This is a genomic window from Pseudomonas sp. MF6396, from assembly GCF_002018915.1.
Lineage (GTDB): Bacteria > Pseudomonadota > Gammaproteobacteria > Pseudomonadales > Pseudomonadaceae > Aquipseudomonas > Aquipseudomonas palmensis.
Map to the genome: position 1 here is coordinate 1 of NZ_MVOK01000024.1, position 94,688 is coordinate 94,688.

At 62.6% G+C, this 94,688-nt stretch carries 84 protein-coding genes, 2 tRNA genes, 5 pseudogenes and 1 riboswitch; of the genes and pseudogenes, 40 read left to right on the plus strand and 51 right to left on the minus strand.

The annotated features are described in order from the left end of the window. From MF6396_RS21265 to MF6396_RS21275, 3 genes are all read left to right on the plus strand, one after another. A partial coding sequence (locus tag MF6396_RS21265; RefSeq protein ID WP_153046106.1) for an aldehyde dehydrogenase family protein occupies positions 1-830 on the plus strand: 830 nt, incomplete at its 5' end. Between the two features lie 16 nt (positions 831-846). Then, positions 847-2,070, plus strand: coding sequence for an aspartate aminotransferase family protein (locus tag MF6396_RS21270; protein ID WP_078481492.1), 1,224 nt, complete (start codon positions 847-849; stop codon positions 2,068-2,070). A gap of 63 nt (positions 2,071-2,133) precedes the next feature. Continuing rightward, entirely contained in the window at positions 2,134-3,255 is a 1,122-nt protein-coding gene (locus MF6396_RS21275; protein WP_196492180.1) for a pyridoxal-phosphate-dependent aminotransferase family protein, read from the plus strand. On the opposite strand, the gene MF6396_RS21280 is transcribed toward MF6396_RS21275, so the two are convergent. Continuing rightward, entirely contained in the window at positions 3,252-3,965 is a 714-nt protein-coding gene (locus MF6396_RS21280) for an acyl-homoserine-lactone synthase (protein WP_078481494.1), read from the minus strand. The two genes, MF6396_RS21275 and MF6396_RS21280, sit on opposite strands and share 4 nt — an antisense overlap. 315 nt (positions 3,966-4,280) lie before the next feature. Here MF6396_RS21280 and MF6396_RS21285 point away from each other — a divergent pair, with 315 nt between their 5' ends. Beyond that, positions 4,281-5,000: a helix-turn-helix transcriptional regulator gene (locus MF6396_RS21285; protein ID WP_161493042.1), complete on the plus strand. Its 720-nt coding sequence runs from the start codon at positions 4,281-4,283 to the stop codon at positions 4,998-5,000. A gap of 58 nt (positions 5,001-5,058) precedes the next feature. Here MF6396_RS21285 and MF6396_RS21290 read toward each other — a convergent pair. Next, positions 5,059-5,575, minus strand: a pseudogene (locus tag MF6396_RS21290) (adenosine deaminase family protein); the annotation flags it as partial. 1,124 nt (positions 5,576-6,699) lie between these two features. Here MF6396_RS21290 and MF6396_RS21300 point away from each other — a divergent pair. The 4 genes and pseudogenes from MF6396_RS21300 to MF6396_RS29080 all read left to right on the plus strand — a co-directional run bounded on the left by MF6396_RS21300 (position 6,700) and on the right by MF6396_RS29080 (position 9,723). Continuing rightward, a pseudogene (locus MF6396_RS21300) lies at positions 6,700-8,099 on the plus strand (YfjI family protein). Further along, positions 8,092-8,445 (plus strand): hypothetical protein, encoded by a 354-nt coding sequence (locus MF6396_RS29310; RefSeq protein ID WP_060764126.1) that lies wholly within the window; start codon positions 8,092-8,094, stop codon positions 8,443-8,445. Before MF6396_RS21300 ends, MF6396_RS29310 begins: the two are co-directional and overlap by 8 nt. Beyond that, positions 8,429-9,409 carry an integrase domain-containing protein gene (locus MF6396_RS21310; protein ID WP_078481497.1) on the plus strand — a complete coding sequence of 327 codons (981 nt, stop codon included), beginning with the start codon at positions 8,429-8,431 and terminating at the stop codon, positions 9,407-9,409. Before MF6396_RS29310 ends, MF6396_RS21310 begins: the two co-directional genes overlap by 17 nt. Beyond that, positions 9,406-9,723 (plus strand): hypothetical protein, encoded by a 318-nt coding sequence (locus MF6396_RS29080; protein WP_078481498.1) that lies wholly within the window; start codon positions 9,406-9,408, stop codon positions 9,721-9,723. The genes MF6396_RS21310 and MF6396_RS29080 overlap by 4 nt, the downstream gene beginning before the upstream one ends. A 79-nt stretch (positions 9,724-9,802) precedes the next feature. Here the strand turns inward: MF6396_RS29080 and MF6396_RS21320 are convergent, their stop codons facing one another. The 5 genes from MF6396_RS21320 to MF6396_RS21340 all read right to left on the minus strand — a co-directional run bounded on the left by MF6396_RS21320 (position 9,803) and on the right by MF6396_RS21340 (position 15,313). Next, the gene (locus MF6396_RS21320) at positions 9,803-11,026 is read right to left on the minus strand and encodes a tyrosine-type recombinase/integrase (RefSeq protein ID WP_078481500.1); all 1,224 of its coding nucleotides are present in this window, start codon (positions 11,024-11,026) and stop codon (positions 9,803-9,805) included. A gap of 165 nt (positions 11,027-11,191) precedes the next feature. Next, positions 11,192-11,268, minus strand: a tRNA-Met gene (locus tag MF6396_RS21325). A gap of 92 nt (positions 11,269-11,360) precedes the next feature. Then, positions 11,361-13,772: a TonB-dependent siderophore receptor gene (locus tag MF6396_RS21330; RefSeq protein ID WP_078481501.1), complete on the minus strand. Its 2,412-nt coding sequence runs from the start codon at positions 13,770-13,772 to the stop codon at positions 11,361-11,363. A 96-nt stretch (positions 13,773-13,868) separates the two neighbouring features. Continuing rightward, entirely contained in the window at positions 13,869-14,795 is a 927-nt protein-coding gene (locus MF6396_RS21335; RefSeq protein WP_078481503.1) for a FecR family protein, read from the minus strand. Continuing rightward, positions 14,792-15,313, minus strand: coding sequence for an RNA polymerase sigma factor (locus tag MF6396_RS21340; protein ID WP_078481504.1), 522 nt, complete (start codon positions 15,311-15,313; stop codon positions 14,792-14,794). Before MF6396_RS21340 ends, MF6396_RS21335 begins: the two co-directional genes overlap by 4 nt. A gap of 234 nt (positions 15,314-15,547) precedes the next feature. Here MF6396_RS21340 and MF6396_RS21345 point away from each other — a divergent pair, with 234 nt between their 5' ends. Together MF6396_RS21345 and MF6396_RS21350 are read left to right on the plus strand one after the other, a co-directional pair. After that, positions 15,548-16,768 (plus strand): MFS transporter, encoded by a 1,221-nt coding sequence (locus MF6396_RS21345; protein ID WP_078481506.1) that lies wholly within the window; start codon positions 15,548-15,550, stop codon positions 16,766-16,768. Between the two features lie 300 nt (positions 16,769-17,068). Next, positions 17,069-18,226, plus strand: a complete 1,158-nt coding sequence (locus tag MF6396_RS21350) for an MFS transporter (protein ID WP_078481507.1) — start codon at positions 17,069-17,071, stop codon at positions 18,224-18,226. Between the two features lie 9 nt (positions 18,227-18,235). Here MF6396_RS21350 and MF6396_RS21355 read toward each other — a convergent pair whose 3' ends face one another. The 4 genes from MF6396_RS21355 to MF6396_RS21370 form a co-directional block, all read right to left on the minus strand. Further along, entirely contained in the window at positions 18,236-20,692 is a 2,457-nt protein-coding gene (locus MF6396_RS21355; RefSeq protein WP_078481509.1) for a TonB-dependent siderophore receptor, read from the minus strand. 91 nt (positions 20,693-20,783) lie between these two features. Then, positions 20,784-21,740 carry a FecR domain-containing protein gene (locus MF6396_RS21360; RefSeq protein WP_058540627.1) on the minus strand — a complete coding sequence of 319 codons (957 nt, stop codon included), beginning with the start codon at positions 21,738-21,740 and terminating at the stop codon, positions 20,784-20,786. Continuing rightward, positions 21,727-22,242 carry a sigma-70 family RNA polymerase sigma factor gene (locus MF6396_RS21365; RefSeq protein WP_043864315.1) on the minus strand — a complete coding sequence of 172 codons (516 nt, stop codon included), beginning with the start codon at positions 22,240-22,242 and terminating at the stop codon, positions 21,727-21,729. The genes MF6396_RS21360 and MF6396_RS21365 overlap by 14 nt, the downstream gene beginning before the upstream one ends. A gap of 110 nt (positions 22,243-22,352) precedes the next feature. Next, entirely contained in the window at positions 22,353-23,351 is a 999-nt protein-coding gene (locus tag MF6396_RS21370) for a LacI family DNA-binding transcriptional regulator (RefSeq protein ID WP_238596460.1), read from the minus strand. Positions 23,352-23,598: 247 nt separating this feature from the next. Here MF6396_RS21370 and MF6396_RS21375 point away from each other — a divergent pair, with 247 nt between their 5' ends. Continuing rightward, positions 23,599-24,930, plus strand: coding sequence for an MFS transporter (locus tag MF6396_RS21375; RefSeq protein ID WP_043864317.1), 1,332 nt, complete (start codon positions 23,599-23,601; stop codon positions 24,928-24,930). A 13-nt stretch (positions 24,931-24,943) separates the two neighbouring features. Continuing rightward, entirely contained in the window at positions 24,944-26,299 is a 1,356-nt protein-coding gene (locus tag MF6396_RS21380; RefSeq protein ID WP_058540628.1) for an amidase, read from the plus strand. A gap of 7 nt (positions 26,300-26,306) precedes the next feature. Here the strand turns inward: MF6396_RS21380 and MF6396_RS21385 are convergent, their stop codons facing one another. The 5 genes from MF6396_RS21385 to MF6396_RS21405 form a co-directional block, all read right to left on the minus strand. Beyond that, the gene (locus tag MF6396_RS21385) at positions 26,307-28,697 is read right to left on the minus strand and encodes a TonB-dependent siderophore receptor (protein ID WP_058540629.1); all 2,391 of its coding nucleotides are present in this window, start codon (positions 28,695-28,697) and stop codon (positions 26,307-26,309) included. Positions 28,698-28,782: 85 nt separating this feature from the next. After that, a complete protein-coding gene (locus MF6396_RS21390) occupies positions 28,783-29,751 on the minus strand; it encodes a FecR domain-containing protein (protein WP_238596461.1) in 969 nt (322 codons plus the stop codon). Further along, positions 29,748-30,278, minus strand: a complete 531-nt coding sequence (locus MF6396_RS21395; protein ID WP_043864320.1) for a sigma-70 family RNA polymerase sigma factor — start codon at positions 30,276-30,278, stop codon at positions 29,748-29,750. The genes MF6396_RS21390 and MF6396_RS21395 overlap by 4 nt, the downstream gene beginning before the upstream one ends. Positions 30,279-30,379: 101 nt before the next feature. Continuing rightward, a complete protein-coding gene (locus MF6396_RS21400) occupies positions 30,380-31,546 on the minus strand; it encodes a trans-sulfuration enzyme family protein (protein ID WP_043864321.1) in 1,167 nt (388 codons plus the stop codon). Continuing rightward, complete coding sequence (locus MF6396_RS21405; RefSeq protein ID WP_078481512.1) at positions 31,543-32,919, minus strand: pyridoxal-phosphate dependent enzyme; 1,377 nt, start codon at positions 32,917-32,919, stop codon at positions 31,543-31,545. The genes MF6396_RS21400 and MF6396_RS21405 overlap by 4 nt, the downstream gene beginning before the upstream one ends. Positions 32,920-33,127: 208 nt before the next feature. Here MF6396_RS21405 and metE point away from each other — a divergent pair, with 208 nt between their 5' ends. Beyond that, the gene (gene metE, locus MF6396_RS21410; protein WP_078481513.1) at positions 33,128-35,416 is read left to right on the plus strand and encodes a 5-methyltetrahydropteroyltriglutamate--homocysteine S-methyltransferase; all 2,289 of its coding nucleotides are present in this window, start codon (positions 33,128-33,130) and stop codon (positions 35,414-35,416) included. 99 nt (positions 35,417-35,515) lie between these two features. Here metE and MF6396_RS21415 read toward each other — a convergent pair whose 3' ends face one another. From MF6396_RS21415 to MF6396_RS21455, 9 genes are all read right to left on the minus strand, one after another. Further along, on the minus strand, positions 35,516-37,720 hold the full coding sequence (locus tag MF6396_RS21415; RefSeq protein WP_058540633.1) for an OsmC domain/YcaO domain-containing protein: 2,205 nt from the start codon (positions 37,718-37,720) through the stop codon (positions 35,516-35,518). Between the two features lie 179 nt (positions 37,721-37,899). Then, positions 37,900-39,000, minus strand: a complete 1,101-nt coding sequence (gene ychF, locus MF6396_RS21420) for a redox-regulated ATPase YchF (protein ID WP_054916246.1) — start codon at positions 38,998-39,000, stop codon at positions 37,900-37,902. Positions 39,001-39,021: 21 nt separating this feature from the next. Continuing rightward, a complete protein-coding gene (gene pth / locus MF6396_RS21425) occupies positions 39,022-39,606 on the minus strand; it encodes an aminoacyl-tRNA hydrolase (protein WP_043864326.1) in 585 nt (194 codons plus the stop codon). 75 nt (positions 39,607-39,681) lie between these two features. Continuing rightward, on the minus strand, positions 39,682-40,278 hold the full coding sequence (locus tag MF6396_RS21430; protein WP_043864327.1) for a 50S ribosomal protein L25/general stress protein Ctc: 597 nt from the start codon (positions 40,276-40,278) through the stop codon (positions 39,682-39,684). 138 nt (positions 40,279-40,416) lie between these two features. Next, on the minus strand, positions 40,417-41,358 hold the full coding sequence (locus MF6396_RS21435; protein ID WP_010225730.1) for a ribose-phosphate pyrophosphokinase: 942 nt from the start codon (positions 41,356-41,358) through the stop codon (positions 40,417-40,419). Between the two features lie 47 nt (positions 41,359-41,405). Next, a tRNA-Gln gene (locus tag MF6396_RS21440) sits at positions 41,406-41,480 on the minus strand. Positions 41,481-41,514: 34 nt separating this feature from the next. Further along, positions 41,515-42,363 carry a 4-(cytidine 5'-diphospho)-2-C-methyl-D-erythritol kinase gene (gene ispE / locus MF6396_RS21445; RefSeq protein ID WP_043864328.1) on the minus strand — a complete coding sequence of 283 codons (849 nt, stop codon included), beginning with the start codon at positions 42,361-42,363 and terminating at the stop codon, positions 41,515-41,517. Further along, the gene (lolB, locus tag MF6396_RS21450; RefSeq protein WP_043864329.1) at positions 42,363-42,980 is read right to left on the minus strand and encodes a lipoprotein insertase outer membrane protein LolB; all 618 of its coding nucleotides are present in this window, start codon (positions 42,978-42,980) and stop codon (positions 42,363-42,365) included. The genes ispE and lolB overlap by 1 nt, the downstream gene beginning before the upstream one ends. Before the next feature lie 4 nt (positions 42,981-42,984). Next, a complete protein-coding gene (locus MF6396_RS21455) occupies positions 42,985-44,715 on the minus strand; it encodes a tetratricopeptide repeat protein (RefSeq protein ID WP_054916245.1) in 1,731 nt (576 codons plus the stop codon). A gap of 177 nt (positions 44,716-44,892) precedes the next feature. Between MF6396_RS21455 and hemA the strand changes: the two genes are divergently transcribed. The 6 genes from hemA to MF6396_RS21485 all read left to right on the plus strand — a co-directional run bounded on the left by hemA (position 44,893) and on the right by MF6396_RS21485 (position 50,246). After that, on the plus strand, positions 44,893-46,170 hold the full coding sequence (gene hemA, locus MF6396_RS21460) for a glutamyl-tRNA reductase (protein ID WP_043864331.1): 1,278 nt from the start codon (positions 44,893-44,895) through the stop codon (positions 46,168-46,170). Beyond that, complete coding sequence (gene prfA, locus MF6396_RS21465) at positions 46,167-47,249, plus strand: peptide chain release factor 1 (RefSeq protein WP_054916244.1); 1,083 nt, start codon at positions 46,167-46,169, stop codon at positions 47,247-47,249. The genes hemA and prfA overlap by 4 nt, the downstream gene beginning before the upstream one ends. Then, a complete protein-coding gene (prmC, locus tag MF6396_RS21470) occupies positions 47,250-48,080 on the plus strand; it encodes a peptide chain release factor N(5)-glutamine methyltransferase (RefSeq protein ID WP_078481515.1) in 831 nt (276 codons plus the stop codon). Then, positions 48,074-48,829: a molybdopterin-synthase adenylyltransferase MoeB gene (locus MF6396_RS21475; RefSeq protein ID WP_078481516.1), complete on the plus strand. Its 756-nt coding sequence runs from the start codon at positions 48,074-48,076 to the stop codon at positions 48,827-48,829. Before prmC ends, MF6396_RS21475 begins: the two co-directional genes overlap by 7 nt. Continuing rightward, positions 48,822-49,613 carry a glutamate racemase gene (murI, locus tag MF6396_RS21480; protein WP_043864474.1) on the plus strand — a complete coding sequence of 264 codons (792 nt, stop codon included), beginning with the start codon at positions 48,822-48,824 and terminating at the stop codon, positions 49,611-49,613. The genes MF6396_RS21475 and murI overlap by 8 nt, the downstream gene beginning before the upstream one ends. A 114-nt stretch (positions 49,614-49,727) precedes the next feature. Then, complete coding sequence (locus MF6396_RS21485; RefSeq protein ID WP_043864335.1) at positions 49,728-50,246, plus strand: acyloxyacyl hydrolase; 519 nt, start codon at positions 49,728-49,730, stop codon at positions 50,244-50,246. 57 nt (positions 50,247-50,303) lie between these two features. On the opposite strand, the gene MF6396_RS21490 is transcribed toward MF6396_RS21485, so the two are convergent. The 5 genes from MF6396_RS21490 to MF6396_RS21510 form a co-directional block, all read right to left on the minus strand. Continuing rightward, entirely contained in the window at positions 50,304-51,005 is a 702-nt protein-coding gene (locus MF6396_RS21490; RefSeq protein ID WP_157811477.1) for an SDR family NAD(P)-dependent oxidoreductase, read from the minus strand. Positions 51,006-51,015: 10 nt separating this feature from the next. Continuing rightward, positions 51,016-52,443: a deoxyribodipyrimidine photo-lyase gene (gene phrB / locus MF6396_RS21495; protein ID WP_078481519.1), complete on the minus strand. Its 1,428-nt coding sequence runs from the start codon at positions 52,441-52,443 to the stop codon at positions 51,016-51,018. Between the two features lie 28 nt (positions 52,444-52,471). Continuing rightward, positions 52,472-53,362 carry a MerR family transcriptional regulator gene (locus MF6396_RS21500; RefSeq protein ID WP_043864337.1) on the minus strand — a complete coding sequence of 297 codons (891 nt, stop codon included), beginning with the start codon at positions 53,360-53,362 and terminating at the stop codon, positions 52,472-52,474. After that, entirely contained in the window at positions 53,352-54,308 is a 957-nt protein-coding gene (locus MF6396_RS21505) for a YbgA family protein (RefSeq protein ID WP_078481520.1), read from the minus strand. The genes MF6396_RS21500 and MF6396_RS21505 overlap by 11 nt, the downstream gene beginning before the upstream one ends. 112 nt (positions 54,309-54,420) lie before the next feature. Next, the gene (locus MF6396_RS21510) at positions 54,421-55,407 is read right to left on the minus strand and encodes an NAD(P)/FAD-dependent oxidoreductase (protein ID WP_043864339.1); all 987 of its coding nucleotides are present in this window, start codon (positions 55,405-55,407) and stop codon (positions 54,421-54,423) included. A gap of 185 nt (positions 55,408-55,592) precedes the next feature. Between MF6396_RS21510 and MF6396_RS21515 the strand changes: the two genes are divergently transcribed. Both MF6396_RS21515 and hemH read left to right on the plus strand, forming a co-directional pair. Continuing rightward, a complete protein-coding gene (locus tag MF6396_RS21515) occupies positions 55,593-56,495 on the plus strand; it encodes a TIGR01777 family oxidoreductase (RefSeq protein ID WP_043864340.1) in 903 nt (300 codons plus the stop codon). Between the two features lie 12 nt (positions 56,496-56,507). Beyond that, positions 56,508-57,524: a ferrochelatase gene (gene hemH / locus MF6396_RS21520; RefSeq protein WP_043864341.1), complete on the plus strand. Its 1,017-nt coding sequence runs from the start codon at positions 56,508-56,510 to the stop codon at positions 57,522-57,524. 87 nt (positions 57,525-57,611) lie between these two features. Here hemH and MF6396_RS21525 read toward each other — a convergent pair whose 3' ends face one another. Next, the gene (locus tag MF6396_RS21525; RefSeq protein WP_043864342.1) at positions 57,612-58,886 is read right to left on the minus strand and encodes a uracil-xanthine permease family protein; all 1,275 of its coding nucleotides are present in this window, start codon (positions 58,884-58,886) and stop codon (positions 57,612-57,614) included. A gap of 2 nt (positions 58,887-58,888) precedes the next feature. Further along, a complete protein-coding gene (gene upp, locus MF6396_RS21530) occupies positions 58,889-59,527 on the minus strand; it encodes a uracil phosphoribosyltransferase (protein ID WP_054916236.1) in 639 nt (212 codons plus the stop codon). Positions 59,528-59,692: 165 nt separating this feature from the next. Between upp and MF6396_RS21535 the strand changes: the two genes are divergently transcribed. The 3 genes from MF6396_RS21535 (at position 59,693) to MF6396_RS21545 (ending at position 61,231) form a co-directional block, all read left to right on the plus strand. After that, positions 59,693-60,250: a hypoxanthine-guanine phosphoribosyltransferase gene (locus MF6396_RS21535; RefSeq protein WP_043864344.1), complete on the plus strand. Its 558-nt coding sequence runs from the start codon at positions 59,693-59,695 to the stop codon at positions 60,248-60,250. Between the two features lie 154 nt (positions 60,251-60,404). After that, the gene (locus tag MF6396_RS21540; RefSeq protein WP_054916235.1) at positions 60,405-60,872 is read left to right on the plus strand and encodes a hypothetical protein; all 468 of its coding nucleotides are present in this window, start codon (positions 60,405-60,407) and stop codon (positions 60,870-60,872) included. Positions 60,873-60,943: 71 nt separating this feature from the next. Beyond that, positions 60,944-61,231: a PA4642 family protein gene (locus MF6396_RS21545; protein ID WP_054916234.1), complete on the plus strand. Its 288-nt coding sequence runs from the start codon at positions 60,944-60,946 to the stop codon at positions 61,229-61,231. A 54-nt stretch (positions 61,232-61,285) separates the two neighbouring features. Here MF6396_RS21545 and mqo read toward each other — a convergent pair whose 3' ends face one another. Continuing rightward, on the minus strand, positions 61,286-62,791 hold the full coding sequence (gene mqo / locus MF6396_RS21550) for a malate dehydrogenase (quinone) (protein ID WP_043864347.1): 1,506 nt from the start codon (positions 62,789-62,791) through the stop codon (positions 61,286-61,288). Between the two features lie 791 nt (positions 62,792-63,582). Here mqo and MF6396_RS21555 point away from each other — a divergent pair. Beyond that, the gene (locus MF6396_RS21555; RefSeq protein ID WP_043864348.1) at positions 63,583-64,167 is read left to right on the plus strand and encodes a YajG family lipoprotein; all 585 of its coding nucleotides are present in this window, start codon (positions 63,583-63,585) and stop codon (positions 64,165-64,167) included. 72 nt (positions 64,168-64,239) lie between these two features. Here the strand turns inward: MF6396_RS21555 and MF6396_RS21560 are convergent, their stop codons facing one another. Next, entirely contained in the window at positions 64,240-64,446 is a 207-nt protein-coding gene (locus tag MF6396_RS21560; protein WP_043864349.1) for a hypothetical protein, read from the minus strand. Positions 64,447-64,609: 163 nt separating this feature from the next. Between MF6396_RS21560 and MF6396_RS21565 the strand changes: the two genes are divergently transcribed. After that, positions 64,610-64,870, plus strand: a complete 261-nt coding sequence (locus tag MF6396_RS21565; RefSeq protein WP_054916233.1) for a hypothetical protein — start codon at positions 64,610-64,612, stop codon at positions 64,868-64,870. A gap of 107 nt (positions 64,871-64,977) precedes the next feature. Here the strand turns inward: MF6396_RS21565 and MF6396_RS21570 are convergent, their stop codons facing one another. After that, positions 64,978-66,141: a 1-acyl-sn-glycerol-3-phosphate acyltransferase gene (locus tag MF6396_RS21570; protein WP_043864351.1), complete on the minus strand. Its 1,164-nt coding sequence runs from the start codon at positions 66,139-66,141 to the stop codon at positions 64,978-64,980. Between the two features lie 123 nt (positions 66,142-66,264). On the opposite strand from MF6396_RS21570, the gene MF6396_RS21575 reads away from it, so the two are divergent. Genes MF6396_RS21575 through MF6396_RS21585 form a run of 3 tightly spaced genes read left to right on the plus strand, consistent with a single transcriptional unit; the run spans position 66,265 to position 67,337 of the window. Then, entirely contained in the window at positions 66,265-66,447 is a 183-nt protein-coding gene (locus MF6396_RS21575; RefSeq protein ID WP_054916232.1) for a CPXCG motif-containing cysteine-rich protein, read from the plus strand. Next, positions 66,447-66,707, plus strand: coding sequence for a putative signal transducing protein (locus MF6396_RS21580; protein WP_078481521.1), 261 nt, complete (start codon positions 66,447-66,449; stop codon positions 66,705-66,707). The genes MF6396_RS21575 and MF6396_RS21580 overlap by 1 nt, the downstream gene beginning before the upstream one ends. Before the next feature lie 9 nt (positions 66,708-66,716). Continuing rightward, the gene (locus MF6396_RS21585) at positions 66,717-67,337 is read left to right on the plus strand and encodes an SOS response-associated peptidase (protein ID WP_043864354.1); all 621 of its coding nucleotides are present in this window, start codon (positions 66,717-66,719) and stop codon (positions 67,335-67,337) included. 85 nt (positions 67,338-67,422) lie between these two features. Here the strand turns inward: MF6396_RS21585 and MF6396_RS29595 are convergent, their stop codons facing one another. Both MF6396_RS29595 and MF6396_RS29600 read right to left on the minus strand, forming a co-directional pair. Beyond that, positions 67,423-68,265, minus strand: coding sequence for a methyl-accepting chemotaxis protein (locus MF6396_RS29595; protein WP_404940702.1), 843 nt, complete (start codon positions 68,263-68,265; stop codon positions 67,423-67,425). Between the two features lie 12 nt (positions 68,266-68,277). Continuing rightward, positions 68,278-69,564: pseudogene (locus MF6396_RS29600) on the minus strand (HAMP domain-containing protein); the annotation flags it as partial. Between the two features lie 154 nt (positions 69,565-69,718). On the opposite strand from MF6396_RS29600, the gene MF6396_RS21595 reads away from it, so the two are divergent. Then, positions 69,719-70,534, plus strand: a complete 816-nt coding sequence (locus MF6396_RS21595) for a M48 family metallopeptidase (RefSeq protein ID WP_058540663.1) — start codon at positions 69,719-69,721, stop codon at positions 70,532-70,534. 87 nt (positions 70,535-70,621) lie between these two features. On the opposite strand, the gene MF6396_RS21600 is transcribed toward MF6396_RS21595, so the two are convergent. The 3 genes from MF6396_RS21600 to MF6396_RS21610 form a co-directional block, all read right to left on the minus strand. Next, positions 70,622-71,209: a TMEM165/GDT1 family protein gene (locus tag MF6396_RS21600; RefSeq protein WP_043864356.1), complete on the minus strand. Its 588-nt coding sequence runs from the start codon at positions 71,207-71,209 to the stop codon at positions 70,622-70,624. 87 nt (positions 71,210-71,296) lie between these two features. Continuing rightward, a riboswitch (yybP-ykoY riboswitch) is annotated at positions 71,297-71,418 on the minus strand. Between the two features lie 38 nt (positions 71,419-71,456). Beyond that, positions 71,457-72,455, minus strand: a complete 999-nt coding sequence (locus MF6396_RS21605; protein WP_043864357.1) for a class I SAM-dependent methyltransferase — start codon at positions 72,453-72,455, stop codon at positions 71,457-71,459. Between the two features lie 42 nt (positions 72,456-72,497). Continuing rightward, positions 72,498-73,460, minus strand: a complete 963-nt coding sequence (locus MF6396_RS21610; RefSeq protein WP_078481524.1) for a 2-hydroxyacid dehydrogenase — start codon at positions 73,458-73,460, stop codon at positions 72,498-72,500. 188 nt (positions 73,461-73,648) lie between these two features. Here MF6396_RS21610 and MF6396_RS21615 point away from each other — a divergent pair, with 188 nt between their 5' ends. From MF6396_RS21615 to MF6396_RS21660, 10 genes are all read left to right on the plus strand, one after another. After that, positions 73,649-74,278, plus strand: coding sequence for a LysE family transporter (locus tag MF6396_RS21615; RefSeq protein ID WP_043864359.1), 630 nt, complete (start codon positions 73,649-73,651; stop codon positions 74,276-74,278). 132 nt (positions 74,279-74,410) lie between these two features. Further along, the gene (locus tag MF6396_RS21620; protein ID WP_043864360.1) at positions 74,411-76,093 is read left to right on the plus strand and encodes a fatty acid--CoA ligase; all 1,683 of its coding nucleotides are present in this window, start codon (positions 74,411-74,413) and stop codon (positions 76,091-76,093) included. Between the two features lie 337 nt (positions 76,094-76,430). Then, complete coding sequence (locus MF6396_RS21625) at positions 76,431-78,314, plus strand: DUF1302 domain-containing protein (RefSeq protein WP_043864361.1); 1,884 nt, start codon at positions 76,431-76,433, stop codon at positions 78,312-78,314. Positions 78,315-78,339: 25 nt separating this feature from the next. Beyond that, the gene (locus MF6396_RS21630) at positions 78,340-79,704 is read left to right on the plus strand and encodes a DUF1329 domain-containing protein (protein ID WP_043864362.1); all 1,365 of its coding nucleotides are present in this window, start codon (positions 78,340-78,342) and stop codon (positions 79,702-79,704) included. A 252-nt stretch (positions 79,705-79,956) separates the two neighbouring features. Continuing rightward, positions 79,957-82,677 carry a LuxR C-terminal-related transcriptional regulator gene (locus MF6396_RS21635; RefSeq protein ID WP_078481525.1) on the plus strand — a complete coding sequence of 907 codons (2,721 nt, stop codon included), beginning with the start codon at positions 79,957-79,959 and terminating at the stop codon, positions 82,675-82,677. A 251-nt stretch (positions 82,678-82,928) separates the two neighbouring features. Further along, on the plus strand, positions 82,929-84,536 hold the full coding sequence (locus MF6396_RS21640; protein ID WP_043864364.1) for a tetratricopeptide repeat-containing response regulator: 1,608 nt from the start codon (positions 82,929-82,931) through the stop codon (positions 84,534-84,536). After that, positions 84,533-85,225, plus strand: coding sequence for a sensor histidine kinase (locus MF6396_RS21645; RefSeq protein WP_054916226.1), 693 nt, complete (start codon positions 84,533-84,535; stop codon positions 85,223-85,225). The genes MF6396_RS21640 and MF6396_RS21645 overlap by 4 nt, the downstream gene beginning before the upstream one ends. 156 nt (positions 85,226-85,381) lie before the next feature. Next, positions 85,382-86,689, plus strand: coding sequence for a carbohydrate porin (locus tag MF6396_RS21650; protein ID WP_078481527.1), 1,308 nt, complete (start codon positions 85,382-85,384; stop codon positions 86,687-86,689). A 130-nt stretch (positions 86,690-86,819) separates the two neighbouring features. Further along, complete coding sequence (locus MF6396_RS21655; RefSeq protein WP_078481528.1) at positions 86,820-87,224, plus strand: hypothetical protein; 405 nt, start codon at positions 86,820-86,822, stop codon at positions 87,222-87,224. 52 nt (positions 87,225-87,276) lie between these two features. Beyond that, positions 87,277-87,783, plus strand: a complete 507-nt coding sequence (locus MF6396_RS21660) for a GNAT family N-acetyltransferase (RefSeq protein WP_054916224.1) — start codon at positions 87,277-87,279, stop codon at positions 87,781-87,783. Positions 87,784-88,320: 537 nt separating this feature from the next. On the opposite strand, the gene MF6396_RS21665 is transcribed toward MF6396_RS21660, so the two are convergent. The 11 genes and pseudogenes from MF6396_RS21665 to MF6396_RS28500 all read right to left on the minus strand — a co-directional run. Then, positions 88,321-88,506 carry a YrhB domain-containing protein gene (locus MF6396_RS21665; protein ID WP_229589140.1) on the minus strand — a complete coding sequence of 62 codons (186 nt, stop codon included), beginning with the start codon at positions 88,504-88,506 and terminating at the stop codon, positions 88,321-88,323. Continuing rightward, positions 88,506-88,715 (minus strand): toxin glutamine deamidase domain-containing protein, encoded by a 210-nt coding sequence (locus MF6396_RS29605; RefSeq protein ID WP_078481530.1) that lies wholly within the window; start codon positions 88,713-88,715, stop codon positions 88,506-88,508. The genes MF6396_RS21665 and MF6396_RS29605 overlap by 1 nt, the downstream gene beginning before the upstream one ends. 224 nt (positions 88,716-88,939) lie before the next feature. Beyond that, the gene (locus MF6396_RS21675; RefSeq protein WP_058540653.1) at positions 88,940-89,212 is read right to left on the minus strand and encodes a DUF6966 domain-containing protein; all 273 of its coding nucleotides are present in this window, start codon (positions 89,210-89,212) and stop codon (positions 88,940-88,942) included. Further along, a complete protein-coding gene (locus MF6396_RS28830) occupies positions 89,209-90,477 on the minus strand; it encodes a hypothetical protein (RefSeq protein ID WP_177346341.1) in 1,269 nt (422 codons plus the stop codon). Before MF6396_RS28830 ends, MF6396_RS21675 begins: the two co-directional genes overlap by 4 nt. Positions 90,478-90,742: 265 nt before the next feature. Further along, the gene (locus MF6396_RS21685) at positions 90,743-91,072 is read right to left on the minus strand and encodes a hypothetical protein (RefSeq protein WP_078481531.1); all 330 of its coding nucleotides are present in this window, start codon (positions 91,070-91,072) and stop codon (positions 90,743-90,745) included. Between the two features lie 37 nt (positions 91,073-91,109). Next, positions 91,110-92,272, minus strand: a protein-coding gene (locus MF6396_RS21690) for an IS3 family transposase (protein WP_102063826.1) whose coding sequence is annotated in 2 segments (ribosomal slippage) — positions 91,110-92,020 and positions 92,020-92,272 — 1,164 coding nt in all. Because the reading frame shifts where the segments join, the coding sequence is not laid out codon by codon here. Continuing rightward, a pseudogene (locus tag MF6396_RS29610) lies at positions 92,241-92,735 on the minus strand (DNA/RNA non-specific endonuclease). The gene MF6396_RS21690 and the pseudogene MF6396_RS29610 overlap by 32 nt, the downstream one beginning before the upstream one ends. Before the next feature lie 89 nt (positions 92,736-92,824). Continuing rightward, positions 92,825-93,148 (minus strand): hypothetical protein, encoded by a 324-nt coding sequence (locus MF6396_RS21700; protein WP_177346342.1) that lies wholly within the window; start codon positions 93,146-93,148, stop codon positions 92,825-92,827. Further along, positions 93,129-93,371, minus strand: coding sequence for a colicin E5-related ribonuclease (locus MF6396_RS21705; RefSeq protein WP_078481539.1), 243 nt, complete (start codon positions 93,369-93,371; stop codon positions 93,129-93,131). The genes MF6396_RS21700 and MF6396_RS21705 overlap by 20 nt, the downstream gene beginning before the upstream one ends. 58 nt (positions 93,372-93,429) lie before the next feature. Then, positions 93,430-94,158, minus strand: coding sequence for a hypothetical protein (locus MF6396_RS21710; RefSeq protein ID WP_078481540.1), 729 nt, complete (start codon positions 94,156-94,158; stop codon positions 93,430-93,432). 11 nt (positions 94,159-94,169) lie between these two features. Beyond that, positions 94,170-94,688: pseudogene (locus MF6396_RS28500) on the minus strand (hypothetical protein); the annotation flags it as partial.

The window sequence follows — 94,688 nt, forward strand, 5'->3', positions numbered from 1 at the left end:
GGCAGATGCTGGTGGAGTCAGGCGTCGATGCCGTGTGGTTCGTCGGCAGCGAACAAGCCGGGCAGGACATTTACTGTCGGGCGGCCAAGACCATGAAGAAGTGCCTCTTGGAGTTGGGCGGAAGCAGTCCGACCCTGCTGTTTGCTGATTTCGAGGTCAGTGACGAGTTGATTGACCTGCTGCTGGCTTCGCGTTTCACCAATGCCGGGCAGGTTTGTTCGGCCATGAAACGGTTGTACATCGAGCAGCCGATATTTGATGCGGTTGTTCGGCGTCTGAGTCAGCGACTGCAGAAAATTCGCGTGGCCGAGCCCTTTGCGATTGATTGTGGAATGGGGCCGTTGGCGTCAAGCAGTGCTTTTGACAGGCTGCAAGAACAAGTGACTCAGGCGCTGGCTTCAGGGGCCACAAGCCCACAGATCGAGGCCTGGCGCAGTACCGTCTCGCCTTTTTTTCCACCCATGCTGTTGCTCGACGTCACTCCCACTATGTCGGTGGTGCATGAGGAAGTTTTCGGTCCTGTTTTACCCGTGATTCCGTTTTGCGGCGAAGAAGAGGCCATTCGGCTCGCCAATGCGAGTCGTTATGGCTTGTCCGCGTCGATCTTCTGTGCCGATGCCGCCAAGGCGGGTCGGGTCGCGGCACGGATTGACGCCGGCCGAGTGCTGGTCAATGCGCGAAAATCCGTCGGTATTGCTTACCCCGTCGAAGGGTTCAAATGCTCGGGGTTAGGCCGCCATCAGGGTGACTGGTTGCTGCTGGAAATGGCCCGCATGAAGTACATCAAGTTTGGACATGGCCCAGGCCCTGTAAATAATGACCGCTCTTAAAAGGCGAAGCAGATAAATGAACACTATCATGGCGACCTATTCGCCCTTGGATTTTGAACCCTCCAGCGGTATCGGTGCGCACCTGGTTGGGCGTGACGGGCATGCCTATCTTGATTTGATTTCCGGGGTTGGCGTGAACGGTTTGGGGCATGGCCATCCCAAGTTGGTGCCGGCATTGCAAGCGCAGGTGGCCAGGCTGATGCATTGTTCGAACTTGTATCGGATTGGCGAACAGCATGAGTTGGCTGCGCGATTGTCCGAACTGTCCGGCGCCTCGGGGGTATTCTTCTGCAATTCCGGTTGCGAAGCGAACGAGGCGGCGATCAAGCTTGCTCGTTTGCATGGGCACAACCGAGGCATTGCCACCCCGAAAATCATCGTCATGGACGGTGCGTTTCACGGGCGCACCCTGGCGACCGTGGCGGCCACGGCCAGCCCCAAGGTTCGGGCAGGGTTTGCCCCATTGCCCGAAGGGTTTGTCCGCGTTCCCTACAACGACATTCCGGCCCTTGAGGCGTTGGACGATACCGAGTGTGTGGCGGTGTTGGTCGAACCTGTGCAGGGCGAAGGTGGCGTCAACCTGCCCGATACCGGATACCTGACGGCATTGCGTGAAGTCTGCAGCCGCAAGGGCTGGTTGCTGATGCTCGACGAGGTCCAGACCGGAATCGGTCGAACCGGACGATGGTTCGCCCACCAGCATTCGCCTATTCGGCCCGACGTCATGACCATCGCCAAGGGGCTGGGCTCCGGCGTCCCCATCGGCGCGTGCCTCGCCTGGGGGGATGCGGCACATACATTCACCCCCGGTAGCCATGGCTCGACCTTCGGTGGCAATCCGCTGGCTTGCCGTGCCGGGCTGGAAACCCTGGCCATTATCGACGCTGACGGCCTCTTGGAGCATGCACTGGAGCTGGGCGCATTTATCGTGCAGCAACTGCGCGACAAACTGGCAGACCTGCCCCAGGTCGTTCAAATACGAGGCTTGGGGCTGATGATCGGGATCACGCTCGATCGCCCCTGCCAGCCTCTGGTGGCTGAGGCGCTGCGCGAAGGCCTGTTGATAAATGTCACGGCCGAGCGCGTGGTGCGATTGCTGCCGCCGTTGGTGCTGAGTCGCGAAGAGGCCAGTGCGGGGATTGCAACGTTGACGCACTTGATCCGTAATCGGATACAGGACAGTGGGGGCGATTCTCGTGCTGCTGCTAGTATAGGAATGCCTGCAAATGACGGCCGGTAGTCACTGGTTTACGATGTCGAATCCATCTCCAAGTTTTTTAGTCTTGTCATCTAAGGAATGATCTTGAACGAGCTAGAACTGTTCATCCCCGGCCCCACCTGGATAAGGCCCGAGATTCGCAAAGCCGGGAGTTACCCGGAGTTTGGTCATCGCGACACACAAGCAGTCGAGATTATCTCGAATATCCTGGATAACCTCAGGATCATCGCAGAGTTACCTGAGGGCTATCAGGCGGCACTGGTCAATGGCAGTGGCAGCAATGCCATGGAATGTGCCGTGCGTTCGCTGATCGCCGAGACGGATCGGGTGTTGTGCGTGTGTGTCGGCGCATTTGGCGAGCTTTTCCACACGCTTGCCACGGGCTTCAATGAACAGGTCGAGCGCCTGGATTTCGAGCCGGGTGCGGGTATCGACCTGCAAGTCCTTGAGCGTACCTTGGCCAAGGGCAATTTCGATGTGGTGACATTGACCCACAACGAAAGCTCAACCGGGGTTGCGACCAATATTGTTCGTGCCTGTGAGCTGATTAACGGGCAAGGGGGGCTGGCGATTGTTGACGGCGTGAGTATTTTTGCCGGTGCGCCCTCCGGGATCGCACAGGCACTTCCAGCTGCGTACGTCACGGCTACGCAAAAATGCCTGGCACTGCCTCCCGGCTTCGGGATTGTGTTCGTCAATGAGGCTGCCCTGGCCAAGGCTCACACTATAAAGAACAGGGTGTATACCCTGGATCTTTTGCGACATGTTGATATGGCGCGTCAAGGGCAGACCTTGACCACGCCCAACTGCACGCTGCTCAACCAGATGCACGTTCAACTTGACTACATCGTCCATCAAGAAGGGGTGCAGGCACGCTTTGCGCGGCATCGCCAACAGCGTGATCATGTACGGGGCTGGGTGCAGGCGCGACCTGAGCGTTTTAGGTTGTTCGCGGCACAAGCCGATGCGTCGCCATCGCTGACCTCGCTGTATGTCGATTCGCACGTCGACCTGTCACGCACCAAATCGCGGATGCGTGAAGCCGGTTATTTGATTGATACCGGCTACAGCAAGCTAAACAAGCGCCTGATGGCTGAAAGTGGACAGGTCATGATGCGGATTCCCCATATGGGGGATATCAGCCACTTGATGCTGGAGCGCTTTCTCGAGGTTCTAGATGAAATTACCGGCGAGTTTTCTCGCTAGACCGTCAGCTCGGCGGCGGGTAGTGCGTTTTGCTGTTTAGACGCCGCTTGCGCATAGTCCGTCATGCCGATGGGGGTTGCCTGAAGCCTAGCGGGCGCGATGTTGCTAGGGCTGTCCGGTTTCGAGGTCAACATATTCGCGCTGCCGAATAATGCCTGGCAAGTCTTCTCGTCCAGATGAATAGTCAGGGCGATGGCTTGCTCGACACCTATACGCAATGCGGGCCCGAAGGGAACCATCGAGATGCCGGTTTTTCTCATCATCCGTTCCACGCCCACCGTGGTGACTGTGAGCAGTCGCTGGGCATCACGGCGTAAAGCAAACCTGACTACTTCCCTGATTGCCTGCAACGTGATCTGCGAGAAGGTCGAATTGCCAGGATGTTGAGCGCGAACGACAAACCGGCTGAGTTCAAGGGTGCGGCTGTCCTGGGGCGCCGGCGCGCCATGCAGTAGGTCAGGAAATGTGTCTTTGAGCATGTAAGGACCGACAGTCTCCAGGATCCGCCAACAACCAATGACCTCACCCGCCGAGGGGGTGCTGATCAGCAGGTAATACGGATTTAGATCGTCGAACGCGTCCACTTCCCAACGATCCGAAACCACGACGTCCCACTGCTTCTTATCTTTGAATATTTGCGCCCTTAATTGGTGCATGCCGTTGAGAAGTGCGGCGCTTAGATGTTCGCGTCGAACAATGTCGATAACCATTTGATCATTCCATGATTGGTGGGTAATTATCCATTGGACCCCGATGCTGTACCACTATCAGTTCTAATAGCCAGTTCGCGAATAGATGAAAATATTGACGCCATTAATTTATCGAAGGCGCGGTATTGGCGCAAATACTTGTCTATACCGCAAATCGATTTTTATCGAGTTTATAGTGAGCAAGTGTCAAATTTTAAATAGAATCATTATTATTTAAGCTACTCAGGCCTTTTCTATATTGGACTTGTGGCGGTTGGCGCGATCTATTAGCATTATTTTTGAATGTCGGGAGTGTTATGGAATAGGGAGGTTCGAGTGTTTAAATTAGGCGATACGTGGGAGTTGAGTAGTGATGACGGTGTTGATAGTTGGTTTGCCAAACTTCAAAAGATAACCTCGGATCGTGGTTTTGACAAAGTTCTTTTCGGACTTGCACAACGCAATCATCAAGACCCTGGCGCGGTATTGATAGTTGATAATTATCCCGTCCAATGGCGCGCTGACTATGACTCGGCCAAGTACACTACGATTGATCCAGTGGTGGCCCACAGTGCGCAACATTGTACGCCATTGGTCTGGGCCGACAGTATGTATAAGAATTCGGTACAACAGGCCTTCAGAGAAGAAGCGTATTCATATGGGATTATCCATGGTGTGTCAATCCCCATGCACGGACCGCGTGGAGAGTTTGGTGTTTTCAGTCTCAGCCTGGATGCTGAAACGCCGGCAAGTGCGCGTTCCCATATTGCCCAGGAAATGTCTAATCTGGTTTTTATAAAAGATATCGTACTGCAAAGCGCGACCACCTTTGCCTTCGACTCAGCAACCCCTAACATACCGAGTTTGACCTCGCAGGAAAAAGATATTTTGCGGTGGTGTTACAACGGGAAAACCAGTTGGGAGATATCTATAATATTTGGCTGTTCAGAAGCCAATATTAATTTCCATATTGGTAAAATAACCCGGAAGTTAGGCGTCAGTTCGCGCCGGGCGGCCGTTTTATTGGCTATCAACGCCGGGCTAATACTTTCCTAGCTGCAGGAAACCCCTAGCCAAAAGTCTTTTTCAGCGTTTGGTTATCCGTGTATAGCGATCAAGGCTTTACCCGCCGCGCATCCGGGCTGTTTACGCGAGGTGTTTGGCCTGGTCCTGGGTCATGCCCAGGTAGGTGTACAGCGCATGGAAGTTTTCAGTGACATCGCCGCCGAAGTACACCGGGTCATCCGAGTTCATCGTCACCTTCAGGCCACGCTCGAGCATGTCGAGGATGTTGTGCTGGGCCATGTCGTCGAACACACAGCGTTTGGTGTTGAACAGTGGGCATACGGTGAGCGGGATCTGCTCGTCGATGATGCGCAGCATCAGGCGCTCGTCTTCGATGGCCCGCACACCGTGTCGATACCTATTTTCAGGAGGTCGAGCGCTGACCGGATGTACTCGAGCGGGCCTTCTTCGTCGGCGTGGGCTACGGTGAGGAAGCCTTCGTCATGGGCACAATCGAATACGCGCTGGAACTTGCGTGGCGGGTGACCCATTTCCGAACTGTCCAGGCTCAAGGCCACAAACGCATCGCGGAACGGCAGCGCCTGGTCGAGGGTTTTCTCGGCTTCGCTCTAATAATGCAGGAAGCTGCAGCAGGCGCTGATCATGCGGGGTGGGGCAGTGACTTCCCAATCAACCCGCTTTGAAGTTGACGTTTGAGATTTTGCTTTTCCCGCCAATCCTTCGACCCAGCGATCTTTGATCGCGCCGGTCGGAGGGTTCACTCGTTTTTTTCGAAGCCACTTTGTTCCCTAATCTCATTTTGACTTTCAATTAGCGGCACGCCCTCGTTTACCGATCAGAAATTACTTTTCGAGTGCCTCTCCAGTGTAAGAACGGATCTTGTCGTGGTCATGGCTAGAGAAGTGGTGACACCTGCGACACCGGCGACAACCCTCGTTCTGTATGGCTTTGAGCGTGGCGACAAAAGTGGCGACAGTCGCCACTTTTTGCACGCTTTGGCCGTGATGCTTGACCACCTATTCGAGTGGGTATAACAATTGGCGCACGGACCGCTGTCGTTGACAGCACCTGCCCAGGTAGCCAGAACCTTCAAGGCTATACCATTTACGTGGTGGTTCTCCCGAAGTGCGATTAGCGTCCGGCGGCTCGCACGGTCACTCCCCAAGAGTGATGGATGCCTACTCTTCTAATCTGTCCGCTGCGGCAGACGATGGACCTCCCTCGCTGCGCTGCAGCAACCTCACCTTTCGGCACACTTCGTTGTGCCAGACTGCGCCCGCCTCTTTCTCCTGGAAAGAGACGGGCGCTCGTACCGCTGCTGCAAGCCACGCCGTACAAGGCATTGCCGCAACTCTCCTCGTGACAATCGGACTGACAAATCCGATCTGTCGCCATCCGCAACGACACAGGCACCGGTGCCGCAGCCTATGGAAAGGCTGCACCTGACTGACAGTCAGGCATGCCCCGGGTGTCGATGTTGTTGCCTTCTCTCACCCAGGATCTCTAGCTGCCGAACTCGTCAGTCGGCACAGCCTCCACCCGCCCGCATCTTCGGATGCGTTTAAGGAGGCCAGATTCATGGGTTCATGCCCTTGCTCTCGGTCGTAATGAGCCGTTCGTTCCGCGTCAGTGAACACCTCACAGGCCGCAGGGGCCTTGATCCCTGATAACACTCAACAGCCGTGGCGGGACTACGTGAGGACAACCAGCAATGACGAGGAGAGGGCCCATGCAGCAGTTAGATCCGAAGCTTGATCTACCACAACCACCTCGACCGCTGATTGAGTCGAATCCCGTGGCCCAGCCTTATCCGGTGCAGGCACTGGGTGGGATTCTTGGGCCCGCGGTCGAACGCATGGCTGAGGTCATCGGGGTGCCCCAGGCATTGGCGGCACAATCGGTGCTGGCTGCTTCGGCGCTGGCCACTCAGGGTCATGCGGGCTTACAGCTCGATGGGAGAAATTATCCGCTTCGCTGTACCTGATCACCGTGGCCGCGTCCGGCGATCGCAAAACGGCGGCAGATCGATTTGCATTGCTGCCCGCACGGCAATGGGAGCGTGAGCAGTGGCAGCGCTATCGCGAACAACTCGCCCGGTACCGTGTCGCGCAGCGACAGGCGCAGCGTATCAACCCTGGCGATCCCAACCCCACAAACGGCGTACCGCTTGAAGCGGAGCCTTCTGCACCTAGGCTGATCACCACGGATCCGACTATCGAGGCCCTGATCAAGGGACTCTGCCATGACTTGCCGAGCATGGGCCTGTTCTGTGACGAGGGGGGACAATTCCTCGGTAGCAGCACCATGAGTCGGGATAACCGTTTGAAAGCGGTTACGACCTTGTCGTCACTCTGGGACGGCAGTCCGATAGATCGCGCGCGGTCCATGTTGGGTGAAAGCTTGCGAGCTTATGATCGACGCTTAAGCCTGCACCTGATGCTGCAACCGTATCTAGCCATGCAGTTACTCAGTGACCCGTTGCTGCAGGGGCAAGGCATTCTCGGTCGCTGCCTCATGACCTGGCCCACCAGCCTGGCCGGACAACGCAGTTACCAGGCTGTCGACTTGTCCAAAGACCCCGCCCTAAAGCGTTATCACCACCGTCTTTCGGCCCTGTTTCATCAGCCTTGGTCGCTTTCCGCTGACGGTGCCTTGCGGCTGTCACCGCTGAGCCTCAGTCCATTGGCTCGTCGTCGCTGGATTGATCTGCATGATGCCATCGAGGCCCAGTTGGGTGAGTTTGGCGAGTTGACAAGCGTACGGCCTAGCGGATCGAAGGCCGCCGACAACCTGCTGCGCGTCGCCGGCAATCTGGCAGTAGTGGAGGAGAGCAGCGTCGTGGAGGTCGATTATATCCAACGGGCCTCGGCCTTAGTCGGCTACTACCTCACCGAGATCCAGCGCCTGACCGAACAGGAACCGGTGTGCCGGGTAAAAGAGGAGGCAGACCGGCTGCTGCGCTGGCTGCAGGTCAAAGATTGGAAGCGCTTTAGTATTCGAGACCTGAACCGCAACGGCCCCCGCTTTGCCCGTAAAAGCAGTCGCCATGCCACCAAACTGTTAGTCGAGTTGCTTGATCATCAGTGGCTGATCACTGACGGCCACACCTTCGAGGTGCGCCATGTTTAATCTTGATGAAGCACTGCGCAACCACTTAGCCCAACGTCACAATGAGCCGAAAGTGCGGTTTGTCGCCGCGAGTGTCGCCACTTTGTCGCCACGCTCAAAACCAAGTAGGACAAGGGTTGTCGCCGCTGTCGCCGATGTCGCCACCGATCGTAGAACTATCACCTCGACGACAGCCATTATCCAGTGGTTAGAAAAGGAGGGGGCGCATCTCTACGCCGTCGACAACACGCTGTGTTTTCGCCCTACTGATTGGGCCCAGTTCACCATCGTAGGCGCACACTGGCGAGCCCTTCTACATGAGCTCGCTGCAGTCGATCAGGAACAGAAAAATGGCTCGCGTCGGTAAGCGAGCGGGGCGCAATTTTGGCTTCGGTCGCCAGCTCAGCTATGCGGGACCGCAAGCACTAAAAGATCTGTTTGGCGACGGCCATTTTGCTACCGTCAAAGCCCATAGCGGTCGGTGGCAGGCCTTCGTGAATTGGTGTCGATCCGAGGAAGGGCCGAGGCTGAATGACGCACGACAGATCGACCGTGACATCCTCAGGCGGTACGCCACTTATGTGCGTGAGCAGGTTGATCAGGGCAACGTCGGCATTGCCACCGCGCAGAACCGCCTGTCCAGTGTGAACCGAACGATCGCCGCGCTGCGCGGTGATCAGTACGTCAAAATCCCCAGTCCGAGTAAGGCACTAGGCCGGCAGCGCTCAAGCGTTCGTATTGAGGCACCGCAAGGCCAAGACCGGGTGCAGGTCGAGCAGATCGCACAGACGTTGTCAGAGCGAGGCCAGAAAAGAGTAAGAGCAATCGTGCATCTGGCCCGGGAGACCGGCATGCGCTTGCGTGAGGCGATCCTGGCGGACCTGCCCCGGCTGCAACGTGAGGCTCGGCAACTGGGCAAGATCAATATCCAGGACGGCACCAAAGGCGGCCGATCAGGGGCATCGGCGCCGCGTTGGATTACGGTCACGGATCAAGTCCGCGGCGCCCTTGATGGAGCTTGCGAGGCGTCACCCAGTGGCAGTCGGAATCTGTTAGCCCCCGACGAAAGCTATAAAGATTTTATCCAAACAGTTGTGCGACCTGCGCGGGACCTTCTGCATGAGAAGGGATTGAAAGGCTTTCATGAGCTGCGAGCGGCTTACGCCTTTGAGCGTTACGAACAGCTGACTGGCTTTCCTGCGCCCGTTAATGGCGGTCGTGGCCATCGAGAGAATCGAGAGCTCGATCAGCGTGCGCGACAGCAAATCAGCCACGAGTTGGGACATAACCGCATCGATGTGGTGAGTGCCTATATCGGAGGTCGGCGATGACGTCCGATTTCGATATGGCCTTGTTTCTGAGGCCCGTGCTCAAAGGTGCGCATGCCACGCGGCAGCGGCACATCAGACAGGCAGGAAGGATGCACGAGGCGATTCGTGAGCGCTGGGGATGCGCGACGCCCTGGTCCTGGAAGAAAAAGCACACCAGATGGTTTTTTGAGCACTATCTGCGTTATTCAGCACCAGCGACCGTTTACTACTATGAATTAACAGCAGGGCTAATTCGTAGGCGGCGTGAAAGTATTAAGCTGACAGTCAGCTCAATTTGGATAAGTGCTCACCAAGCTGTGGTATCACGCAACTAAAATGGTCGACTTCAAGCTAAGCCTATCAGGACGTTCTGCGGACGTTCTTCGCTGGGCAAGAAGCTAAGAGGCCATAGTTTTATACGGCTTTGATAGTTCCTGTTTCCAGCCCGTCAAGATGATCGGCGTACCACTGCATCATTGTCGTACGTTGCTCCAGATACTGAGCCTTGTTATAGATTCCTCGGACACCTGGCGGCTTGTGACTGAGCTGGGCTTCAATGTGGTCCGCTGGAAAACCGTGCTCGTTGAGTACGGTGCTTGCAATATGACGGAAGCCATGTCCAGTCTGTCGTCCTTCGTAACCAAGGCGCCTTAGCGCCATCAGAAAAACGGTATCGCTGCGAGGCTTGGTTCGATCGCTTCGACCAGGGAACAGCAATGGGTACGCTCCCGTGATTTTTCGTAGCTCATTAAGAGCGCTTAGTGCCTGCTTGCAGAGTGGTACAAGGTGTTCACGCCCTTTTTTACGGCCTTTGCGTTCAACGGGGACGGTCCAAAGCCGTTTGTCGAAGTCGAACTCAGCCCAGTATGCCTCTCGAAGCTCGCTGGGGCGGACAGCCATGAGAGTAAGCAGCTGGAGGCCAAGCTGAACATCTTTGGCGTGAGGGTATGATCGTATTGCTCTGAGCAGTGCGGGAAGTTCTTCCAGAGAGACATGCGCGTAGTTCTCTGCCTTTCCCGATGAAAGAAACTTATGAACCCCCTCTAAGGGGTTGCTCATCGCCCTGCCGGTTACGCGAGCCAAGTCATAGATGTCTTTGCAGTAAGCCCTCACACGACTCATCTGCTCCAGAATTCCCTGACGTTCGAGCCCTCTCAAAAGCTCCATCCATTCCATCGACATGATGGAGACATACGGACGTTTTCCGACAAGGGGGAACACGTGGCGTTCCAAGGCTCCAAGTACTCTCTTCGCGGTGCCGACATCCCAACCTTCCAAGCGAGACGTATGCCATTCACGAGCCAAGGCTTCAAAGGTTTCGTTTGTTGCTGCTACCTCCGCAGCTTTTCTTGCTTTCTTGGCGGCTATCGGATTTTTGCCTTCTGCTGCATCCGATCTCAATTCGGCAGCTTTTTGCCGAGCAAGGGCGCCGCTGACTTCTGGGTAACCGCCAAGCCCGAGCCACGACCATTTGCCGTCGGGCTTCTTATAGCGCAACTCCCACGATTTCTGCCCGTTAGGCTTTACTCTGAAATACAGCCCCGAGCTGTCTAGCTCACGGTAGGCCCCCGCTTCGGGAGCGAGATTGACTAGTGCGGTATCGGAGAGAGGACGGCGTTTAATATCGCTGCGTTTCATCCGTGTATGCCTCCAGTTCAATTTTTATTGAAGCATACATGCGGGCATACAGGATGTGAAGGATGTAGGTGGATCAGCTTGGACGTCCAGACACAAGAAAGCCCGCACTAGGCGGGCTTCTTGAGGTGATTCATAGACTGCTGTAGACATCTATGGATCGGTACTTGGTGGCTACACAGGGACTTGAACCCCGGACCCCAGCATTATGAATGCTATGCTCTAACCAACTGAGCTATGTAGCCAAGTGGCGCGCATTATTCGCTCGAAACGATGTTGTGTCAACACCCAATTTCAAAAAATTTAACGCCCGATCAACCGCTTAGCCAAAAACCCCTCAGAACCTGTAGGTGAAGTTGGTCATCACGTTGCGTGGTGCGCCGTAGGTGCCGTACAGGCCGGCCATGCTGTAGTACTCGCGGTCGAACAGGTTGTTCAGGTTCACCGAGGCTTCCAGGTGCTCGTTGATGTCGTAGCGCGCCATCAGGTTGGCGATGGCATAGCTGCCCTGGGTGAAGGTGTGCAGGTCGTTGCCCACCTTGCTCTGCCAGTTCACGCCACCGCCCACGGTCACCTTGTCCAGCACCCCCGGCAGGCGATAGCTGGTGAAGGTCTTGAGGCTGTGACGCGGCAGCACGGTGTTGATGCGCTCGTCCTGGTTGTCGGTGGTCAGGGTATAGGCATACCCCGCCGACGCCTGCCAACCCTCGGCCAGTTCGCCGTTGATCTCCATCTCGATGCCTTTGGAGGTGGTGTCCTGCTTGGCCTCGTACACGTTGTCGTGCTGCCAGATCGCCAGGTTGTCCTGTTCGAGCTTGAACACCGCCACGCTGGAGTTCAGCTTGCCGTCGAAGTGGCTGCCCTTGATGCCCATCTCGTAGCCGATGCCCTGCATCGGGTCGATGGGCTTGAATTGCGCGTCCTGCACCCACGACCCCTGCGGGTTGAAGATCTTGGTGTAGCTGGCATACAGCGACCAGGTGTCGTTCAGGTCGTACACCACCCCGGCATAGGGGATGAACACGCCGGTTTCCTTGCGGTCGGTGTTGCTGCTGGCCGCGCCATAGGGGCGGTCCTCGGTCTTGCGCTCCCAGTCGATCAGGCGGCTGCCCAGGATCAGGTTCAGGTCGTCGCTCAGGTGCAGGCGGGTGGTGAGGTAGGCGGCGTACTGGTTTTCTTCCTGTGACGACTTGCCGCTTTCGGTAAACGGCGGCTTGGGCTGCTTGCCGTCCCAGTCGAAGATGTTGTCGATCGACGCACCCGGGGTGGCGTTGTAGTCGTAGCGCCAGCCGCCCCACTCGGGCACGCTCTGGCTGAACTGCGACAGGGTCACGCCGCCAATCAGTTCGTGCTCGCGCTCGAACAGGCTGAACGGGCCGGTCACGTACAGGTCCAGGTTGTCCTGGCGCGGGGTGCCCGAGAAGCGTACCGGCAGCTGGCTCATGCCGCTGCCGTCCGGGTTCAGATCGCCCATGACGAAGCCGAACAGCTCATCGAACTTGTTTTCCGAGTGGCTGTACTCGAGCTTGCCGCTCCAGCCGTTGCCCAGTTGCTGCTCCACCGAGGCGAAGTAGCTGGTCTGTTCGTGGTCGTTGTACGACCAGGTGGGTGCGCTGTTGATCGAGCGGCTGAGGTTGCTGCGCTCACCGTTGCTGAACCGGGTGGGCAGGCCGCTGCGCAGCGGGGAGTCGACGTCGGTGCGCAGGTAGCTCAAGCCCAGGGTCAGCAGGGTGTCTTCGCTCAGGTCGAATTCGGTGATGCCGTACAGCAGCTGGGTGTCCTGCTTGTAGCGGTCGACCCAGGCCTTTTCGGTCTTGTAGTCGGCCACCAGGCGGCCGCGCACGTTGCCGCTTTCGGTCAGCGGGCCGGACACGTCGAAGCCGCTGCCGTAGCGGTCCCAGGTGCCGGCCGAGCCGGTGATGCTGGCCTGGCCCTCGTAGGTGGGGCGCTTGCGGATCAGGTTGATGGTCGCCGACGGGCTGCCCATGCCGCTGATCAGGCCGCTGGCGCCGCGCACGATCTCCACCCGGTCGTACATCGCCATGCTTTGGGTGTAGTTGTCCATGCGCGTGGTGGTAGGCACGCCGTCCACTTCGTAGTTCTGGATCACGAAGCCGCGCGAATAGTAGCTGTCGCTCTCGGCGCCCAGGCCGTCACGGGTGGCGATGATGCCCGGGGTGGCTTCCAGGGTGTCGGTCAGGGTGCTCAGGCGCTGGTCGTCCAGGCGCTGGCGGGTCATCACGGTCAGCGCCTGCGGGGTTTCCCTGGGCGTGAGGTTCAGGCGCGTCGAACTGCTGGAGGAGTAGGTGGTGTACAGCCCGGTGCCTTCGGTGGTCGAGCCTGGCGCCTTGCCCGAAATGCTCACGGCATCCAGTTGCAGGCCGCTGCCCAGATCCACCGGCAGCTCGATCAGGAAGCTGTTGGGGTTGGGCTGGCTCAGCCGTGCGCTGCTGCCGGTGAGGGTGCGCAGCGCCTGTTCGGCGGTGTACTGGCCCTGCACCTCGGGGGACACGATGCCCGCTACCTGGTTGGCGTCATAGATCACCTGGTAGCCGCTTTGCGCGCTGAACAGCTCGATGGCATCGACCAGCGACTGCGTCGAGATATGGAAATCGATGCGTTGCGTCTGGGCCTGAGTGGCCTCGGCGGCCTGCACGGCGGCGCCTGGCAGCAACGCCAGCAGGCTGGCGGCCAGGATCGCGCTGGCCAAGGGTCGACGGGTGAAAGCGACGTCACGTGGGTACTGCATGGTTCCTCCCCCAAGAAGGTGCAAATGGTAATGCTTCTTATGTTGGGGGTGTGACGCAGCAGAAACGGGAATTACCGCGCCGTCGGCAAAATATTTTCAGCGCACGATCAGCCAGTGCCCCAACACGGCATCGGCACGCAGTTTCTGGCTGCTGAGCAGGGCATCGAGGGCGCTGTCGGCCTGGTCCAGGTTGAAGCTGCCGCTGACCCGTCGCTGGCCGGCGGCCTCGTTGAGCAGCACCAGGCGGGTGCCCTTGTAGGTGGCCAGCTGTTCGAGCACCTGCTGCAACGGCACATCGCGCACCCGCAGCTGACCGTCGCGCCAGGCCAGCAGGCGTTCGGCATCCACCGTCTGCGGCGCATCGAGCCGTTCGCCGTGCAGGGTCAGGCGCTGGCCGGGGCTCAGGCGCTGGCGCTGGCTGGCGGTGCTGACCTCGACGCTGCCGCTGAGCAGCACCACGTCATCGTGCTCGCCACGGCTGACCGAAAAGCGCGTGCCCAGCACCTGCACCCGGGCCTGGTCGACCTCCACCACGAAGGGCCTGCCGTCGTGCACCACGTCGGCGAACAACCGGCCCTGGCGCAGGCGCACGGTGCGGGTGTCGCCGTCGAGGTCGATGTCCACCGCGCTGGCGCTGTCCAGGCGCAGGCGCGAACCGTCGGCCAGTTGCACCTCGCGGCGCTCGCCGGCGGCGGTGGCGTAGTCGCTGCCCAGGGTGTGCAGCGAGGGCACCAGCAACCAGCTCAGGCCGGCGCCCAGCAGCAGGCTGGCGGCGGCCGCATACAGCGGCCAACGGCTTTTCTTGGCGCGGTGCCGGTCGGCCTTGCGCACCCGGTGGGCGGGCAGCTCCAGGGTCTGCCAGAGCTGTTCGACGGCGGCCAGCGCGGCGGCGTTCTGTGCGTCGTGCACCCAGGCGTCGAAGGCGTCGCGTTCGGTGGGCGTGAGGTCATCGGCACGGCGCCGGGTAAACCAGTGCAAGGCCTGCTGTTCGCGTTCAGCGCTGGGGGAGTGATCGGGCGTCATTCGGCTTCGTTCGGCTGGCGCGCGTGCAGGGCGGCGGCCGCGCAGTGGCTCAGGGCTTTGTTCAGGTGGCGCTCCACGGCGCGGGGCTCCAGGCCCAGGCGTGCGGCGATGTCCTTGTAGCTCATTTGCTCGACCCGGGCCAGCAGAAACACCTCGCGGGTGGGCGAGGGCACGCCGTCGATCAGGCGCTCCAGATGGTCGAGGGTATTGCCGGCCACGGCGCTGCGCTCGGGGCTGGTGTCGGTGAGCAACTGGTCGAGGGCCTGCTCGTCGCTGACCCCGCGCACCTGGTTGCGGCGCGCGTGGTCGATGCTCAGGTTGCTGGCGATGCGGTAGAGGAAGGCGCGCAGGTTGCCGACCTCGCTGCGCTCGCTGTGCATAAGGCGCACGAAGGCGTCCTGCAAGAGGTCGCGCGCAGTCTCCCGGCAGCGCACCCGACGGGTGAGAAAGGCCAGCAGCTCGTTGCGGTGACGCTGGTAGAGCAGCGTCAGGCTTCGGTCTTCCTGATTGTCGGGCATGGAGTGGTCGGGGCTCGCTATGGGTGTGGGAGCGGGCTTGACCCGCGATGCAGTCACCGCGCATGTGCCTGGCTCCGCGGCGATGCAATCGCGGGTCAAGCCCGCTCCCACAAGTGCTCGCGATGCTAGCGTTACTGAGAATTATTAACAAGTAGCCCACTCACTGAAAAGAATAGTGCGCTTGCTAACGAATTCTGGATAATTGGATCCCGACCACCCGATGGACGTTTTCCCATGGCCTTGAGCACCGCCCCGTCAAGTACGCACGCCAGCAACGGCGCGCCCAGCCAGAGCAGCCCGCTGGTGATGCGAATCATCGCTGCCTGTGCGCTGGCGCACCTGATCAACGACCTCATCCAGGCGGTGCTGCCGTCGATCTACCCGCTGCTCAAGGCCAACTACGGGCTGAGCTTCACCCAGGTGGGGCTGATTACCCTGACCTTCCAGATCACCGCCTCGCTGCTGCAACCGGCCGTCGGTTTCTATACCGACCGCAAGCCGATGCCCAACCTGCTGCCCCTGGGCACCCTGTGCACCCTGGTGGGCATCGTGATGCTGGCGTATGTCGGCAGCTTCCCGATGATTCTGCTGGCTGCGGCACTGGTGGGCATCGGCTCCTCGACCTTCCACCCGGAAACCTCGCGCATCGCGCGCCTGGCCTCGGGCGGGCGCTTCGGCCTGGCGCAGTCGACCTTCCAGGTCGGCGGCAATGCCGGCTCGGCGTTCGGGCCGCTGCTGGCTGCCGCGATCATCATCCCGTTCGGCCAGGGCAACGTGGTGTGGTTCGGCCTGTTCGCGCTGTTTGCAGTGATCGTCACCTACGGCCTGAGCCGCTGGTACCGCGGCCACCTGGCGCTGTTCAAGGCCAAGGCCGGCCAGGCCGCCACCCACGGCCTGAGCCGCAACCGGGTGATCGGCGCGCTGGTGGTGCTGGGCCTGCTGGTGTTCTCCAAGTACTTCTACATGGCCAGCCTGACCAGCTACTTCACCTTCTACCTGATCGAGAAGTTCGACCTGTCGGTGGCCAGTTCGCAGCTGTACCTGTTCCTGTTCCTGGGGGCGGTGGCTGCCGGGACCTTCTTCGGCGGGCCGATCGGCGATCGCATCGGGCGCAAGGCGGTGATCTGGTTCTCGATTCTGGGCGTGGCGCCGTTCACCCTGGCGCTGCCGTATGCCGACCTGTTCTGGACCAGCGTGCTCAGCGTGATCATCGGCTTCATCCTGGCTTCGGCGTTCTCGGCCATCGTGGTGTACGCGCAGGAGCTGGTGCCGGGCAACGTGGGCATGATCGCGGGGATCTTCTTCGGCCTGATGTTCGGCTTTGGCGGTATCGGCGCGGCGCTGCTGGGCTACCTGGCAGACATTCACGGCATCGAGTACGTGTACACGTTGTGTTCGTACCTGCCGCTGTTCGGGCTGCTGGCGATTCTGCTGCCGTCCACGCGCAAGCGCTGACAGCGCGCCGGCCAGGCGTCGATGCGATTGACGCCTGGCCGGGGTTTCACCTAGAGTGCCGGCCTTCCTTTTCCTGTAGTCGACCCATGCAACGTTTCTCCCGTCCTTGCGCAGCAAAGCCGCCGGTAGTCCAGGCCCTGCTGTGCGACTGGCCGTGCGATACGGTGCTCAAGCGTCGGCGCAGCGTCCTGTTCGCCTTCACCTTTTCTCCTCCGCGCGCCTGAACTGACCGTCGCTTTCAGAACACAGTCATGTTGATGCCTGCGCGCATGTGCGCGTCGGCGGGTTTCGGAGTTGTAGATGAACACGCGTTTGCTGGCGGGCCTTCTGTTCGCCGTTTCGATCGTAGGGTTGAGCCTGGGCGCCACCCTGCCACTGGTTTCCCTGCGCCTGCTCGATGCCGGGGCCAGCACCCTGCACATCGGCATCCTGTCGGCCGCGCCCGCTGCCGGCATGATGCTCTCGGCGTTCCTGGTGGACGCCTGCTGCCGCCACCTCACCCGGCGCACCATCTACCTGCTCAGCTTCGGCCTGTGCGCCCTGAGCGTGGGGCTGATCGAGTGGGCGTTCGACTCCACCTGGCTGCTCGGCCTGCTGCGCCTGGGCATGGGCGTGGGCATGGGGATCGCGATCATCCTGGGCGAATCCTGGGTCAACGAACTGAGCGAAGAGCACAACCGCGGCAAGGTCATGGCGCTGTACGCCACCGCCTTCACCGGTTGCCAGATGCTCGGCCCGACCATGCTTGCGCTGTTCGGCACCCATAGCCCCTGGGTGATCATCGTGGTCAGCGGCTGCTATGCCCTGGCCCTGGCGAGCATCGTGTGGACAGTGCCCAACGACTATGTGGAGCACGGTGACGACGGCGAGAAGAGCTTTACGCTGGGCGGCTTCTTTCGTGTGGCGCCGGCCCTGTGCATGGGCGTGCTGTTCTTCTCGTTCTTCGATGCGGTGATTCTCTCGCTGCTGCCGGTGTACGCCACCAACCACGCCTATGCGGTGGGCGTGGCAGCGCTGATGGTCACGGTGATCCTGACCGGCGACATGCTGTTCCAGTTGCCGCTGGGCTGGCTGGCCGACCGCTGCGAGCGCACCACGGTACACCTGGTGTGCGGCGTGGTGGCGATGCTGATCGGCCTGGCGCTGCCGTGGCTGATCCAGGTGCAGTGGCTGCTGTGGCCGGCGCTGGTGCTGCTGGGGGCGGTGGCGGGCGGGGTGTATACCCTGGCGCTGGTGCTGATCGGCCAGCAGTTCAAGGGCCAGGACCTGGTCACGGCCAATGCCAGCGTCGGCCTGTTGTGGGGTGTGGGCAGCCTGGTGGGGCGGCTGGTCAGTGGCGCGGCCATGGACGTCGCGCCCCATGGCCTGCCGATGGCACTGGCGGCAATGGCCGCGCTGTTCGTGTGCTTTGCCCGCAGCTCGCGGCGCAAGGCCTATGCGGCCCGCACCGCGCAGTAGCGGCCGGCCTCAGAAGCTTGCGCGCAGGGTCAGCGAGACGTTGCGCGGGTCGCCGTAGTAGTACCCCGTGGCCGTGGCGCCCACCTTCTTGTAGTAGTGCTTGTCGAACAGGTTGTTGGCGTTGAGCTGCAGCGAATAGTGCTGGTTGAAGCGGTAGCCCAGCAGCGCGCTGTACACCGCATAGCCGCTTTGCGAGGCCACGGCATTGCCGTTGCGCGAGTAGATGTCGCTTTGCGCACTGACCCCGCCACCCACGGTCCAGGCGTCGTATGCCCCCGGCAGGCGGTAGCTGGTGAACAGCTTCAACTGGCGCTTGGGGTCGGTGGGGCGCAGCACGTTGCCGGTGTTGCTGAGGGTGTCCTTGAGGTACTCGGTGGTGGTGTAGGTGTAGCCGCCCGACACCTGCCAGCCGGGCAGCACTTCGCCGGTCACTTCCAGTTCGAACCCTTCGCTGCGGTTCTTGCCGGCGGCCACCTTGCAGTGGCCGCTGGTGTAGTTGGGCAGGCACGGGTCGGGGCTGCCCAGGTCATCCAGGGCGTTGCCCACCTGGTAGATGCGGAACACCGCCAGCGAGGTGTTGAGCCTGCCATCGTAGAACTCGCCCTTTATGCCCAGCTCGTAGGCTTCGCCAGTGACCGGGTCGAGCACCGCGTTGGACGCATCGGTGGCGCTTTGCGGGTTGAAGATCTCGGTGTAGCTGCCGTACAGGCTCAGGTTGTTGTTCAGGTCGTAGATCAGCGCCGCATACGGCACGATCTCGCGGTCGACGCTGTACTTGCCTGAGGTCTTGAGGTTGTTTTCCTGCTTGTAGTCGTACCAGTTGATGCGCGCGCCGATCACCGCGGTCAGCGGGTCGGCCAGCGAGATGCGCCAGGTGGCGTGCGCCGCCTGCTGGGTGGTGCGGGTCATCACCGGCTTTGCGCTGATGTTGATCGACGGCTCGGGCAGGCTGGTCTTGGGGTCCCATTCGCGAATGTCGAACACCCCGGAGGCCGTGAAGTTGGTGGCCGAGGCAGTGGAGTCGTTGCGGATGCGCTCCACGCCCACCATCAGTTCGTGCTCGCGGCCCAGCAGCTGGAAGGGGCCGTTGAGGGTGGCGCTGAGGTTGGTCTGCTCGCTTTCGCCGCCGTCGCCCTCGGTCACCTGGTAGTTCATCAGGTAGGGGTTGGTGGTGCTGGCGCGGGTGAAGTAGGTCTGCTTGAAGCCGTGGTCGTCGAGGCGAAACTGCGTGCGGGTGCCCGATACCTTGAGCGTCCAGTCGTTGTCGAACACATGCTCGAGCTCGGCGAAGGTCTGCAGGTTGCTGCGGTTCCAGCGGTTCCAGTCGGCGCCCAGGTAGGTGCTGCGCGAGAGCTTCAGCGGCGAGCCATCGAAGTTGGCTGGCAGGCCGCCCCACGAGCCGGTGGCCTCCAGCTCGGTGTATTCGATGCCACCGGTGAGTGTGGTGCGTTCGCCCAGGTCGGCGGCCAGCACGCCGTAGAACACGTTCTTGCGCTCCATGCGGCTGTCCTGGAACGAGTCCTTGTCATCGTGCACGGCGATCATGCGGCCGCGGATCGCGCCGTTGTCGGTCAGCGCGCCTGACAGGTCGGCCACGTAGCGCTGCGCATCCCAGGAGCCGGCGGTGACGCTGGCCGAGGCCTGGAAGTCCCGGGTAGGGCGCTTGCGCACCAGGTTGACGGTGCCCGAGGGGTTGCCCGCGCCGCGCAGCATGCCGGTGGCGCCTCGCAGGATCTCGGCGCGGTCGATGATCGCCGAGTCACTCTGGATGAACGAGCCGCCGCCACTGCCTTGCACCACGGTGGCGCCGTCATACTGGATGGCGTCGATCTGGTAGCCGCGCGAGTAGTAGGTGACGCGCTCGCTGTCGACGTAGTCGACCACCACACCCGGGGTCTGCTCCATCAGGGTGGTGAGGTTGGTGATGTTCTGGTCGTCCAGGCGCTGGCGGGTCAGCACCGACACCGATTGCGGCGTGTGGCGCAGGGTCTGGGGCATCTTGCCGATGGTCACCGCACCGGTGGTGTACGAGCCGCTGTGCTCGGTGGTTTCGCCCAGGCGGTCGCTGGAGATGCTGGTGGCGCCCAGCTCCAGGGCGTCGCCGATGTCCACCGCCGGCAGCAGCAGGAAGCTGTTGGCCGACTTCTGCTGCACCTGCACGCCGCTGCCCTGCAACAGCAGCGCCAGGGCCTGGGCGTTCTCGTGGCTGCCGGACACGCCGGCGGTGGTCTTGCCCTGCAGGCTGGCGGCGTCATACGACAGGTTCAGCCCACCCTGGCGGGCCATCTGCTCAAGCGCTGCGTCCAGGGGCCCTGCGGGAATGTTCCAGCGTTGCACCTGCTGGGTGGCCGCAGGTGCGGCAGCGCCCAGCAACGGCGCAGCGGCGGCGCTCAGGGCCAGGCCGAGCAAGGCGCCACGCACGGCGCGCTGAAGGGGATCGGGGCGGGCAACACTTGGGTGGATCATTCGGGGCTCCTGAGAAGAGACAGACGTTTCGCCTTTATCCCTACAGGCCGAAGCTGAATGAGAAACCACCTCATTTATTTTTCAAACAGATTCAAGCCGGGCTGACACTGACCCAGTAGCGGGTGCGGTAGTCGATGCGAATCGGCAGTGCTTCGGCCACCAGCGCCAGGATCTGGTCGGTGTCGGCCAGCTGATAGGTGCCGAACACCTTCAACCCGGCCACCGCCTCGGCGCAGCGCAGCACGCCGGGGCGGTAGCGCGACAGCTCGGCGATGAACTCGCCCAGGGGCATCCGCTGCACGCTGAGCACGCCTTCGCGCCAGCCCCACGGGTCGGCGTGAGTCACGGCCGGGCCGACCTGGCCGTTGGCGCTGTACAGCAGTTGCTCGCCGGGGCGGGCGATGCGCGGCGCGGTGCCGTTGCCGGGGTACAGCGTCACACTGCCCTGGCGCACCGCCAGCAGGGTGCCGTCGGTACGTTCGCGTACCAGCAATTGCGAGCCTTGCGTTTGCAGTACACCGTCACGGGTGGTCACGCGCAGTGGGCGTGGGTCGTTGCCGGTATCGATGGACACCTCGCCCTGGATCAGGCTCAGCGCGCGCAGGTCGGCCGCGAAGCGCAGGTCGATGGCGCTGGCGGTGTTGAGCTGGATCACGCTGCCGTCGTTGTTGTGGAAGGTGCGCCGCTCACCGGTGGCGGTGTGTTTGTCGGCCAGCAGGGTGGGCAGCCCGAGCGGCTCGCGACCGACCCAGCCCAGGGTGCCGGCGGCGCCGAGCAGGCCCAGCAGTTTGAGGCTGTCGCGCCGGCTGATGCTGCGTCGCTGCGTGCCCTCCAGGGTGCGCCGACTGAGCTCGCGGGGCAGGCTGCTGAACTCCTCGCTCATGGCCTGGACCTGGGCCCAGGCCAGGGCGTTGTGCGGGTGCTGGTCGAGCCAGCGACCAAAGGCCTGTTCGGCCTGTACGGTGGGCGTGTTGTAGCGCAGTTGCACCAGCCATTCGATGGCCTGCTCGACGTGGGCCTGGCCCGGTGCTGGCTCAGCCCCGGGCATGGCGCAACCGATAGCAGACGCCCATGGCCTTGGCCAGGTCGCGCTCCACCGTGGCGCGGGACACACCCAGCTGTTCGGCGATTTTCGGGCAGCTCATGTCGTCCAGTTGCGCGTGCAGAAACACCTGGCGCACCCGTGGCTTGAGCTGCATCAGCAGGCGGTCGAGGCGTTGCAGGGTATCGAGGATCATCCAGCGCTGTTCTTCGCTGGGCGCGTGCGCGGCGGGCAGGTGGGCCAGGCTTTCGAGGTAGGCCTGTTCCAGCGCGCGGCGGCGGAACTGGTCGATCATCAGGCCGCGGGCGATGCTGCTGAGGTAGGCACGCGGCTGCTTGAGCGGGTGCGCGTGGCGAGCCTTGAGCAGGCGCACGAAGGTGTCCTGGGCCAGGTCGGCGGCGTGGGCGTGACAGCCAACGCGGCGCTGCAGCCAGGTGTTGAGCCAGGAGTGGTGGGTACGGTAGAGCAGGTCGACCTCGGACGGAGGGAGCGTGTCGCTGGTGGGCATCGTCGGTCGGGGCCTGCGCGCAAGAAGTGATTGTGAATCGTTCGCATTCTATGCGGGGAGCAGGGCGCGATGCAATTGGTGGGCGTGCGGGCCTCTTCGCCAGCCGTTCTTCAGCCAGCCACCCGCAATCCCGAGCTCGCCCGCACCTGCAACTGCGGCGCCAGAATGATCGACTCCACCGCTTCACCCTTGATGTGCTTGAGCAGCAACTCCACCGCATGCCGACCCATCTCGGCCAGCGGCAGGCGCACGCTGGTCAGCGGCACGATCAGTTCGTTGGCCAATGGTGTGTCGTTGAAACCCACCACGGCGATGTCCTTGCCCGGCTCCAGGCCCTTGTCCCGCGCGGCGCCCATCAGGCCGATGGCCAGAAAGTCGTTCACCGCGAAAAACGCCTGGGGGCGCGGGTTCAACCCCAGCAGGTACTCGCCCTGCTTGTGCCCGGTGAGGCTGTCGAACGGGCCATTGAGCGTCCATTCCGGGCGCAGGGTAATGCCCTGTTCGCGGTAGTACCGGGTAAAGCCGCGGGTGCGGTCGGCACCGGTGGAGGCGTGCCGCTCGCCCGCCAGGATCGCCACGTCGCGACAGCCCAGGCGGTACAGGTGCTCGGCCGCCAGCCAGCCGCCCAACTCGTCATCGCTGCCCGCCGTGAGGTGCCCGGCAATCTGCCGGCTGACCAGCACGTAGGGGATGTGCTTGCGCCCCAGCAGCTCCAGCAATGGCTGCTGCTCGCCCACATGCGAGTCGCCCACGATCAACCCCGCCACCGAGCGGCGCAGGGCATGCTCGGCCCGCGCCAGCTGGCGGGGTTGCTGATCGTCGGTATTGGACACGAAGGTCAGGTAGCCAGCCTGTTCGGCGGCGGCGTCGATGCTGTCGTAGATGGTCGCCATCACCAGGTCGGTAAGGCGCGGCATGAGCACGCAGATCTCCTGGCTTTTGCGCAACTTCAGGTTGGATGCCTGCGTGTTCGGCCGATAATCCAGCTCTTTCGCCAACGCGCGAATACGCGCCACCACCTCGGCCGATGCCGCGCGCTCGACCCCGGCAGGGTCGCCATTGAGCACCCGCGACACGGTGGAAACGTGCACCCCGAGGGCGGTTGCCATGGACTTCAAGGTGGCAGGGCGTGATGGAGTGGGCATGTTCGAGGGGCTTCCAACCGTGGCTGATTTCGGGGCGCGATTCTAACCCAATCGACGGCTTGTCTCGGCAAACAACCTTTACCCAAACGATTGACTAAATGTTTTTGTGTGAATACATTCGCTCAACCCAAACGTTTGGGCAACACAATAAAAATACGCCGGACGCGGCCGCATTTTTGACTTCTGCCATCACTTGAAGAGTCAGATCCCTATGAACAACCCACCCGTTCCGCGCTTTCGCTACCAGATTTTCTTCCTGATCATGCTGATGGCGCTGCTCAACTACATCGATCGTGGTGCCATTTCGTATGCCTCGGCCAGCATTCTCCCCGAGTACGGTTTCGACAAGGCCGACTGGGGCAACGTGCTGGGCTATTTCGGTTACGGCTACATCGTCGGTGCGTTGATCGGCGGCATCCTGGCCGACCGTTTCGGCGCCAAGCGCGTATGGCTGATCGCCGGCGGCACCTGGTCGATCTTCGAGATCGCCACTGCCTTTGCCGGCGACATGGGCCTGGCCTTCATGGGCGGTTCGGCCATGGCCGGCTTTGCCACCATCCGCGTGCTGTTCGGCTTTGCCGAAGGCCCGGCGTACTCGGTGATCAACAAGAGCGTGGCCAACTGGGCCACGCCCAAGGAGCGCGGCTTCGTGGTCTCGGTGGGCCTGCTCAGCACACCGCTGGGCGCCTTGCTCACCGCCCCGGTGGCGGTCGGCCTGCAGACCCTGACCGGCGACTGGCGCAGCATGTTCGTGGTACTGGGCGTGGTCAGCCTGGCGCTGCTGATCTTCTTCATGACCCGCTTCACCAACACCCCGGATGAAAACCCGCGGGTGTCCGAGGCCGAGCGCGAGTTCCTGCGCCAGGAGCGCGCCGCTGCCGCCAACGCCAGCACCCCGACCACCAGCGTTGCGCCGATCTGGCACTTCTTCAAGAACAAGGACCTGCTGCTCAATGCGGTGGGCTACTTCTCGTTCGTGTACGTCACCTTCCTGCTGCTGACCTGGACCCCCAAGTACCTGCAGGACGAGTTCCACTACAACCTGTCGTCGCTGTGGTACATGGGCATGATCCCGTGGACCGGCGCCTGCTTCACCGTGCTGCTGGGCGGCAAGATCTCCGACCTGCTGCTGCGCCGCACCGGCAACCTGAAGGTGGCGCGCAGCTGGCTGGCCGCAACCTGCCTGCTGCTGACCACGCTGTGCTTCATGCTGGTGTCGCAGGCCCAGACCGTATGGGGCGTGATCGCCCTGATGACCCTGGCCAACGCCCTCAACGCGCTGCCCAACTCGGTCTACTGGGCCGTGGTGATCGACACCGCGCCATCCAACCGCGTCGGTGCCTACAGCGGCATGACCCACTTCATCGCCAACACCGCCTCGTTCATCGCGCCGATGCTCACCGGCTACCTGACCGTGCGCTATGGCTACTCGTCGATGTTCGTGGCCGCCGCCGTGGCCACGGCCCTGGGCATGAGCGCGATGCTGATGGTGCGCCCCGGCAGCCGGCAGGTTGTCCCTTCCCCTACACCTGCAACGGTTTGATGGAGTTGCCTGTATGAACCTGGCCAAGCCAACCCACACTGGATACTTTTTTGGCCTGTCGGTCGGCGACCTGGCGCGGCGCCTGCGCGCCGGCAGCCTGACGAGTGTCGAGCTGACCCAGGCCGCGCTCGACAGCATCGAGCGCCTGAACCCGGCACTGAATGCCTTTGTCGCCGTGGATGCCGAGGTGTCGCTGGCGCAGGCGCGCAAGGCCGACGAACTGTTTGCCCAGGGCCTGGACCTGGGCCCGCTGCACGGCATACCGGTAGCGATCAAGGACAACATCGACACCTTCGACCACGTGACCACCTATGGTTCGGCGCACTTCGAAGGCTTTCGCCCCACGCAGGACGCCCTGTGCGTGCAGCGCCTGCGCGAGGGCGGCGCGGTAATCGTGGGCAAGACCCTGACCCACGAGTTCGCCTATGGCCCCACCGGCGACCGCTCGCTGCAGGGCGCGGCGCGCAACCCGTGGGATGCGCGCTGCATCACCGGCGGTTCGAGCGCCGGCAGTGCAGCGGCGGTGGCCAGCGGCATGGTGCCGCTGGCGCTGGGCACCGACACCGGCGGCTCGATCCGCATTCCGGCGGCGTTGTGCGGCGCGGTCGGCTTCAAGCCGTCGTTCGCTGCCGTGCCGCTGGACGGGGTGTTCCCGCTGTCGTCGAGCCTCGACCACGTGGGCCCGATTGCCAACCATGTGGACGATGCCCGGGTAGTGTTCGAAGTGATCGCCGCGCGTACCTGCGCGCCGGCCACGCTGCGTCGCCCGCTGCGTGTAGGCTGGATCGAGCCGGGCACTTTCGGGCCATTGGACGCCGACGTTCAGGGGCAGGTGTACCAGGCTGCGCAGCAGCTGTTTGGCGATGCACTGGAGCAGACCGGCGAGCTGGAACCGTTGGTGGCGCAGCTCAAGGACACCTTGCTCACCCTGCAGCGCGCCGAGGCCTACGACGTGCATGCCGAGCGCATGCAGACGGCGCCGCAGCTGTTCGAGCAGGAGGTGCGCGAACGCCTTGAGCTGTCACGCGAGGTCAGGGGCTGGCAGTACATTCGCGCCCAGGCCGGCCAGGCTCGGCTCAAGGCGGCGATGGCGCGGCTGTTCGAGCGTTATGACTTCCTGGTCTCGGCCAGCGTGCCGATCACCGCGACGCCGGTGGATGCACGCGAGGTACAGGTGGGTGAGCAATGTATCGACGTGCGTGCTGCAGTGCTCAGTTACACCAGTGCCTGGAACCTCACCGGCCTGCCAGCCATCAGCCTGCCGGCAGGGCAGGTGCGGGGCATGCCGGTGGGGCTGCAGGTGATCGGTGCGGCGGGTGCCGACGATCAGCTGCTGCAGTTGCTGGCGCAGCGCTACGTTCGCACTTGATGCAGCCTCAGAACGTCCACTTGGCATTCACCATGGCATTGCGCGGTTCGCCGTAGGAGCCTGAGTTGAAGGTGCCCAGGCCGTCGTAGTAATGGGTGTCGAACAGGTTGTTGAGGTTCAGGCCGACCGTGAGGTGTTCATCCACCGCATAGTTGGCCAGCAACCCGACCACCCCGTAGTCACCCTGGTGTGCTTTGGTGCCGTAGGTGCCGTTGACCGCGTAGATGTCGCTCTGCCAGACCAGGTTGCCGCCCACGGTCAGGCGGTTCAGCTGCCCCGGCAGGCGGTAGGTGGTGCCGAGCTTGAACAGGTTCATCGGCTGGTTGGTTTCGACCCGATTGCCGTCCTTGTCGTGGGATTCACGGTAGGTATAGCCGCCGATGATGTTCCAGCCCGGCAGCACTTCGCCGGACACTTCGGTTTCGATGCCGCGCGTGGTGGTACCGGCAATGGCCCGGTAGATTTCGCGCCCTTGGGGCGACTCGCCAACGTACTGCGGGGTGTTCTTCTGCTGCACTTCGAACAGTGCCAGGCTCGCATTCAGCGCACCGTCGTAGAACTCGCCCTTGATGCCCAGTTCGTAGTTGTCGCCTTGCAGCGGCTCCAGCGAGGTGTTGCTGGCAGTCTTGTAGTAGGTCTGCGGCTGGAAGATGTTGGTGTAGCTGGCGTACACCGAGAAGGTGTCGTTCAGGTCCAGCACCACACCGGCATACGGGGTGACCACGCCGGATTTTTTTGTGCGGTCGCGGCTGGTGCTGGCGCCGGTCAGTTCGTCGCTGCTGTCGTCTTTCTGATCCCACCAACTGACCCGGGTGCCGAGGATGATCGACAGCGGGTCATAGGGTTTGAGGCGCAGGGCCGTGTAGGTGCCCGACTGGCTCAGGCGGGTCAGGCTTTCTTCGGTCTTGGACAGGTGCGGCTTGCCGCCCGGGTTGCCATCCCACTGGTTGATATCGTCGACCGCCGGGTTGGCACGTTGATAGGTCGGGTAGTTGAGGTGGGTGTAGGCGATGTTGGCACCCACCACCAGTTCATGCTCGCGCCCACCCAGCTCGAACGGGCCGCTGGCGTACAGGTCGGCGTTGTCCTGGGTCTGGTAGCTGTCCAGGCGGTTGATGTACATCGACACGCCGGCGCCGGTCTGCGGGTCGGGCGCCCCGGCACTGGCCGAACCGGTCACGCCGCGGCGGTAGGCGTACTGGTGGCTGTAGGACGCCTTGAGGCTCCAGTCGTTGGCGAGTTTCTGCTCCAGCACGCTGGTGAAGTTGTACTGGGTGTTGTCCAGGTAGCTCCAGCGGGCTCCGGGGTTGAACGAGCGGGAAAAGTTCGTCGCGCTGCCATTGTTGTTGAACAGCGGAATGTGCCCGAAGCTGACCCCGTCGGAGTTGTTGTTCTGGTAGTCCAGGCTCACGCGCAGCAGGGTGCTTTCGCTCAGGTCGAAATCCAGTGCGCCGTAGATCACGCGCTTGTCGGTCTTGTACCAGTCGACGAACGAGTTGGCGGTTTCATAGGCGCTGACCAGGCGGCCGCGCACCGCACCCGAGTCGGTCAGCGGGCCGGCGACGTCGAATTCGCCCCGGTAGCGGTCCCAGGCCCCGGCTTCTCCCGAGACGTAGCCCTGGAAGTCGGCCGTGGGCCGCTTGCGCACCAGGTTCAGGGTGGCCGAGGGCGAGCCCGCACCGCTGAGCAGGCCGGTGGCACCGCGCACCACTTCGACACGGTCGTAGATCGCCATGTCCGACAGGGTGCTGGTGAATTGCTGCGACTCGTTGGCCACCTGGGTCGGGATGCCGTCGTACTGTATGTTCTGGATCTGGAAACCGCGCGAGTAGAAGGTATAGCGGTCGCTGTCGCGGTGGTTGCTCGACAGGCCGGGGGTGAACTTGACCACATCGTCGAGCGAGGCAAGCTTGTGGTCGTCCAGTACCTGGCGCGGGATCACGGTGACCGACTGCGGGGTTTGGCGCAATGACAGGCCGAGCTTGGTGGCGGTGCGGGTCTGGCCGGTGGTGTAGGCGCCGGTGTTCTCGGTGGTCTCGCCCAGGCCTGCGCCGTTGATGCTGGTGGCGCCCAGTTCCACGGCGTTGCCGGTGGGGGCGGTGATCAGCTGGTAGCGGTTTTCGCCAGTGCGCACCACGCTCAGGCCCGTGCCGGCAAGCATGCCGTGCAGGGCCTGCTCAGGGGTACTTGCGCCGGTCACGGGCCGGCTCTGTTTGCCGGCGGTCAGGGCGGCGTCGCTGGCCAGGTAGATACCGGCCTGGCTTGCCAGCTGGTTCAACTGGCTGGCCAGGGGGCCGGCGGGGATGTCCAGTGGCGCGGCGGTGGCGGCGCCGCTGGCGAGTGCAATGAGCAGGGCCAGGGGGCGTTTCAACAGGGCAGGGGCAGAGGCGAGTGGCATGCAGAATCCTTCGGGCGCGCAGGGGTGAAAGGGTGTTCTCCTCTAATTCGAATGAGCTGCAAAAACCGGAAGCACCTGACGCTTTTTATTTTTCGGCAGGCTCCAGGGTCACCCACCAGTCGAAGCGTCGCGACACTCGCACCGGCAAGGCGCTTTCGAGCATGGCAAGCACCTGGTCGGTATCGTTGAGCGGGTAGGTGCCCATGACCCTTAACGATGCGATCAGCGGGTTCACCGCCAGGTGCCCGCGTCGATGGTCGGCCAGCTCTGCAATGAAATCCCCCAGTGGCATGTCCTGCGCCACCAGCAGGCCTTGGCTCCAGGCCTGGCGTTGGGCGCAGGCCGGCGTGGTGGCGGCCATGGTGCTGGCATCGAAGCCCAGGCCCTGCCCCGCATTGGCCACCCGCTGTATTGCGCTGGCGGCACAGGTGGCGCGTACCGCGCCGTCGTACACGTTGAGCAGGGTGCGGGCGCCCTGCTGGCGCACACTGAAGCGCGTACCCAGGGGCACCAGGCTGCCGGCCCGGGTCTGCACCTGGAAGGGCCGCGCCTCAGCGGCGGTCTCGATCAGCACTTCACCGCTGTACAGGGTCAGCAGCCGGCGCTGCCCGTCCAGTTGTACATCCAGGGCGGTGGCGCTGTTGAGCCACAGGAGGGTGCCGTCGGCCAGCACCTGGCGACGTACCTCGCCCACTGCGGTGGTGGTGCCGGCAGTGAGCGCTTGCAGGTCGTCCACCCAGTGGCGTTGCCAGCCCAGCCAGCCCAGCGTTGCCCCACCGCTGAGCACGCACAGGCTGCTTAGCACCTGGCGGCGGGAGCGTTGCGTACGCCGCAGGCTGGCGAGCGTCTGATGCGCCGCCCCGGCTTGCGGTTGCAGGCTGTCGAAGCGCTGGCTGATGCGCTCCACGTAGGTCCAGGCGATACGGTGCTGTTCCTGTTGTTCCAGCCACTGTTGCCACTGGCCCCGCAAGGCCGCATCGGCTGGCGCGGCGCGCAGGCGTGCGAACCAGTCGGCGGCCTGCTCCAGGGTGGCAGAGTCCAGGGCCGCGCTCACAGCAAGGCCCCGTCCAGCTCCACTTCCAGCAGCAGGCACTGGAGCATGGCCTGGGCCATGTACTTGGTGACCGTGCGTTCGCTTACACCCAGCTGCGTGGCGATCTGGCGATAGTTCAGGCCCTGCAGTTGGGCCAGGCAAAAGGCTTCGGCCACAGGTGCCGGCAAGCGTTCGAGCATGGCCTGCAATTGGCCCAGGGTCTCCAGGATCAACGCCTGGTGCTCTTCGGAGGGGGCGATGCGTTGCGGCTGGTTGGCCAGCGTCTGCTGCCATGCACGCTCGACCTGCTTGCGGCGCTGGAAATCCACATACAGGTGTTTGGACACCGTACTCAGGTAGGCCCGCGCATGCCCGTCGCTACTGAACTCGCGCGGTTGCGCGAGCAGGCGCAGGAATACGTCGTGGGCCAGCTCTGCGGCATCGTGCACGTTGCCCAGACGCCGCGCCAGCCACTGCTGGATCCAGCCGTGATTGTCGCTGTAGAGGCTGGCCACGTTGGTACGGTAGCCGCAAGGAGGGGAGGTCATCGTGTGGCGCCCGTACCGAATGAGAATAGTTATCAAGTATATTCAGCCGGCGGGCATTGAGCAATCAGCGCAAGCAAGGGGCTGGCTTGCGCTGATGGGGGTCAGATACGTGCGAGTGCCTGGGCCAGGTCTGCGCGCAGGTCATCGAGGTCTTCCACGCCTACCGACAGGCGCACCAGGGCGTCGCCAATGCCCAGTTGCGCGCGCGTCTGCTCGGGGATGGTGGCATGGGTCATGATCGCCGGGTGCTCGATCAGGCTTTCCACACCGCCCAGGCTTTCGGCCAGGGCAAAGATCTGTACCTGTTCCAGGAAGCGTCGGGCACCGGCCAGGTCGGTAGCCAGGTCGAGCGAGATCATCCCGCCAAAACCGTGCATCTGCTGGCGCGCCAGGGCGTGCTGCGGGTGCGAAGGCAAGCCGGGATAGTACACACGCGCCACCTGCGGTTGCTGTTCGAGCCACTGCGCCAGTGCCAGGGCATTGCTGCAGTGGCGCTCCATGCGCAGGGCCAGGGTCTTGACCCCGCGCAAGGTGAGGAAGGCATCGAACGGGCCGGCGATGGCGCCCACCGCGTTCTGTATGAAGCCCAGGCGCTCGGCCAGCTCGGCGTTGTCACCCACCACGGCAATGCCGCCGATCACGTCCGAATGCCCGTTGAGGTACTTGGTGCTCGAGTGCACCACGATGTCGAAACCCAGTTCCAGCGGGCGCTGGATCCATGGGCTGGCAAAGGTGTTGTCGGCCACGCAGAGGATGCCGCGTGCGCGGCAGAGGCGTGCGATGGCCGCCAGGTCGCTCAGGCGCAGCAGCGGGTTGCTCGGGGTTTCGATGCACACCATGCGCGTGTCGTCCTGCAACGCTGCCTCGAACGCGGCAAGGTCGGACAGGTCGACGAAGCTGAAGCGGTGCCCGGCGCTGCGCCGACGCACCCGTTCGAACAGGCGGAAGGTGCCGCCGTACAGGTCATTGCCCGAAACGATGTGGGAGCCGGCATCCAGCAGTTCGAGCACCGCCGAGATCGCCGCCAGCCCGGAGGCGAAGGCGAACGCCTGGGTGCCGCCCTCCAGATCGGCCACGCAGCGCTCCAGTGCCCAGCGCGTGGGGTTGTGCGAGCGCCCGTAGTCCAGGCCCTTGTGCACGCCGGGGCTCTGCTGGATGTAGGTGGAGTTGGCATAGATCGGCGGCATCAGCGCGCCGGTGGATGGGTCGGGCGATTGCCCTGCATGGATCACGCGGGTGGCGAAGGCGGTCTTGTCGTGCTGGGTCATGGGAGTGCTCTGCGCAAGTGGTTAAGCATATCGACACGGGTGATCAGGCCGTGAAAGCCCGTGGCGTCGGCAATGATCGCCACCAGGCCTCGGTCCAGTTCGGCCTGCAGCGCCGCCAGGCTGGCAGACGGCGGCAGGGTTTCCAGCTGGTCGGTCATGGCGCTGGCTACGCTCAGGGAGAAGTGCGACGGGTCTTCATGCATGCCCAGCAGGATGTCGGATTCATCGATCACGCCCACCAGGCGCTGGCCGTCGACCAGCACCGGCAATTGCGACACGTCGGCCAGGCGCATGCGCTGGAAGGCAGTGAGCAGGGTGTCGTCGGGGCGCACGCTGATCACCCGGCCATCCTCGAAGCGCCGCGCGATGAGGTCGCGCAGGTCGCCGTAGCGGGTGCGCTGCAGCAGGCCCTGGTCGGTCATCCACTGGTCGTTGTAGACCTTGGACAGGTAGCGCGTGCCGGTGTCGCACACAAAGCTGACCACCCGCTTGGGTTCGGTCTGCTCGCGGCAGTAGCGCAGCGCGGCGGCCAGCAGGGTGCCGGTGGAGGAGCCGCCCGGAATGCCTTCGGCGCGCAGCAGCTGACGCGCATGCTCGAAGCTTTCTTCGTCGCTGATCGAGTAGGCCTGGCGCACGCTGGAGAGGTCGGCGATCGAGGGCACGAAGTCCTCGCCGATGCCTTCTACCGCCCACGCCCCAGGCGTGATCAGGGTGCCGCTGCGGCTGTACTCGGCCATCACCGAGCCCACCGGGTCGGCCAGCACCATGGCCAGGCCCGGCTGCACGCGCTTGAAGAAACGGGTCAGCCCGGTAAGGGTGCCGGCCGAGCCCACGCCGACCACGATGGCGTCCACATCGTGCTGGGTCTGCGCCCAGATTTCCGGGGCGGTGCTGGTCTCGTGGGCCAGCGGGTTGGCGGGGTTGTTGAACTGGTCGGCGAAGAACGCATCGGGGATGTCCGCCGCCAGCCGTGCGGCCACGTCCTGGTAATAGTCGGGGTGGCCCTTGCCGACGTCGGAGCGGGTGATGTGCACCTCGGCGCCCATGGCCTTGAGGTGCAGCACCTTCTCGGTGGACATCTTGTCGGGCACCACCAGCACCACCCGGTAGCCCTTGGCCCGCCCGACCAGCGCCAGGCCCAGGCCGGTGTTGCCGGCGGTGGCCTCGACGATGGTGCCGCCGGGGCGCAGGCGCCCGTCGCGCTCGGCGGCATCGATCATGGCCAGGCCGATGCGGTCCTTGATCGAGCCGCCGGGGTTCTGTGATTCGAGTTTGAGGAACAGTGTGCAGGGGCCGGTATCGAAGCGGCTCACCTGCACCATCGGGGTGTTGCCGATCAGGGCAAGTACGGCGGGGTTCGAGGCGTTGGGCATGACGTCATCTCGCTTCGGGGTCGTTTGACCTTAGGCGCAGATCAGGGGCCTCGCAACCCTGGCCGGCCAGCCGGTTGCGCCTCCAGGCGCAGCGCTGTCGATGTCTTTACATGAGCAGAACTTGATTTGATGTGAAATTAAATGAGTTTGTCTCATTCTGCGGGCCTGCCGACAATGGCTGCCATCACCCCCTAAGGAGAGCATTGTCATGGCATTGGCCCACTCACTCGGATTCCCCCGTATCGGTCGCGACCGCGAACTGAAAAAGGCGCAGGAAGCGTTCTGGAAAGGCGAGCTGGACGAGGCGGGCCTGCGTGCTGTGGGCAGCGAACTGCGCAAGGCCCACTGGGCCCTGCAGCGCCAGGCCGGCATCCAGTTGCTGCCGGTGGGCGATTTTGCCTGGTACGACCAGGTACTGACCCATTCGCTGATGTTCGGCGTGGTGCCCGAGCGCTTTCGCCCGCAGCACGGCAAGGCCACCCTGCAGACACTGTTCGGCATGGCGCGTGGCGTCAGCGACAGCTGCTGTGGCGGTGCGCATGCCCAGGAGATGACCAAGTGGTTCGACACCAACTACCACTACCTGGTGCCTGAATTCAGCGCCGACCAGCAGTTCAGCCTGGGCTGGGAACAATTGTTCGAGGAAGTGGCCGAGGCCAGGGCCCTGGGCCACGACGTCAAGCCGGTGGTGATCGGCCCGCTGACCTATTTGTGGCTGGGCAAGACCAAGGGCGGCGACTTCGACAAGCTCGAGCTGCTCGAGCGCCTGCTGCCGCTGTACGGCGAGATTTTCCAGCGCCTGGCGGCACAGGGTGTGGAGTGGGTGCAGATCGACGAGCCGATCCTGGCGCTGGACCTGCCGCAGGCGTGGAAGAACGCCTTCGAGCGTGCCTACAACCTGATCCAGCGCGACCCGCTGAAAAAGCTGGTTGCCACCTACTTCGGTGGCCTGGAGGAGAACCTGGGGCTGGCGGCCAACCTGCCGGTCGACGGATTGCACATCGACCTGGTGCGCGCCCCCGAGCAGTACCCGACCATTCTCGACCGCCTGCCGGCCTACAAGGTGCTGTCGCTGGGTGTGGTCAACGGCCGCAACGTGTGGCGCTGCGACCTGGACAAGGCCCTGGCCGTGCTGCAGCACGCCCATGAACGCCTGGGCGAGCGCCTGTGGGTGGCGCCGTCGTGCTCGCTGCTGCACAGCCCGGTAGACCTGGGCCGTGAAGACGCCCTCGATGCCGAGCTCAAGAGCTGGCTGGCCTTTGCCGTGCAGAAGTGCGAGGAAGTCGCGATCCTGGCCCATGCCCTCGACCAGCCCGAGGCGGCCCCGGTGGTGCAGGCCCTGGCCCGCAGCCGTGCAGTGCAGGCCAGCCGCGCTGCCTCCACGCGCATCCACAAGCCGGCGGTGCAGGCCCGTGTGGCCGCCATCAGCGAGAAGGACAGCCAGCGCCACTCGCCCTTTGCCACGCGAATCGCCCGCCAGCGTGCCCGCCTGAACCTGCCGCTGTTGCCGACCACCACTATCGGTTCGTTCCCGCAGACCGGTTCGATTCGCCTGGCACGCCAGTCGTTCAGGCAGGGCAAGCTGAGCGAGGGCCAATACGTGGAGGCGATGCACAGCGAGATTCGCCACGCCGTGCAGGTGCAGGAGCGCCTGGGCCTGGACGTGCTGGTGCACGGTGAAGCCGAGCGCAACGACATGGTCGAGTACTTTGCCGAGCAGCTCGATGGGTACGTGTTCACCCGCTTCGGCTGGGTGCAGAGCTACGGTTCGCGCTGTGTGAAACCGGCGGTGATCTTCGGCGACCTGAGTCGACCGCATGCCATGACGGTGGAGTGGATCCGCTACGCACAGGGCCTGACCGACAAGGTGATGAAGGGCATGCTGACAGGGCCGGTGACCCTGCTGATGTGGTCGTTCCCGCGTGAAGATGTGTCGCGCGAGGTGCAGGCGCGGCAACTGGCGCTGGCCATCCGCGATGAAGTGGTGGACCTGGAGGCGGCCGGCATCAAGATCGTGCAGATCGACGAGGCGGCGTTTCGCGAGGGCCTGCCGCTGCGCCGGGCGCAGTGGCAGCAGTACCTTGACTGGGCTACCGAAGTGTTTCGCCTGTGCGCCTCGGGCGTGCGTGACGAAACCCAGATCCACACCCACATGTGCTACAGCGAGTTCAACGATGTGATCGAATCGATTGCCGCCATGGATGCCGACGTGATCACCCTCGAAACCTCGCGTTCGGACATGGAACTGCTGGAGGCATTCGAAGCCTTCCACTACCCGAACGAGATCGGCCCGGGGGTTTACGACATTCACTCGCCCCGGGTGCCGGAGGCTTCGGAAATGGCCGAGCTGCTGCGCAAGGCTGCCCGGCGCATTCCGGTCGAGCGCCTGTGGGTCAACCCGGACTGCGGCCTGAAGACCCGCGGCTGGCCGGAAACCGAGGCGGCGCTGGCGAACATGGTGAGTGCTGCCCGCTTGTTGCGCAACGAGCTGGGGTGATCGTTCGAGGCTTGTTGGCCGCCACCACGACCTGTTGGTGAACGAACAAGCCTGGCAACGCCGATCCTGCAGGCCATGGCCTGCAGGATCGGCGTTGTATCAGCGTGTGCCCGCTACCGCACGGGCACGTGCCGCGTGCAGCTTCTTGTAGCTGTCGATCAGGCGCAGGTGACGGTCCAGACCTTCGAGCTTCATGCTGGTGGGGGTCAGGCCGTAGAAACGCACGCTGCCATCCACCGAGCCCAGTACGGCATCCATGCGCTCGTCCCCGAACATGCGCCGGAAGTTGACGGCGTAGTCTTCAAGCGCCATCTCGTCGTCCAGCACCACTTCCAGCACCACGTTCAACGCCTGGTAGAACAACCCGCGCTCGACGGTGTTGTCGTTGTACTGCAGGAAGGTCTCCACCAGCTCCTTGGCCTCCTCGAAACGCTCCAGCGCCAGGTGAATCAGCAGCTTGAGCTCCAGGATGGTCAACTGACCCCACACCGTGTTGTCGTCGAACTCGATGCCGATCAGTGTGGTGATGTCGGTGTAGTCGTCCAGTTCGCTGTCTTCGAGTCGCTCGACCAGCGCTTGCAGGGCGTCATCGTCCAGGCGGTGCAGGTTGAGGATGTCGGCACGGAACAGCAGCGCCTTGTTGGTGTTGTCCCACACCAGGTCGTCGACCGGGTAGATCTCCGAGTAGCCTGGTACCAGGATGCGGCAGGCGGTGGCACCCAGGTGCTCGTACACCGCCATGTACACTTCCTTGTCCATGCCTTCGAGGATGCCGAACAGGGTGGCAGCTTCTTCGGCGTTGGAGTTTTCACCCTGGCCGGAGAAGTCCCACTCGACGAACTCGAAGTCGGCCCTGGCACTGAAGAAGCGCCACGACACCACGCCGCTGGAGTCGATGAAGTGCTCGACGAAGTTGTTCGGCTCGGTCACCGCCTGGCTTTCGAAGGTCGGCTGCGGCAGGTCATTCAGACCCTCGAAGCTGCGCCCTTGCAGCAGCTCGGTGAGGCTGCGCTCCAGCGCCACTTCAAGGCTTGGGTGCGCGCCGAACGAGGCGAACACGCCGCCGGTGCGCGGGTTCATCAGGGTCACGCACATCACCGGGAACTCACCGCCCAGCGACGCATCCTTGACCAGCACCGGGAAGCCCTGGGCCTCCAGGCCCTGGATGCCGGCGAGGATGCCGGGGTACTTGGCGATGACGTCCTGCGGCACGTCGGGCAGGGCCAGCTCGCCTTCGAGGATCTCGCGCTTGACCGCGCGCTCGAAGATCTCCGACAGGCATTGCACCTGCGCCTCGGCCAGCGTGTTGCCGGCGCTCATGCCGTTGCTCAGGTACAGGTTTTCGATCAGGTTGGACGGGAAGTACACCACCTCGCCATCGGACTGGCGCACGAAGGGCAGGGCGCAGATGCCACGCTCGGTGTTGCCCGAGTTGGTGTCGTACAGGTGCGAGCCACGCAGTTCGCCGTCGGGGTTGTAGATGTCGCGGCAGTGGGCGTCGAGGATCTCGGCCGGCAGCGCGTCCTTGCGGCCCGGCTTGAACCAGCGCTCGTCGGGGTAGTGCACGAAGTCGGCGTTGGCGATGTCCTCGCCCCAGAACTGGTCGTTGTAGAAGAAGTTGCAGTTCAGGCGTTCGATGAACTCGCCCAGTGCCGAGGCCAGTGCGCCTTCCTTGGTTGCGCCCTTGCCGTTGGTGAAGCACATGGGCGAATGCGCATCGCGGATGTGCAGCGACCAGACGTTGGGCACGATGTTGCGCCACGAGGCGATCTCTATCTTCATCCCCAGCCTGGCGAGGATGCCCGACATGTTGGCGATGGTCTGTTCCAGCGGCAGGTCCTTGCCGGCGATCACGGTACGCGTCTGCGCCTGGGCGTCCAGCATCAGCAGGGCCTGGGCGTCGGCATCGAGGTTGTCGACTTCCTCGATCACGAACTCGGGACCGGTCTGCACCACCTTCTTCACGGTGCAGCGGTCGATGGAACGCAGGATGCCCTGGCGGTCCTTGGCCGAGATGTCGGCCGGCAGCTCGACCTGGATCTTGAAGATCTGGTTGTAGCGGTTTTCCGGGTCGACGATGTTGTTCTGCGACAGGCGAATGTTGTCGGTGGGGATGTTGCGCGTTTCGCAGTACAGCTTGACGAAGTAGGCCGCGCACAGGGCCGAGGAGGCCAGGAAATAGTCGAACGGGCCGGGTGCCGAACCATCGCCCTTGTAGCGGATGGGTTGGTCGGCCACCACCGTGAAGTCATCGAACTTGGCTTCAAGTCGAAGGTTGTCGAGAAAATTGACCTTGATTTCCATGCGGGAATACCGTGCTGAAAGTGCGAAACGAATTGGCCGCCATTATCCGGCTTTTTGCCCGGAAGTCTTGGCATGTCACCCGAAGGCGTGACCGACACCGGTAAAAACAAAACCCCCTGAGGCGTAAACGCTCAAGGGGTTTGGTGTGCGTCGGGCGTCGTGGCGACCCGGCTCGGGGCTTAGACGTTGAAGCGGAAGTGCATCACGTCGCCATCCTTGACGATGTAGTCCTTGCCTTCCAGACGCCATTTGCCGGCTTCCTTCGCGCCGCTTTCACCGTTGTACTGGATGAAGTCGTCGTAGGCGACCACTTCGGCACGGATGAAGCCCTTTTCGAAGTCGGTGTGGATCACGCCGGCCGCCTGAGGCGCGGTGGCGCCCACGCGAACGGTCCAGGCCCGCACTTCCTGCACGCCGGCCGTGAAGTAGGTCTGCAGGTTGAGCAGCGAGTAACCGGCACGGATCACGCGGTTCAGGCCTGGCTCTTCGAGGCCCAGGGCTTCGAGGAACATGTCTTTCTCTTCACCGTCTTCCAGCTCGGCGATCTCGGCTTCGATCTTGTTGCAGACCGGTACCACGATCGCGCCCTCTTCCTCGGCAATGGCCTTGACCACGTCCAGGTGCGGGTTGTCTTCGAAGCCGTCTTCGGCAACGTTGGCGATGTACATCACCGGCTTGCTGGTCAGCAGGTGGAAACCGCGTACCAGCGCCTTCTCGTCGTCGGCCATGGTCTTCATCAGGCTGCGCGCCGGCTTGCCTTCGGTGAAGTGCGCAATCAACTTCTCGAGGATGGCCTTTTGTGCCAGGGCATCCTTGTCGCCGCCCTTGGCGTTGCGCGCGACCTTCTGCAGTTGCTTCTCGCAGCTGTCCAGGTCGGCGAAGATCAGTTCCAGGTCGATGATCTCGATGTCGCGCTTGGGGTCGACGCTGTTGGAGACGTGAATCACGTTCTCGTCTTCGAAGCAGCGGACCACGTGGGCGATGGCATCGGTTTCACGGATGTTGGCCAGGAACTTGTTGCCCAGGCCTTCACCCTTGGACGCACCTGCCACCAGGCCGGCGATGTCGACGAACTCCATGGTGGTCGGCAGCACGCGGTTGGGCTTGACGATCGCAGCTAGGGCATCCAGACGTGGGTCGGGCATCGGCACGATGCCGCTGTTCGGCTCGATGGTGCAGAAGGGGAAGTTTTCTGCCGCGATGCCGGATTTGGTCAAGGCGTTGAACAGGGTGGACTTGCCGACGTTGGGCAGGCCGACGATGCCGCAATTGAAACCCATGGTGAATCCCTCTTCGTGGAGTCAGGCCTTTTGGCTGTGCAGCTCTCTCATCGCACGCGTCCAATCGCCGGCGAGGATGTCCGGCAGCACGCCGAGGGCAAAATCGATACTGGCATCGAGTTTTTCCTGCTCGGCGCGGGGCGCCTTGCCAAGGACAAAACCGGACACCTTGGTGCTGTCACCCGGGTGGCCGATGCCAAGCCGCAGACGGTGAAAGTCTTTGTTGTTGCCCAGCTGCGCGATGATGTCGCGCAGGCCGTTGTGCCCGCCATGGCCGCCGCCTTTCTTGAGCTTGGCGACGCCGGGGGGCAGGTCGAGTTCGTCGTGGGCCACCAGGATGGCATCTGGCGGGATGCGGAAGAAGTTCGCCAGTGCAGCAACGGCCTGGCCGCTGCGGTTCATGTAGGTGGTGGGGATCAGCAGACGAACGTCCTGGCCCTGATGGCTGAATTTAGCCGTCAGGCCGAAATACTTGCGGTCAGCGGTCAGGTTGACGCGCTGGGCGCTGGCAATGCGTTCCACGAAAAGAGCCCCTGCGTTATGCCGGGTCTGTTCGTATTCGGGGCCGGGATTTCCCAGGCCGACGATCAGTTGGATGGCGGTCACGTCAGGGGCTCTTCCTTGGAGTTGTGGGTTGCAGCGCGGGGCTGCAACCCGGTCAACGCCGGCGTGTCGAGTGGATTACTCGGCAGCGCCTTCTGCTTCAGGCGCAACACGCGGAGCGTGAACGTTTGCAACAGCCTTGTCATCACCGTGGGCCAGAGCGACGAACTCTACGCCTTTCGGAGCTTTGAGGTCCGACAGGTGGATGATGGTGCCGATTTCGGCCTTGGCCAGGTCGACTTCGATGAACTCAGGCAGGTCTTTGGCTTCGCAGGAAACTTCGATCTCCGACACTACGTGGGAGATTTCGCCGCCTTTCTTGACCGGTGCTTCTTCGTTGACGAAGTGCACAGGAACGATAGCGGTCAGTTTCTGGCCAGCAACAACGCGCACGAAGTCGGCGTGCATGATGAACTGCTTGGCTGGGTGACGCTGCAGGGCCTTGACGATGACGTTCTGCTTGGTGCCGTCAACGTTCAGTTCGATCACGTGGCTGAAGGCAGCTTCGTTTTCGAACAGCTTGGCGATTTCCTTGGCCACGATGGTCAGGGATTGCGCTTCTTTGTCACCACCGTAGACAACGGCAGGGATCTGGGCGGCGAGACGACGCAGGCGGCGGCTCGCACCTTTCCCCAGGTCGGTACGCGCTTGGGCGTTCAGAGTGAAATCAGTCATGTTGTTTCTCCAAAATAGCCAGACCCCGGCGGCGTTTGCGACCAGCGCCAAACCGGGGAGGGCAAAAAAGCCCCGCCCCAACAACCAGTGCTGGGGCGGGGCGCTTTACGTCAACGTGATCTCGCGAGGGCCAGGCCCTCAGCGGAACATCGCGCTGATCGATTCTTCGTTGCTGATGCGGCGAACCGCTTCGGCCACGACCGGTGCGATATCCAGTTGACGGATACGGTCACAGGCTTGTGCTGCAGCGGACAGCGGGATGGTGTTGGTCACCACCAGTGCGTCCAGCACGGAGTTTTCGATATTCTCGATCGCACGACCCGACAGGACAGGGTGCGTGCAGTAGGCGTAAACCTTTGCCGCGCCGTGTTCTTTCAGGGCCTTGGCCGCGTGGCACAGGGTGCCGGCGGTGTCGACCATGTCGTCGACGAGAATACACGTACGTCCTTCGACGTCGCCGATGATGTGCATCACTTCGGAGTGATTGGCCTTCTCGCGGCGTTTGTCGATGATACCCAGATCGACGCCCAGGGACTTGGCAACAGCACGTGCACGCACGACGCCGCCGATGTCCGGGGACACGATCATGAGGTTCTCGAAACGCTGGTCTTCGATGTCATCCACCAGAACGGGGGAGCCGTAGATGTTATCTACCGGAATATCGAAGAAACCCTGGATCTGGTCAGCGTGCAGGTCGACGGTGAGAACACGGTCGATCCCGACGACGGTGAGCATGTCGGCAACCACTTTGGCGCTGATAGCTACACGCGCCGAACGCGGACGGCGATCCTGGCGGGCATATCCGAAGTAAGGAATCACGGCAGTGATTCGAGACGCTGAGGAGCGGCGGAAGGCATCGGCCATCACTACCAGTTCCATCAGGTTATCGTTGGTTGGCGCGCAAGTCGGCTGAATAATGAAAACGTCTTTACCACGAACATTTTCATTGATCTCAGTGCTGATTTCGCCGTCGGAGAACTTACCGACAGAGACGTCACCGAGAGGGATATGCAGCTGACGTACGACACGCCGAGCCAGATCGGGGTTAGCGTTCCCCGTAAAGACCATCATCTTGGACACGCGCAGTACCTGAAGGCTGAGGGTATACCTGGATGAGTATAGGAAAATGGCAGGGGCGGCTGGATTCGAACCAACGCATGGCAGGATCAAAACCTGCTGCCTTACCGCTTGGCGACGCCCCTGTATCTGTTGCTGCGAGTACCTGATACTCGATTCCTAGAGCAGACCTTGCAGCGTGCGATGCAACATTGAGATGTTGCTTCCTTTAGCCACAAACCCTGTTTGGGTCTCTGTAAGAAGGGCCAAAACTTTATCAGCTTCAGCTTTGCTTGGGAAGGCCCCAAACACACAACTTCCAGTTCCGGTTAGCCTAGCATCCGTGAACTTACCTAGTAAATTCAGTGAGTTACGTACTTCCGGGTAACTCTGCTCTACTACCGGTTGGCAGTCATTACGACTGTTTCCCTTGGGAACGGGGCGCATCTTAATGGGCGGTGAATTACGTGTCAACAACGGATGCGAAAAAATTTCTGCTGTACTTACAAATACTTGCGGTACCAGCACGACGTACCAGGGTTCCTCGGGGTCGACGGGGGTGAGCTTCTCGCCCACGCCTTCGGCAAACGCCGCGTGCCCGCGCACGAAAACCGGCACGTCGGCGCCCAGTGTCAGGCCCAGCTCGGCCAGCTGGTCTTCGCTGCAGCCAAGCTGCCAGAGGTGGTTGAGACCGAGCAGGGTGGTGGCGGCATCCGAACTGCCACCGCCGATGCCTCCGCCCATGGGCAGTACCTTCTTCAGGTAGATGTCCACGCCCAGGGGGCAGCCGGTCAGTTGCTGCAGCTTGCGCGCCGCGCGCACGATCAGGTTGCTCTCGTGGGGCACATCCTTGAGGTCGCTGTGCAGGATGACCTGGCCGTCGTCGCGCAGGTCGAAACTCAGTTCGTCGGCATGGTCCAGAAACTGGAACAGCGTCTGCAGCTCGTGGTAGCCGTCGTCGCGGCGGCCGAGAATGTGCAGCATCAGGTTGAGCTTGGCCGGGGCCGGCAGGGTCAATCGGCTCATCATCAATGCCCCAGCTGGCGCGGTTGCCATTCCTTGACCACCACGGTCACGTCGAGGTCCTGACCGTGCAGCTTGAGGCGTTCGGGCAGCCAGTAGCCGTTCTGTTCGGTGTAGCTCAGGTACTCGACGCTCCAGCCGTCCTGCTTGAGGCTGGCCAGGCGGCTGTCGCCGTCCAGGGTCAGCTGGCTCTTGCTGTCGGGGGCGGGCAGGCCGCGTACCCACCACACCAGGTGCGACACCGGCAGTTCCCAGCCCAGTTGCTCGGCCAGCAGGCTTTCCGGGCTTTGTGCCTCGAAACGGCCCTGGTTGGCCACTTCCAGCACCACCTGGCCCGGACGGCCGGTGAGCCGTGCGGCGCCGCGACCCAGCGGGCCGGACAGGCGAATGTCGTAGTAGTCCTGGCGTTGCAGCCAGAAGAGGGTGCCACTGCCGGAGTCTTTCGGTGCGCGGATGCCCACCTTGCCGTTGATCTGCCAGCCGTCGAGGGTACTCAACTGCTGTTTGTGTTCACGCCACAGTTGCGCGTTGCCCTGGCCCTGCACGGCCTCGCGGGAGCCGAAGCTGGAACAGCCGGCAAGCACGGCGATCAGGCTGAAGGTGATGAAATGGCGCAGTAACATAAGCTTATAGAGTCTCGGATCCGGTCAGGCGCAAGACGGTCTTGCGCAGAATAGGGCTGTCGGGCTGGCCTTCGAAGGCCTTGGCCCAAACCTGGCGGGCTTCACGACGCTTGCCGTTGGCCCACAGCACTTCGCCCAGGTGCGCCGCGACCTCGTGGTCGGGGAAGCGCTCCAGGGCCTGGCGCAGCAGGCGCTCGGCCTCGTCCAGGTTGCCCATGCGGTAGTTGACCCAGCCCAGGCTGTCGAGCACGGCCGGGTCTTCGGGGTTGATCTGCAGGGCTTTCTCGATCAGGCCCTTGGCTTCGGCATAGCGGGTGGTACGGTCGGCCAGGGTGTAGCCCAGCGCATTGAGCGCCATGGCGTTTTCCGGTTCGCGCTGCAGGATGCTGCGCAGGTCCCTTTCCATCTGGGCCAGGTCGTCGCGCTTCTCGGCGAGCATGGCACGGCTGTACAGCAGGCTCAGGTCGTCCGGGTACTGCCGGATCGCTGCCTGCAACACCTGCATGGCCTGGGCGTCCTTGTCATTGTTGCCAAGGGTTTCGGCCTCGATCAGGTACAGCTGGATCGCGTAGTCCGGCTGCGCCTCGCGGGCTTCGGCAAGGCGCCGGCTGGCCTCGTCGGTGCGCCCGTTGGCAATCAGGATGTCGGCCTGGCGCAGTTGCGCGGGCAGGTAGTCGTTGCCAGGGCCGACCAGGGCGTACTCGGTCAGGGCCGCTTCGGAATCGTTGCGCTCTTCGAAGATGCGCCCCAGGTTCAGGTGCGCCGCATCCACGTGGCTGTCGCGCTCGATCAGTTCCTGCAGGTAACTGGTGGCTTCGTCGAGCGCCTTGGCCTCGATGCTCACCAGCGCCAGCGAATAGCGCAGTTCGTCGTCTTCGGGGTATTGCTGCAGCAGGTTGGCGAACTCGACCTTGGCGTCGTCGATGCGGTCCTGCTCCACCAGGGTGCGCGCGTAGGTCAGGCGCAGGCGCTTGTCGTCGGGGTTGCGGGCGATGGCCTTGCGCAGCAGCGGCAGGGCTTCGGGGCCACGGTCGAGCGATTGCAGCAGGCGCGCACGCAACAGGATCGGGGCAATTTCACCGTCCGCCGGCGGGTGGGCTTCGAGCAGCGCCAGGGCGGCCTCGGACTTGCCGTCCTGCTGCAGCAGCAGGGCTTTGCCGAACACCAGCTGGCTGTTGTCGGGGTACTTTACCAGCAGGCGGTCGAAACTTTTCTGCAGGCCGTCGCGGGTGTCCTGGTCGGTTTCGGCCGCCGACAGCGCGAGAAAGTCGAAATGCGTGTCGCCCTGACCCTGCAGCACCTTCTCCATGAACACCATCGAATCGTCATAGCGTCCGCTGCGCGCCAGCTGGATGGCGGCGGCGCGTTGTGCGTCGAGGTTCTCGGGGTCGTTCCTGGCCCATATCAGTGCGGTATCGAGGGCGGCCTGATCGGCGCCCAGGTACTCGGCAATGCGAAATGCCCGCTCGGAAATGCCCGCGTCCTGGGTCTTGATCGCCTGGGTGACGTAGTTGTCCAGGGCGATATCGAAGCGGTTGCGCTGCCCGGCGAGCTCGGCGGTCAACAGGCTGTACACCGTGTCCTGGGTGAACGAGCCGTACACCGTGGGCTTCTTGGCCTCGGCGACCGTGGCCGCATCGTCGGCAGGCGCCGTGGCGTCCCGGGCGCCCGGGGTCAGCGTCTGGCAACCCTGGAGCAAGGCAAAGGCGAGGAATAACGCGGAAGATCTATTCATAGGGAGGATTTGGGCGGCTTACCTGCGGTCGGATCATCATGACACAAGGATCATGGCAAACCCATCGTCGATGGGGCTTTTGGATACAGACTATAAGAGACAATAACGAGCGGTGGTTGTTCTCTATCCGGCGAAGTAGGACAATTATCGGCTTCTCGTCACAATCAGCGACCTTGAATGGCCTTTCTTGCCCTCGGTATCAACCATAAGACTGCCTCGGTAGACGTACGCGAGCGCGTGGCGTTTACGCCCGAGCAGCTGGTCGAAGCCTTGCAGCAGCTGTGTCGACTGACCGCCAGCCGCGAAGCTGCGATCCTTTCGACCTGCAATCGCAGCGAACTGTACATCGAACAGGATCACCTGGCGGCGGACAGCGTACTGCGCTGGCTGGCCGATTATCACAAGCTGAGCCTGGATGAACTGCGCGCCTGCGCCTATATCCATGAAGATGATGGCGCCGTGCGGCACATGATGCGGGTGGCCTCCGGGCTCGACTCGCTGGTGCTGGGCGAGCCGCAGATCCTCGGCCAGATGAAATCGGCCTATGCCGTGGCGCGCGAGGCCGGCACCATCGGGCCGCTGCTGGGGCGCCTGTTCCAGGCGACCTTCAGCGCCGCCAAGCAGGTGCGTACCGATACCGCCATCGGTGAAAACCCGGTGTCGGTGGCATTTGCCGCCGTGAGCCTGGCCAAGCAGATCTTCAGCGACCTGGGCCGCAGCCAGGCCCTGCTGATCGGTGCCGGCGAAACCATCACGCTGGTGGCGCGACACCTGCACGAGCAGGGCGTGCGCCGCATCGTGGTGGCCAACCGCACGCTGGAGCGCGCCAGCACCCTGGCCGAGCAGTTCGGTGCCCATGCGGTGCTGCTGTCGGACATCCCGCAGGAGCTGGTCAACAGCGATATCGTGATCAGTTCCACCGCCAGCCAGTTGCCGATCCTGGGCAAGGGCGCGGTCGAGAGTGCGCTCAAGCAGCGCCGTCACAAGCCGATCTTCATGGTCGACATCGCCGTGCCCCGCGACATCGAGGCGCAGGTGGGCGAGCTGGACGACGTGTACCTGTACACCGTCGACGACCTGCACGATGTGGTGGCCGAAAACCTCAAGAGCCGCCAGGGCGCCGCCCAGGCCGCCGAAGAGCTGGTCACCGTGGGCGCCGAGGACTTCATGCTGCGCCTGCGCGAGCTGGCTGCGGTGGATGTGCTCAAGGCCTACCGCCAGCAGAGCGAGCGCCTGCGCGACGAAGAGCTGCAAAAGGCCCAGCGCCTGCTGGCCAACGGCAGCAACGCCGAAGAGGTGCTGGCGCAGCTGGCCCGCGGCCTGACCAACAAATTGCTGCACGCGCCGAGCGTGCAACTGAAAAAGCTGTCTGCCGAAGGCCGCCTCGATGCGCTGGCCATGGCCCAGGAACTCTTTGCCCTCAACGAGGGCTCCACGGATAAAACCCCGCAATGAAAGCGTCGCTGCTGAATAAACTGGACACGCTCCAGGACCGTTTCGAGGAATTGACCGCCCTGCTGGGTGACGCCGAAGTGATTTCGGACCAGACGCGCTTCCGTGCCTACTCGCGCGAGTATGCCGAGGTCGAGCCCGTGGCACAGACCTACGCGCAGTGGCGCAAGGTGCAGGCTGACCTGGAGGGTGCCCAGGCCTTGCTCAAGGACAGCGACCCGGACCTGCGCGAAATGGCGGTCGAAGAAGTACGCGAGGCCAAGGAGCAACTGGCCGCTATCGAAGGGCAACTGCAACGCATGCTGCTGCCCAAGGACCCCAACGACGGGCGCAACGTGTTCCTCGAGATCCGTGCCGGCACGGGTGGCGACGAGGCGGCGATCTTCTCCGGCGATCTGTTTCGCATGTACTCGCGTTATGCCGAGCGTCGCGGCTGGCGCCTGGAAATCCTCTCCGAGAACGAGGGCGAGCACGGCGGCTACAAGGAAATCATCGCCCGCGTCGAGGGCGACAGCGTGTACGGCAAGCTCAAGTTCGAGTCTGGCGCACACCGCGTGCAGCGGGTGCCGGAAACCGAGTCCCAGGGCCGCATCCACACCTCCGCGTGCACCGTGGCGGTGCTGCCCGAGCCCGACGAGCAGGTGGCCATCGAGATCAACCCGGCCGACCTGCGGGTGGACACCTACCGCTCCTCCGGCGCGGGCGGCCAGCACGTGAACAAGACCGACTCGGCCATCCGCATCACCCACTTGCCCACCGGCATCGTGGTCGAATGCCAGGAAGAGCGCTCGCAGCACAAGAACCGCGCCCGTGCGATGTCCTGGCTGTCGGCCAGGCTCAACGACATGCAGACCAGTGCCGCGCAGAACGCGATCGCCAGCGAGCGCAAGCTGCTGGTGGGCTCGGGTGACCGCTCCGAGCGTATCCGTACCTACAACTATCCACAGGGCCGGGTGACCGATCACCGCATCAACCTGACCCTGTACTCGCTGGATGAAGTACTGGCGGGCGGCGTCGATGCGATCATCGAGCCGCTGCTGTCCGAATACCAGGCCGATCAACTGGCCGCACTGGGTGAGTAAATGACCATCATTGCCAGCCTGCTGCGCGGGGCGCAGCTACCCGACTCGCCCACCGCGCGCCTGGATATCGAGCTGCTGCTGGCTGCGGCCATCGGCAAATCGCGCAGCTACCTGCACACCTGGCCCGAGCGCATCGTCAGCAGCGAAGCGGCCGCGACCTTCGCCACCTACCTGCAGCGACGCAGCGAAGGCGAGCCGGTGGCCTATATCCTCGGCCAGCAGGGCTTCTGGAAGCTTGACCTGGAAGTGGCCCCGCACACGCTGATCCCGCGGCCGGACACCGAGCTGCTGGTGGAGGTCGCCCTTGAGCTGCTGCCGGCAACGCCATTGCAGGTGCTCGACCTGGGCACGGGCAGCGGCGCCATCGCCCTGGCCCTGGCCAGCGAGCGCGGCGGCTGGCAGGTGACGGCCGTCGACCGGGTGCCCGAAGCCGTGGCCCTGGCCGAGCGCAACCGCCAGCGTTTGCAGCTGGACAACGCCAAGGTGCTTGCCAGCCACTGGTTCGACGCCCTGCCAGGGCAGCGCTTTGCGCTGATCGTCAGCAATCCGCCCTACATCGCCGAGCAGGACCCGCACCTGGCGGCCGGCGACGTGCGCTTCGAGCCCAGCAGTGCGCTGGTGGCCGGCAGCGACGGGCTCGACGACCTGCGCCAGATCATCACACAGGCCCCGCAGCACCTGCTGCCCGCCGGCTGGCTGCTGCTGGAACATGGCTATGACCAGGCTGCAGCGGTGCGCGAACTGCTGGCGCGACACGGGTTCGAGCAGATCCAGAGCCGCACCGACCTTGGCGGCCATGAGCGCATCAGCCTCGGGCGCCTGGCATGCTGAACGACGAGGAGCTGTTGCGCTACAGCCGGCAGATCCTGTTGGCCCAGGTGGATATCGACGGGCAGTTGCGCCTCAAGGGCAGCCGGGCACTGATCGTCGGCCTGGGCGGCCTGGGTTCGCCGGTGGCGCTGTACCTGGCGGCGGCCGGTGTCGGCGAGCTGCACCTGGCCGACTTCGACACGGTCGACCTGACCAACCTGCAACGCCAGGTGATGCACGACACGGCCGCCGTGGGCCTGAGCAAGGTCGATTCGGCCATGGCCCGGCTGCAGGCGATCAACCCGCAGGTCGCCCTGGTTGCCCATCGCCAGGCCCTGGATGAAGACTCCCTGGCCCAGGCGGTGGGGGCGGTCGACCTGGTACTGGACTGCTGTGACAACTTTGCCACCCGCGAGGCGGTGAACGCTGCCTGCGTCGCGGCCGGCAAGCCGCTGGTCAGCGGTGCGGCCATTCGCCTGGAAGGCCAGCTGTCGGTGTTCGATCCGCGCAACCCGCTCAGCCCCTGCTACCACTGCCTGTACGGGCATGGCAGCGAAGCCGAGCTGACCTGCAGCGAAGCCGGTGTGCTCGGCCCGCTGGTAGGCCTGGTGGGCAGCCTGCAGGCGCTGGAGGCCTTGAAGCTGCTGGCCGGGTTTGGCGAGCCGCTGGTGGGTCGCCTGCTGCTTGTCGATGCCCTGGGAACGCGGTTTCGCGAGCTGCGGGTCAAGCGCGACCCGGCCTGCAGCGTGTGTGGCGCCGGCCATGCGTGAAGCGCCGGTCGGGGTGTTCGATTCGGGCGTGGGCGGGCTGTCGGTGCTGGCGGAAATCAGCCGCCTGCTGCCCGACGAGTCGCTGCTGTATGTGGCGGACTGCGGGCATATTCCCTATGGCGAGAAGTCGCCCGAGTTCATCCGCCAGCGCTGCCGCCTGGTAGCGGAGTTCTTTCAGCAACAGGGCGCCAAGGCCATGGTGCTGGCCTGTAACACCGCCACCGTGGCGGCGGTGGCCGATCTGCGCGAGCGCTACCCGCACTGGCCGCTGGTGGGCATGGAGCCGGCGGTAAAGCCGGCGGCAGCGGCCACCCGCAGTGGCGTGGTAGGGGTGCTGGCAACCACCGGCACCCTGCAGAGCGCCAAGTTCGCCGCGTTGCTGGATCGCTTTGCCAGCGACGTTCGTGTAGTTACCCAGCCGTGTCCGGGGCTGGTGGAACTGATCGAGGCGGGCGACCTGGACAGCCCCGCACTGCGCCAGTTGCTGCAGGGCTATGTCGAGCCGCTGCTGGCCGCCGGCTGCGACACCCTGATCCTGGGCTGCACCCATTACCCCTTCCTGAAACCGCTGCTGGCGCACATGGTGCCGCCGGCCGTGGCCATCATCGATACCGGCGCTGCCGTGGCCCGGCAACTCCAGCGTTTGCTGGGTGAACGGGACCTGCTGGCCCACGGCCCGGCGCAGCCTGCACAGTTCTGGACCAGCGGCAGTCCGGCACATTTGGTAAAGATTCTGCCGATGTTGTGGAATAAATCTGACAGTGTGCGAAGCTTCGACTTGTAAAAAAACTGTGAAAAATGCATTTTTTTCCTGAACTATCGTACTACTGCCGATTTCTATTCAATCGTCTGATGAGACACAAAACCACAACAGCATTTAGGAAAAGGGACGTTTCTCATGAAGAAACTGCTTTGCTTGGCTGCGATTGCAGCCGTTACCCTGGGGCACTCTTTCACCGCAAACGCCGCTGACGCCTCGTTTTCCGTAGGGCAGACCGGTGACTCGACCATGGTCTATCGCCTTGGGCTGCAGTCCAACTGGGACGCCAGCTGGTGGCAGACCAGCGTCGGCCGCGTGACCGGCTACTGGGACGGTGCCTACACCTACTGGGACGGCGACAAGACTTCTAGCAACCACAGCCTCTCGTTCGCGCCCGTGTTCGTCTACGAGTTCGCCGGTGAGTCGGTCAAACCCTACATCGAGGCGGGTATCGGTGTAGCGGCCTTCTCCAGCACCAAGCTTGAAACCAACAAGCTCGGCTCGTCGTTCCAGTTCGAAGACCGCATCGGGTTCGGCTTGCGCTTCGCGGGCGGACACGAGGTAGGCGTGCGCGCCATCCACTATTCGAACGCGGGCCTGCAAAGCCCCAACGATGGCGTGGAAAGCTATTCGCTGCACTACCGCATGCCGCTCTGACGGTCGGCCGGTACCCTGCACCACGAAAAAGGCCCTGACTTGCGTCAGGGCCTTTTTTCATTTTGGCAGCGGCCACAGCTCATTGACCGCCAGCGCCTGCAGGGTCAACTGCTGCGGGCGTTCGCCCAGGCGTTGCAGGATGGCGCTGGCAGCCGAACTGGCGTCCCACTCATCCGGGATGGCAGTGGGTGTGTTCATGGCCTGTGCAGGTGTCTGAGGGGCCACGATGGTCAGGTCGATGCCGTGTGCGACCAGCAGGGGGCGGGCGTCTTCGAACAGTGACGCGATGCTGTTGGCAGGGCGCCGCGGCTGGCCGGGCTCGCCCAGCTGCAGGGCAGAGTACGCACTGAGAATCCCCACCACCTGCGGGGCGCGCCCCTTGTCCAGAAGGGGGAGCGCGCCATCGAGGCAGTGCGAGGCGGCGGCCAGGTTGCTTCGCACCACGTCCTGCAGCAGTGTCTGGGTAATCGGCAACGGCAGGTAGTCGCAGGTGCCGGCGTTGACGATCAGGCCGTCGATGGCCTGCCATTGCTCGGTCAGGGTGGCGCAGGCGCGCCTGGCCTGCGGCAACTGGTGCAGGTCGCCGGCAAGCACAAGGACCCTACCGGGATAGTCGGTCTCAAGGGGGTGTGCATCGTCGCGATTGCGAACACTGAGCGCCACCTTGCAGCCCTGTTCAAGCAGCGCCTCTGCCAAGGCATGCCCAAGTCCGTTGCTGGCACCGGTAATCCAGATGCGCCGAGGTCGATCACTGCTCAAGATCCTTTCCTCAATCGTTGCGTTTAGGTAAGTGTTTGAACGCATCCAGTGCGCGTTGGCGACTAGAACTTAAGTCTACAATTGCATGAGGATAGACATCTATTGCAAACAAATCGTTCTGGACATTGGGTAAATGGACGGCCTTGTGGTCCAGGTTGCCGCGTTCAGGCAGCCAGTGCTTCAGAAATCGCCCTGCAGGGTCGAAGCGTTGCGACTGGCTCACCGGATTGAAGATCCGAAAGTAGGGCACGGCGTCGGTACCGGTCGAGGCGCTCCACTGCCAGCCGCCGTTGTTGGCGGCCAGGTCGCCGTCGATCAGGTGGCGCATGAAGAAGCGTTCGCCTTCACGCCAGTCGATCAGCAGGTTCTTGGTCAGAAACATGGCCGTGACCATGCGCAGGCGATTGTGCATCCAGCCTGTGGCGAGCAACTGGCGCATGGCCGCATCCACGATAGGGATGCCGGTGCGGCCCTGTTGCCAGGCCAGCAGGTCCTGTGGCGCATTGCGCCAGGGCAGGGCTTCGGTATGTGACCTGAAGGCACGGTGGCGGGAAACCTGCGGGTAGCCCACCAGGATGTGCTTGTAGAACTCGCGCCACAGCAGTTCGTTGATCCAGGTGATGGCGCCGGCATTCCCGCTGTCGAATTCGCCGAAGTTGCAGGCCAGGGCGGCATGCAGGCACTGGCGGGGGGAGATCACCCCGGCGGCGAGGTAGGCCGACAGCTGGCTGGTGCCAGGCACGGCAGGAAGGTCGCGCTGTACCGGATAATCCTCGATGGCCTCGTCGACAAAGCGCGCCAGGCGGCGTGCGGCTTCATCCTCGCCTGCCGGCCACAGCGTGCGCAACGCGTCGGGCGGCGTCTCGAAGCCGGCCACCTGGGTGGGGACGGTGTCGCTGGCAATGGCCAGCCGGGCCTGGGCTGCCGGCGCCGATACCCGTGAGGGAAGCCCCAGGTGAAGCCGTTCGTAGCACACCTTGCGAAACTGGCTGAACACCTGGAAGTAACCGCCGCTGCGGGTCAGGATGCTGCCGGGCTTGAACAGCAACTGGTCCAGGTAGCTGTGCACCTGGATGTCGGCCTGGCGCAATGCCTGCTGCACGGCCTGATCGCGACGTTGTTCGTGTACCCCGTATTCCTCGTTCAGGTGCACGGTACTGACCGCATGTTGCCTGCACAGCGCGAGCAGCACCCGAGGTGCATCGGCCCACTGGTCGGCATGCACAATCAGCAGGGGAATGTTCAGGGCGTCCAGTGACTGGCGCAGGCTGTGCAGGTTGCGCAGCCAGAAGTCCACCTTGCACGGGGCGTCGTCGTGGGCGAGCCACTGCCCGGGGCTTACCAGCCACACCGCCAGGGTGGGGCCGCGCGAGCAGGCAGCGGCCAGCGCAGTGTTGTCGTGAACGCGCAAGTCGTTGCGCAGCCAGATCAGTTGCATACGAAATCCTGTGAATGTGGGGGAGACGTCAGGTGGCCAGCAGGCCCAGCAACAGGGCGGGCAGCGCCACCACAGAGGACGGCAGATGCACGTTGCCTGCCTGCAGGCCCGCCGCCTCGGCATGCTCCTTGTAGAGCGCGGCCATGCTGCCCAGCAGCAGGGTCGGCAGATCGATCGCATTGAGGCTGCGCTGCAGTTCACGCGGATCGAGCGCCGCGTTCAGGCACATCACCAACGCACAGGGTTTGAGCTGCTGCACGGCAAACGCCAGCTCTCGAGGTGGCAGCGGCCAGTCGAATACCTCTACCGCGCAGCCGGCATCACTGAGCAGCCAGGCGCACAGCCACAGCTGCGGGTCAAATGGAAGGGCCGAGGCGTTGACCAGCAGGGCGGGCGCGGCGTTCAGCTGACGGTTGTTGTGATACACCCGCACGCCAAGTTTGCTGCGCAGCCAGGTATGGAAGAACACCTGCTCCATGCGGGCGGCAAAGTGCCCGTGCCAGCGGGTGTCGAGTTCTTGCAGCAACGGCAGCAACAGTTGCTCGCACAGGGTGGCGGCGGGGTAGAGGGCCATGGCCTGGTTGAACAGCTGGTCGAGTCGGCGTTCGGCCAGTTGCGCGATGCAGTCGACCAGTTGCAGGCGCAGGGTGTGCCAGTCGTCGTTGCCGGGTGCGGGTTGCACTGCTGGGGAGGTGTCGAGCAGCGGCTTGACCTGGCCCACCGCGATTCCGCGGTTGAGCCATTGCAGAATCTGCTGGATGCGCTGCACGTGTGCGGCGCTGTAGAGCCGGTGACCCTTGCCGGTGCGCTGCGGCACGATCAGCCCGTAGCGACGCTCCCACGCGCGCAGGGTCACGGGGTTGACCCCGGTCAGGCGGGTGACTTCACGAATGGGCAGCAGGTCGTCTTCAGATGGCATTGCGCAGGCTCAGGTTTTCCGGGTGCGGTTGCAGATAGACCTGCTGCATGAGGTAGGGATCGGGGTGGCGGCGCAGGTGGTGCTTGAGCAGGGTCAGCGGCACCACCAGCGGGACGATGCCGGCCTGGTACTGGTCGATCAGGGCGCGGATTTCCTGTTTGTCGCGGGGGTCGAGAAACCGGCGCAGGTAGCCGCTCAGGTGCATCAGCACGTTGCCGTGGGTGCCGCGACTGGCGCAGCGGCTCAGGGCGCTCATCAGCTGGCTGAAATACTGTGGGCCGATCTGGGTGGGGTCGTCCTGGCGCTGCATGCTGCCCAGCAACTTGCCGAGCACCTTGTACTGCTGGGGGTTGTGCGCCATCAACTGGTACTTGTAACGCGAGTGGAAGGCGATGAGGGCATGCCGACTGAGCCCGCCTGCCAGCAGTTGCTGCCAGTCGGCGTAGGCATACACGCGGGTGATGAAGTTTTCCCGCAGTACCGGATCGCACAGCCGGCCATCCTCTTCGACCGGCAGGTCGGGGCGCTGGGCGCAGAACCGTGCGGCATACAGGCCGCGACCGCCTTCGGTGGCCGGGTAGCCGTTGGCCTGGTACACCTTGACCCGTTCCAGGCCGCAGGAAGGCGATTTCTGCATGAAGATGTAGCCGCAGATGTCGGTCAGTTGCCCGGCCATTTCTGCGCCGTAGGCATCCAGTGCCTGGCTGACGTCCAGGCTGGCATCGCGGCTGCCCACGGCCCTGGGGTTGGCCGGGTCACCGGTCAGACGGATGGCCTGGCGAGGTGTGCCCAGGCCGATGGCAACCTCGGGGCAGATGCCGATGAAGTCGAAGTGCTCGGCCAGCACTTCATTGCACAGGCGCGAGGCCTTGTGCCCGCCGTTGTAGCGGACCTCTTCGCCGGTCAGGCATGCACTGATGGCAATCTTTGGTCTGGTGGCCGCCATGGTCGCTCTCGACTGAAATTTGTACAGAAACAAAATTATGTACAGCTTCGCTCATCATAGATAACGCGTTGTACAAGTCAAATGTTCTGTACAGCTTCAGCCGGTGCAGGGGTCATTCCAGGTGTTCGAGCAGGCGCCGCGCCGCTTCCTGGCCGCTGAGCCATGCGCCCTCGACGCGCCCCGACATGCACCAGTCGCCGCAGGCGTACAGGCCCAGGTCGGCATCGGCCAGGGCGCCCCATTCATGGCTGCTGCTCGGGCGGGCATACAACCAGCGATGGGCCAGGGTGAAGGTGGGGGCCGGCACGGCGCAGCCCACCAGTTCGGCGAAGTTGCCCAGCAGGTGCTCGATCACGGCCTCGCGCGACAGGTCGATGTGTTGCTTGCTCCAGCTGGCCGTGGCGTGCAGAACCCAGGTGTCGAGTTTTTCGTCACGCCCGGGCTTGCTGCGGTTGCGCGCCAGCCAGTCGAGGTCGCAGCCCTGCACGAAGCAGCCCTGCATGGGGGTGTCCAGGGGCGTATCGAAGCCCAGCGCAATGGCCCAGGTGGGCTCCATCTGCACGCTGGCGGCCATGCCGGCCAGCTTGGTGGTGGCGCTGAGCAACTGCGTGGCCTGGGGCGCCGGCACCGCAATGATGACGCGGCTGAACGGCCCGTGGCTGCCGCCCTCGGTGTCCTGCAGGTGCCAGTACTGCTTGCCGCGGAACACCTCGGCAATGCGGCAATTGAAGTTGACGGTGACATCCTTGAGCAGGCCGCGGGTGATGGCGCTCATGCGCGGTACACCCACCCAGCGGATCTGCTCGTCCGGCGAGGGGGTCAGCTGACCTTCGCGGTAGTTGTACAGTTGCGGCTTCCATTCGGCCGCCCAGCCCTTGGCCTGCCAGGCCTGGACCTGTTCGACGAAACGTCGGTCGCGGGCCGTGAAGTACTGCGCGCCCAGGTCCAGGGCGCCGGCTTCGCTGCGTTTGCTGGCCATGCGTCCGCCACTGCCGTGGCCCTTGTCGAACAGGTGCACGGTGTGCCCGGCCTTCTGCAGGGCCTGGGCGGCGGACAGGCCGGCGATGCCGGCACCGATGATTGCGATAGGAACAGTCATGATGGCCTCTTCGAACCTTTTGGAAACAGCCTACGCTGCCCGACAAGCCTGTACAATATCTACAGCTTGTATAAGATGATTCCGCTCGACGTTGCAGGTTGGCCTATGTTTATCCGAGAGCGTTCGGTCAAAAAAGTGCCTTGAACTTAAAAATAGACCAGCGCGCGCCATGTGAGGACACAGCCATGCATATATTGCTGACCGGTGGTACGGGCCTGATCGGCAGACACCTTTGCCGCTTCTGGCTGGACAAGGGTTATCGCCTGACGGTGTGGAGCCGGCGTCCGGCGCAGGTCGCTCAGGTGTGCGGGGCAGGGGTGCGCGGCATTGCCCGGCTCGACGAACTGGGCGAGGAGCCGGTGGACGCCGTGGTCAACCTGGCTGGTGCGCCGATTGCCGATCGCCCCTGGACGTCGCACCGACGCGCGCTGCTATGGGCTAGCCGCATCACCCTCACAGAGCAGTTGATCGCCTGGCTGCAAGGCCGGCAGCAGCGCCCTGCGGTGCTGATCTCGGGGTCGGCGGTGGGGTGGTATGGCGATGGTGGTGAGCGCGAGCTGACCGAGCTGTCGCAGCCGGTCAAGGAGGACTTTGCCAGCCAGCTGTGCATTGCCTGGGAAGAAACCGCGCTGCGCGCCGAGGCCCTGGGCATGCGGGTGGTGCTGGTGCGTACCGGGCTGGTGCTGGCGGCCGAGGGCGGCTTTTTGTCGCGCCTGCGCCTGCCGTTCAAGCTCGGGCTGGGCGGGCCGATTGGCAGTGGTCGCCAGTGGATGCCGTGGGTCCATCTGGACGACCAAATCGCCCTGATTGATTTTCTGTTGCAGCGCGAGGATGCCAGCGGTCCTTATAATGCCTGCGCGCCGGAGCCGGTGCGCAACCGCGAATTTGCCCGACGCCTGGGGCGCGCGCTGCACCGCCCGGCGTTCATGCCGTTGCCGGCGCTGGTGCTGCGCGCCGGGCTCGGCGAACTGTCGGTATTGCTGCTGGGTGGCCAGCGGGCGCGCCCTGTGCGCTTGCTGGCGGCAGGCTTCACGTTCCGTTACAACGATGTGCAATCGGCGCTGGATGACTTGTCCGCGCGCCTCTGAAAAGGATGTTGCATGACCGATCATGCTCTGCTGCTGGTCAACCTGGGTTCACCGGCTTCCACTTCCGTCGCCGACGTGCGTCGTTACCTCAACCAGTTTCTGATGGACCCGTATGTGATCGACCTGCCGTGGCCGGTGCGTCGCCTGCTGGTCTCGCTGATCCTGATCAAGCGTCCGGAGCAGTCGGCCCACGCCTATGCCTCCATCTGGTGGGAGGAAGGCTCGCCGCTGGTGGTGCTGACCCGGCGCCTGCAGCAGGCCATGGGTGCGCACTGGGCCCACGGGCCTGTGGAAATCGCCATGCGCTATGGCGAGCCTTCGCTGTCCACGGTGTTGCAGCGTCTGGCCGGCCAGGGCGTCACCAAGGTGACCCTGGCGCCGTTGTACCCGCAGTTTGCCGACAGCACCGTGACCACCGTGATCGAGCAGGCCAAGGCCGTGGTGGCCGAGCACAAGCTGGCATTGCAGATGCCGGTGCTGCGTCCGTTCTATGACCAGCCGCTGTACATCGACGCGCTGGTGGCCAGTGCCAGGCCGTACCTGGAGCAGGGCTTCGATCACCTGCTGCTGAGCTTTCACGGTTTGCCCGAGCGGCACCTGAAGAAACTCGACCCTACCGGTTCGCATTGTTTCCAGAATGCCGACTGCTGCCGCAACGCTTCGCCCGAGGTGCTGGCGGTGTGTTATCGCGCGCAGTGCCTACGTTCGGCGCAGTTGTTCGCGCAGAAGATGGGCCTGGCCGAGGGCCAATGGTCGGTGTCGTTCCAGTCGCGGCTGGGCCGGGCCAAGTGGATCGAACCCTACACCGAGGCGCGCCTGGACGAGCTGGGCAAGGCAGGCGTCAAGAAGCTGCTGGTGATGTGCCCGGCGTTCGTGGCCGACTGCATCGAGACGCTGGAAGAAATCGGCGATCGCGGGCGCGAGCAGTTTGTCGAGGCGGGCGGGCAAGAGCTGGTGCTGGTGCCGTGCCTGAATGATCACCCGCAGTGGGTGGAGGCGCTTACGCAGTTGTGTGAGCAGGCGGGTTAGGTAGTGCAGCGTTCGCCGGCAAGGCCGGCTCCTACAGGTTTGCGCGAACCCCTGTAGGAGCCGGCCTTGCCGGCGAAGCGTTTCAGATCAAGGCAAATGGTCGTCCAGCACCTTGTTCTTCCAGCCGTCATTGCCCGGCAGCAGCAGGTTGAGCGCAATGGCCACCACGGCGCACAGCGCGATACCCTTCAGGCCCCAGTCGTCCGGGCCGGTACCGGTGCCGACCAGCACGCCGCCAATCCCGAACACCAGGGTCACCGAGACGATCACCAGGTTGCGCGCTTCGCTCAGGTCGATCTTGTGGCGGATCATGGTGTTCATGCCCACTGCCGCGATCGAGCCGAACAGCAGGCACAGGATGCCGCCCATCACCGGCACCGGAATGCTCTGCAGCAACGCGCCGAACTTGCCGACGAAGGCCAGGCTGATGGCGAACACGGCCGCCCAGGTCATGATCTTGGGGTTGTAGTTCTTGGTCAGCATCACCGCGCCGGTCACTTCGGCGTAGGTGGTGTTGGGCGGGCCGCCGAACAGGCCGGCGGTGGTGGTGGCGATGCCGTCACCCAGCAGGGTACGGTGCAGGCCGGGCTTTTTCAGGTAGTCGCGACCGGTCACACTGCCCACTGCAATCACGCCGCCGATATGCTCGATCGCCGGGGCCAGGGCCACCGGTACGATGAACAGGATCGCCTGCCAGTTGAAGGCCGGCGCGGTGAAGTGCGGCAGGGCCAGCCAGGGGGCGGCGGCGATCTTGGCGGTGTCGACCACACCGAAGTAGAACGACAGGCCAAAGCCCACAAGCACCCCGGCAATGATCGGCACCAGGCGGAAGATGCCCTTGCCGAACACCGCCACGATGAGGGTGGTGAGCAGCGCTGGCATCGAGATCATCATCGCGGTGCTGTAGGGCAGCAGTTCGGCGCCGTCGCCGGCCTTGCCCATGGCCATGTTGGCAGCAATCGGCGCCATCGCCAGGCCGATCGAGATGATCACCGGGCCGATCACCACCGGCGGCAGCAGGCGGTCGATGAAGCCGGTGCCCTTGATCTTCACGGCCAGGCCCAGGAAGGTGTAGACGAACCCGGCCGCCATTACCCCGCCCATGGTCTCGGCCAGGCCGAACTGGCCCTTGGCGAGAATGATGGGGGTGATGAAGGCAAAACTGGAGGCGAGGAACACCGGCACCTGACGGCCAGTGACCACCTGGAACAGCAGAGTCCCCAGGCCCGCAGTGAACAGCGCAACGTTGGGGTCGAGGCCGGTAATCAGCGGCATCAGCACCAGCGCGCCGAATGCCACGAAGAGCATCTGCGCGCCGGAGACGACCTGGCGCCAGAGCGGGTCGTTGAACTCGTCCTGCATGTTCAGGTGTCCTTCTGCTTGGTGCCGAAGATCTTGTCGCCTGCATCGCCCAGGCCGGGAATGATGTAGCCGTGTTCGTTCAGGCGTTCATCGATCGAGGCGGTGTAGATGTGCACGTCGGGGTGTGCACCCTCGACCGCCGCGATGCCTTCGGGCGCTGCCACCAGCACCATGGCGCGGATGTCCTTGCAGCCGGCCTTCTTCAGCAGGTCGATGGTGGCGATCATGGAGCTGCCGGTGGCCAGCATCGGGTCGATGATCATGGCCAGGCGCTCGTCGATCTCGGGTACCAGTTTTTCCAGGTAGGTGTGCGCTTCGAGGGTTTCCTCGTTGCGGGCAACGCCCACGGCGCTGACCTTGGCGCCCGGGATCAGGCTGAGCACGCCGTCGAGCATGCCGATACCGGCGCGCAGGATCGGCACCACGGTGATCTTCTTGCCGGCGATCTTCTCGACCTGTACGGTGCCGCACCAGCCTTGAATGTCGTAGCTTTCCAGCGGCAGATCCTTGGTTGCCTCGTACGTCAGGAGCGCGCCGACTTCCTGGGCGAGTTCGCGAAAATTCTTCGTGCTGATATCGGCGCGGCGCATCAGGCCGAGCTTGTGACGGATCAGCGGATGGCGGATCTCACGGGTTGGCATAGGGAAAGGCTCCGGGGGGCGGGCAAAAAAACCGCGCTAGAGTAATCTATTCGGCCGCAGGTGTCCTATAGGCATTGTGCACGTTAGTCCATAAATGCTTGATCTGATGCGTGAGGGTGCGTACCTTTGCCCGCTTTTCTCAACCGCAGCCCCCTGGAGAGCGTCATGTCCGCTGATCTCGAGCATATCCGTCAAGTCATGCGTGAAGCAGACTGCCTGCACAGCGAAGCCGAAGTCGAAGCGGCGATTGCCCGTGTGGGCGCGCAGATCACCGCCGACCTGGCCGACCGCAACCCGGTGGTGTTCTGCGTGATGAACGGTGGCCTGATCTTCTCCGGCAAGCTGCTGACCCATTTGCAGTTCCCGCTGGAGGCGTCCTACCTGCATGCCACGCGCTACCGCAACCAGACCAGCGGCGGTGATCTGTTCTGGAAGGCCAAGCCCGAAGTGTCGTTCATCGATCGCGAAGTGCTGATCATCGACGACATCCTCGACGAAGGGCACACCCTCAGCGCCATCATCGACTTCTGCAAGCATGCCGGTGCCAAGGCGGTGTACAGCGCGGTGCTGGTGGACAAGGACCACGACCGCAAGGCCAGCCCTGACCTGAAGGCCGACTATTGCGGTTTGAGCTGCGTTGACCGCTATGTGTTCGGCTACGGCATGGACTACAAGGGCTACTGGCGCAATGCGGCGGGTATCTATGCCGTGAAGGGCATGTAAAACCGGGTGGGAGCTGACTTGGCCCGCGAAAGGGTCGATGCGGTATCAGCTATTTGCGGTGCCTGCATCGCGGCTCAGGCCCGCTCCCACAAGAGGCCATCAGCTTCGTACATTTCTCATGCTAGAGTGCCAGGCCGCCCCCAAGGAGCCTGCCATGCGCGCCATCCTCGCCCTCCTGCTGCTGACCAGCCTGCCCCTGGCCGCCGCGCCGCTGCACAGCCAGTTCCTGCCGCCCGACGACCTTACCCTGCGCCAGGAAACCCCCGAAGCCCAGCAACTGCTGCAGGTGACCCAGTATTCGGTGGTGGTCGGCAACCAGCGACAGTCCAACCAGCAACCGATACCGGTCACGGCACCGGTGCTGATGCGCCTCAAGGGCAAGCCCCTGAACAAGGGCGCCACCATCAGCGAGGTGCTGATCAGCTTCGACGGCGAAGGCAAGAGCCTGCGCAAGCCGGCGTTCGACGCCAAGAGCCGCACCCTGACCCTCAACTATCCCGCCAGCCAGTACCGGGTGATTCTCGACCTGCTGCGCAACGACACCCTGTACGTGCAGTTCCTCAGCTATGCCAACGGTCATATCTGGGCCGATGTGCACACCGGCACCCTACGCGCGCGTTGAGCCACAGCGCTGCCGGGGGGTAAACTGCCGGCCCGTGAAAAATGTCCGTGATGGTTCAGTTGGAGTCGGCAATGCGTAAAGACAAGAAGCAAGTGATTGGTGATGAGATCAGCGACGACTACATCAAGTCGTTTCTCCAGTTCGAACCGGCCGATGCCAGCTCGCCCTCGCACCACAAACTGATCAAGGCCTATCGCGGCCTGCGCATCGATGACTTCGAACGTTTCGTCGGCTTCTTCGTCGAGGCCGGATACGATGTGGACGGCAAGGACGAGCACGGCAACACTTTCGCCCAGGTGATCGGCGACCAGCGCAATGCGCCCGAGTACATCGAGATCATCGACAGCGCCCGCAAGTGAGTACATCGCAGCCATGAAAAAACGCCCCGAGGGGCGTTTTTTCATGCATCACGCTTACGCGTAGCTTTGCGTCGGCTGGTTCTCGACCAGGCCCAGGGCCTCGTCGTTCTGCGCGCTGATCTTGTGGTACAGCGCAGCGTCGGTCGCCAGGACTTTCTCCCGTGCCGGGAAGATCTCGTTGAGCTTGGCCGCCCAGGCGCCCTTGGCCTGCTCGGGGAAGCAGCGTTCGATCAGTTCCAGCATGATCGACACGGTGACCGAAGCACCCGGCGAGGCGCCCAGCAGGGCGGCCAGCGAGCCGTCCTTGGCCGCCACCAGTTCGGTTCCGAACTGCAGGATGCCGCCTTTTTTCGGGTCTTTCTTGATGATCTGCACCCGTTGCCCGGCCACTTCCAGGCGCCAGTCTTCGGCCTTGGCTTCAGGGTAGAAGCGACGCAGCGATTCCAGGCGCTGTTCCATCGACTGCATCACCTCGCTGACCAGGTACTTGGTCAGGTCGAAGTTGTCGCGGGCCACGGCCAGCATCGGCCCGATATTGCCCAGGCGCACCGACAGCGGCAGGTCGAGGAACGAGCCGTGCTTGAGGAACTTGGTGGTGAAGCCGGCGTACGGGCCGAACAGCAGCGAGGTCTTGCCGTCGACGACGCGGGTATCCAGGTGCGGTACCGACATCGGCGGCGAACCCACGGCGGCCTGGCTGTAGACCTTGGCCTGGTGGCGCTTGACCACCTCGGGGTTGTCGCAGCGCAGCCACTGGCCGCTGACCGGGAAACCGCCGAAGCCCTTGCTCTCCTCGATGCCCGACAGCTGCAGCAGCGGCAGGGCCGCGCCACCGGCGCCGAGGAACACGAAGCGGGCATCGACGTCGCGGCTGCTGCCGCTGTTGACGTCCTTGATGGTGACGGTCCAGCCGCTGCCGTTACGGCGCAGGCCGGTGACCTTCTTGCTGTACTTGACCTGCGACTCGGGGGTGTCGGCCAGGTGCTTGAGCAGCTTGTTGGTCAGGGCGCCGAAGTTGACGTCGGTGCCTTTCATCACGCGGGTGGCGGCGATGTGCTGGTCGGCGGGGCGGCCCGGCATCATCAGCGGCATCCACTCGTTCATCAGCGCCTTGTCTTCGGTGTATTCCATCTCGGCGAAGGCGTGGTGAGGCTTGAGCGATTCAAACCGCTTTTTCAGGAACGCGACGCCCTTGTCACCTTCGACGTAGCTCAGGTGCGGGATCGGGTTGATGAAGGCACGCGGGTTCTTGAAGGCGCCCTTTTTGCTCAGGTAGGCCCAGAACTGCCGGGATACCTCGAACTGGGTATTGATGTGCACCGCTTTCTTGATGTCGATGCTGCCGTCGGCGGCCTGCGGCGTGTAGTTCAGCTCACACAGCCCGGCATGGCCGGTCCCGGCGTTGTTCCACGGGTTGGAACTTTCCGCGGCACCCGAATCCATCAACTCGACGACTTCCAGCTTCATCGCCGGGTCGAGTTCCTTGAGCAGTACGGCCAGGGTGGCACTCATGATGCCGGCCCCTACCAGTACTACATCGACTGCTTCGTTCTGCGCCATTAACGCGTCTCCAAAAATCTTCAGCACCAAATTGACAGCATGGCTCCCAGGCTTGGCCGGGATTTCCATGTCCGCTACTTCGCAGGTTTTTCAACTTCCGCGGACACCACCAACCGGGCTTTGCGTTGCCTATGAACGCATTTTACCGCCCGTGCGGCAATTCGACTTATGGTCAAGGTGTCCATCGTGCGCTATGGACCGGCCTTAGTCACCCATCGCAGATGAGTGCTGTTGCCAGCTGTTTGGGGCTTTCAGGGACGCAGTTGCTGCTTTTACACATGCCAGACTGTTCATTGCTCGCCACACTCTCGTGAAGTTGTGAAAACCGTTTTTTCACGCTCTTTTGGAGTCGTGAACCTCAAAAAGGGTGTGCACGATGGCAAACCCGGCAGGTTCAGGCAGAGCAGAGCGCCGAAGGAACGCGGGCACACCAGCTTGGCAAGACCTGTGTGGGCGGCTCTCTGTGGGCGATTCGGGGATGCCGATGCAATGGCATTGGCGGTGCTGCGAGGCCCGATCAGGAGACGTCCTTATAATCGGGGGGAGATTATAACGAGGTCGCGGGCAGAAACGATCTTTATTAACGACTTTTGTTGCGCTTTGCTTCGCCGGCCACGCCGTGGCGGGCTGGCCTGCAGGGGGCAGGCGGCTGAACAGAGCGTTCACCGGCGCAGGTGGGCAGTCTACGCGGTCGATGATGAAACGATTGTGACAGTGGCTGGCCCCGATGGCTGGGGTGGTCCCGGGTGGTTATACTGGCGACCTTTGCTGCTATTCCTGGAGAGATGAGCATGTTGCAACGTTTGTTGTTCGGTTTGATCGCTGTCACCAGCCTGACCCTGGTCGGTTGTGCCCACAGCCCGCAACAACTCAGCCCGCAACCCAAACTCACTGCCCAGCTCGCGCCCGTGGGTCGTGGCCAGCCGGTGGTGGTCAAGGTGGTCGATGGTCGTCCTTCGCAAACCCTGGGTACCCGCGGCGGGCTGTACCCGGAAACCAGCGCCATCACCGTGAACGGCAATGACATCGTGCCCAAGCTGCAGGCCCAGGCCGAGGCAGCGGTGCGCCTGCTGGGCTTCACGCCCACGGCGAACGCCTACAACGCCCCGCAGCTGACCGTGACCCTGGCCGAGCTGAAGTACCAGTCGCCCAAGGAAGGCCTGTACGTGACCGAGGCCACCATCGGCGCCACCTTCCGTGCCGACGTGTCCAATGCCAACCGCCGCTACAGCGGTCGCTACGGCGCCTCGCTGGACCAGCGCTTCGGCATGGCGCCCAACCAGGAAACCAACACCAAGCTGGTGGGTGACGTGCTCAGCGACGCCCTGACCCGACTGTTCAAGGACCCGACGGTCGGTCAGGTACTGGGCGAGTAAACCCGCTGACGGCAAACGAAAAAGCCCGATGCCTCGTTGCAGGCATCGGGCTTTTTAGTGGGCGTGACCTGCTCAGGCGGCTTCGACGTAGAAGTCCAGCAGGCTGATGCCGGTGCCCTGGTCGACCTCCGGCAGGTCATGGTGGGCATGCCCGCCAAGTGCGCAGTACACCAGCCACTGGCGGTCCTGGACGTTGAACGCCAGGCCGTCGATCAAGGCCTGTTGTTCATCGCTGGGGGCGATCAGATAGAGGCGGTCCTGGTTTTCGGCGTGCAGCATGACAAGCTCCCTGAGTGTTGAAGGGCAATAGAGTGGCTTGTCGGGATGACGAACGTGTGACGGCCGGATTTAATTGTCATCGGTCGCAAAGTACGAGAGAGCCGCTGGCGCTTGGGTAGAATGCGCGGCGTGTCGAGGTCTGGTTTTTTATCGAGGTTGTGCGATGTCGTTGCAAGTGATGTGGGGGCTGCTGGCGGCCCACCCGGCCAAGCTGATCAATGTGCTGGCCTTGTTGATTACCTGCCCTGGCGGGTTGCTGTTGCAAGCGGCGCGGCGTCGTGGCGCGCAGGCGCTGGCGGGGCTGGCGCGTGATGAGGTGATGGTGGAGGGGATGAACCTGCGGGTGAACCGGTTCTACTACATCCTGGGGTTTTCGTGCCTGGCGATGGCGCTGCTGCTGTCGTGGTTCAGTACCTGGATCTGAGGTGAAGCCATCGCGGGTCAAGCCCGCTCCCACATGTTCTGCACTGTACTCAAAGCCAGTGATATCCCTGTGGGAGCGGGCTTGACCCGCGATACGGGCGACGCGCTCTAGAGCGCCAACCCCGCCTTGACGCGGTACTGGTTGCGCACCGGCATCGCATACTGCAGCACCAGGTACGGCTGGTGTTCCACCGGGCAGGCATCCAGGCGCCGCTGCCACTCGGCCTGGGCTCGGGCCAGCTCATCGGCCGGGAACACCTCGGCGGCCCTGGGCACCTGCAACTGCGGGTCGGCATCGGCCCACTGTGCATACGCCAGGTAATGCACCGGGAACAACCGGTAGCCACCCAGTATCTGCCGATCGATTTCCGCCGCCAGCTGCTTGGTGTCTTCGAAGTACTCGCTCACCGGCGGGGCAAAGTTGATGTGCACGCGGCCTTTGTAGCCAGTGATGCCCTGGGCGATGCTCACGTCATCCTCGCCAGGCGCCTTGCTGTAGGTGCCGGTGGTGGCGCGGATGTACAGCTCGCGGGCCTTGGCCTGGTCGCACGGGTCGTACTCGTAGCTGATCGACACCGGGCTCAGGTTCAGCGACTGGATCACCGCGCCGAACGGTTCGTCCTTGCGGCTCATGTGGAACATCTTGAGGATCGCCGAATCGGTGCGGTCGTCACCATCCTTGGCGCGGCCCTCGGCCTGGGCGATCCAGATCGAGGCGCAGTCGTTGCGGATCGAGTGGTTGATGTAGGCCGACAGCAGCTGATAGGCCGCCAGCTTTTCGCGCCGCCCGGTGATCGAGCGGTGCACGATGAAGCTCTTGTTCAGGCGCATCATGTCGCTGACGAACGGCTTTTGCAGCAGGTTGTCGCCGATCGCGATGCGCGGGGTCGGCAGGCCGGCGTGGTACACCGCATAGTTGACGAAGGCCGGGTCCATCACGATGTCGCGGTGGTTGGCCAGGAACAGGTAGGCACTGCCGGACTTGAACTGCTCGACACCGGTGTAGGTCACCCCGTCGGTGGCGCGGTCGATGGTGTGGTCGACGTAGTATTCGACCTTGTCCTGCAGGGTCGATACGCAACTGACCCCGGCAAATTCCTTGCGCAGGCGCCGAGCGATCAGCGGCTTGAGCAGCCAGCCGAAGGCCCCGGCCATGCGCGGGAAGCGAAAGTGGGTGAGGATATCCAGAAATGCCGGGTCGCTGAGCAGGCGCGCCAGCACGGCGGGCACCTCGGCGTCGTTGTACGGTCGGATGGCATCGAATTCGCCCATCATGCTCTCTTGTTGGAAACGGCTAGGGTAATAGTAGGGCTGCGGACTGAAAAACGGCTCAGACACCGGCAAGGCCTGTAAATAGACCGGCAATTATACGCACAAGTCACCTGGGAGACTGCGATGGTGGAATCTGCTTTCTATGATTGTCCTTACTGCGGTGAGCAAGTGGAAACCACCGTTGACCTGTCCGGTGGCGACCAGAGCTATATCGAGGACTGCCAGGTCTGTTGCCGGCCGATCGTGTTCGTGCTGCAGGTGCATGGCGAGGAGTGGATGCTGGACGTCAAGCGCGAGGACGAGTGATGCAGCGTATCTACGAGCCGGAAAGTCTGCTGGAGGCCGAGCTTCTGATCGGCATGCTGCGCAGCGAAGGGATCCAGGCGCACCTGAGTGGGCGCGACCTGATGGGCGCCGTGGGCGAGCTGCCGATGCAGGGGCTGCTGGGCCTGGCGGTGCCCGATGCGCAGGCCGAATACGCACGCCAGCTGATCGCCGCGTACAATGGCGCCCAGCCGCTTCCTGGCGACGAGCCGGAGACCCTTCCGGGAATACTGATTTGCTAGGTTTTGCTCATGTGTGGACGTTACGCCCTGTTTCGCTGGTCTTCGGCGTTTGCCGCGCTGCCCGGGTTCCCGCCTGACCAGCAGGCGCAATGGAACATCTCGCCCGGCGCCTCGGTGCTGATCCAGCGTCAGCGCGAAGGCCAGCTGGAGCTGGCGCGGGCGCGCTGGGGGCTGACCCCGGCGTGGCTGACCGACCTGTCGCGCACCCCGGCCCAGGCGCGCGCCGAGACCCTGGCCGAGCAACCGATGTTTCGCGAAGCGTTTCGCCTGCGCCGTTGCCTGCTGCCGGCCAACGGCTTCTACGAGTGGCGCGGCACCGCGCGCAAGCGGCCGTACTGGCTGACGCCGGGCGAGGGGTCTTCGCTGTTCTTTGCCGGCGTGTGGGAGGCCTACCCGGTGCAGGACCAGGTGTGGCTGAGCACGGCGGTGGTGACCCAGGCCGCGGTCAACCAGCGCCGGCCGCTGATTCTGGATGCGGCAGGGCAGGCCGCGTGGCTGGACCCGCAGACGCCGCTGGTGAAGTTGCAGGAATTGCTCGCTGGCCCGCAGGCCGCCTTGCGCGAGCGGGTGCTGGCGAACCTGGTGAATGATCCGAAGTTGAATGCGCCGGAGTGCCTGACCCCGGCGTAAGTGGTGAGCCCTTCGCCGGCAAGGCCGGCTCCTACAGGAACTGCATGCCCCTGTAGGAGCCGGCCTTGCCGGCGAAGCTTCTGGCTCAGACGCGAAACTGATTGATCAACCGGCGCTGCTGCTCCGCCAGCTTGGTCAGCTCCGCGCTCGCCGCGCTTGACTCATCCGCCCCGCCAGCCACTTCGTTGGCCACCTGGCCGATATTGATCACATTGCGGTTGATGTCCTCGGCCACTGCGCTCTGCTCCTCCGCCGCGCTGGCGATCTGGGTGTTCATGTCGTTGATCACCGACACCGCCCGGGTGATGCTCTCCAGCGCCTGGGCCGCCTGCGCCGCCTGTTGCACGCTGACTTCGGTCTTGCCCTGACTGTCCTCCATTACCTGCACCACATCCCGCGTGCCCTGCTGCAACTGCTGGATCATCTGCTGGATCTCTTCGGTAGCCTGCTGGGTCTTCTGCGCCAGGTTGCGCACTTCATCGGCCACCACGGCAAACCCGCGTCCCTGTTCACCGGCTCGCGCCGCCTCGATGGCCGCGTTGAGCGCCAGCAGGTTGGTCTGTTCGGCAATGGCACGAATCGCCACCAGGATCGCGTTGATGTTCTCGCTGTCGCGCGCCAGGGCCTGTACCACACCCACCGCACGGCCGATCTCCTCGGCCAGGGCGCTGATCGAGGTGGAGGTGTTGCGCACGATCTCCAGGCCCTGGTTGGCGGCCTGGTCGGCATTGCTGGCCGCTTGCGCCGCATGGGTGGCATTGCGCGCCACGTCCTGGGCGGTCGCGGTCATTTCATGCACCGCAGTGGCCACCAGGTCGATTTCGGCCATCTGCTTGTGCACGCCCTGGTTGGTGCGAATGGCGATGTCGGCGGTGTGCTCGGACGAGTCGCTGACCTTCTGCACCGACACCACCACCTGGCTGATCATTGCCTGCAGCTTGCTCAGGAATGTATTGAAGCCACGGGCGATGGCGCCCAGTTCGTCGGCGCGATCGCTGCTCAGGCGCCGGGTCAGGTCACCTTCGCCCTGGGCGATGTCGTCCAGCATGCCGACCATCTGGCGCAGCGGCCGGGCGATGCCGTGGGCCAGCAGCCAGATCACCAGCAGGCCAAGCCCGGCGATGCCCAGGCCGACCACGATCATGCCGGTGAGGTCGGTGCTGCGCTGGGCGCTCATTTCGCGCTGCAGCGCGTCGAGGTCGGCCATCACCGCGCTGACCGGCAGTTGCAGCAGCAAGGTCCAGCGCGAGGCGGTGTTGCCCACGGCAAATGGCACGAACAGCTCGATCTGTCCGCTGGCATGGTCGATTTCGTAGTGCAGCGCCTTGCCCGACAGGCTGCCGAGCACCGCCACTTCATTGGGTTGCAGCACATCGCTGGCTTTTTTGCCGAACGTGCTCGCATCCTTGGTGTAGGCCACCACGCGTCCGTTGTTGGACAGCAGCGCCATCTCGCCCGCACCGTCATACAGCTGGGCGTCGGCGGCCTTGAGCATATCCTGGATGAAGTTCAGCGACAGGTCGGCGGCGGCGATGCCCTGGAACTGGCCGTTGACCATGATCGGCTCGACGAACGAGGCCAGCATCACGGTCTTGTTGCCCACCTGGTACGGGGCCGGGTCGATGGCGCAGGCCTTGCCGGTTTCCTTGGAACACAGGTAGTACTCGCTGGTGCGCACGCCTGTGGGCAGCAGGGTACGGTCGTCCACATCCTGGAGTTTGTCGAGGGTCAGGCTACCGTCGTCGTTACGGTACCACCACGGCAGAAAGCGCCCGCTCTGCGGGTTGACGCCCGCCAGCGTGCTGCCTGCATAGCGGGCATCGTCGTGGTCCAGCGCATTGGGCTCCCAGCCCACGTAAACGCCCAGCAGCAGCGGGTTGTCCAGGGCGGTCTGCCTGAGCAGGGCGATCATCTGTTCGCGTTCGAGCTTGAGCTGCGGGTTGCCGGCAGCATCCTGCATGCCGATCAGGGCATTGGTGGTGGCCAGGCCGCGGGCGATCAGCAGCGGCGCCTCGAGGCTGCGCTGGATCTGGCTGACCTGGGTCTGGGCCAGGGCCGTCAGGCGTTGCTCGATCACTGCCTCGAACTGTTGCTGGGTGCGGTTGTGCACCAGCGTCTGGGTGCGGGCACCGGAATACACTGCGTATAGCACCAGTGCTGCAACGATGCTCAGCACGATGGCACCGGCCAGCGCGGCCACGGAAAACTGGATCGACTTGAACTTCATGGGAGCTCCGAGCGCAAAGAGGGTCGCCTGTCTGGGCGTTATCGGCGCGCCGGGGGCAAAGCATGAGTGTGGCGATGCAATTCTTCGCGAACGGCTGTAGCGCGTTTATGATGCGCGGCCTAGGATACGCCGCATGTTCGAAGGGAGTGTTTTCATGCGTAGATCAGTTGTTATCGGTGCCCTGAGCGCCAGTGTGCTGCTGGCCGGTTGCCAGGCCGTGAACACCACCAGTGGTGGAGCGGTGGGCGTGGAGCGCAAGCAGTACATGTTCAGCATGCTGTCGACCGATGAGGTCAACCAGATGTACGCGCAGTCGTACCAGCAGACCCTGGGTGAGGCATCCACCAAGGGTATGCTCGACAAGACCAGTACCACCGCCAAGCGGGTGCAGGCCATTGCCGACCGGCTTATCGTGCAGGCGCCGAAGTTCCGCCCCGATGCGGCGCAGTGGAAATGGGAAGTCAACCTGATCAAGAGCGACGAGCTCAATGCCAACTGCGGCCCGGGTGGCAAGATCATTTTCTATACCGGCCTGATCGACAAGCTCAAGCTGACCGACGACGAGATCGCGGCGGTGATGGGCCACGAAATCGCCCACGCCCTGCGCGAGCATGGTCGCGAGGCGATGTCCAAGGCCTATGGTGTGGAGATGGCGCGCCAGGGCGCAGGTGCCCTGTTCGGCCTGGGCCAGGACAGCCTGGCGCTGGCCGACACCGTGGTGCAGTACAGCATGACCTTGCCCAACAGCCGCAGCAACGAGAACGAAGCCGACCTGATCGGCCTGGAGCTGGCGGCGCGTGCGGGCTACAACCCGAATGCGGCGATCAGCCTGTGGAACAAGATGACCGAAGCGTCGGGTGGTTCGCAGCCTGAGTTCATGAGCACTCACCCGGCTTCGAGCAGCCGTATCGCGTCGTTGCAGGCGGCGATTCCCAAGGTGATGCCGTTGTACGAGCAAGCCAGAAAATAGCGCCGTGACCTTCGCCGGCACTGCCGGCTCCTACCTGAACCTGTAGGAGCCGGCCTTGCCGGCGAATGCTTCACACGCTAGCCGGTATCAGCCCACCCACCCGCTGACCTTCATCGCCGAATACACCGCCACCAGCGCCAGCACCACGAATGCCGTGGCCGCCAGGCGACGGATCAGGGTCAACGGCAGCTTCTCGGCGGCAAAATTGCCCGCCAGCACAACCGGTACGTTGGCAATCAGCATGCCCAGGGTGGTGCCGATGATCACCATGATCAGGTGCGGGTACTGCGCCGCCAGCATCACCGTGGCCACCTGCGTCTTGTCGCCGATCTCGGCAATGAAGAACGCGATCAGCGTGGTCAGGAACGGGCCGAAGCGCCGCGCCGTACTGGCTTCATCGTCATCCATCTTGTCCGGCACCAGGGTCCACAGGGCCGTGGCGGCAAAGCTTGCGGCCAGGATCCAGTGCAACGTGGCCTCCGAGAAGAAACTGCCGAACCACGCACCCACCGCACCGGCCGCCGCATGGTTGGCCAGGGTCGCGGCAACGATACCGGCGATGATCGGCCAGGGTTTGCGAAAGCGTGCAGCGAGGATGAGCGCGAGCAGTTGCGTCTTGTCGCCGATTTCGGCGAGCGCAACGATGGCGGTGGGGACCAGCAATGATTCCAGCATCAGGATTCCTACGGGGGCGGGTCGACACGGCTATGACACGTACAGCCTTCCCGCCCCGGGTAAGGTGTGCGTGTCATAGGTCTTGTCAAACCCTGGATCCGTCTGTGCGGACCGTGGGTCGTACGCGCCATGGTCTGAGGACCAAGTATGTTGACGCGTACCGGGCGAGCTGGGTGCTCGCGGGAGACTACTCCCCTAGGACGGAGCGGATTCTGCCTAGGCAAAACCGTTTGGGCAAGCGAAGTTTTTAAGTTCGTGTGGCCTGGTAGATCCGAAAGCCTTGTCCCTCGTCGCGAATCAGGCAGTTGCCCAAGGCGCCTTCGATGAGCGGTTGGTACCGCAGGAAGCTGTTGGCCACAAGCCGAAGTTCGCCGCCTTTTTTCAGATGATCGGCCGATTTTTTCAGCAAGGTTTCCGAGGCGTGGTAATTGGTGTGAACCCCGGTGTGAAACGGCGGATTGCTCAGGATCACGTTCAGCTCGCGGGGCGCGGCATCGATGCCGTCGCCGGCGATGACCTCCCCCTCCAGGCCATTGGCGGCCAGGGTCAGGCGGCTGCTGGCCACGGCGAAGGCATCCACGTCCAGCAGCGTTACCCGGCTTTGTGGGTAGCGGCGCTTGATCGCCGCGCCGAGCACGCCCGCACCGCAGCCAAAGTCCAGCACATGGCCCACGGGCAGTTGCTCGAGGTTGTCCAGCAGCAGCGCGCTGCCGCGGTCCAGCCGGCCATGGCTGAAGACCCCGGGCAGGCTCACGATCTGCAGCGGGCCTTCGGCCAGCGGCAGTTCGAATCGTTGCGCCAGGCTTTCCAGCGGCTGCGCCTCTGGCGGGGTGTCCACCGTGACCTGCCACAGCTGGCAATGGCGTGCACTGTCGAGCTTGCGCGGCTTGCCGAAGGCGTGCAGCTGCTTGGCCGCACCCTCGATACCCCCGCGCTTTTCACCCACCAGGTACAGCTGGCGCCCACCCAGGCGCGAGGCCAGGGCATTGAGCAGGTAGTTGGCCAGATCGCGGGACTTGGGCAGAAACAGCACGGCGCCGTCGAAAGCCACCGGCGGCACCTCCACGCCATAGTGACTGCGCCCGGCAAATCGCGCCTCGAGCGCGGCCTGGTCGCCGGCGTGCCAGCTCCAGGCGCGGGCATCGGGCAGGCTGCCCAGCAGGTCGTCGGCGGGCAGGCCGGCCAGCAACACGGGGCCTTTGAACAGCTCGGCCTGACGGAGCAACACTTCACTACGCGGGTCCATGGTCGGCGCCCCTCTGCAAAAAGTCGCGAATTCTAGCAGAACTCAGCTGACCACTCGGCGCGGGTTGCCCTGCAGGAAGGCTTCGGCGTTCTCGGCCAGTTGGCCGACGATGCGCTGGCGCGCCTCGACCGCGCCCCAGGCACTGTGCGGGGTGACCACAAGGCGCGGGATATCGCCTGCCAGCAGGGGGTTGCCATTGACCGGAGGCTCCACGCTGAGCACGTCGGTGGCGGCGCCACCCAGGTGCCCGCTGCGCAGTGCGTCGGCCAGCGCCTGCTCGTCGATCAGCCCGCCACGGGCGGTGTTGACCACGAACGCGCCGGGCTTGAGCAGGGCCAGTTCGGCGGCGCCGATCATGTTGCGGGTGCTGTCGTTGAGCGGGCAGTGCAGGGTCAGCGCATCCACCTGCGGCAGCAGCTCGGCCAGGCTCAGGCGATCATCGCGGGCCGGGCGGCCGGGCAACTGGCCGGACAGCACGCGCATGCCGAAAGCTTCGGCCAGGCGCGCCACCGCACCGCCAAGTTCGCCGTGGCCGAGCAGGCCGAGGGTCTTGCCCTCCAGTTCGACGATGGGAAAGTCGAGCAGGCAGAACTGCCTGGCCTGGGCCCATTTGCCGTCGGCCACCGCCTGCTGGTAATCGGGCAGGCGAGTGGCCAGCGCCAGCAGCAGGGCCAGGGTGTGCTGCGCCACCGAGGGCGTGCCGTAGCCCTGGCAGTTGCTGACCACGATGCCATGGGCGCGCGCGGCCTGCAGGTCGACGTTGTTGGTGCCGGTAGCCGACACCAGGATCAGCCTGAGGTCGGGGCAGGCGGCGAGGGCGGTGGCGTCCAGGTGCACCTTGTTGGTGATCGCCACGCTCGCGCCCTGCAGGCGCTCGGCCACTTCGTGGGGGGCAGTGGCCGGGTGCAACTGCAGTTCATCGAAGCAGCCGCGCAGGCGGCTCAGGTCGAGGTCGCCCAGGTCCAGGGAGCTGTGGTCGAGGAATACAGCGCGGCGCAAGGTCATGGGGCAGGCTCCTGGGGTGTGGTTTGGGCAGGTAGTGGGGCATTAGAGCCTGCATCGCCGTGGGCGTAAAGCCAGTCATCCGGCTGCACGGGAGGTGACTGTGCCGATTCACTTGTAACTGTATCTTTCAGAACTGCCAGGCAGTGGGTAAGGTACGCCACCCGATCGTTTGCCAGGAGCGTCACCCCATGTACTGGGCAGAATTTCTCACCGTTGCGCTGATCCACCTGCTGGCCGTGGCCAGCCCCGGCCCGGACTTTGCGGTGGTGGTGCGCGAAAGTGTTACCCACGGTCGGCGCGCCGGTACCTGGACCGCCTTCGGCGTGGGCACGGCGATCTTCCTGCATGTGGGCTATTCGCTGCTGGGCATCGGCCTGATCGTGTCGCAGTCGATCATGCTGTTCAACGTGCTCAAGTGGCTGGCTGCGGCCTACCTGGTGTACATCGGCATCAAGGCCCTGCGTGCCCGCCCGGCGCCTGCCGGCAGCGAGAGCGTGCAGGTCTCGACCGTGGCGCGCACCCCGCGCGCCGCCTTTGTGGCAGGGTTCATGACCAACGGCCTGAACCCCAAGGCCACGCTGTTCTTCCTGTCGCTGTTCACGGTGGTGATCAACCCGCACACGCCGCTGCTGATACAGGCCGGCTACGGGGCCTACCTGGCGCTGGCCACCGGCCTGTGGTTCTGCCTGGTGGCCCTGCTGTTCAGCCACGCCCGCGTGCGCTCCGGGTTTGCGCGCATGGGCCACTGGTTCGATCGCGGCATGGGCGCGGTGCTGGTGGCGCTGGGTATCAAGATCGCCTTCACCGAGATGCACTGAGGCGGTTGATGGCCATTGGCCTGTCATCCCTGCGGGCGCGCAAATCATTCCTTTGGCTGATTTGAGCGCCCCCGTCCCGTTCTAGAGTAAGCGCCGTATTGCCATGCCTGCGTACTCGAAAAAGGGACTCCCATGCTGCAAACCAGGATTATCGCCCCCGCTGCGGGCGCTTACGAATACCCGCTGCTGATCAAGCGCCTGCTGATGTCGGGCAGCCGCTACGAGAAAACCCGCGAGATCGTGTACCGCGATCAGCTGCGCTACAACTACCTGACCCTGAGCGAGCGCATCGCGCGCCTGGCCAACGTGCTCACCGCAGCCGGGGTCAAGGCCGGCGACACCGTGGCGGTGATGGACTGGGACAGCCATCGCTACCTGGAGTGCATGTTCGCCATCCCGATGATCGGCGCGGTGGCCCACACCATCAACGTGCGCCTGTCGCCCGAGCAGATCCTCTACACCATGAACCACGCCGAAGACCGCTTCGTGCTGGTCAACAGCGATTTCATCGGGCTGTATCAGTCCATCGCGCCGCAACTGACCACGGTCGAGAAGACCCTGCTGCTCACCGACGGCCCCGACAAGCATGCCGAACTGCCGAACCTGGTGGGCGAGTACGAGCACTTGCTGGCCGGCGCGGCCACCACCTACGACTTCCCCGACTTCGACGAGAACTCGGTGGCCACCACCTTCTACACCACCGGTACCACCGGCAACCCCAAGGGCGTGTATTTCACCCACCGCCAGCTGGTGCTGCACACCCTGGGCGTGGCTACCGTGACCGGCAGCATCGACAGCATCCGCCTGCTGGGCACCGATGATGTGTACATGCCCATCACCCCGATGTTCCACGTGCACGCCTGGGGCATCCCCTACGTGGCCACCATGCTCGGGCTCAAGCAGGTCTACCCGGGGCGCTACGAGCCGGAGATGCTGTGTCAGCTGTGGCGGGACGAAAAGGTCACCTTCTCGCACTGCGTACCGACCATCCTGCAGATGCTGCTCAACGCCAAGGGCGCGCAGGGCCAGGATTTCGGCGGCTGGAAGATCATCATCGGCGGCAGCTCGCTCAACCGCGCCCTGTATGAGTCGGCCAAGGCCCAGGGCATCCAGCTCACGGCGGCCTATGGCATGTCGGAAACCTGCCCGCTGGTGGCCTGTGCCCACCTCAACGAAGAGCTGCTGGCCGGCAGCGACGACGAATGCATCAGCTACCGCATCAAGGCCGGCGTGCCGGTGCCGCTGGTGGAGGCCGCGGTGATGGATGCCGAAGGCGGCTTCCTGCCGGCTGACGGCGAGTCCCAGGGCGAACTGGTGCTGCGCGCGCCGTGGCTGAGCATGGGGTATTTCCGCGAACCGGAGAAAGGCGCCGAGCTGTGGCAGGGCGGCTGGCTGCACACCGGGGATGTGGCGACCATCGACAGCATGGGCGTGGTCGATATCCGCGATCGCATCAAGGACGTGATCAAGACCGGCGGGGAGTGGGTGTCGTCGCTGGCCCTCGAAGACCTCGTCAGCCGCCACCCCTCGGTGCGCGAAGTGGCGGTGGTGGGTGTACCCGATCCGCAGTGGGGCGAGCGTCCGTTTGCCCTGCTGGTGGTGCGTGAGGGCACCAGCATCGACGCCCGCGAGCTCAAGGAGCACCTCAAGCCCTACGTGGAGCTGGGCATGATCAACAAGTGGGCAATCCCCAGCCAGATCGCCCTTGTTACCGAAATTCCCAAGACCAGCGTGGGCAAGCTGGACAAGAAGCGCATCCGCGTCGACATCAGCCACTGGCAGGCCAGCAACAGCGCATTTCTGTCCACCCTCTGAAGGCGGGCCGGTCGCGCCCTGGCGGGCGCGACCCTTGCGCCAGACACCTGCGCGCCTTGTCAAAGCGAAAAAATAGGCCATCCTTGCCGCTGCCCGCGCAGTTGGCGAGCGAAACAGCTCTTTGGGTGTAGTACCAACGTGCAAATCACACTTTAGAGGGATCAAGCACAGGTACCTGCTGGCTATAGTCGGGTCAGGGGATTTTTAGGGACGGGGGCCCGCGCAAATGACTGCGCACTGCCACGTTGGTCGACCAGCAGGCGTATTCACGTCGGTCGTTCGATGCGTTTCTCAAAGGACTCACTGCCATAAAAATAAAGTACATGGAGTAGCGTCGATGACATCAGTAAATCTGTTCTGGCGCCGGGCGAAATTGCCATTGGCCGTCAGTCTCGCTTCTACGCTCGCCGGCCCTGCATTCGGCGTCAGTTTCAACATCGGTGAAATCGAAGGTCAGTTCGACTCGTCGCTGTCCGTGGGGGCCAGCTGGTCGACGGCCAAGCCGAACCAGAACCTGATCGGCGTCAACAACGGCGGCAAGGGGCTGTCGCAGACCTCCGACGACGGCCACCTGAACTTCAAGCGCGGCGAGACCTTCTCGAAGATCTTCAAGGGCATCCACGACCTGGAGCTCAAGTACGGCGACACCGGCGTGTTCGTGCGTGGCAAGTACTGGTACGACTTCGAACTCAAGGACGAACACCGTCAGTTCAAGGACATCAGCGACTCCAACCGCAAAGAGGGCGCCAAGTCGTCCGGTGCCGAGCTGCTCGACGCCTTCGTCTACCACAACTACTCGATTGGCGAACTGCCGGGTTCGGTGCGTTTCGGCAAGCAGGTGGTGAGCTGGGGTGAAAGTACCTTCATCGGTGGTGGCATCAACTCGATCAACCCCATCGACGTTTCCGCGTTCCGCCGCCCGGGTGCCGAGATCAAGGAAGGCCTGATCCCGGTCAACATGTTCTACATCTCCCAGAGCCTGACCGACAACCTGTCGGCCGAAGCCTTCTACCAGCTGGAATGGGACCAGACCGTCGTCGACAACTGCGGCACCTTCTTCTCCCAGCCGGACATCATCGCCGACGGTTGCACCGACAACCTGCGCGTATTGTCCAGCAGCCGCACCATGACCCCGGCACAGATCGCCGGCCTGGCCAACTTCGGCGTGGACGTGAACGAGGAAGGCATCAAGGTGGCGCGCGGCCCCGACCGCGATGCCCGTGACAGCGGCCAGTTCGGTGTTGCCCTGCGCTACATGTTCGAACCGCTCAATACCGAGTTCGGCGCCTACGCCATGAACTACCACAGCCGTGCGCCGATCTTCAGCGCCACGGGGGCTTCTGCACAGGCCTACGCCATTGCCGGCATGGTCGACCCGCGCACCGGCGCCGCCATCGTGGCGGGCAACTCCAAGTACTTCGTCGAGTATCCCGAAGACATCCGCCTGTACGGCCTGAGCTTCTCCACCACCCTGCCTACCGGCACCGCGTGGAGCGGTGAAATCAGCTACCGGCCGAACGCACCGGTGCAGCTGAACACCACCGACATCCTGTACGCCGGGGTCACCCAGCTGGGCGGCACGTTCGGCAATGCCTCGCTGCTCAAGGGCCAGGCCGATACCGACCTGCACGGCTACAAGCGCAAGGAAATCACCCAGTTCCAGACCACCCTGACGCACTTCTTCGACCAGGTGATGGGCGCCAGCCGCATGACCGTGGTAGGTGAAGTGGGCGTGACCCACGTGGGCGGCCTGGAAAGCGCCGACAAGCTGCGCTACGGCCGCGATCCGGTGTATGGCCCTGGCCCGCTGCCGGATACCTTCGGCCTCAACACCTGCTCGGACATCCTCAACGCCGGCACCATCGGTGGCGCCGCGCCTGGCGGTGGTTCCTCCGCCAACCGCAGCCGCAAGTGCGAAAAGGACGGCTACACCACCAGCACCTCGTGGGGCTACCGTGGCCGCGTGATCTGGGACTACAACGATGTGTTCGCCGGGGTCAACCTCAAGCCGAGCGTGGCCTGGTCGCATGACGTGTCCGGCTACTCGCCAGGCCCGGGCGGCAACTTCGAGGAAGGGCGCAAGGCGGTCAGCCTGGGCCTGGACGCCGAATACCAGAACACCTACACCGCGAGCCTGTCGTACACCAACTTCTTCGATGGCAAGTACACCACCGTGGATGACCGCGACTTCATCGCCCTCAGCTTCGGCGTGAACTTCTAAGCACTGATCCGGGAAGACCAAGATCATGAAAGCAACCAAGAGTCTGTTGAAAATCGGTGTGCTGAGCCTGTCGCTGCTCGCCACCGGCGTGATGGCGGCGGTGTCCGCCGACGAAGCCGCCAAGCTGGGCACCAGCCTGACCCCGATGGGCGCCGAGAAGGCCGGCAATGCCGACGGTTCGATCACCGCCTGGCAGCCCCTGAGCACCACGGCCGGTTCGGTCGATGCCAAGGGCTTCCTGTCCGACCCGTACGGCAACGACAAGCCCAAGTTCACCATCACCGCGCAGAACGTCGACCAGTACAAGGACAAGCTGTCCCCTGGCCAGTTGGCCATGTTCAAGCGCTATCCGGACACCTTCAAGCTGCCGGTGTACCCGACCCAGCGTGGCTCCACGGTGCCGGACTCGGTGTTCGCCGCCATCAAGAAGAACGCCACCACCACCAACCTGGTAGCTGGCGGCAACGGGCTGGAGAACTTCCAGATCGCGATTCCGTTCCCGATCCCGAAAAGCGGTGTGGAGGTGATCTGGAACCACATCACCCGCTACCGTGGCGGTGGCGTCACGCGTGTGGTGAACCAGGCCACGCCGCAGCAGAACGGCAGCTACAGCATGGTGAAGCTCGAGGAACAGTTCATGTTCCGCGATCGCCTGAAGGATTTCGATCCGGCCAACCCTGGCAACGTGCTGTTCTACTTCAAGCAGAAAGTGACCGCCCCGCCGCGCCTGGCCGGTACCGTGCTGCTGGTTCACGAGACCCTCGACCAGGTCAAGGAGCCGCGCAAGGCCTGGATGTACAACGCTGGCCAGCGCCGCGTGCGCCAGGCCCCGCAAGTGTCGTATGACGGCCCGGGTACCGCCGCTGACGGCCTGCGTACCTCCGACAACCTGGACATGTTCAACGGTGCGCCGGACCGCTACGACTGGAAGCTGGAAGGCAAGAAGGAGATGTACATTGCCTCCAACAGCTACAAGCTCGATTCGACGAGCCTCAAGTATGCCGACATCATCAAGCCGGGGCATATCAACCAGGACCTGACCCGTTACGAGCTGCGTCGCGTGTGGCATGTGGTGGGCACCCTGAAGCCGGGCCAGCGGCATATCTATGCCAAGCGTGACTTCTACATCGACGAAGACACCTGGCAAGCGGCCGTGATCGACCAGTACGACGGCCGCGGCCAGCTGTGGCGGGTATCCGAGGCACATGCCCAGGACTACTACAACAAGCAGGTGCCGTGGTACACCCTGGAAGCCATCTACGACCTGCAGTCGGGCCGTTACCTGGCGCTGGGCATGAAGAACGAAGAGCAGAAGGCCTACAACTTCGACTTCACTGCCAGCAAGGCCGACTTCCAGCCGGCAGCGCTGCGCCAGGATGGTGTGCGCTGAGTTAGAACCTCCTCCGTGTGATCCCCAGAACGCCCCGGCTTGCCCGGGGCGTTTCTGTGTGTGGCCCGACAACAGGCCGTGAGGGGCAATGCGGGATGAATTGCGCGCAATGCTTCGCTTCGTGAGTTTTTGTCGCTTTTTGTTGTAGTCTTTTTTCCGACCTCTGCGCCAATCATCTTCAAATGTGCCGTTTAAAGCGCTAGTCTCGGCGGGTCTGTTCTGCCGAAGACTTCCAACTAAAACGAGCCGGCCATGACTGATCTGTCGCGTATGCAAGGGTTCGCCAGCCAGGCCATCAGCGCTGTGGAGGGCCGCTTCTACCGTCCACCACTGCCCGAGGGGCACGTGCCGCGCCCGCGGCTATGCCAGCGCCTGCACGCCGGCCTTAGCGGTCGACTGCTGCTGGTTTCGGCGCCCGCCGGTTTCGGCAAGAGCTCGCTGGCCGTGGAGTTCTGCCAGAGCCTGCCCGCCTCGTGGGGCAGCCTGTGGCTGGGGCTGAGCCAGCGCGACAGCGACCCCGGGCGCTTTCTGGAACGCCTGCTCGAAGGGCTGCAGCAGTTCTGCCCGGACCTGGGCAACCAGGCCCTGGGCCTGCTCAAGATGCGCCAGCGGCACCAGCCTTTTGCCTTCGAGGAGTGGCTCGACAGCCTGCTCGACGAACTGGCCCTGCACCTGCACCCGCAGAACCCGCTGCTGCTGGTGCTCGATGACTACCATCTGGCCCAGGGCCCGGTGCTCGACCGCTGCCTGCAGTTCTTCCTCAATCATTTGCCGCCTGGCCTGGTGCTGCTGGTCACCAGCCGCCAGCGTCCCGACTGGCACCTGGCGCGCCTGCGCCTGTCGCAGCAGTTGCTCGAACTCACCGAACAGGACCTGCGCCTGAGCCCCGAGGAATCCCTGGCCGTGCTCGACCAGCACCCCACCACGCTGCGTGGCCAGGCCCTGGACAACCTGATTCAACGCAGCGACGGCTGGGTCGCCGGCCTGCGCTTCTGGCTGCTGGCCGCCTCCGAGGCGGGGGTCGACAGCGCCTTGCCCCACGCCCTGCATGGCGGCGAAGGGCTGATCCGCGACTACCTGCTCGAAGAAGTCATCGACTGCCTGCCGCCCGAGGTGCAGGCGTTTCTCTACGACACCGCCTGCCAGGAGCGCTTTTGCGCCGACCTGTGCGATGCCCTGCGCGAAAGCCACGACAGCGCGCAGATACTGCGTTACCTGAAGGCACACCAGGTGTTTCTGGTACCGCTGGACGAGCAGGGTCAATGGCTGCGTTATCACCACCTGTTCTCCGACCTGCTGCGCACCCGCCAGGCCAGCCAGCCGCTGGCCAGCCTGCACCTGCGCGCGTGCCGCTGGTTCCACGCCCAGGGCCTGCTCGATGAGGCGGTGGAGCAGGCCCTGCGCGCCGGTCACCTGGACGTGGCGGCCAACCTGGTGCAGAACCTGTCCGAAGAGCAACTGCTGGCCGAACAGAACGTCGGCATGCTGCTGCGCTGGAAGATGGACCTGCCCGACAGCCTGCTGATCAGCACCCCGCGCCTGATCGTGCTGTACAGCTGGGCGCTGGGGCTGGCCTGCCAGCTGGATGCGGCCGAGGAACTGGTCAGCCACCTCAGCCGGTTCCTGCCGGCGCCTTCGGCCACGGCGCAGAAGTCCATGCTGGCGCAATGGCTGGCCCTGAGCGGAATCATCGCCCGCGGTCGCGGCGACCGTCTGAAAACCCGCTCGTACTGCCAGCAGGCGCTGCGCAGCCTGCCCACCAAGCGCTACGGCCAGCGCCTGATGTGCCTGTCCACGTTGTCCAACCTGGCCATCGCCGAGGGCGATTTCTGGCACGCCCGTGGCTGGAACCGCGAGGCGCTGGAGCTGGCACGGCGGGTCGGCAACCCGTTGTTCGAGGCCCTGGCCCACTACGATCGCGCGCGGGTGCTGCATGCCCGTGGCGAGGTCCTGCGTTCGATGGAGGAGGTGCGCCACGGCCTGCAACGCCTGCAAGGGCTGTCGGCCCAGCGCCTGTACGCGGCGCGTGCGCGCCTGGCGCTGTACGAAGGCTACCTGCTGGTCGCCGGGCTGCAGCCCCAGGAAGGGCGTGCGCGCTTGCGCGCCGGGCTGGTGGAAGCGCGTGCCTGTCGCGACATCAGCGTGCTGATCGGGCATTGCGTGCTGGCCACCCTGGACGGACGCGAGGGGCGTTTTACCGAGGCCTTCTGCGAGCTGGCCGAGGCCGAGCGCCTGATGCATATCTGGGACGTGCCGCCGGTGTTCTATCTGGCCATGATCACCCTGGTCAAATGCGAGCTGTGGCTGGCCCAGGGGCGCATGGACCTGGCCGAATCCTGGCTGCTGCGCCTGGGCCAGACCTACGGTGGCGAACGTGCCGCCGCCGCACCGGAGTTCCATCCGCTGCTGCCTTTGCACATCGAACTGCAGCAGGCCCTGCTGGAACAGGCCCAGGGGCGTACCGCACAGGCCGCACAACGCCTGCAGGCGCTGACCGAGCACGGGCGCAGCAATGGCGGCCAGCTGCTCGGCACCACCGCGGTGTGTCAGCATATCGGCCTGTTGCTGGCGAGCGGTGCTGCAGAGGCGGCCGTGGTGTTGCTGCCCCAGGCCCTGGAGGCCGCGCAGGGGGGCGTGCTGCAACCCTTCCAGCGGCTGCTGGAAGATCACCCCGAGTGGATGCGCGAGCAGTTGCTGGCCCAGCCGGCGGGGCCGGTGCAGGCGCGCCTGCTGTCGCTGTTGCCGGTGGTTGATACCCCGCCGGCCCCCGGGGCGGGCACCGAGGCCCTGAGTGCGCGAGAGATGTCGGTGCTCAAGCTGATCGCGCTGGGGTGTTCCAACCAGCAGATCAGCGAGCAACTGTTCATTTCGTTGCACACCGTCAAGACCCACGCCAGCCACATCAACAGCAAGCTCGGCGTCGAGCGCCGCACCCAGGCGGTCGCCCGGGCCAAGGCGCTGGGCCTGTTGTAGCACGGCAGTCGGCCAAGTATGATGGCATCGCGCCATCACGCTTGGCGCGTTGGCTTCATGCCGCATGCTTGCGGCGCCTCAAGCAAAGTGCACGTGCTGCCGATAGCCTTTCCGAGGCCTGCAGCCGTTGACGTTGCTTGCCAAGCAGCATGCGCTGGCGATGATCGTCGCGCTGCTTGCGTCCTGAAGCCGAGCCTGTCCCTGTAGGCGCCTTGGCGCCGCTCTTCTTTCTTCCAAGTCAGGTTTTGTGGATGTTGGTGTATAGCCAAAAAAGTTTTCTGATCGTCGATGACTTCACCGACTTCCGCACGTCCGTGCGTTCGATGTTGCGGGAAATGGGTATCCGCGACGTCGATACCGCCGAGAGCGGCGAGACGGCGATTCGCATGTGCGGGCAGAAGCGCTATGACTTCATCCTGCACGACTTCCACCTGGGCGACGGCAAGAAGAACGGCCAGCAGGTGCTGGAAGACCTGATGATCGACAAGCTGATCAGCCACGAGGCGATCTTTGTCATGGTGACGGCCGAGAGCAGCCAGGCGGTGGTGCTCAGTGCCCTGGAGCACGAGCCGGATGCCTACCTGACCAAGCCCTTCAACCGCCTGGGGCTGACCCAGCGCCTGGACAAGCTGGTACAGCGCAAGACCCTGCTCAAGCCTATCTTGCAGGCGCTGGACCGTGGCCGACCGGCCGAAGTGCTGCTGGCCTGCGACAACCTGTGCAAGCAGGACCCGCGCTTTGCGCCGCTGTGCCTGCGCTACCGTGCCGACGCCCTGGGCGCCCTCAACCGGCATGAAGAGCTGGAGCGCTTTCTCAAGGCGATCCTGGCCAACCGCCCTACGCCATGGGCATACGCGGCGCTGGGCAAGCTGCTGTTCAAGCGCGGCCAGGCCGTCCAGGCCAAGGAAATCTACGAACAGGCGATCAAGGCGTTTTCGATGATGCCCGGCCTGTACGACGGCTTGGCCGACGTGCTGGCTGCCGCAGGTGAAACCCGCCGTGCCCAGTCGGTGCTCGAAGAGGCCGTACGCCTGTCGCCGCTGGCGGTCCGCCGGCAGATGCAACTGGGCAAGCTGGCCCTGGGCAACGCCGACTTCGACACCTCGTCGCGGGCCTATCGCCAGGCCGTGAGCCAGGGCCAGAATTCGCGTTTCAAAGACCCTGAAAGCAACCTGGGCCTGGCCCAGGCGCTGATCCAGAAGAACGTGGGCAACGGCCTGGATGCACGCACACGGGTGGAGCTGAACCAGGTGCTGGGCGATGTGGCCAAGGAGTACACCGACGACCAGGGCCTGCAGGTACGTGCGCGCTTGATCAAGGCCACCGGCCTGGCGCAGGCGGGCGATGCCGAGACGGCCGCCAAGCTCACCGAGGCGGCGGTTGCGCGGCTGGAGAACATGGACCAGTTCTTCTCGGCCGAAACCGCCCTGGCAGTGGCTGCGCAGTTGCAGCAACTGGGTCAGGAGGCGGCGGGCACGGCCATCCTCAAGAACTGCGTGGAAGTCTACGGTGACGACGCGAGCGTGATGCAGAGCATCGCCAAGCTGACTGACGACCCGACGATTCTAGGCGCCGGCAACGAAGCCGTCGACCTCAACCGCCAGGGCGTGCGCAGCTATCAGGCCGGCAAGGTCGGCGAGGCGCTGGAGCAGTTCCGTCGCGCGCTGGCGTTGCAGCCCAAGAACATCAGCATTGCGCTGAACACTGCCCAGGCGCTGCTGCGCATGGCCGGGGAAAACCCCTCGAGCGCCGCGCTGGAGGAATGCCGCGCGTGCCTGGCCAAGGTGGCGGGCATTCCCAATACCGATCCGCGCTACGAGCGCTATCGAAAACTGCGTATCCGGGCGGTGGGCTCATGAGCAACGATTCCCAGGGGCTGGATTTTTCCACGGTGATCGCCTCCACCGTACACGACATGAAGAACTCCCTGGCGATGCTGATGCAGGCGCACAGCCAGTGGCTGTCGCGCCTGCCGGCCGCCCAGGCGCAAGGCCCGGAGCAGGCGGTGGTGGAGCACGAGTTCGCGCACCTCAACGGCATGCTCGTGCAGCTGCTGGGGCTGTACAAACTCGGGGTCAATCAGTTGCCCATGTGCCCCGACTACCATGACCTGGACGACTTCATCGGCGGCCTGCTGGCGTCCAATCAGCCGATCATCGACAGCCGCGAGATCATTGCGCGCTACGAGATCGATGCCTTCAACCCGCTGGGCTTCTTCGACCGCGAGCTGGTCGGTTCGGTGATCTCCAACGTGATCAACAACGCCATCCGCTATGCCGGGCACGCTTTGCTGGTCACGGTGGCGGAGCAGGGCGAGCAACTGGTGCTGAGCATCAATGACGACGGCCCGGGTTATCCACAGGGCATGATCGACCGTCAGGCCGACTACGTGCAGGGCATCAACCTGCACACCGGCAGCACCGGGTTGGGCCTGTACTTCGCTGAACGCATTGCTGCGCTGCACGAGCGCAACGGTGTGCGCGGGCGCATCGAGATCGCCAATGGCGGTGCCCTGGGCGGCGGCCTGTTCCAGCTGTACCTGCCCTGAGCCGGTCGCCGGTCGGCCAGGGCGTTGCACCAAAGTCTACAAATTAAACGGTTAGTACATAAAATCCCGTAACATAGGCCATCTGCATTTCTTGTGTCCCGGTTCGCGCCTTCGTCGCTGACCGGGTGGTGATCTATTGTCTTTCGGGAGGGCCGTTTGAGCCTCTTTTCGCGTTTTCCGTTCAGCCCCCTCGCGTTTGCCGTGGGCCTTTCTTCCAGCCTGCTGGCGTTTGCGGTGCAGGCCGATGCATTCGACAACCTTGTCGACAGCCCGACCCTGACCGGCGACTGGGGCGGCAGCCGCTCACGCCTGGAGGCGAGCGGCGTCAAGCTCACCGGCGAATATGTGTCGGAAACCATGGGCCTGGTCAGCGGTGGCCTCAAGCACGGTGCGCGCTATGCGCAGCAGGTCCGCCTGGGCGCGACCTTCGACCTCGAGACATTGCTGGGCGAGGCGGATGCAGGCACGGTCCAGCTGACGATCAATGATCGGCGCGGCAACAGCGCCTCGCAAGACCTGGTGGGCAACCGGCTGCCGGTGCAGGAAATCTACGGCGGGCTGTACACGCGCCTGAGCGAACTGAGCTATGCGCGCAGCCTGTTCACCGACGACCTGAACGTCAAGCTCGGCTGGATGGCCATGGGCAATGACTTCGGCGGCATGGGCATCCTCACCAACTTCGTCAACGCAGGTTTCTGCGCGCACCCGCTGAGCATGTCCGGTGGCAGTGGCTGGGGCAACTACCCCACCGCGCACTGGGGCATGGAGCTGAAATACCGCATCAGCCCCGAGTGGACGGTGCAGACCGCCTGGTTCAACGTGAACCCCGAGACCAACAGCGCCTCGTCCAAGGCCTTCGACCTGACCTCCAGCGGCACCACCGGGGCCATCCTGCCGGTGGAGCTGATTTACAACAACCTGGCTACCTATGACGGGCAGTACAAGTTCGGCTGGTATTACGACACCTCCGACACTGCGCGCATCGGCCAGCCCGACAGCAAGGCGGCGGGGCGTCACGGTGCCTATGTCCTGGTCGACCAGATGGTATGGCGTTCGGATTCGACCCGGGGGCGCAACGTGCGCCTGTTCGCGCAGGCCACCGATACCGACACGGCCACTTCGCCGTTCTCGCACTGGTACGCGGCCGGTGCGGTGCTGAGCCGACCGTTCGCTTCGCGCGAGCATGACAACGTGGGGTTGGCATACGGCCGTGCGGTGTTCAACTCGCGCAGCCGCGATGTCCAGATCGCCAACCTGGAGCGCGGTGGCGACCTGGCCCAGGCGCAGAGTGTCAGCAACCTGGACATGGGCGAGCAGTTGGTGGAACTGAGCTACACCGCCCAGGTAACCCGCTGGCTGACGGTGCGCCCGAGCGTGCAGTACGTGATGGAGCCGGGTGCATTTTCCGGCAAGGACACCCAGGACGCGTTGCTGGCCGGCGTACAGGTGAAGGTGCAGTTCTGATGGAGTGAGCGCGATGCGCTTGTTCGCCGGGAGGCTGACCCCTGCACAGGACTGTAGGAGCCAGCCTTGCTGGCGAAGAGGGGTGCATGACATCATCCCGCGCCCAGATCGCCCAGGATGGCCTGCCTTCATGCTTCGCACTTCACTGCTTGCCCTAGCTCTGTTCTCCTTCCCGGTTTTCACCTACGCAGCCCCTTCGGCCTCGGACAAGAGTTGCAGCGGTGACGATTATGTCTGCCCCGACTGGATGCCGACCCAGGGCCAGGTGCAAGACGCCATGGCTGACTTCACCCGCAAGCTTCACGCCAGTGGCCGGATGACGTCGCCGATCAAGGTGCTGGGCCGCATAGAAGTCTCCACCGTCTCTTGCGCATCGATGGGCCCGGACCGCGATTCGAACTTCATCTGCGGTGCCGAAGTACGCCTGCTCGGCGACGGCGGGCAGACCCACCACGTGCAATCGTCCTACACCATGCGGCTTTCCGAGTCGAACCGGTTCAGCGTCTACTCGCAGGGCGAATGGGTTGAGTTGTGACGCGAATCGTGGCTGACTGCGCGCTCTTTTTCATCGAGCCCCTGCCGTAGCCATGAGTGAACTCACCGTCGAACTGATCCCGACCGGCCCTGAACACATCGAGTTGATCCGCAACCTCTACCAGTTCTATGCCTACGAGTCTTCGGACTGGGAGCAGGAAGACGTCGAGGTGGACGGCCGTTTCTACATCCACGACGAACACCTGGCCCGCTACTGGCAGGAGCCGCAGTGGAGCGCCAACCTGATCCTGGTCGATGGCTACATCGCCGGCTTCCTGCTGGTCGAGCGCAGCGAACTGGCCGGGCTGGACGCACAGGAGCTGGCCGACCTGTTCATTCTCAAGCGCTACCGGCGCAAGGGCATCGGCCAGGCATTGGCTACCCAGGTGCTGATGAGTGGGGAAGGTGACTGGCTGGTGCGCTTCTATGACCAGGATGAAACCTCACAGGCGTTCTGGCGCAGCGTGCTCGACAACCTGCCACGGCCGGTGCAGGCCATCGAACTGGATGATGAGGGCGAGTTGCTGAGCTTTTTGATTACGCGGGCGGTCATGCATTGAAAGGGCCGGCTACCAGCGGCAAGCCTCACCAGACTTCATGGATCTGGGCCCTGTAGTTTTTTTCGATGCGCTAGACCAGCAAGGGCGCGCTGATTAATCCTCGGGTGGGGTACTTCTGCTCTTGCGAGCTGAATGCCCTGTCCGGTCGATACTCTTCGTCACCGTCCCACAGCCAGAGCGAGCCACCCGGCCCACCCGCCCTTGTGCGGAATGTCAGAGATCCATACCCCCGTGCATTGACAATTATTCCAGCGATGAGAGTTGGCCCGATTGCTTTCGACCAAACTCGAAGAGCTGTTTGGTCAGCAGCAGGAAACCACTGTGCGTAAGCGTGGCCCAAGACCTGTTCCACTTGGAAGGTTTGACGCTGAGCTTAAGCCACTAGTAGCTAGATCATCTACCTTTCTGGCAGCGCCACCAGTTGCTTTTGCACCGTTAAATCACCTAGATTTCACGGTCTTCTCTTTTATGTAGTCCTCCAAATAACTTTCTAAGGGCTTTGCTTTTCCAAGAACATGAAGCGCACCAGACTGCGTATCAATTAAAAAACGGGGAATTCCCTGCGAGCTGCGCTGACAGCTCACCAGTTTCCAAAAATTCCTTTGATTGATAGCAGAAATACCATCCTTCGGAAAACTCGCCCTCATGTGTAATTTGCAAAGGAATTTCGGAATCAATTAAATATTCCTTTGCCCGCTTCAAGGCAAACGCATAAGTGATCATCAATTTGTTCTCAATAGTTGTAGTATTTTGAAATTACTGAGATTTGCTGGCTTCCCGGTCTGCCCATCAAGGAATCTAACAACATCATTCAGATTAAACACATTGAAAACATGCCCTGGCTGACCCAGCCCATAAGAACCAAACACAATTCCCCGAGCGCCATTTCCGGAGCTTGCCATTTGCTGCGCAATATTGTCAGGCGCCGTTATAGGGCCAAATTTAGAGCCAAATTGTTTTTAAAACACACTCAACGGGACACCCTTCGAATGGTTGATTGGCAATGCCGATGCAGGATTTTCTGCCAGTGTTGCATTAGTAGCAATAGTGCAGTTGACACAGTTATGAGTTCGGCCCGCTTCTGGATAACCCGGATTAACATTATTTATTGAGCCCGCAGTTTGGTCGGCCACACCTGCGCTTTTGCATCATCAAATTAACGTTTTACAAGTTCATAAAGCTGTGCCCTCAATATGTCAAATTCATTATTCTCTACAACAAGCGCTTGACCGTCGCTATAAAGAACAAGATCATTCAGAGAGCCCATCCCACCATACATAGACATCAACTTTGACGAGGCATACTTAGGATCGCTGTGAAAATCTTCCCGAATTCCCTCAAGAGCTGCCGTCCACCCCTCCACCTCCCCGCCCATGCGAAGAAGTTCAATCATTCGCTTAAGAGTCAAATCAATATTTTTGAGCTTCATTTCAGCGGACTCGAACTGATTATTTGGACCCCATCAATTAACCAGGGTTTTTGAACTACAATTTGCTGCGTCCCACCAACGTACAACCCACCTTGAGATCCAACCTCGCCAACATACACCTTGGTACCTGCCGGTATTTTTATCTCAAATGTAGTGTCGAGTGGCGACTTCGCGCCTCCTGGCCACTCCGGTAGAACAGCCTTGTCGATCCTTGTCTGCAAAATACCAGATGGCGGCTCAGCACTAAAAAACTGCCCAAGTGGCTTATCGACAGTACCAGCTCGGTAAAGAACGGTATCCTTTTCGAGTGTGACAACAGAGTAACGTCCGCCAGAAAAAGTTTCAGCAATGCTATCGGCCAATGGTCCAGGTTTGATTGCCGAGTAGGTACCTTCTACTGGCCCAAAACCTTTTGCACCACCCACCGAATGCGCATAAGGCATCCCTGCCTCCGCATCCGTTATACCACTTGTCGAATTTGGATTCTTTCCAGGTGCCCCATTTTTACCACCAGCGTTGTCCACCAGGCTCGACGCCTTCCACGCCGTCTCCCGCTCCCCAAGCGCTTTCGCAACCTGCCCCAGCTTCCCTGCCTTGTTGATCACCGCAAAGCTCAGGGCGAACTCGGTCTCCCACTGCATTTCCACCCGCAGGGCAGCCTGTTCCTGGCCTTGCAGGCGCAAAACAAACGCCTGGACTTTCGCGTCCTGCTTGGCGCTCTCAAAGGCTTGTGCGACTTCGTATGGATTGCTGGCCTTCTGAATCAGTCCGTTGGTGATACGAGAACTGGTGCCACTAAAGTCCGTGACCAGCCCTTCACCCAAGCCGTAGATGTTTCTGGCTGACTCGGCCACTGCCGCCGCAATGCCTTGCCCTACGCCAATCCCACCACCCAGCAGATCGGTTTTGCCGTAATTGAGGTTGCGGTCGTAATAGGCGAGTTGTTCCCAGTTCTGAAGGAATCTGTCGTTGATCAGGTATTCCTGATTCACCTTCGGATCATAGAAGTTCGCGTGGTTGATCTCATAGTTCTTGAGCAACGCCAACGTTTCCGAGGCGGTATACACCTTGTGCGGGTCGCTGATGCTCGGCACATCCCCTTTGTCCGTGGTCGCATAGTTCGCCCCCAGCGGCGCCAGCGCCTGCCCGAGGTGGGCGAGGGTGCTGTCGTCGAACTTCACGCCCGCAGCGCTGATCGTGGTCTGCCAGTCCTTGTCGGTGTAGTAGGCAAATGCCTCGGCCATGCGCCGCTCGGCTTCGGCCACGCTGATGTTCTGCTCTTGCGCCAGCGCCTTGGCCTGCTCGGAGATGAGCTTGCGTTCTTCCGGGTGCAGTACGAGGCTTGGAGGTGTCTACGAAACCAGGGGCGATTCAGACCGTAGGTCGTCAGGGTGGGTGCAAAAGGAATGCAACTTGACTGCAGAAAGGATGCAAATAGGGTGCAAGAAGGCGGCAAAAAGGGTGCAGATAGGGTGCAAAAACACCCCATATTCAGCCTAAGCTTCTACATCTAAACCTGCCGCTTAATTTTCAAGGATAAATAAAGTCTATACTTATTTTAACTTTAACTAAGTCCAAGGTTACCTCACAGCCACTCCACGCTGGCAGCCCTCCTGTAAGTTTATTCTCAAGATACCAACTGCGAAGCTCTGTTAAAAGGTCTAAAATATCTGTATTGGCTCGCCCGCCTGCCGTGAACCAGGCAACGTTACCTTGTTCATCAATGTAGTCATACTCATACTCACAGCTATCTAGCTCTTGGGATAACTGTGCCCGCATTATAATTTTACAGGCTCCGCCGGGAGCAATTTCAAATAAAATACCCCCAATGTCATTGTAGATATCATCATCACTACGCATCAATTTCCACCCGGTGAGTTTTTAAATACTGTAGTGGTCAACTGATCCCGGACACTGAATTGAGTTTTTCCTCTGCGACCGCAGGCGGTAGCCCTTCGTTGAATTGATGCGGTCGCCGCCAGTTGTACCGCTCCATCAAAAACCGACTGATATCTTGCTGCGCCAGCACAGCGCTCATGTAGCCCACCGTCGGTATCCATTCAGTCTTCAGGCTGCGAAATAGCCGCTCCATCGGCGCGTTGTCGTGGCAGTTGCCGCGCCGACTCATGCTCTGCGTGAAGCGGTATCTCCATAGTCTCTGGCGGAAACTCAGGCTGCCGTATTGGCTGCCCTGGTCGCTGTGAAACAGCACATTCTGAGGCCGGCCACGCCGCTCATAGGCCATATCCAATGCCTTGATCACCAGGTCGGCATCAGGCTTGGCTGAGAACGCCCAACCTACAACACGCCGGGCACAAAGGTCGATGACAGCCGCCAGATAGTGCCATTGGCCTTCAGCCCAGACGTACGTAATATCACCGCACCAGACTGTGTTCGGGGATGCCACGCTGAACCCGCGATCAAGCACGTTCGGGATATCAGGCCGCTCCACGGTAGCCTTTTTGTAGGCATGGGAGCCCGGCTGTTTGCTGATCAAGTTCAGCTCGCGCATCAACCTACGTACCTTGAATCGCCCGATCTGAATGCCGTCCTCTTTCATCATCGGCATGATGCTCCGGCTGCCCGCAGCGCTTCGGCTTTGCGTAAACAACTCGTTCACGCGGCTACGCAAGACTACTCGTTCGGCATCCGGATACCGACGTTTCCGGCAGTACGCGTAGTAGCAAGATCGGGTGACATCAAATACCGAGCACAACAGATCAACAGGCTCTTGAGCCCGCAGTTGATCGATTAACGCGAACGCTCGTGTTCCTCGGCCATCAAGAGCGCGGTGGCCTTTTTTAAGATCGATTTTTCCCGTTCTAACCGATTGATACGGGCTTCGAGTTCCTGGATTTTTTGCTGCTCAGGTGTCAGAGCCTTGCTGGTGGGAGTAACACCGCTACGTTCTTGCTGAAGCTGGCTCACCCATCGACGAAGCGCCGATTCGACCAATCCGAGCGAACGGGCGGCTTCGATATGGCTGTAGCCTTGGTCGAGCACCAGGCACGCAGCCTCGCGCTTGAACTCAGGGGTAAAGGTACGACGTTGCTTGGTCATCAGACACCTCTCTATGGCGAGCATTCTCGCCTAAATGGGTGTCCGGTTTCATTAGACCACTACATACAATCTCTTTTGGACGAGCACCGCCTATTGAATACTCCACATTAAAGCTATCTGGCCGAACACTTTTGCCAGAATACACAGGCTCAATCTTCACGCTAACCTGCTTGCCTTCCTTAAGTGCGGACGTCCATGTATTCTCCATAGACTTCCAAGTACCTTTATTCAAGTTCCCATTCATGGGAAGGAGATTCAATCTCTCCCCAGGTCCGTTGAATATACTAGCAATCAAGTGCCCACCCTCGTCCCCACTGACGCCTCACTTACCTGCCACACATTGCTGATATGTATTCCGATCATTTTTAGTCAATGAAAGATTTGACTCGACTTTCTCAACGCGGCCCAAGCCATCTGTTTGAAAAGTTTTATTCCCATCGACCTTATATACGGTATTCGGCACAGGCTTATTCAGCTCTTTATTCCATGCACCTTTACCACCAGAACTAATCTCGACCTCCCGTAAAGCTTGCCCTGTTCCTTTTGCACCATCTAAACCTTAACGAGCACAAACTCCATCAAAATACCACTACCACTCATGCTTTCAATAATTACTCGACTCGCTTCTATCGACTTCAAAGCGAAATTCATTTCATTTAATGACGCGGAAAAGTCGACAATACAATCCATGTCTGGAACTCTCTTGTTTCCCTTGATTTTAAAACCCTCAATACCAAGAACTGCAATATTATTATTTTTGCAGTAGTCGACCAGCCTGATTCCATCGCCAACATCAAACAAAGGAATGCCACTCCACATCAATGTAGGTGTAACAGGTAAATCCTCAACGAATACTTCAACTGTAATCAGTCCCATGGTGCAACCCACTCAGGATCTTTTTATTGGAGACTTGGACAATCGCTCCCGTGCGATCATTCCTTACCACATAAGAACCATCCTTAGCGATATACCCAGTAGCTGGATCGTTAAGGCGGCTCCCTGACACAGTATCAAAACGAGTATCTTTCGTCACAACCGTTTTGACTGGTTTATCGATTACAGACTGTATAGAGCTTTCCGTCCAACCCCATTTACCCATTTGGTCGGCAATCTTTGGTTCAATCGTAATTGAAATTCCTTTTGCACCATCTAAACCGTCAATTTAATCCAAATAAAATCTGCCTGAGAGCACGTTGTTTTTCTAGGGTTGAACCATCAAAAAAAACCTTATCAGACGTTATAACTTTAATAACTTTACCACACTCATAAACTTTAAATCCCTGGCTCTCCAACAGCGAAATGCTGGCAAATCTATCCACGCCTGCTCTCTCCCAGAAGAGGTTGCCTAGCCACATAGTGCTTCCAATCGCCTCAATATATCCTTGCCTGAGCACGTTACGGCCAGGATTCCCTGAGGTATCAATTTCCATTTGATCCAAGGGGGGAGGCAAGCCATTCGACTTCATTGGAAGACCTGAAAGAGGGCGACCCACGCATTCATACTCTAGAGGGTCTGTAGCGTTCTGCCAAAAATCATATTCGACATCAGAAACCCATGCCTGAATAAAACCTTCAACATTGAGAATAGGCCTTATTTCCTCTTCCAACTTAGTATTACCATGACCCTCTGATTCTTCTAGTACCAAAAAGCAATAACCCAGTGCTGGAAGCAACCCGAATCGGAGCTCAAACCCACCAGACACCAAACCACTAGGCCATGATTTTTTTTTCAATATTTTCTTTTCAAGCGTTTTGATATCAATCTTAACCCCATGCAGAAAAAATATCGTAGGGGAGGAAAACTTACTTAAAAGCTCTTCAACCAAAGCCAGCATCTGCAAACCACTGATCGACTCGACATCAAAAACAAACTTGAATCGCTTCATCTTTTCAGGTCTCACTTGAATTCTTTAACAACCACTTTGACATTATATTCACGGCCGAATTCGATAAGCGACTTAGCAGCAGCCGAGCCACCAGGCTGAACTCGCAGGTCAAGCACCATATTTGCTGGTACACCATTGACTTTCGCGCCATTTGTCCCTAAGTCGATAATATGATCTTGCATTCGGCCTAACCACGTACTTCCTACCGTATCTACAGATTTCAGACTAACGAGCGTATTACCATTCTGAAAATCAACAAGCGGGAAAGACCCATTTCTTTCGGCCCCTACGTTATACCAGCCGCTCTGCGGTGAATACTCAGTTTTAGCAAGGTATGACTCAATGTCTACCCCTCGTTGAGTCGGTTTAAGAGTCCAAACCTCTGAAAGATTCGTTGTGAGATCTTTTGCACCATTTTTTTCCCCGCTTTGCAACATCCCCGCCAGCTTCTCAAGCCACCCTGGCGTTTTCGAAGCCACAGCTTTAGCAGCACTTCCCAGCGAAATAATCGCCAGCGCCAGTTCCGCTTC

Coding starts and splice junctions, on each gene's coding strand:
- MF6396_RS21380 (WP_058540628.1), top strand. CDS start 24,944: ATGAACCTGGCCAAGCCAACCCACACTGGATACTTTTTTGGCCTGTCG.
- MF6396_RS21685 (WP_078481531.1), bottom strand. CDS start 91,072: ATGCGTAGTGATGATGATATCTACAATGACATTGGGGGTATTTTATTT.
- MF6396_RS21535 (WP_043864344.1), top strand. CDS start 59,693: ATGTCCGCTGATCTCGAGCATATCCGTCAAGTCATGCGTGAAGCAGAC.
- MF6396_RS29310 (WP_060764126.1), top strand. CDS start 8,092: ATGTTTAATCTTGATGAAGCACTGCGCAACCACTTAGCCCAACGTCAC.
- MF6396_RS21705 (WP_078481539.1), bottom strand. CDS start 93,371: ATGGGTAAATGGGGTTGGACGGAAAGCTCTATACAGTCTGTAATCGAT.
- MF6396_RS21500 (WP_043864337.1), bottom strand. CDS start 53,362: ATGCCATCTGAAGACGACCTGCTGCCCATTCGTGAAGTCACCCGCCTG.
- MF6396_RS21280 (WP_078481494.1), bottom strand. CDS start 3,965: ATGGTTATCGACATTGTTCGACGCGAACATCTAAGCGCCGCACTTCTC.
- upp (WP_054916236.1), bottom strand. CDS start 59,527: ATGCCAACCCGTGAGATCCGCCATCCGCTGATCCGTCACAAGCTCGGC.
- metE (WP_078481513.1), top strand. CDS start 33,128: ATGGCATTGGCCCACTCACTCGGATTCCCCCGTATCGGTCGCGACCGC.
- MF6396_RS21270 (WP_078481492.1), top strand. CDS start 847: ATGAACACTATCATGGCGACCTATTCGCCCTTGGATTTTGAACCCTCC.
- MF6396_RS21545 (WP_054916234.1), top strand. CDS start 60,944: ATGCGTAAAGACAAGAAGCAAGTGATTGGTGATGAGATCAGCGACGAC.
- MF6396_RS21620 (WP_043864360.1), top strand. CDS start 74,411: ATGCTGCAAACCAGGATTATCGCCCCCGCTGCGGGCGCTTACGAATAC.
- prmC (WP_078481515.1), top strand. CDS start 47,250: ATGACCATCATTGCCAGCCTGCTGCGCGGGGCGCAGCTACCCGACTCG.
- MF6396_RS21640 (WP_043864364.1), top strand. CDS start 82,929: ATGTTGGTGTATAGCCAAAAAAGTTTTCTGATCGTCGATGACTTCACC.
- mqo (WP_043864347.1), bottom strand. CDS start 62,791: ATGGCGCAGAACGAAGCAGTCGATGTAGTACTGGTAGGGGCCGGCATC.
- MF6396_RS21510 (WP_043864339.1), bottom strand. CDS start 55,407: ATGACTGTTCCTATCGCAATCATCGGTGCCGGCATCGCCGGCCTGTCC.
- MF6396_RS21635 (WP_078481525.1), top strand. CDS start 79,957: ATGACTGATCTGTCGCGTATGCAAGGGTTCGCCAGCCAGGCCATCAGC.
- MF6396_RS21660 (WP_054916224.1), top strand. CDS start 87,277: ATGAGTGAACTCACCGTCGAACTGATCCCGACCGGCCCTGAACACATC.
- MF6396_RS21595 (WP_058540663.1), top strand. CDS start 69,719: ATGCGTAGATCAGTTGTTATCGGTGCCCTGAGCGCCAGTGTGCTGCTG.
- hemH (WP_043864341.1), top strand. CDS start 56,508: ATGACCGATCATGCTCTGCTGCTGGTCAACCTGGGTTCACCGGCTTCC.
- MF6396_RS21355 (WP_078481509.1), bottom strand. CDS start 20,692: ATGATCCACCCAAGTGTTGCCCGCCCCGATCCCCTTCAGCGCGCCGTG.
- MF6396_RS21335 (WP_078481503.1), bottom strand. CDS start 14,795: ATGACGCCCGATCACTCCCCCAGCGCTGAACGCGAACAGCAGGCCTTG.
- hemA (WP_043864331.1), top strand. CDS start 44,893: ATGGCCTTTCTTGCCCTCGGTATCAACCATAAGACTGCCTCGGTAGAC.
- MF6396_RS21560 (WP_043864349.1), bottom strand. CDS start 64,446: ATGCTGCACGCCGAAAACCAGGACCGCCTCTATCTGATCGCCCCCAGC.
- MF6396_RS21415 (WP_058540633.1), bottom strand. CDS start 37,720: ATGGAAATCAAGGTCAATTTTCTCGACAACCTTCGACTTGAAGCCAAG.
- MF6396_RS21615 (WP_043864359.1), top strand. CDS start 73,649: ATGTACTGGGCAGAATTTCTCACCGTTGCGCTGATCCACCTGCTGGCC.
- MF6396_RS21515 (WP_043864340.1), top strand. CDS start 55,593: ATGCATATATTGCTGACCGGTGGTACGGGCCTGATCGGCAGACACCTT.
- MF6396_RS21675 (WP_058540653.1), bottom strand. CDS start 89,212: ATGAAGCTCAAAAATATTGATTTGACTCTTAAGCGAATGATTGAACTT.
- MF6396_RS21385 (WP_058540629.1), bottom strand. CDS start 28,697: ATGCCACTCGCCTCTGCCCCTGCCCTGTTGAAACGCCCCCTGGCCCTG.
- ychF (WP_054916246.1), bottom strand. CDS start 39,000: ATGGGTTTCAATTGCGGCATCGTCGGCCTGCCCAACGTCGGCAAGTCC.
- MF6396_RS21330 (WP_078481501.1), bottom strand. CDS start 13,772: ATGCAGTACCCACGTGACGTCGCTTTCACCCGTCGACCCTTGGCCAGC.
- MF6396_RS21310 (WP_078481497.1), top strand. CDS start 8,429: ATGGCTCGCGTCGGTAAGCGAGCGGGGCGCAATTTTGGCTTCGGTCGC.
- MF6396_RS21575 (WP_054916232.1), top strand. CDS start 66,265: ATGGTGGAATCTGCTTTCTATGATTGTCCTTACTGCGGTGAGCAAGTG.
- MF6396_RS21555 (WP_043864348.1), top strand. CDS start 63,583: ATGTTGCAACGTTTGTTGTTCGGTTTGATCGCTGTCACCAGCCTGACC.
- MF6396_RS21400 (WP_043864321.1), bottom strand. CDS start 31,546: ATGACCCAGCACGACAAGACCGCCTTCGCCACCCGCGTGATCCATGCA.
- MF6396_RS21405 (WP_078481512.1), bottom strand. CDS start 32,919: ATGCCCAACGCCTCGAACCCCGCCGTACTTGCCCTGATCGGCAACACC.
- MF6396_RS29080 (WP_078481498.1), top strand. CDS start 9,406: ATGACGTCCGATTTCGATATGGCCTTGTTTCTGAGGCCCGTGCTCAAA.
- phrB (WP_078481519.1), bottom strand. CDS start 52,443: ATGCAACTGATCTGGCTGCGCAACGACTTGCGCGTTCACGACAACACT.
- MF6396_RS21525 (WP_043864342.1), bottom strand. CDS start 58,886: ATGCAGGACGAGTTCAACGACCCGCTCTGGCGCCAGGTCGTCTCCGGC.
- MF6396_RS21345 (WP_078481506.1), top strand. CDS start 15,548: ATGGCCTTGAGCACCGCCCCGTCAAGTACGCACGCCAGCAACGGCGCG.
- MF6396_RS21600 (WP_043864356.1), bottom strand. CDS start 71,209: ATGCTGGAATCATTGCTGGTCCCCACCGCCATCGTTGCGCTCGCCGAA.
- murI (WP_043864474.1), top strand. CDS start 48,822: ATGCGTGAAGCGCCGGTCGGGGTGTTCGATTCGGGCGTGGGCGGGCTG.
- lolB (WP_043864329.1), bottom strand. CDS start 42,980: ATGTTACTGCGCCATTTCATCACCTTCAGCCTGATCGCCGTGCTTGCC.
- MF6396_RS21455 (WP_054916245.1), bottom strand. CDS start 44,715: ATGAATAGATCTTCCGCGTTATTCCTCGCCTTTGCCTTGCTCCAGGGT.
- MF6396_RS21610 (WP_078481524.1), bottom strand. CDS start 73,460: ATGACCTTGCGCCGCGCTGTATTCCTCGACCACAGCTCCCTGGACCTG.
- MF6396_RS21365 (WP_043864315.1), bottom strand. CDS start 22,242: ATGCCCACCAGCGACACGCTCCCTCCGTCCGAGGTCGACCTGCTCTAC.
- MF6396_RS21395 (WP_043864320.1), bottom strand. CDS start 30,278: ATGACCTCCCCTCCTTGCGGCTACCGTACCAACGTGGCCAGCCTCTAC.
- MF6396_RS21570 (WP_043864351.1), bottom strand. CDS start 66,141: ATGGGCGAATTCGATGCCATCCGACCGTACAACGACGCCGAGGTGCCC.
- MF6396_RS21350 (WP_078481507.1), top strand. CDS start 17,069: ATGAACACGCGTTTGCTGGCGGGCCTTCTGTTCGCCGTTTCGATCGTA.
- MF6396_RS21585 (WP_043864354.1), top strand. CDS start 66,717: ATGTGTGGACGTTACGCCCTGTTTCGCTGGTCTTCGGCGTTTGCCGCG.
- MF6396_RS21665 (WP_229589140.1), bottom strand. CDS start 88,506: ATGATCACTTATGCGTTTGCCTTGAAGCGGGCAAAGGAATATTTAATT.
- MF6396_RS21645 (WP_054916226.1), top strand. CDS start 84,533: ATGAGCAACGATTCCCAGGGGCTGGATTTTTCCACGGTGATCGCCTCC.
- MF6396_RS21430 (WP_043864327.1), bottom strand. CDS start 40,278: ATGACTGATTTCACTCTGAACGCCCAAGCGCGTACCGACCTGGGGAAA.
- MF6396_RS21605 (WP_043864357.1), bottom strand. CDS start 72,455: ATGGACCCGCGTAGTGAAGTGTTGCTCCGTCAGGCCGAGCTGTTCAAA.
- MF6396_RS21505 (WP_078481520.1), bottom strand. CDS start 54,308: ATGGCGGCCACCAGACCAAAGATTGCCATCAGTGCATGCCTGACCGGC.
- MF6396_RS21475 (WP_078481516.1), top strand. CDS start 48,074: ATGCTGAACGACGAGGAGCTGTTGCGCTACAGCCGGCAGATCCTGTTG.
- MF6396_RS21625 (WP_043864361.1), top strand. CDS start 76,431: ATGACATCAGTAAATCTGTTCTGGCGCCGGGCGAAATTGCCATTGGCC.
- MF6396_RS21630 (WP_043864362.1), top strand. CDS start 78,340: ATGAAAGCAACCAAGAGTCTGTTGAAAATCGGTGTGCTGAGCCTGTCG.
- MF6396_RS21700 (WP_177346342.1), bottom strand. CDS start 93,148: ATGGGACTGATTACAGTTGAAGTATTCGTTGAGGATTTACCTGTTACA.
- MF6396_RS21340 (WP_078481504.1), bottom strand. CDS start 15,313: ATGCCCGACAATCAGGAAGACCGAAGCCTGACGCTGCTCTACCAGCGT.
- MF6396_RS21485 (WP_043864335.1), top strand. CDS start 49,728: ATGAAGAAACTGCTTTGCTTGGCTGCGATTGCAGCCGTTACCCTGGGG.
- ispE (WP_043864328.1), bottom strand. CDS start 42,363: ATGATGAGCCGATTGACCCTGCCGGCCCCGGCCAAGCTCAACCTGATG.
- MF6396_RS21655 (WP_078481528.1), top strand. CDS start 86,820: ATGCTTCGCACTTCACTGCTTGCCCTAGCTCTGTTCTCCTTCCCGGTT.
- MF6396_RS29595 (WP_404940702.1), bottom strand. CDS start 68,265: ATGATCAGCCAGGTGGTGGTGTCGGTGCAGAAGGTCAGCGACTCGTCC.
- MF6396_RS21565 (WP_054916233.1), top strand. CDS start 64,610: ATGTCGTTGCAAGTGATGTGGGGGCTGCTGGCGGCCCACCCGGCCAAG.
- MF6396_RS21360 (WP_058540627.1), bottom strand. CDS start 21,740: ATGCCCGGGGCTGAGCCAGCACCGGGCCAGGCCCACGTCGAGCAGGCC.
- MF6396_RS21710 (WP_078481540.1), bottom strand. CDS start 94,158: ATGAAGCGATTCAAGTTTGTTTTTGATGTCGAGTCGATCAGTGGTTTG.
- MF6396_RS21540 (WP_054916235.1), top strand. CDS start 60,405: ATGCGCGCCATCCTCGCCCTCCTGCTGCTGACCAGCCTGCCCCTGGCC.
- MF6396_RS21370 (WP_238596460.1), bottom strand. CDS start 23,351: ATGGCAACCGCCCTCGGGGTGCACGTTTCCACCGTGTCGCGGGTGCTC.
- prfA (WP_054916244.1), top strand. CDS start 46,167: ATGAAAGCGTCGCTGCTGAATAAACTGGACACGCTCCAGGACCGTTTC.
- MF6396_RS21580 (WP_078481521.1), top strand. CDS start 66,447: ATGCAGCGTATCTACGAGCCGGAAAGTCTGCTGGAGGCCGAGCTTCTG.
- MF6396_RS21320 (WP_078481500.1), bottom strand. CDS start 11,026: ATGAAACGCAGCGATATTAAACGCCGTCCTCTCTCCGATACCGCACTA.
- MF6396_RS21375 (WP_043864317.1), top strand. CDS start 23,599: ATGAACAACCCACCCGTTCCGCGCTTTCGCTACCAGATTTTCTTCCTG.